Source organism: Rhizobium mesoamericanum STM3625, from assembly GCF_000312665.1.
Lineage (GTDB): Bacteria > Pseudomonadota > Alphaproteobacteria > Rhizobiales > Rhizobiaceae > Rhizobium > Rhizobium mesoamericanum.
The window spans coordinates 2,565,136-2,667,572 of record NZ_HF536772.1 but is presented as its reverse complement, the minus strand read 5'-3'; the positions used below and the strand labels follow the sequence as shown (position 1 = coordinate 2,667,572).

The following is a 102,437-nucleotide window of genomic DNA, read 5'->3' as shown; positions in this document are numbered from 1 at the left end:
CCTTATGCCTTATCGACGCTGCGCCGTCAGTCTTGATCCGCTCCAGCAGACGACGAACCTGGCGTGTGCTCAGATCAAGCACACGCGCCGCCGACACCAGCGTCATGCGGCCGGCAATCACCTTCGACAAAATCTCGATCCGCTGCACATCACGCTCGCTCATCGCTATCAGTCCCATCCGCAATCTCCCAGGTCATCAAAGCCCGGGGAGAGTGACATTCTTACTTTGCAGAATGAGGACACTTTAACTTTGCGGGTACATCAGAAAATCGGATAAGATAGATTATGGAACTAACGCCGACACTCTGCACAGGTGGTGGTTGAATGTGGCTACATCGGCTAGCCGAATACAGCCGTGACTGTTAGCGTCTTGCTGTCGGCGTCCAAGGTTGCTTCGGTACCAGTTGGGTTTTTGCCAGAGCATTATCCCCCGTGTCCAAGACAAACACCCAAGAATGCCAGTCAATCCGGCAAGGCTGTTGCATCAAGCCAAACAATCCACCGCCGACCGATTGATTGGATTCGTCCAACCAAACCGCCAGTAAAGCCCGCGCGATCATGCGCTAAACGGATCGCTTTCCAAGAAGTTGGGAACAAAAATGCTCTCTTATGCAGCCAATGCCACCAGCCGCGCGCTCACTTACCGGGTCAATCGGCGTTTGATGCTCCCGGAACGTTTGGCTCGCCAAGGTCCCAATAAAGCCCCGCCATCAACGCGAGACTCTCACGGGCGATGTTGACGGGCAGATGCTCGTTCGGTGCATGCTGAGAGCACCCCGGATATGAGTGCGGTATCCACACGGTCGGAAGCTGCAGAATTTCGGAGAAGGCATCGTTCGGCAGCGAGCCGCCAAGGTTCGGCAGTATGGCCGGCTTTTTCCCCGTCGTGCGGCCAATCGAGTCCACCGCCCAACTAACCCATGGGTGTTCAGGATCGAGCCTTGTCGCACGAAAAGCGGCATCGTTCGCCTGCGCTATTTGAACCTGTGAAAAACCGCACTGATCCAGATGGCGGCGCAGAGCCGGCAGGATATTTTCCACCTCGACACCGACGACGAAGCGCAACTGACAGCGAGCCCAAGCTCGCGCCGGAATGGCCCCAACAGGCGTCCTCGGGTTTCCGGCCTCGAAGGCAGGTACGGCGAATGAGCACCAACCGTACAGCTTCTCCGCTGGAGTCAGGCCGGGCTCGCCCCAATCGGGATCAATCTGCGGGCCTTCAGCACCGCTCTCGATCTCACAGTCCGCGAGAGCTCGGCGAACATTGTCCGGAATACCCATCGGGAGCCATTCCGGGACCAGAATCCTGCCCGAGGGCGAGGCAATAGTGGAGATCGCATGGGCAAGCTGGATTGCAGGGTCGGATAAAAGACCCCCCCAATTACCGGAATGATGACCGCCCTTGCGGGCATCGATCCAAATGTCAAAGCTGATCGCCCCGCGAGACCCCAGAAAGACAGTCGGCCGCGTGGCCGAAAGACGGGGACCATCCGAGGCGATCAACACGTCGGCGCGGAATAATTCCTTATGAGCCGCAACCAGTGCATGCAGGCCAGGGGAAAGCCTCTCCTCCCCCATCTCGATCAGATACTTGGCATTGAATCCAAGCTTCCCGCGCGTTTCGATCACGGCCCGAAGCGCACCGATGTTGATTGTATGCTGGCCCTTGTTGTCGGCGACACCGCGGCCGTACCACCTGCCGTCCCGCTCGGTCAGCTGCCAGGGAGAAAGACCGTCATCCCAATCATTATCGAGCCCCCGGACGACGTCGCCGTGGCCATAGCCCAATACCGTCGGTCGAAGGGCGTCCTCGTGGCGCTCGACATAAAGAAAGGGCCAATCTTCTTGGGAAAGTATCCGACCTGCGAAACCGAGGGCTTCGAAAGCCGGCTTCATCTCAGTCTCAATGTAAAGGTCGAGCACCGACGCACGGTCAGGGTTCTGACTCTCCGTCGGCATCGCGATCCGTCGCGCCAGATCCTTCCGAAAACGGCCTGATGTGAAGTAGGACACTGCTCTGGCAATAGCGGCGTCTCGTGTCATACGTGCAACCTAACACGAGACGGAATAAACCGGAATGGCCAGACACACCCCACCGTCGTTCGCGTTGGTCCTCAAGTTGCCCCTAGTGGCATTTGCACTTTAATCCCGCAAGACGCAACCCTGGGCTTGTCGCGGGCAGCGAACGAAGCTCACAAGCGTTTCAATGCTCCTCACTGCATCCGCGTCAGCGGGGCGTTTGTACGAGTTCGTACCGGAACCGGTACCTGATGGCGCATTTGGCGACGCGAACAAATCATGTTCACCTTTCCAATCGTCCCATTTAACCCCGCTTTCAATCAGCGGGGTTTCTTTTGGGCAGCCGCCGCGTCAGCCGCCTCCCGGTTTGAACCGTGTTTTTTGATGATCACCATCGCGTCCTCTTTCGAGATCCCATGCTTTTTCGCGAAAAAGGCAACCTCGTAAGGTTCGCTCGCGGAAACCCCGCCGCGATCAGCCGCGACGCAACTTCTGAAATCCAGGAGAAGACGGCTGCCAAGCTTAACGTGAAAGAAGCGCACGAGAGGGTGGGAGTTGCTCCACTGATGAGCGGCGCGGTCACCAATGGTCGTATGTCGTCCACCTCATCAAGCTCAATTCCGTGGATCCATTGCCCTACTAGTGCAGGACGTCGTCCGCCCAGATGGGGATCGTCACTGTGCGGATTTCTGTGAGCCGCCTTACCTTCAGGTGTCCATACTCGCTGCCATTGGGGAAATGCAGCTCCATCCTGAGATAGTGCTTTTTGCCACACCCCTCGCATTTGAAACGGGTTAGCACCCTGTCCAGGGTAATGTCACCGCAGAGTTTAACCAGATCGTCCGGAATATACCTGTGAGTGACCCGGCAGAAGTTGCAGGTGATCACAAGGATCTGTCCTTGGTCGCCCGCCTCCTTCAGGGTCCATAGTCGAAGTCTTCGGAACGGATGAATGTCAGGCATCGGGCCTGCACAGGCAAAAGTTTCCATCCCGTCTTCGGTGGCTTCCTCCCCGCTTCGCAACGCGGAAATCCAATTCGATCATGGCTTCCCTCGTAGCGTATTTGCTGTTTGTCGCTCAGGCCCAGACGACAACCTTCCGGCTCGGAACCGGAACTTCGTCTTAGCCGGTCGGGCTCCCAAGAGGTGCCCTGCCCGGAAGCAACGTTTTGCGAACGCATAGTCTTGCTTCTCTCGAATATCCTTCGGCAGCGCTCGCCACCAGACTTCAAACGAGTTGCGCTTCAGAGGATCCTTCGTAACCTTGTTCAACATCATCGCTATCCAATCGCATTCGTTCTCTATTTGTTCCATTATTCGCCGGAGTCAAGCAACGGGGCCATGACGTTCCGCGTACCTATGTGACACTGCGCGCTTGATGGAGTAATCCAAGAGACCTATCCCCCCGGTGGCCGCCCCAGCGCGACTTCTTATTGATGACATTCGTAAACACCCATCACGAGATCGACGACACCCGCATCGGAACCAATGCATTCTGCACAAATGCCGAATGCATCCTCGTCGAACTCATCCCTACTCTTTCTTTGATGGCAGCAATCGCAGACGACGGTTTCGTGGTTGGAAAACCTGGCTGGGGGCAGGATCTCGACAATAGGACTTTCTCCCGCACGATTGGCAGGTTTTGGCATGATAACCTCCCTGAATTCCTATAGGAATGAGATAGGAGCGTCCGCCGACGCTTTCCAGATCCCGGGTGTGGGCACTCTTATTCTGGTCGGCTACTTTGCCATCCCAACCGAGGGGAAGCGGCTGGCTTGTGCTATCTTTTCACATGGCAGCGTCTGCGCGGCGACTTCTTGGCGAAGGCCCGAATGCTCGTGATCACCCGCCCGGTGACCGTCGCGGATGATACGTTCAGTCTGCCGATTACGCTTCGACCTCCAGACAGGGACGTCATCGCTTTGATCACCCTTCAACCCGGCAGCGGGTTCGGTAAGGTTCCCGCTACCCAGACGATCAAGGAACCCATTCGAACGCCCTTCGAGACGAGCAATACGACGCAGCAGACCCCTACTTCGTTGTGTGAGACACCGACAGCTTGTGGTGCGTTCCATGCCGGACGAAAAGCAACAAACGCCCGTAAGAGAGCTGTGCAACACCGCGTTCAGGCTTTGCATATCGAAGACGGTCTTCATCGCGGCCACGCGAGGAAACCAAGTCGGTCAAGAGCATGGACACCCAATTGGGGCTTGAGGCCTAGCCCCTCCAAAAATCTGATGCAACTTTCTACGTCAGCTTCGCTGGGTGTGCTTGCTGGCGAAACCAGGCGGACAACGTCTCCGGCGGCCAGTCTGGGAATCACGGGCTTGCAGGTTTTACCCATGGAGCAGCAGGAGTTCCACATTTCATTCGTAGGCTTCTAGCGCTTGCGGTTCACGCCAGCGATGCGGCTGCCTGTCCCTATGGAGATCGCGGTATCGTTTGAGGTTGCTGGCGGATACGACTGAGATCGGCTCCTTCTCAACCTCGACCAAGGCTCCATGCAGGAGCGGAGTATCCCACAGGAAAGGAGCGTCGCCCCAGAAAAGCGTAACAGGCCCCTCTCCTCCCTGCACCAGGGTTATCTCGCACAGCGTGCCGTAAAAGCGGAAAGCTCGTTTGTGGCGGAAGCGCTTGAGTGGAACCTCTTCGAACTCAGGAATGTCTCGAAGCTTAGAATCGAGTTCCCGGAAGGTCTCGCTGCGATAAACCATATCGATATCGCTATGCGTAGATGGCTTGCGGAGACCTAAAACTTCCTCTGCCCAACCGCCAAAAAGATCGCAGACAACTCCTGAGCGTCGGAGCGCGGCTGTAACGGCGGCCACTTTCTCTCGGGTATTCTCCATTTGATCTCTTCGAACCTGCGTCCAACGGTTACCTTAGAGCCTGTTTAGCGGACAGAAGGGCAATGACTTCATCTGTCGGTCGCACATCGCCAAAGCTCCGATAAATATTGTGGAGTGCTGCGTTGTGCTCCTGATCGCGCCTGGCAGCCGTCCCGTCAGCTATGAAAATCACCCGGAACCCGCTTGCATAGGCGTCTCTGGCCGAGGACTCACAGCAGATGTTCGTCAGGGTTCCTGTGATGAGAACAGTGTCAATTCCGCGAGCGCGAAGAACAGCGGGTGCGTCTGAGGAGCCCGGGAAAAACGCACTATAAGCGGACTTCTCGAAATACAGATCTTCCGCTCTCGGTGATAGGCCAGCCCACACCCTTCGCGATAACGGGCCCACCCCGCCTGACCTCCTATATACTTCCGCTATCTCGTCGCCAAAGAATTCCCGTGTGAGATCCGGATGAGGCTGATTGGAGCCGGGAACAACCCAGGTCACCTTGCCACCAGCGGTGCGAAGAGCGTCCGCGAGGCGAATGATGTTCGGCAGTGTCCCTCGGCAGTAGCCGCTTTCCTCGACGAAAAATGGGACCATATCGATCACGATCAGGGCCGTTTGGCGGGCGTCGACAGATTCATATGCGTGCCGTCGTCCACGTCGCTGTTCCTGCCGCTCGTACTCACCCTGCTCAATCAGCCAATTGTGGAGCTTTGGGCGTGGGCCCGCAAGTTGGGCTATTGCGCCGCCCTGATCAGAACCCATCTCGGCGAATCCTCGTGCGATGTCACGATGATCGCCAATTGCTATCTGAGCGTCAATGACTTCACTCCAACTCGTCACCACTGCAGCATACGGTTGTGCTTGACCTACCTACAAGCACTTTCCTTGTTGCCAACCTCGCAACTCCAAGAAGCAGCAAACCGGTGAGGACGTAGCAGCACGCTGATGCGGAAGCAATCTACTAGGTCCCTATCATACAATGCGAGCGGGCCAGCCACTGACTCACCCATCAGTGCCGAAACCACACTATTTGGAGCAACAGAGGCAATCGAAAACGCAACGCCACCATTATAGTCGGACCACATAAATACGTTGTATTTCAAAACGATATTGGCGTATATTAATGTTCTTTGAAGGGCGGCTCGCCGCTTTCGGTGATGCTGGCGCGCTACAACCGCGTCAGACGGTTTCCAGCTCCGCCAACTCGATATCGAAGCTCATCTGATCATAGGCTGGTACGACATGATCTGGCGTCTCGGCCATAACAGTGTCGTAGTCGAGCGGGGTATGCATGTGGGTCAGGATTGCCCGCTTAGGCTTCAGACGATCAATCCAGTCTAAGGACTGTTCCAGCGAAAGGTGGCTGGGATGATATCGGTACTGCAGCGCGTCGATGATGAGGACATCGAGATCCCGAAGCTTGGTGACCGTTTCGGGAGGAAAGTCACTGATATCACTGCAATAAGCGACATCTCCGATGCGAAATCCCAACGACGTGATATCACCATGCTGCTGTGTGTGGGGACGGAACGAAATCGTACCCCCCGCGCCGGTAATTCGCATCGGCCCATCAGTGCTTTCAATGATCCTGGGTTCAACGATTGGCGGATAGTTACTCCCGGGGGGCGTCTCCATGCAATAGCCGAACCCCTGGCGAATGCGATCCATCGTCTCCTTCGTGGCATGGATCGGAACGCGTTGCTGCGATCCATAGAAATAGCCGCGAAGATCGTCGAGACCATGGATGTGGTCGGCATGCGGATGTGTATAGAGAACCGCATCGATGTGTGTGACACGGGCGGCGATCATCTGCTCGCGAAAGTCCGGTCCGGTGTCGACAACGACGGTGGTGACGCCACCGTTGTCATCAAACTGCTGCACCATGAAGGCCGCGCGGGTACGACGGTTCTTCGGATTGGCTGGATCGCAGGCGCCCCAGTCGCCTGTAATGCGAGGAACGCCGGGTGACGACGAACAGCCGAGAATGGTGAAACGCCGTCTGTATCCCACGCTCTTAGATCCTCGGCATCTTTGAGAAAATGCGGAATGCGTTCTCCGTCGTGATCCGGGCCATCTCGGCATAGCTAAGTCCGAGCGTCTCGGCCAGAACCTCGGCGGTGTTCACCACGTAGGAAGGTTCGTTGCGCTTGCCGCGCCAGCGCTTGGGCGCAAGATAGGGCGCGTCCGTTTCGACAAGCAAACGATCGTGAGGGATCGTCGCGGCGATAGAGCGAAGCTCCTCCGACTTCGGGAACGTCAGAATGCCGGAAAAGGAGACGTAGCCGCCAAGTTCAACACCCACCCTTGCGAGTTCGGCGCCCGAGGAGAAGCAATGAAGGATGAAGGGGAAGTTTCCCTTCCCCGTTTCCTCGGTCAGGATCGCCGCCATGTCTTCGTCAGCGCTGCGGCTGTGAATTACAAGCGGCAGCTGCGTTTCGCGCGATGCATTGATGTGACGCCGCAACCCGGTCTTCTGGTCTTCCGGTTTCTGCGTGTCGTAGAAATAGTCGAGGCCGGCCTCGCCGATCGCGACGATCTTCTCGTGGGCGGTAGCCAGACGGACGAGATCGTCCGTCTGGATGTCGAGTTCATCGCCGGCATTGTTCGGATGGGTGCCGACGGAACAGAACACAGACGGATATTTCTCCGTGATGGCGAGCAGCCCGTCCAGCTTGCGCACACGCGTCGAGATCGTCACCATCTGCTTGACGCCCGCATCGTGAGCGCGCTTGACGATCTCGTCCCGCTCCGCCTCGAAGTCGGCGAAATCCAGATGACAATGCGTATCGATCAGCATGACGTCCTCACGCTTCCGGCGCGACGTAGCGCGGGAAGACCGGCTTCGGCGCTTCCAGCGGCGTGCCGGCGACGAGGCGACCGGCTTTGCCGAGTGCCGCGAAATCTCGCTTGTCTATAGGAGCCGCAACGAGGTCCAAGAGCTTGCCGGCCGATTCCGGCATGAAGGGCTGCAGCAGGATGGCGATCTGACGGACGACCTCAGCCGTGACATACAACACGGTGTCCATGCGCGCCGGATCGGTCTTCTTGAGAGCCCACGGCTCCTGGCCGGCGAAATAGCGATCGGTTTCGGAAACGACGGCTATGATCGAAGCCAGCGCCCGGTGAATAAGCTGCTTGCCCATATCGTCCCGCGTCGAGGCGAGCAGCGCATCAGCCTGCGCCAACATGGCGCGATCTTCATCCGTCAGCGGACCACATTCCGGGATCTTGCCGTCGCAGTTCTTGACGATCATCGACAGCGAGCGGCTGGCAAGATTTCCGATACCGTTGGCAAGGTCGGAGTTGATGCGGGTGCCGATCGCCTCTTCGCTATAGCTGCCGTCCTGGCCGAAGGAGACTTCGCGCAGAAAGAAGTAGCGCACCTGGTCAAGGCCGAAATGGTTCACGAGATTAACCGGATCGACGACGTTGCCGAGCGACTTCGACATCTTCTCGCCCTTGTTGAGCAGGAAGCCGTGAGCGAAGACGCGCTTTGGCAGCGGCAGCTTCGCGGACATCAGGAAGGCTGGCCAGTAGACAGCGTGGAAGCGGATGATATCCTTGCCGATAATGTGCACATCCGCCGGCCAGTACTTGGCGCGGGGGCCGTTGCGATCTTCGATATAGCCCGTTGCCGTGATGTAGTTGGTCAGGGCGTCAACCCAGACATACATGACGTGGTCAGGGTCGTTCGGCACCTTGATGCCCCAATCAAAGGTCGTGCGCGAAATCGACAGATCCTTCAGTCCCGACTTGACGAAAGAAATGACCTCGTTGCGCCGCTCGGCCGGCCCGATGAAGTCCGGATTGGCTTCGTAGTGCGCGAGAAGCTTGTCCTGGTATTCCGAAAGCTTGAAGAAGTAGCTCGCCTCTTCCACCCATTCGACAGGCGTGCCTTGCGGTCCGTAGTGCACCCCATCGGGCCGCAACTCAATTTCGTTCGCTTGATAGTAGGCCTCGTCACGAACCGAATACCAGCCGGCATAGGAATCCTTGTAAATGTCGCCGCTATCGGCCATCAGGTTCCAGATGTTTTGCGACGTTTGATGGTGACGCTCCTGCGTCGTTCGAATGAAATCATCATTCGAGGCGTTGAGAAGTTGCCCCATCGACTGGAATGCGCCGGAATTGCGGTCAGCGAGCTCCTGCGCCGAAATGCCTTCTGCGCGCGCCGTCTGCTGCATCTTTTGACCGTGTTCATCGGTACCCGTCAGAAAAAAGACATCCTTGCCATCAAGGCGCTGGTAACGCGCCATGGCATCCGTCGCGATCAGCTCGTAGGCATGGCCAATATGAGGCTTGCCGTTCGGATAGGAAATCGCGGTGGTGATGTAGAAGGGTGTCTTGTCTGTCATGGCGGCCATTCTTGTCCGGCTTACTCTATAAAATTTGTCAGCCGCTCTTAGCGCATGTCATGGCGAAGCGAAACACCAAGTTTCGAAAGCATCGGCGATTTACCCATGACGGGCACACTGCACTTGACTCGATTTTAGACGCATTCTACCCAAAGAAAAATCCAAGGTGGGGCATCAGCGACGTGACATCTCCAGCACTCGGCAGCACCAATTCAAGCGCGCGAGCTCGAGGTCGCCTGTTTGACTGACCTTTCCAGTTTCGATCCCCTCTACTCTTTCTCGGGACTTCTCGTCGGCGCGCTTGTCGGTATCACCGGCGTTGGTGGCGGATCGCTCATGACGCCCCTCCTGGTGCTGGTCTTCGGTGTTCATCCGGCCACCGCTGTCGGAACCGATCTGCTCTATGCCGCGGTTACCAAGACGGCAGGAACGGCGGTGCACGGCATGCACGGCCGGGTAAACTGGCGCATTGTCGGCTGTCTTGCCGCCGGCAGCGTTCCGGCAGCCCTGCTCATGCTCTGGCTGATGGCCGGCGTCGACCGCAAGAGCGTCGAAGTCGCCCACACGATCACGACAGCGCTTGGCTGGCTGCTTGTCATAACTGCCTTGATGCTGCTGTTTCGCAAGCAAGTTCTGGCGTTCGCCTTCCATGCAATCGGAGAGCGCTCGCCGCCCAAGCCGGTCACGATTGCCGTCTGGACCACCGTGCTTGGCCTGGCACTTGGTACCTTGGTTACGCTGACATCAGTCGGAGCTGGGGCTCTGGGTGTAACGGTGCTGCTCGTGCTGTACCCGCGCCTTGATGTCCGCGAGATCGTCGGTTCCGACATCGTGCATGCCGTTCCCCTAACGCTGATCGGTGGCATGGGCTACTGGATGATCGGCGAGATTAACTGGGGAATGCTGTTTGCTCTTCTGGTGGGCTCAATCCCTGGCATCGTCGCCGGTAGCCTGATCGCACCGAGGCTTCATGAACGGACAATCCGTATCGTGCTGGCGTTGACGCTCGTCGTCGTCGCCTGGAAGCTGCTCGCGCCCTGATCAGGGACCAGGCTGCTTGATGTCTCCGAGGATGCTGAGGATTGTTTGCTTGCGGTCCAGATTGTAGGCATCAGAGACCGTCAGCCGCTCGCCGATGTCGGAATGCAGACGGGCCAATCGCTCGGCCGCTGCCACCTGCCCTGCAATCGCTGCCGCCCGCGCCCTGCGCATCAGATCTTCGCTCACATGGCTAGTGAAGAACTCAAAGATCGTATCGCTATCTTTGCCAGAAAGGGCATCCGCAAGCCGATGCATCGCCCGGCGGGCAGATGCTCCCTGCGCTTGCAGGACCTCGTTATAGGCGGCGATGATCTCGCCGCCGCCATAGTTCACCAGCTTCAGCGCCTCGCCTACGCTGCCGTTCGCTGCCGCAAGAAGGTCGCGATCATTGGCCTCGATACCGAGATGCGCGAGCGCCGCGCCGAGAGCGCTGTCTTCAAGCGGTGCAAGCTTCAGCGGAAGGCAGCGCGAACGAATTGTCGGCAGTAGTTTCCCGGGCGCGTGCGAGATAAGTAGGAACAGCGCGCGCTTCGGCGGCTCCTCGAGAATTTTCAGGATCGCATTCGCGGCATTGCGGTTCATGTCATCGGCTGGATCGATAATGACGATGCGCCAATTGCCGGTGCCAGAGGTCTGTGAGAAGAAGCGCCCTGCCCGTCTGACTTCATCAACCGTGATGGCGGACTTGACCTTCCCGGTCTTCTCATCAACGGGACGCGCCAGGTGGAGCAGGTTGTGTGACGCACCGGAAGCTATCTGACGGCTAACCGATGAAGAGGGATCGGGATCCGCCAGCAACTCCGGCGCGCTGGTCGGATCAGGATGGGTCAGCACGTGGTTTGCAAAGCGGAACGCGAGTGTCGCCTTGCCGATACCCGGTGGCCCCTCTATCAGGATCGCGTGGTGCCCCTTACCCGACCGGTATGATTGCCCGAGGAACGCCTCGGCCTGCTCGTGACCAAATAGCTTCATATTCTCGGCCGGCCATATGGCGCCGTCGAGCAATCCCGGACGTTCATCACTCATGCGCTGTTTCCGCTACCTTCACCGAGGCCGGGTGTGACAGGCGCTGCCCAACGATCTCCAGAATCTCCGCCGCGATAGCCTCTTCGGTCTGCATCGCATCGATCACGCGGCAACGGTCTGGCTCCCCGGCAGCGATATCGAGGAAGGCTTCACGGCGCTTCTCGTGGGTCTCCAGTTCTTCCTTCTCGAAGCGATCCGGGCTCACGTCGCCAGCCGCTCCCCGCCTCCGGGCACGCTCCAGGCCGGCGCGGGCCGGCAGATCGAGCATCAGTGTGCAATCCGGGACGATACCATTGACGGCAGCACGTTGCAGCGCCTCGATGAATTCCGATTCAAGATTTCCGGTCACGCCTTGATAGACGCGGGACGAATCCATGTAACGATCACAAAGGACCACCTTGCCGCTCATTAGAGCTGGCCGGATAACTTCCTCGACGTGATCATTACGCGCAGCTGCAAAAAGGATTGCCTCCATGCGTGTTCCAAAGGCCTCGGCAGCACCCGACAGAAGCACGTGACGCACCGCCTCCGCGCCCGGTGAACCACCTGGCTCTCGCGTCAACAGCACGTCATGGCCCTGCACACGGAGAGACTCGGCAAGGCGACGGATCTGCGTCGACTTGCCCGCGCCCTCCCCGCCTTCAAACGTTACAAACAACCCTATACCGGATGACAATGACTGCTTCCTGCATTACGGCGCTAACCCGCACCACTGCCCTAACATCTAGCTGAAGGCAGCGAAAAGCGAAACTGCCTGTGACAACCCTGTGCGGCGAACATGGCGATCACGTGGGTTCGGGCTTATCCCACAGCCACGAAAACAGCAACGTCTCGCCGAGCTCCATGAGAGCATCGACGGCTCGGCTGCTCAATGAGCCGACAGCCACGTTTTCTTTCGTGTAGAGCGGCACCTCGCGCAAAAGGCGGCCACCGGCAGAGATCCGCAGCGTCCCTATCTCATGACCCGCCTCCACGGGAGCCATCAACGGCCAACGGTAGACGATACGCGCCGAAAGCCGCTCCGGATTATTAATCGGGATATAGACGCTCACCGGCGTCTTTGCGACAAGATCGACGCTCCGCGAGGTTCCACCGTAGACGCTGGCTTGGCCGATGATCTCAGCATCGGCGAAAATCTGGCGGCTTTCGAATGCGGTCAGCCCCCATTCGAGCACCCGCTTTGCCTCCTCCGTCCGCTCCTTGTCGGAGGCAATCCCGCCCAGTGCCATAAGAAGCCGCCTGCCGTCGCGTTCGACTGAAGCAACGATCGAGTATCCCTCTCCCTCGGCAAAGCCTATCGCCAGGCCATCAACCCCCATGCCGAAACCAAGCAGCGGGTTGCGGTTGCGCTGGAAGATCTTGTTCCATTCGAAATCGGGCTGCGCGAAATAGGGATAGAGGTTCGGATAGGACTTTTGAAGTTCAGCAGCCAACGTCACCATATCAAGCGCGGTCGTCTTGCTCTTGCCATCAGGCAGTCCGGTCGAATTCCCGAAGACAGACCGCTCCATGCCAAGCGTCTTGGCGCGCCGTGTCATAGCTGCGGCAAAGGCCGGTTCGCTGCCGCTCATTCCTTCCGCAAGAATGATGCAGCTGTCATTGGCGCCCTGGATGGCAATACCCTTGACGAGATCCTCTACTCGGACATTCGATTTGAGCGCGGCGAACATTGTTGCCGTGCGCGACGGCGCGCCACCGGTGCGCCAGGCGTATTCGGAAACGGGATATTCGGTATCGAGTGTAATCTGGTTCCTGGACAGCGCGTCGAAGACCAGATCCAGCGTCATCAGCTTCGCGAGCGAAGCCGGCGAGAAGGTCTGGTTTTCGTTCTTGGCAAGAAGCACTGTGCCGGTCGACGCCTCGATCATGTAGGCTTGCTCGGCCTTGGTCGCGAATGCGGCGTTGGTATCGGCGTTCGCGGCAACGGCACCCGTTGCAAAAGGCAGAAGACAAACGCACAGGCGAACCAAACGCTTCAACACCGAAAACCCCACAGCTCGGGCGACCTTGAAGATGCTATCGGCGGACCGAGAGCGATGCAATGGGCAGCGTTACTCGGCGCTCGCGGCGGCCCCCTTCTGCCGCTTGAAGGATGCCAGGATGGAGTCCTGCGTGAGCCCATCGTTGCGAACCATCACCGCATCGAAAGCGAGTTCCACGCTCACGGTTTTGGCGCTCACTTCCTGATACCCCATTGCGAGAGACCGCTGTCCTGCGTAGGGACGCTCATATGGGATTGGACCGAATTCCGGCAGAATGACCATCTGCCCGGCGGTTGGCTCTGCAAGCGGTGCAGCACCACCAAAGGACGGTGACGGCATCGGTGTCGGAACGGGCGCCGCATTATAGCTGGCGCTTGGGGTCGAGCCGGCATAGGACGTCGCCGAGACCGGCACCGGGACACTCTCGGGCTCGGGCGTGAAGCCGCCGAAGCTCTCTAGCTGGTCTGCGGTTATGCGCTTGCTGTTGGAGGCGACCATAACACCGCTCGCGATTTGCCCACCGCCCGGGTTGATACCCGGAATGCGACTGCCCTTTGGCACGTAGGAGGCCATCAGATAGGGCATATCGTGACCGTCCATGCGGGCACGACCAACATACTGGACGCGGACCCTTCCGGTACCGCTATGCTGCAGGTCAAGCATATCGGCCGTCTTGTTCGACAGGTCGATGATGCGCCCCTCGTGGTACGGACCACGATCGTTCACACGTACGATAATGGACGCGCCGTTCTCGGTATTCGTCACACGCGCATAGCTCGGCAAAGGAAACGTCGGATGCGCGGCGGAAAGATGCATCTGATCATAAACTTCGCCGTTTGCAGTCAGGCGACCGTGAAAGGCCGAACCGTACCAGGATGCGATGCCGACCTTGTTGTAGGAAAAATCTTCCTTCGGGTAGTACCACTTCCCCTTCACCACATAGGGGTCTCCGACCATGTAGCGGCCGCCGCCCTTCGGGATATTATTGCCGGTGGCAACGCGCGGGCTCGCCTTGACGCCGTATTCCTTCTCCGAAAAATATTCCTTACCGTGGGTGCGTTTCGTGGACGTCGGAGCGGTACCGCATGCCGTAACCGTTGCGCAGATGAGCGACAGTCCAACCCATCGCATTCCTGCCGCGAATGACGCCGCCCTGTAGTCTCGCTTCATATGTCCCACGCGCCCAAGACCGTTATGGTTAAGAAATCTGCCCAGACTTGGGCCAGACACCCCTAATCCCACCAACCTAACGAGACTTTAATCATGCGGCGTTCATGGCAAATTTGCGAAGCATTTCGCAAAGATAGGGACAATTCTAATTAATATGGTTAATAAGTTGCTAATTTAACACACCGAGCGACACGCTGAGCGCACGGAGCTGGCGGTGTGTTGAAGGCGGGTGTTCTCTATCGCCATCCGCGAAGCTGATAGAACCAGTTGACGCTTTCTCCGAACGGCTTTAAACGCTGCATTGCCTGAGCTTATCGCGAGAGGCGACAGCAGGAGAGGCGCCAGCTCCAAAGGCAGCGTCAAATCAACTGCACGAAAGAGTGCCCGAATGGCTCGAGAAGCCGGTGTTACAAGCCGGAACAGTCTCTGCTGTAAGGGCGTGAAATTAAATGGTTTCCAGCGATTGAAGCTGGTTTTGCGCCGGCAGCTCGAACGCAGACGCAAAGAGAAACGGTGAAGTGCGAGAGTGGTTTAATCGAGCGGTCTTGAAAACCGCCGTACCCGGAAGGGTACCGTGGGTTCGAATCCCACCTTCACCGCCATTTTCCGAATTATCCAATTGATTTCACTTTGCATTTCAAAGAGCAAAAGTAGGCTTCCCACTTTTTCCCCACTCGATTTTGACGCTAGAAGGACTTTCGGAGGGATGCTCGGCCCGCTCGTTCGCGAAGCGGGCGGAATAGCTTTTCTCATTGCTCAGGCTCAATTGCGCAGGAAGCGTGGTCAACGGCATCGTTTTCTCTGGCATCAAGGTCCGCGATGAGCGATTGCAGCCACAGAAACGCAAAAAGCAAGCAATTAGCCGACGCTGCTCCAATTGACTCCACCGACCTAAATGAACAGGCTAACTCCGAGATGCCACTTAGGAGCAAACTATGACCCCGGAACGTTTTAGCGAGTGTCTGCTCCATATCAGATGGACCCCAATCAATATCGCGTCGGCGCTTCAGTGCGAGCTCTCATGGATTGAAGCGTTAGAAGCCGGCAACGAAGAGGTTCCGGCCGAACTTGCGACGTGGTTGGAGGCACTGGCGAGAGCGCACGAAGCTTTGCCAACACCAGCGGCATACCGTGGCAAGAGTTCAAAGCATTGAGATAAGTGGCGCAAGTAGGGCTCCGGCACGCCAGAATACTCGAGTACCAGGGCTGCCGGAGCATAGCCATGCCCGAAGGGGACGCGCAGTGTTCAGAAAAAAATGATGCTGAAATAGCAGCGGAGCTAGAACGAGAGCGCATCAAAAACGGCGGCGCTCTCGACCACGATGACCTAAGGAGCGGTCAGTGACAACGCCTATCTCTACTACATGCACCACCGCCTGGGATGGGCGAATAAGTATCCCGTCGAAATAAGAAACACGGGATATGTGCTGATCGCCATCTTACTGGCTATCGCGCTGAAGCTATACGGCATTTTATGAGCTAACGATGTGGTGACGACGATGAGGATATTGGTTCATCGGGCTTGACGCGCGGGAGCGAAGTCAATCCATCCACATCATACGGCTGCCGGCAACCTCTTCAAGGAGAGAGGCGCTATGCGCATGGCCTATTACCCGTCCGACTTCGGGAGAGAAGCTCAGGCGTTGCCTCCGAAGAACTGAGCTTCTCTCCCTCTGGCATTCGAGATTTCGTCCTGTACAGGATGCTCGGTCCCCGTTGCGTCCTGTTTAAGCCGCACCGTTCGGATTGCCATGCCAGGCACATTAGCGGTCCCGGAAATAATTGAAACAAATTTCTGAGGTGCCCAAGGATACGATGCAGCCCGGATATGGCAGACCGACCCTCCGCGGGATCCGGGAACTGCCCCTGGTGACTCACACTTTTGCGAGATTTCCGCCCCGGCTACTGTCATCCCCGAAAAGGAGACAGAGCTATGAGCCACCGAAGCGAGCGATGATGAGTGTTGCAGTTCCGCACTCGACTCCCCGATGAAGCGGTGTTTCAGTAGCGAAGCCTAAAGTTGGGAGTTGGCGATGTACTACGAGTGGAATGAAGCCAAGGCGAGGCGGCAGTACTTGATCAAGTTCGCGACGGTCTGGCTGGCGGCAATCGCGCTGGCATTTCTTCCCGTGTGGTGGCTGGTACAGGAAACCACGTTCTAGCCATCAAAGCGCGAGCCAATACCACGCGTGGCGGCATGTGATTGATGCCGATTGTGGTTATGTGCGCGCCCCCCCAAATTACGGCCGACTCCTGCCACAGTGCTCCGACGTCTGCGTCACCCCCGCGGGCCTCAACCTTCCTAGCCCCACCGAATGGCTAAGCCATCCTGTTCGAACGGAGGCATCCTGCCTTCGTCACCAGCGCTGTATATTTTGGGATGCTCGCAGGTTCATCCTCTGTGAGCAGGGACCATACCAAGGCCAATGGAACCCCTCCAGGCCTTCAGTGCCTCTGTCTACAGCCAGGCCGCGACACTAGCCGCGGCCTCGGTTTTTCAGAAAGGCTTGGCCTTAAGCAGATGCAAATTCTGCCGCCGGATCTAGCTGAAGGACCTGCATTGAAAGCTCCATATTGTTGGAAAGAGTGTTGCACGTACCACCATTGGTGAACATGCGATTTATGGACGCTTGTGCTGTTATGGCGGCGGCCCCAAATGCGGCCGACTTCCTGTATCAGTGCTCCGAGGTCCGCTAACCCCAGCGGACCTCACCTTTCCAGACCCCACCCAATGGCTGAGCTCGCCTGTTCGAACGAAGGCATCCTGCACTTTGCCTTCATCGGCTATTCTGAAACGGCTCGCAGTTCCTCTGTGAGCAGGGTCAACACATCAGGCCAGTAGAAAACCCCCTGCCCGCCTCGTGTGCCTCTGTCTACGGCCAGGCCGCGGCTAGTGTCGCGGCCTCGGCCCTTCAGAAAGGCTTGGCTTGAACCTGGCACAGTCGCGTGGTGGGTACTCCGAATATTACAATCGGCAACCAATTTTGAGACGACATCGCCACTAAGTCCGGTACGCTCCTCGGCGTATCGGGAGTAGCTGAAATGAACTCAGAAACGCGCGTTGATTTCCATGAGAGCGACTGGCAATGCATGGTCATGGTGCTGACAATGCCCTTGGCCATTGCCGCGGTTTCGTTTGGATGTCAGTTCTTTCTTTAGGTTTGGGCGCCCATCACGAGGCTGACAGAGGATACCACAAAGGTTGCTCCACCAGCGGGCGGCTGAGGGTCTCCGCACGGCTATTGATAATGTTTCTCAGCCCAGCGCGGCAGCAGTCAAACTGGCAAAAATGTGCATCTCAGTTTGAAATTGCTAGCCGCTGAACAACTTCAACAACGTCGCGCGTGCGTGTCGCGCGCCGGCCCCACATGGCATCAAATTCATTGCCGGGCGATTGAATACAGGCGTTTGCCGCCTCCAAACTGGGAAACTCATAGAATGCAGTATGCTTCGAAGGATCGGTTCGGCTCCACGTACGCCAGGCCTGGAGCGCCCCAAAAGCGCGCAATGCGTCTGGCATATGGCTGTCATACCATCGATCGAAGGGCGCCCGGTCCGCTTCATTGGGAACATCGGCCCGCACTATTAGCAGTGCTATAGTAGACATCTTCTCCCCCTCATCTCGGATCCTATATGATACGAGGCTCAAGCATATAGGAGTTCGGCGTGGTTCAAAAATCCCCTTCCGCCGCCGGCGATATTGCATGTTTCAACAATCTTACGATGGAGGAATGGTGGCGTCGTCGGCGACATCACGGCAAGAACTTGTGGTGACACAGTAGGCCTGCGGCCGATGGGCCCCATTGCGCGCGGTGTGTACCGAAGGCTCTGCCCTACCCTTGACTGCGAATTGTTCCTAATGCGCTCAAGCCGGTTCAATAGGTCGGGAAGCACGACGTTGCGGCGATGGTCACCGGTACTGATGGCAAAAGAGGAATTGCGATCGTATACGTGTAGGACGCCGTAACATTCTGTCCGCACGCGTCTTTCGTCACTGAAAAAACACTGGGATCGATTGTAAGGCCATAGGCCTGGTCAACGGCGTACGCTTGGATTGAACTTACATCTGGACAGGTGCTGTGGAGTAGGCTCGCACATCGGGCGCCGAGGTCGACGGCGTGCTGCAATCCCAAGCGGGTCCAGAGAAAGAGCCCGAACTGTCCGATAGAAAATACAAGAATTATGAAGATCGGCGCAGTCAGAGCAAACTCGACTGCGGTTGTCCCCTCGGCCCTCCTCGCGATGTGGCGTATCATTGAATCCTCGCTGTGGCCGTTGACTGCAGTGCAAACGATGCGGGCACGAAAGGAAGCGCAATGTAGGGTATGTAGGTCGCAGCGGCAGAGGCGGATACATAGGTCCCGGCTCGCGATCCGTCGGAACAGAGGCTGGAGCACGTCGTGCTGGAGATGCCTACATTGCTGGGGCAACCGCAAAATTTCGACGGCGCCGGTGTCGCGGAGATGACGGCGGAGTTAGTATTTCTTGTTATGACGTTGGACATGGCGGAACTATTGAAGCCGTGGGTCAAAGCATACTGCAGACCTCGCTGAGCCGCATTCTGCACCTGCGTCTGCTGGAGCAGTGCGGACGAGTAGTCGACGAGACCGAATGCCATCGCGATCAAGACCGGCAGTATGATCGCCAAGTCAATAGCGGCCGTGCCGTGCTCTTGATTGAAGAGATCCTGACAGAGCCTTCTTCGAACCCGCGCCAATATTGCCCGAGTGTATGGGGCAGGCCGCGGCCGTTCGGTGACCGGCGCGCCCGAGAACGACGCTTCAGTTGGTAGTGTTTTTTCTGCAGCCATTATGTTCCTCACTCGACCAACTTGCCGGCGGCACTGCCGATGGCGCGGGTTGGATAACTGCTGCAATCGATCGATAGGTTGGAATTGCCCGTGAAGGTGACCGTGTCCGCGATGATCTTGATGCAGGCATTTGTCGCGGTGTTACCCCCCGAGTAGCTGACGGCCGCCTTTGGCAGGTAGATCGATCCTGTCAAACTCTGGGTCGCACCGCCATTGAAGCTGAAGGCGGTGCCAGCCGGCATGTGCCGGTCGCCGAAAATCACGAGACCGGCCGTGCTTCCCGTAAGCGGTGGCGTGAGATCAAGGATCGCACCACCGTTGATCGAGGCGGTGCCGTAATTGCTTCCCGTGCTCGAAGTAAAGATGATCGTGACACCGTGGCCAATCAAAGTCGCGCCGCCATTGACCTTAAGGCTAGCGCGATCTAGAATGTAGATCCCGGGGTTAAGGGTTAGGACAGCGCCTGCGTTTACGGTAATGTCGCCGCAATAAACACCCGGCTGGAGTGTCGTTTTCCCCTTGATGTTTTGTTTGCCGTTGCTCGTGCAACCCGAATAGGTCGGTATCGCAACGTCGGCATAAGGGTCTGTGACAGGCGAAATTCCGGTCGCCGTTCCCTCGCTCGCCTTTATGCCGCCAAGACCACTGATCCCACCGACAGCCCCGACCGACAGTGCCTGGATCAACGCCGAACCGCCGACATTGACCGACGTGGAGCTCGTCGAGTTCGCAACCAAGCTACAATTGTTCAACGTCACCGAGGCTGTCCCCTGAGCCGACGCAGCAGCATTCGCGGTCTCGTTTAGGGCGAGCACGCAGGCATTGGCCGCATTCGACATCGCGACGGATCTCGTCGTCACGACGAAAGCCTCGTCCAGCCAAAGGGCGGAGAACAACAAGTCCATTGGTTGTTGCGCAACGACTTCGATCGCGGAGTTATTCCCGGCGTAAGATCCCTGCGTCGGCGGGCGGTGGATCGATATCACTACGTTGTTCTGGCCATTAACGAGCCCATAGCTTGCCGTTATCGCATTAACCTGGGATTGAACTGGTGCGTCGCCGCTGTTGGTATAGGCGGCTGCGCCGCTGACAGCAGCCGCGTCGGTTGCTGACTGCATCTCCTGTTGCTTGTAAGTCCACAGCCCATAGTCTGTGCCGAGCCCTATCAAGCCGATCAGAACCGGGAGCGACAAAGCGAAAATGATCAGGTAAGCGCCAGACGAATCGTGAATGAAGTCCACGATTTTCTTCCGGCGGAGCAAGCCAACTGAAACCCGAAGCATTGCATTCCCCCATCAGACGGAAAAATCCGAGAAAGAAACCCTGCTCCTAGATTCTTTATTTTGCGTAAACTCGCAATTGTCAAAACTGTAGTAAAAAAATCTTTAAATATTCCTATAAAATCCAATGTCTTTAATTTTATACATACGATTACAACTAAATTTACTCTATTTTGATCATCTTCCACTTAATAACATCATGCTATACCTAGTAATATTATATAATACGTTGGGCACTGGCAAATGATCCGCAGGGCGACCACAGCATTTCAGATCCTTTCGACGTGCCGCTGGCGTTAGCTGCTCTCAGCGTGAAGCGATGAGTTTTATTCTCCCGGCTGCCATGCCCCGACTTTCCCCTGCCGGTCGTCTGGGGATATGCTCCCCATTGTAGAAATTCGACGTATGCGTGTCTCAGTTAAAAGGGAACGATACCGATGAAACGCGCTTATCTATTGACGGCGGCGCTACCTTTCGTAGCAGCCCTTGCTGGCTGCCAGGGTACCGCTCATGATGCCGATATCGGACGGGTGGGCAGTCCCACCAGGAGCGCCACAGTCAGCGCCGCTTTGATCCACGCCAAGCAACAGCAACAACAACAGCAACAGCCACTCAATAATTTCGAGACCCGTTGCTACCAAAAGAGCCGCACCCTTCGTTGTCAGACGAATTCGAACTGATCGGCGAATGATGCGTGCAGATGCCGCGCCATCGCTCGGTCAGCAGCCGACAGGTCGGCAGAAGGTGCACGCGAAGGTGGGGGCGGCCGGTGTCGAGTGGCGCGTTATCCGTCAGGCATCGAGCCGCAGACCATACGAGAAGACGCGAATACGGTGGCGCGGCGATCGGAGTCGCGAACTTTGAGCCTGCGTATCTGACGGCTAGCTTGTACTGGGGCTCATTGCAGCTCGGAATCTTGCTCAACGTCGATGACGATCCCGTGCCGCAACGCCTCCTGCTTGGTTGCCTGAATAGCCTGTTGGACGTGATACACGACTAGGTCGAAGTCCGGGCCTTCCCACGAGGCGATTTCCCGGGCAACACTTAAGGCAAAGACCAGTTGCGCAATGTTCGTCTCGTCCACGGAAAGCGTCCCTACCAGGCGCTGGAAGATTAAAGCCCGGCCAAATTCGCAGCAACGCGCAAAATTGGATGCCTCGATGCAAGAACAACATCAATCGTCTAGTGGAAACGTACTATGGACCTGCCTAACAGGCGGGCGGCGCCGGCCCTCCGAACGTCTCGCAAGCGCAGTTGTCATGAGTGCCGCACCCATGTCTCTATGACCTTCTGCTCAAGTCGTTTAATCTAATTTCGTCAATCTTCGGAGGACGTTAGATCCCCTCGGCCCGAAGTATACCAGCCTCTACACGAAATCCCTCGTGGTACCGGACGTTCAAGTCGCGTCCGGATCAAGGCCTGGGTTGCGCCGAACGCGGCGCTGGTCTGCGGGCTATCGGGGTGCATGAATGCGCCGAGTGCAATCCCACTCCTGTGCCAATCATGCCACCCCTATGCGTGCGCTGCTGGGGCGATCACGCCTGCGGCTGCTTTGTCTTGCGCAGATAAGGAAGTACCGTGTCGAATGATCCGAAGCGGGTAATCGCGTCCTCGTTCGACACGGCCGCCGTAATGATAACATCCTCGCCCTGCTGCCAGTTTGCGGGCGTCGCAACCTGATGCTTTGCCGTCAACTGGATAGAGTCGATCGCGCGCAGTATCTCATTGAAGTTTCGGCCCGTTGTCATCGGGTAGGTGAGGACAAGCTTGATCTTCTTGTCCGGGCCGATGACGAAGACGGAACGGACGGTGGCATTGTCAGCGGGCGTGCGGCCTTCCGACGTTTCTCCAGCTCCCGCTGGCAGCATGTCGTAGAGCTTGGCGACCTTCAGATCCTTGTCGCCGATCAACGGATAGTCCACATCGAAGCCGGTCGCCGTCCTGATATCGCTTTTCCATTTGCTGTGGCTCTCAACCGGATCGACGGAGATGCCGATAATCTTGACGCCGCGCTTACGAAATTCGGGTTCCAGCCCGGCCATCGCGCCAAGTTCGGTGGTGCAAACTGGCGTGAAGTTCTTCGGGTGCGAGAAGAGGACCGCCCAGCCATCACCGATCCAGTCATGGAACTGAATGGCCCCTTGTGTGGTGTCGGCGGTAAAATCGGGCGCAATATCGTTGATGCGGAGGCTCATGAGCGGATCCTTATTGTAAAAGGGACGTTGGTTTTCAATGATCGGCGATTGTGTAGCCGTTTTCTGCCGCTGTTCAAGCACTTGTGCGAAAACGCTGGACTGGGCATGGCCGCAAAGCCCCTACTTTTGCTCGGCAGCTCAAATTATATACATTTATTCTGTCAATGATTCGATAGAAACGCTCGAACTTCGGCGCTTTGGACTTATCGTGAAGGTCGCGCTTGAGGAGAACGTCTGCAAATACAGAGTGAACGGCCGATGAGCTCCGTGCCATGTCATCGATGACGGACTGCCAGCACCCGATATTGGTCACCACGCCGACGAAGCTGCTCTGCCGAGTGACGGTCTCTTCGGTGGTATCTTATCGAGATGATGCGTTCTTGCTTTCAACCTTTCGAAAATGCGGTAGCCGCCCGGCCAACGGCCGTAACCGCTGGCGACATTGATGTGTCCGGCTAGACCGACATTGCGCAGCTCGCTGCCCCAGAGGCGGGAAAAGAGCGTCAGGCGATCGAGCGACATGTAACGGTCGTCGAGGCTGCCAACGACCATGCTTGGAAACGGCAACTCGGCAGTCGGCATCGTGCCAAAAGCAATCCGCCCTGGGTGTAATTTGTCGGTCGCTGGCAGGTCGCAAGGGGCCACTAGCAGCGCTCCCCTCACCCGTCCCGCTGCAGGACGCCCAGCGAGACTTGCCGCCAACAGACATCCCAGACTATGGGCGACGACGTAGGCCTCGCCGACGTCTTCGAGAGTTGCCTCGAGTTTCGCGCGCCAGACATTCAGGTTCGGATGATCCCAATTTTCCTGCTGGACGAGGCGACTTTCGGGATGATCTCGCAGCCATGCGGTTTGCCAGTGCGCGTCTTCTGATCCAAAAAGCCCGGGCAGAATAAGTACCGGCGTCATCTTCAATCCTTATCTGGGCGCGTGAACGAGCTGTCGGCTCTAGAGAACGCCTAGGGTGATCGCGAAAAGGAAGCCGAACGCGAAGACCGTAGCCGCCGGGGCGGCCAGATCCGCTGCAACGCTAGCCAGTCGAATTCGCGGAGCGATAAGACGATCATCGAGCACGGTCATGTCGTTTCCCCTTAGTACCAAGGCCCCGGCGATGGATTCCAATAGTAGATTTCATAGTCGCGCGCCGTCGGCCCGCCGTCCCCTGGCGGTTCGGCCCGCAGTCGGGCAGGAACAATGCGGACCACCGACCAGAACCACAGAAGAAGCGACTGTAGCGTCATCGTTTTCTCCTTACCCGACCTCAAATCAGCTGGTTGCGCCGCGCGTTTGAAAGCAAAACCGTGGCGCTCGCGACGGGACCAAATAGCATCAGGAGACGATTTTGCTCGCGCATCGTGAGACGATAGCGACGAGCAAAATCGAAAACATTCCAAAGCTCGCTTCCCATCGCCCCATCCTCTGCACTTCCCATGGGACGGCCTCCAGCTCTCACTCGGCGGCCTGAAGAGAGGCCCTTGCCGACGGGACGAAAGAGAAGGCGGCCAGCTCATCGACTACAGAGCCGATGCGGCCAGACAGCGCCTCCGAGGCGACTTTGTAATCGACAAAATCGCGGTCTGAAGCGTAGATGGCCGTAGGTAGCGTGTGTGCCATGAAGAAGCCGAACAAAGGCCGCAGCTGATGCTCGACAATCAGGGCATGGCGATCTCCGCCACCGGTGGCGGAGATGATAATCGGTTTGGAACGCAGTTCGCTCGGCTCTATAAGATCAATAAGATGTTTGAAGAGGCCGGGATATGATCCCTTGTAAGTCGGCGAGCCGACGACGAGGACGTCCGCCTGGACGATATCATCGAGGACCTGCCTCGCCTGGTCATCCAACTCGCTGCGCGATAGGGCGGTACCAAGCGACGGGCCCACGTCCTTGAGATCGTAAATATTTGTGGCGAAGCCGTAGTTTTCAGCGACAAGCCCGGCGATATGCTCGATCAACGTGTACGTCTTGGACGGACGGTTGAAGCTACCGGCAATGCCCACCAATCGCAGCGACATGTATCTCTCCTTTGTTGTTGCATCAAATATTCTCTATAAAATTACTGAACAAAAGGAATGGAGTTCCTTAATGAGGAACAACCATAAAATTCGATGCTTCAAGGAGGCGGTCCCAGCAGTCTGGGTTGCGCAACGCCTGCAAACCCTTTTCACCGCAAAGCCTCCAGGCGGGAGTGAGAGCCTAGAGGCACTGGCTACGGAGCGCAGCTTGGAACTCGCTAGCGCAATATTTGCAGGAACCTTTGCTCCCGCTGTCCGTTAGCTTGACCGCAGCGTTTGAAATCCGCGCTGTCGGGCCAGCATCGCCAACAGGTCCGCAACAGCCCGGTGGATTCTAGCCCGCCGGGCTTTTTGTTGGGATGCACGCGTTTCCTAAAGTCTTGCATTTCCTCGACGCGGTTCGTTTTGAACAACTTGCGGTCTCGCGCATTTCCTATCGACTCCAACCAGGAGATACGAAAATGACGACCACCGCCAAGATTGCTGCTGCTTTTTGCGTGCTTATCGCATTGAGTTCGTGCGCAAACACGATCAAGGGGTTTGGACGCGATACGGCCAATACCGTCAATGCGACCCAGAACGCCGGCAATCGCGTCGCGCGCGCGGCGTCCCATTGATCTCGTTGACGGCCTCGCCGTCACTTAATTGAGCGCCGGTTGAAGCCTGCCGAGGCCCTCCTTGTCGGGGCATTAGGTCTTTTCTAGACTCATGACATCTATGGCGTCACCCCGAAATGTTCGGAGGGCCTTGAAATCGCATCAACCGGCGCAAAGATTCCTCTGAATGCAATGGAGGCCAGCCATGTCGGACTACAGAGAGGAACGGCGGTATCGGTGCCTGAACGACGGAGGGAAGACCTACGTAGTCATTCAGCAAATCAGGATTTCCGGCGCGGCTTTACCCAAGACCGACTACATGACGGAGGACGGCGAGATCGTGAACCGGCTCGATGACGACCATTTCCTGCTCCTGCTCGACGGCCAGGTACTACACATTCCCCATGTCTCGGACGCGGATCACTGATCAGTGCCGATTGTCTGCCAGAGCCAACTGCGGCTCTGCATTGACGGCTCACCTCGAATTGCCAGCGTGGGACGCCCGCCTTTTGCGAGCGGCGTGAATGTAAAGTCGATCAAACCATAACTCTTTACGATCATCCGGCGCATGACCGGAAGATGAACGCCGGCTTCAGAGCGCATTCATGCGCCACATCTAATCTGTCGAACCAACACCGCTCCAAAGGCGTTAAGTCAGTAGATACAGATGGAGACTGATCATGAGAAAGCTTATTGTTGCAGCTGCCGGACTCGCGACGCTGCTCGTGAGCGCACCGGCTTTCGCAGAGGGCGTATACTTGGAATTCGGCCCTAAACCGCACTACTATGACGATCCGCCACCGCCGCGCTATTACAGGCACGAGCCGCGTTATGTCTACGGTGATGATGAAAACGATTATTATCGTCCGCGGTATGCGCGACAGGTGTGTTGGCAGGAGCCCTATCAGAAGAAGAGCCATCATCACTATGAGACCAAATATACGACCGTCTGCCGCGACCGCTGACGTCGTGTGAGGTCCTTTGAAAGGCGATAGTGCTTTCGAGCCACTGTTGCCTTTCTTTGGGAGCATCAGATCACCGACCACCTATTCTCCAAAACGCAAAAAGGTGATTGGCTCGAATGGCTGGGCTGCGATAGGACTTCGCTCATGCGTGCCTGCCGCCGGAGTAGCTAAGTGTCGATTGCCGATATTTCCTTGTTAAGCGCCCTGTTTGCCGGGACGCTGTCGTTCCTCTCGCCCTGCGTCCTGCCTCTCGTTCCGCCCTATCTCTGCTATATGGCCGGTATTTCCGTCGAGCAGTTCCGTGGCGGCGGCGCGGTCGCCATTGCTTCCGATGGGCGGCGGAGCGTCCTGTTTTCGGCACTTTTCTTCACGCTCGGCTTCGCCACAGTTTTCGTGGCGCTCGGGGCTGGTGCATCCAGCATCGGCATGGCGCTTCGCCAGCATCTCGATCTCCTGGCAAAGATCGGCGGCCTGATTATCATCATCATGGGCTTGAATTTTTTGGGAGTCTTCCGGATTGGAATTCTGGCCCGTGAGGCACGCTTTCAGGGCAGCGGGAAGCCAGCGACGCTGACGGGTGCTTATATCATGGGCCTCGCTTTCGCTTTCGGCTGGACCCCTTGCATCGGACCCGTCTTGGGAGCAATTCTTGGCGTTGCAGCTTCACGGGAAACGGTGGGCTCCGGTGCCGGCTTGCTGGCCGTCTATTCGCTCGGCCTTGCTATTCCGTTCTGGATTGCCGCAGGCTTTTCCGGTGCGTTCATGCGCTTTCTGACACGTTTCCGCCGGCATCTCGGAACTGTCGAAAAAGTGATGGGCGCCTTCCTCATCCTGTCAGGTCTCGCCTTCATGTTCGGTTTCGTCACTGACGTCGCAATCTGGTTCCAGCAGACCTTTCCAGTACTGATGAAAATCGGCTAAGCCCACCTGTTCTTCGAAATGAAAGCAGTTTGGGGAACGCGGACAGAGATTTGCCGTGACGGCATCGGGAGCACCCGATCACTAGCACGTCGCTGCTTTTAAATGCGGTCATCGCGGCTGCAGCTCAGTGTTTTCAGCTCCCAAATTTCCCATCACCGGCATACAGGGCCTCGGCGGCCAGAACTCGCAGTCCCCCGACCCGACACCCTTGATCACAGGCACTTCTCGCCAACTGGCGATACGCCTCACTTTCCCCGGTCGCCAGGACTTGTCGAAGAGGGCTCCGGTGGAGGCGAAGGATAGCATTGGCTTGCGGCTCGCGGATAGCGTTGCGGCGTCTATCAAGCATCGACGGAGAAATGTTGTCGTAGACGGTGAACGACCAGAAAATTTCCGCCGGGATACCTTTGAGAAGCGAGACCTTGTCCGCGTTCGTCGTGGCGGGCAGGTAATTGTGAGCCGACCCCCGGCAGACGCATCGCCGGGGCAATGCCCGTTATGACGCAAAGCGGCAAACCTTCCCCGACGGAGAACAGTTCGAAGGTATCGGAATTACACCAGACATCGTGTTCGAAATGACGAGACACAACGGAGACCTATGTCTTCGTCATCGGCCAGCAATACGGCGCCTGGCAGGAGCGCGCCTCAGCTATGATCCGGATCACGACGACGCTTTCCGTCGTGACCGTCTTGGCCGTCCTGATTGCGATCGTATCAGGCTTTCTTCCGGCTTAGCTTTTCCTTGATCGCGCCCGGAATATCGCGGAAGCTGCGTCCGGGTTCGATGCCCTCGCGCATGACGATGCTGCGCAGCGGCGGCAGTGCCGACAGGATATGAAGGCCCGCGGCGCGCATCATCTGTACAGGCAGGAAGTCGGACAGAAGCGAGCGGTTGAGAAGATCGACGCTTGCCGTGCGGGTCATGATGTCGGCGCGGCGCTTGCGATCGAAACGGTCGCCGGCGTCGGCGGCAATCGGCAGTTCGGGCCGTGCGCAGAGAATATCCGAAAGGACCATGACGTCACGCAGGCTGAGGTTCAGCCCCTGCGCGCCAATTGGCGGAAAAACGTGCGAAGCCTCGCCGATCAAAGCAATCCGGCCCTTGCCGGAGCGATGGGCCATCATGCCGGAAAGCGGCCACAACTGCACACCTTCTTCGACGGTCACCTTGCCCAGCAACGACTGCATTCGCTCCTCGACGACATTGCTCAGCTCGGCCAGCGAGAGCTCATTACGCGCCACCGCATCCGAAGGGTTCTGGACCCATACGAGGTTGGAACGATTGCCCGGGAGCGGCACCTGGGTGAACGGTCCGCTTTCGGTATGGAACTCGGTCGAGATGTTTTCATGCGGCAACGAATGTTCGAAGTTCAACACCATTGCCGATTGCGGATATGACCAGGTTCTCACATCGATGCCGGCCGTCTCGCGTAGCTTCGACTTGCGCCCGTCAGCGCCAACGGCGAAGACCGCGGAGAGGACTTCGCCATCGACGAGCGTGATGGTCACTGATTCGGCGCCAATATCGATCAGGTCGGCAAACGATGTGAAGCGGGTGATATTGCCTTCACCAGCGACGGCGGCCTCCAGCACTTCCATCAGCGCCTTATTCGGGAAGTTGTAGCCGAAGGCGTCAAGATCGAGTTCGACGGAGCGGAATGTGGTGATCGGCGCTCGCAGTAGGCGATTCGTACCATCGATAATCCGCATGGTGGAAAGCGGAGCAGCAGCAGGCCGCAGCTTTTCCCACAAAGTCAACCTGTCGAGGAAACGGATCGACTGATCCATGAGCGCGGTCGTGCGCCGATCCTGGCTTGATGACGGCGGCGCAACAAGAGCCACGTTGCGTCCGCCGCGAGCCAAGGCGATGGCGGCGATCATGCCGGCAAGGCCGCCACCGATCACCGCGATTTCAAAAGTCTTCATTGCACCATTCCGTCAGATCTTTGACGGCGATCCGGCGCTTATGCAGCCGGCTTCGCCTGACGGCGCCAACTATAGCCCTTGCCGGCGTCCGCGTCACGCACAGCCGGTTGATAATGATGCGGAATTCCCGGCAGGCGGTTTTCCGTGAGACGCTTTATCGCCGTCTCGTTGGTCACCGCAAAGCTGTCGATGCCGACACGCTGCATCAGCGGAATCTGATCGATCAGCACATCGCCGACCGCACGCAATTCGTTGGCATATCCCAGGCGATCGCGCAGCAGGGATGCATGGCTGAAGGCCCGGCCGTCGTTGAACGCCGGAAAAGCGACAGCGACAATCTCCAGGCGATAGAGGTACGGCTCAAGCTTGCGTACATCGTCCGCCGGCTTGATCAGCACTCCGAAGCCGATCTCGTTGCTTTCGTCCGCCTTGGCGATCAGTTCGTCCAAAGAGAGAATGGGCTTCTGCCCCTCGCCAGCCTTTACCTCTTCCGTCTCGATCACCCAGGGATCGTTGTCGACGAAGCCAGTTTCTCTCCAGATCTTGGTCATCGTCCTCTCCTCACGCCGCTTCTGCCGCTGTACCGTACAGCGCGTCCTTGAACGGCTGCGGACCAACGCGGCGATAGGTTTCGAGGAATATTTCCGACGGTTCCTTGCGAATAGCCAGATAGGTGTTGACGATCGTTTCGATCGCGTCGGTCACCTTGTCGGGCTCGAAGCCGCGACCGATAATCTCGCCGATCGAGGTATGCTCGTCGCCCGAACCGCCGAGCGTGATCTGGTAGAGCTCAGCACCCTTCTTTTCAACGCCAAGCAGGCCGATATGGCCGACATGGTGATGGCCGCAGGCATTGATGCAACCCGAGATCTTGATCTTCAGCTCGCCGATTTCAGCCTGACGATCCGGATCGGCGAACCGCCGGGAGATTTCCTGCGCAAGAGGAATGGAGCGCGCGTTTGCGAGCGCGCAGTAGTCCAGCCCGGGACAGGCAATGATATCGGTGATCAGACCGGCATTGGCTTCGGCTAGGCCGATGGCAACCAGACCGCGATAGACGGCCTCGAGATCGGCAAGTGCCACATGCGGCAGAATCAGGTTCTGTTCGTGGCTGACGCGGATTTCGTCAAAGGCATATTCCTCGGCAATATCGGCAACGGCATCCATCTGGCTATCGGAAGCATCGCCCGGAATGCCACCGATCGGCTTCAGCGAGATGGTCACCATGCCGTAATCGGGATGCTTGTGCGGCTGTACGTTCTGCTGCACCCAGCGAGCGAAAGCGGGGTCGGCCTTCTTCCAGCGCGCGAGGTTTTCCCATCCTTCGGCACGATCAGGCAGAGCCGGCGGCGCGAAATAAGCGGCGATGGCTTCGATGTCCTTCTCCGGCAGCTTCAGTTCGGAGTCCTTAAGTTCAGCGAACTCGGCCTCGACCTGACGCGCCAGCTCTTCCGCGCCGGTTTCGTGCACGAGAATCTTGATGCGAGCCTTGTATTTGTTGTCGCGGCGGCCGCGCAGGTTATAAACTCGGACGATCGCTGTCGTGTAGGACAGCAGGTCCTCTTCCGGCAGGAAGTCGCGGATCAGCTTGGCTATCATCGGCGTGCGGCCCTGGCCACCACCGACATAAACGGCAAAGCCGATCTCACCCTTCTCGTTCTTCTTCAGATGCAGGCCGATGTCGTGAACCTGGATCGCGGCGCGGTCACGCTCGGCGCCGGTGACGGCAATCTTGAACTTGCGCGGCAGGAACGAGAACTCCGGATGCACGGAAGACCATTGGCGCAAAATCTCGGCGTAAGGACGCGGATCCGCGATTTCGTCGGCCGCAGCGCCGGCAAAATGGTCGGCGGTCACGTTACGAATGCAATTGCCGGATGTCTGAAGCGCGTGCATTTCGACGGAGGCGAGCTCTGCCAGGGCATCCGGAATATCGGAAAGCTTTGGCCAATTGAACTGCAGATTCTGGCGGGTCGTGAAATGGCCGTAGCCGCGGTCGTACTTGCGCGCGATATGGGCCAGCATGCGCACTTGGCGCGAGCTCAGCGTACCGTAGGGAATGGCGATGCGCAGCATGTAAGCGTGAAGCTGCAGATAGACACCATTCATCAGGCGCAGCGGCTTGAACGCGTCTTCGGCGAGCTCGCCGGAAAGGCGGCGCTGCACCTGGTCGCGAAACTGCTCGACGCGCTCGGCGACAAAAGCGTGGTCAAATTCGTCGTAACGATACATCTGCTTCCTCAGACTGCGATGAATGCTGGGTCGGCGGGCTTATAGCCCGGCGCATATTCCATGGTCGGGCCTTGGGCGCGAATGCGCTCGCGAAGGCGCAACGGCCAGAGCACACCATTCGTCTCCTGGACCTCGACAACGGCGACGTCCACGACCTGGTTGTCCGCATAGGACTGCTTGCCGATCGCTTCCAATGCCGCGACAGCCTCGGCGTGACGGGCAACAAGGGCTTCCTGCAGCGAGGTGACCCATTCGCCGTTAGCGTTCAACCAGACGGCGATGCCATCTGTCAATCGGTTGGCGGTGAGAACCTTGTCTACCATTTTCAGCTCCTTGCAAATTCCTCGGACCGGGCATGTTCGCGCACAAGCGGTTCCGACAGCTCGAAATTGGCGCCTGCGACAGCATCGCCGATAATGACCATGACCGGGCCGGTCAACTCGTCACGGTGCTGCAGGTCGGGAAGATCCCGCAGAATCCCGTGCAACAGCCGGCGATCGGAGCGGCTGGCATTCTCGATGACGGCAACAGTGGTTTCCGCAGGAAGGCCCGCCTGCATCAAGCGCTCGGCCACGGAAGCGGCGACGGTGCGGCCCATATAGACGGCAATCGTTGCGCCCGAAACGGCCAAACTCGCCCAATCCGGCAAGACAGCGCCCGTCAGATCGTGGCCGGTCGTAAAGACAAGCGATGAGGCTACGCCACGCAGGGTCAGCGGCAGCTCGAAATCGGCGGCGGCGGCGAAAGCCGAGGTGATGCCCGGAACCACTTCATAGGAAATGCCCGCAGCCCTCAACGCCGCCATCTCCTCGCCTGCCCGGCCGTACACGAGCGGGTCGCCGGACTTCAGGCGAACCACGCGCTTGCCTTCGCGACCGAGGTACGCCAGCAGATCGTTGATCTCTTCCTGGGACTTCGAATGGCATCCCTTGCGCTTGCCGACAGATAAACGCTCGGCGTCGCGGCGACCCATGTCGACAATTTCCTGCGGCACAAGGGCGTCATATACGATGACGTCGGCTTCCATCATGACGCGCTGGGCGCGCAGCGTCAGCAGATCCGCTGCACCTGGGCCGGCGCCGACGAGCCAGACGTGACCCTCCACCTTTTCAGCTGACTGCAGCAGGCTGTTGGCTGCACGACGCGCCTGCGGCGCGTTCTCGTTGGCGATAGCATCGGCAACCGGGCCCGAGAAGAAACGGCGCCAGAAAAGCCGGCGCGCAGCGCCCTTGGGAACGAGATGCTCGACAGTCTTGCGATAACTGGTCGCGAGATCCGCCAGGCGACCGAGCGAGGGCGCAAGCAACTGGTCAACCTGCGCACGGATCATTTGGGCCAACACGGGGCCGGCACCTTCTGTGCCAATCGCGACGGCGACAGGCGCGCGATTGACGAGCGCGGGCGTGAAGAAGTCGCAATAGTCAGGTTGATCGACGGCGTTGGCGGGCACCCTCTCGGCGCGCGCAGCATCAACGATGGCGCGATCCTGCGCCGCGTCTCCTGTCGCAGCGAAGACGAGCGTTGCCTCCCGAACCTGCTCGGCTGCAAAGCCGAGACGCATCGTCTCGATCCGATTGGCGATCAGAAAGGCGTTGTAGTCGGCCTCAGGGCGATCGGTATAGGCAACAATCCTTGCCCGCGTGTTCAAGAGCAGGCGAACCTTCGCGAAAGCCTCCTCGCCGTTGCCGAAGACAGCCGCGACCTTGCCTTCAACGCGAAAGAAGGCAGGAAATACCGACAGTTGTTCAGTCTTGGGAGGCATCGTCAATCCATTTCGAAGTTGCCGGAATATGCACTCTCTGCCCAGGCAAATGAAGAAACAGAAATTCCAAAGCCCGCGCGGGCGCGTATTCTTTTACTCGGTCTCCCAATGATTTGAGTAAAAGTCACCGATGCGGCGCAACGAACACACCCGGACCTGCCGCAGCGCAGCGGAAGTCTGTGACAAACACGGCAAGCCGGCCTTATCGGCATTTTCCTTGACTGCCACTGGCGCTAGAGTGCGGCCTTTATGGGAGAAGTTCATGTCTGACAAGACCATCGCTGGCCGCCTTCTGGACGTCATGGAACAGGACATCTTGCCGATGACGGAGCGCGGCGTTGCGGCTGGCAACAAGGTGTTCGGTGCCGCGATCCTGCGCAAATCCGACCTCTCGCTCGTCATTGCCGAAACGAACAACGAGCTTGAGAACCCGCTGTGGCACGGCGAGGTGCACACGCTAAAGCGCTTCTACGAGCTCGGCGAGAAGCCGGCAACGAAGGACCTAATTTTCCTCTCAACCCACGAACCCTGTACCATGTGCATGTCGGCCATCACCTGGGCCGGCTTCGACAATTTCTACTATTTCTTCAGTCACGAAGATTCGCGCGATGCCTTCGCCATTCCGCACGACCTGAAGATCCTGAAGGAAGTCTTCGGCCTGGAACCGGGTGGCTACCGGCGCCGCAACGCGTTCTGGAACAGCTTTGCCATCGCCGATCTGGTGGAAAGCGAAGACGATCATCAAAAAGCCGGGCTGAAGTCGCAGACCGCGCGCATCAAGGCGCGCTACGACGCGCTCTCGGACAGCTATCAGGCATCGAAGAGCAACAACGATATTCCACTGAACTGAGTGATCATGGAAGCCTCTAAAGACATTTCGCGCCTTATCGAGATCATGGCCGCGCTGCGTAATCCCGAAACCGGCTGCCCCTGGGACATCGTTCAGACCTTCGAGACGATCAAGCCATATACGATCGAGGAGGCCTACGAAGTCTCCGATGCCATCGAACGCAACGACATGGACGACCTCTGCGACGAATTGGGCGACCTGCTGCTGCAGGTGGTGTTCCATGCGCGAATGGCCGAGGAAGCCGGAGAATTCTCCTTTGGTGATGTCGTCGAGGCAATCACCGGCAAGATGATACGGCGGCACCCGCATGTCTTCGCCCGCTCTGATGCCGATACGCCGGATGCCGTGAAGAAGCAGTGGGAAGACATCAAGCAGGCCGAAAAGCGCCAACGCGCCGAGCGGCGTGCTAAGCGCGGTATCAGCGAGGATTTCAAGGCCGGCTTCCTGGGTTCGGTACAGCGGAGTTTTCCTGCCCTGACTGAAGCCCTCAAGCTGCAGGAACGCGCTGCAAAGGTGGGCTTCGACTGGTCCGCTCCCGAACCGATCCTCGACAAGATCGAAGAGGAAATCGGCGAACTGCGCGTCGCGCTCGCCGAAGGAGATCGGACGAAAGTCAGCGATGAGCTCGGCGACCTGATCTTTGCAATCGTCAACATCGGCAGACACGTGAAGGCCGATCCAGAGCAGTCTCTTCGCGGAACAAATACGAAGTTTCGACGCCGTTTCAGTCATATCGAGACAGTTCTTGATGCAGAAGGTGAGACGCTGGAGGCAGCAAGCCTGGAACGGATGGAGGAAATCTGGCAAGCCGCAAAGGCGATCGAGCGGCAACTTGGCTGAGCCGACATGACCCCGCCTTACACAATTAAGGGTGTAAGCACAGACCCCTCAGCATCGACCGGCGACGAGGAGATCTCGGCAACGGGACTAGCGCTCCCAGTCCTCTCTTGCGGCTTTCGGCCCGTTGCCCAAGCGGCGTTCTAGTTCGACCGCCTCGGTTTCCGAAAGGCGCACATCCAAGGTGATCGAACCGTCCTCGTTGTCTTCGCGGCCGTTGACAATCGCATGATCGTAGAGCCAGGGCAGCAGCGCCAACTTATCGACCGGCAAGCGTACAGTCGCTTCGGTCAACACGCCGGAAAGCCTGCGGCTGATCTCGCCCATAAGCGTATCGATACCTTCACCGCTGATTGCGGACAGGGCAACGACATTCTCGGCACCGCTTGCCTTCTGAACGATAGCATCGTGAGCTTCCGGCTCAAGGCGATCGATCTTGTTCCAGACTTCAATGATCCGCTTGTCGCCCTCTTCCTCGTCGATGCCGAGGTCCTTCAAGATGCGCAGTACGTCCGCGCTCTGTGCCTGATTGTCGACATCGGACATGTCGCGGACATGGAGGATGAGATCGGCTTCGAGCACCTCTTCCAACGTGGCGCGGAAAGCAGCGACGAGATGGGTCGGTAGGTCTGAAATGAACCCAACTGTGTCGGAGAGAATCACGGTGCGGCCATGCGGTAGCTTCATCCGGCGCAAGGTCGGATCAAGCGTCGCAAAAAGCATGTCTTCGGCCAGCACGCCTGCCCCGGTGATCCGGTTGAATAGCGTCGACTTGCCGGCGTTGGTATAACCGACGAGCGCCACGATCGGATGCGGCACCTTCTTGCGCTTGGCGCGATGCAGCTGGCGGGTGCGCACAACCTGCTCCAGCTCACGCTCGAGCTTGACGATGCGATCCTGCAGCAAGCGACGGTCGGCTTCGATCTGGGTTTCGCCAGGACCGCCCATGAAGCCACCACCGCCGCGCTGGCGCTCGAGGTGGGTCCAGCTGCGAACCAGTCGGCCCTTCTGATAGTTCAGATGCGCGAGATCGACCTGCAGCGTGCCTTCCTTGGTGGAAGCGCGGCGGCCAAAAATCTCGAGGATGAGGCCGGTTCGGTCGATGACCTTGGCGTTCCATTCCTTCTCGAGATTGCGCTGCTGCACCGGCGTCAGGGGATGGTCGACGATGACGAGGCCGGAATCGTTCGCATCCAAGGTCGCCTTGATCTCTTCGATCTTGCCGGTGCCCATAAGCGTCGCGGGTCGCGGATCGTTGACGGTAACGATGGCGCCGTTCACCACATCGAGATCGATCGCCTGAGCAAGACCGGTCGCCTCTTCCAGGCGGCTCTCAGGGGTACGAGTTACAACCGGCACCCCATCGGCCCCGCCGCGCCCAGCGCGCGCCTGCTTGAGCACTGGCACGACAACAGTCGCGCGCATATCATCCCGGTGCTTGGCGGACTCCGGAATAATCGAATCGTTCTTGGTATCGCGTGTCGAGATAATTGCAGGTCCTGTTAGGAAGCAGCTTCTTCGCTTTCGAACATCTGCATCGGCTGGCCGGGCATGATGGTCGAGATTGCGTGTTTATACACGAGTTGCGAATGGCCGTCACGGCGAAGCAGAACGCAAAAATTGTCGAACGAGGTGACAACCCCAGTCAGCTTAACGCCATTAATCAAGAAAATTGTTAGTGAAATCTTTTGCTTGCGAACAGTATTGAGAAATAAGTCCTGCAGATTCTGAGAACGTTCCGCCATCGCGCCGCTTCTTTCTTTATTGCCGGCTTGATTCCGCCGGTGAAATACTAATCAACCTCGCCTGCAGGCAGCTGACAACCCTCATCCCATCTGCCCAGAAAGTCTTGGTATCAAATCGCAATCTTTTCCGCAACGTCGAAAAAGGCCTCCCTAATTTTCTGGGAGACGCTGCCGGGATGGCCGTTTGCGATCGGCTGACCATCAATGGAGACAACCGGAAAGCAGATGCTGGTAGCAGCCGTAACAAAGACTTCCCGCGAAGCGAGCATCTCTTCGACCGAGAATTTTCGCTCCTCGATCTTCAACCCCAGCTTGGCCCCGACGTCGATCAAGGTCGTGCGCGTGATACCGCGCAAGATCCCATGTTCGGCAGGACGTGTAACAAGCGTGCCATCGCGATCAACGATCCAGACATTCGTGGCGGCGCCCTCCTTCACCATGCCATCGGCGTCGACATAGATCGCCTCCTGCGCCCCTGCCTCTTTCGCCTGCTGGCGCGCCATTGCGTTCGGCAACAGACCGACGGACTTGATGTCGACCCGGTCCCAGCGATTGTCGAGAACAGTGATCGCCTTGATGCCTGTCGCATTCTTCCGGGCGATGATCGACGGGTCGGTGCTCTTGGCCGTAATCACCAGCGAAGGCGGGGTTCCTTCCACCGGAAACACATGATCGCGCCGCGCCACACCACGCGTGATCTGCAGGTAAAAGAGACCGTTGCGCACCCGATTGCGTCGCACCGTTTCGCGAATAACGCGGGTCAACGCATTGCGGCTCATCGGCCAGGCGATGCGCAACTCGCCAAGGGACCGATCCAGCCTGTTCAGGTGGCGCGTGAGGTCGACGATAAAGCCATGCCTGATTTCACAGACTTCGTAGACGCCATCTGCGAACTGATAGCCCCGGTCCTCGATATGGACCATTGCGTTCGAATGCGTGACATAGCGGCCGTTCACATAGGCTATTCTGGGCATCGAGAACCTGCGTAAGGATATGGGCAGGGGAATGAGTGACGGCGCAGCAGCGCCGCCCTGATATCAAACACCGAGCGACTTCAGCTTGCGGTGCAGCGCCGAACGCTCCATGCCGACGAACTCTGCCGTGCGCGAGATATTGCCGCCGAACCGATTGATCTGCGCGATCAGGTAGTCCTTCTCGAACATCTCGCGAGCTTCGCGAAGCGGCAACGTCATGATGTGATAGTCGTTCTTGGCCGAAACTTTCGGCAGCATGTCGCCGAGATCGGTCGGCAGCATTTCAGCGGTGATCGGCGCATCCGGACCATCGGAGCGAGCAAGGATCATCAGCCGCTCGATGTTGTTACGCAGTTGGCGGATGTTGCCCGGCCAATCATGTGCCTGAAGTACGGCCATCGCGTCGTCACCGATGCGGCGCGGACGAATGCCGGCCTGCTCGGAAATCTGCCGCATCAACTGATCGACGAGGAACGGGATATCCTCGCGGCGCTCTGCGAGCGCCGGCACGCGCACCGGCACGACGGCAAGGCGATGGTAGAGATCTTCGCGGAACCATCCCTCGGCGATGCGGTTCTCGAGATTGTAAGCCGTCGACGAGATAATGCGGACATCGACCTTGACCCGCTTGGAGCCACCGACCCGCTCAAACTGCTGATCGACGAGAACGCGCAGTATCTTGTTTTGCGTCTCGCGGGGCATCTCGCCGACTTCGTCGAGGTAGAGGATGCCTCGGTGAGCCTCTTCCAGCGCGCCGATCTTGCGGGCCTGGCCGGGAGAGCCTTCCGTACCGAAGAGTGCAATTTCCATGCGGTCCGGTGTGATGTTGGCGGCGTTCAGCGCAACGAACGGTCCGTTCGCACGCGTCGATTTCTTATGGATCATACGGGCGACTAGTTCCTTGCCGGAACCCGATGAACCGAGAATCATGATGCGGCTGTTTGTCGGCGAGACCTTTTCGATCGTCTGACGCAACTGCGAGACGGCAACGGAGGTCCCGATGAGTTCGACCGGGTCGCCAGCCTTGCGCTTGAGCTCGGAGACTTCGCGCTTCAACTTCGAATTTTCAAGCGCGCGTTCGGCGATCAGGATCAGACGGTCAGCCTTGAACGGCTTCTCGATGAAGTCGAACGCGCCCCGCTTGATCGCGGAAACGGCTGTCTCGATGTTACCGTGACCTGAGATCATGACGACGGGAATATCCGGATGGCGTGTCTTGATCTCGTCGAGCAATGACAGACCGTCGAGCTTGCTTCCCTGCATCCAGATGTCGAGAAAAATCAGCCGCGGGGCCCGATCGGAGATCGCAGCCAGAGCGCTGTCGCTGTCATGCGCCGTGCGGGTCTCATGTCCTTCGTCAGACAGGATACCGGAGACGATCTCGCGGATGTCGTGCTCGTCGTCGACGACCAGAATATCAGAGGCCATAAACACTTTCCTTGTCACTTGTAGCCGGAGCAGAAGGCACGGTTTCCAGACGTGGCAGATGCACGCGGATCATGGCCCCTCTTCCCTGGTCAAAATCGGCGGGCGCATCATGTAGTTCGAGCTGCCCGCCGTGTTCCTCAATAATCTTCTTGACGATCGCCAGACCGAGGCCGGTGCCCTTCTCACGCATCGTCATGTAGGGTTCCAGAATGCTGTGGCGGTTCTCCACAGGCAGACCACGACCGTTGTCGACCACGTCCACGGTGAAGCGATCGCGCACCGGGTCGAGCGAAGCGCGAACCAGGATCTTGCGCTCGTCGCGCTCGCCAGTCGGCACCGCTTCGATGGCCTCCACGGCATTCTTGATCAAATTGCCAAATGCCTGACCGAGCATACGGCTATCAAACTGTCCCTCCAGCGGTTGGTCGCCGAGCTCCTGCAGGAAGGTGATGTGGCTGTTGCCCATCTCGCGCAGGAATACCGCATCGTGCAGAATCGTGCGCAGGTCGCTCGGTTCCTTGATCGGCTTCGGCATTCGGGCGAAGGAGGAGAATTCGTCTACCATGCGGCCAATGTCGCCAACCTGACGGATGATCGTTTCCGTGCACTGGTCAAAAACGCTGCGGTCGTTCTGGTCGATCTGCTTGCCGTAACGACGCTGAATCCGCTCCGCCGACAGCTGGATCGGTGTCAGCGGATTCTTGATCTCGTGAGCGATGCGACGGGCGACGTCGCCCCACGCGGTCGAGCGCTGCGCAATGACGAGATCGGTGATGTCATCGAGCGTGATGACATAGGATTCGCTCATGTCGCGCACTTCCTCGCGCGTCACCTGGACACTCAGAGTTCGCACGGTGCCGGCTCGCACAAGGGCAATCTGCTTGCGGAAATCACCCCGATAACGGGAAGCGGCTTCCGTCAAGACCTGATCGACTTCGGGCGCGATCTCGGAGAGCTGCTTGCCGAGCATGTCGGACGCCGGCAACGCCATCAGCACTTCAGCTGAACTGTTGACGATGGTGATCCTGCGGTCGTGCTCGACGCCGATGACCGACGCGGTTACGCCTGACAGAACCGCTTCGATGAAACGACGGCGGTCGTCCACCTCGTCCTTGGCCTCGAGAATCTCGTCGCGCTGTGTGCGAATTTCCGAGATCATCTTGTTGAAGGTGCGCGAGAGGTTGGCAACGTCGCCGTCCACGGCATGGACGGGCACGACGATATCCATATTGCCAGAGGCCACGCTGTCAGCGGCCGTAATTAGCAAGCGGATCGGACGCACGATCCGGTCGGCCACGGCAATGGCGGTCCAGATGGCAGCCAGAAGAACGATCAGGGCAAAGCCGATATAAAGAACCGCGAAGGCGATCTGCAGCGAGAAGCGCCCTGCCTCCATGGATTTGTATTCGGTCGCGTTCTCCTCCATGAGGCGCATCGCGCCCATAACCTTGGGGTCGACCGCGCGGACCGTATAGAGGAACGCTCCATCAATCGCATCGAGCTTGATGATGGCGCCAACCAAATTGGTTACACCTGGCGGGATCAAGGTTGGCTGGCCGGCCGCGGCCTTATCCAACGCATCCTGAGGAATTGCCGGCAACGGCTTCTCGGTCTTGATATCCGCCTGGGTAATCACCGAACCGTCAGGTTTGACGAGGAAGGCACCCAAAAGCCCGCGACCTCGCGCCTGTCGGGTCATCAAATCGGAAAAGCCCGTGCGATCAAGATTGAACAGCGCCCTGTTGCGTTCGAGGTCGTTTGCCATCGACACAGTCTGGCCCTGCAGGTAGCTCGCATTCTCCATCATGTAGGCCTGCCCGATGTTGCGCGAGGAACTGATGATCGACTGCGTACGAAGGGCAAACCACCGGTCGAGGCCGGCGTTCAGCGTTATACTGGCGAAAATTGCGACAAGGATCGCCGGCGTGATCGCGACGATCGAGAAAAGCACGACGATACGGATATGAAGGCGCGCGGCGGCGCGCCCGCGTTTGCGTGCCTTTAACAGCCGGGATACCTCACGTGCGATGAGGGCCATCAAGCCGAGCACGAAGAAGGAGTTCACGACGACCGAGGTGACGACGACATGGTAGGTCGGCGCAATCGGCGTCAGACCCAGCAACACGAAGAGTGTCAGCGTGGCGCAGAGAAGCGCACCCCCGGCAAGGATCAAGCCCGGTAGCGCAAACAGGGCACGGCGATCGGTCACGGCCGTGACAGCTTCGCCTTCCGCCGCAGGCGGCATTGCATCCTGTTCCATTCGCTTAATTCTCCTGGCGGCAGACACTCGCTTCCGCCACTCCCCGCAGACAGGCGCGGGAGCCGCCAACCTGCCTCCACGATGCAACGACAAGTGTCGTTACCCTCTTAGGCAGCTGCGAAAACCCGAGCCCATGCGTGACTTCTAAGCAACGCATTGTGGCGAAAATGCAACGTCGCCTGTCACGTTGTCAAGCAGTACGGGAGCTTCTATACACCGATACGCCAAGCTCTCTGATCTTCTTGCGCAGAGTATTACGGTTCAGCCCCAGGAGGTCGGCCGCCTTGATCTGATTGCCTCGTGTTGCCGTCAGCGCCGCGAGAATCAACGGATACTCCATTTCCGTCAGCACACGATCATAAAGCCCTGGTGGCGGCAGGGCTTCGCCGAAACCGGCGAAGTATGTGCGCATGTTTTCCTCGACAGCCTGGGCGATTGTCATATTGCCAGAACGGATCGGACCCTTGTCGATAGGGCTGTCCGGCACATCGGACCGGAGCTCGGCCTCGATGATTTCCCGGGTGATCACATCCTGTGGATAAAGTGCCATCAGACGGCGAATGAGGTTCTCCAGCTCACGCACGTTCCCGGGCCAAGCGTAGGCTTTCATCAGATCGAGCGCCTCCTGATCGAAGCGCTTGGAACCGAGCCCCTCCTTTTCCGCCTGCTGAACGAAGTGGCGCACCAAATCCGGGATATCCTCCGCGCGGTCACGCAGCGGCGGCAAACGCAACGGCACGACATTCAGGCGGTAGTACAGATCCTCGCGGAAAAGCCCCTGATTGATCGCCTGCTTCAGGTCCTTGTTGGTCGCGGCGACGATGCGAACGTCGGTGCGGATCGGTGTGCGACCGCCGACTGTGGTGTATTCGCCCTGCTGCAGCACACGCAGGAGGCGCGTCTGAGCGTCCATCGGCATATCCCCGATTTCGTCAAGGAAGAGGGTGCCGCCTTCGGCCTGCTCGAAGCGACCGGTGGAACGTGTCTGCGCCCCGGTGAAGGCGCCCTTCTCGTGGCCAAACAGCTCGGATTCAATCAGGTCGCGCGGGATTGCCGCCATGTTGATGGCAACGAACGGTCCGTTGCGGCGCTTGCCGTAGTCGTGCAAAGCGCGCGCTACGAGTTCCTTGCCGGTTCCAGATTCACCGGTAATCATCAGCGTCAGATCTGTCTGCATCAGGCGCGCAAGGACGCGATAGATTTCCTGCATCGCTGCCGAACGGCCGACGAGCGGCATTCCGTCCTGCATGTCCTCGTCCAGCTTGGCCGGCCTGCGCTTCGGCTCGGCAAGCGCGCGGCCGATGATGCCGATCAATTCCGTCAGGTCGAACGGCTTCGGCAGGTAGTCGTAAGCACCCTTCTCGGAGGCCTTGATCGCCGTCATGAAGGTGTTCTGGGCGCTCATCACGAGGACGGGAAGATCCGGGCGCGCCTTCTTGATCCGCGGCAGCAGGTCGAACGCATTTTCATCCGGCATCACGACATCGGTTACAACAAGATCGCCTTCGCCTGCCGACACCCAACGCCAGAGCGTGGCCGCGTTGGAGGTAATTCGCACATCATAGCCGGCGCGGCTCAGAGCCTGATTAAGCACGGTACGAATTGCCGCATCATCATCCGCGACGAGGATCGTTGCTGTCATCGAGTAGGTCCTGTGGGAGTTGTGGTCGTTGCGTCTTCCGTCGATGCGTCCTTGGAGGCTGGCATCAAGACGCGGAATGTCGTGCGGTTGTTCTGGCTGTCGCACTCAATAATGCCGCCATGATCACCGATAATCTTGGCGACGAGTGCGAGACCGAGGCCGCTGCCGTTCGTCTTCGTCGTAATGAATGGGTCAAAAAGATGCGGCAGGAGGTCCGCGGGCACGCCGGGACCGTTGTCCTGAACACAAAACTCCAGCGGCAGCGAAATCTTTTCGCGCGTTCCGGCGACGGAGAGACGAATGCCGGAGCGATAGGCCGTCGTCAAAACGATCTCGCCATCCGGGCGATCGCCGACCGCTTCGGCGGCGTTCTTCACGAGATTGAGGAACACCTGAACTAGCTGATCGCGATTTGCGTAGACGGAGGGCAATGAGGGGTCGTAGTTTTCGGTGATGCGAAGGTGTCGCGCAAAGCCAGCCTTGGCCACGGCCTTCACATGATCAAGAACAGAGTGGATGTTGACCGGCATCCGATCGACGGGCCGCTCGTCCGAGAAGACCTCCATGCGATCCACGAGCGAGACGATGCGATCCGTTTCGTCGCAGATCAGCCGCGTCAAAGCGCGGTCGTCGTCGACGACTGATTGCTCCAGCAGCTGCGCTGCACCGCGAATCCCGGACAGCGGATTCTTGATCTCATGCGCCAGCATCGACGCAAGCCCCGTGACCGAGCGGGCGGCGGCGCGATGGGTCAGCTGCCGATCGATCTTGTCCGCCATCGACCGCTCCTGGAAGACGATGACCACCGAACCCGGATCGCTGACCACCGGGGCAACGTACAAGTCGACGAGTTTGTCCTGTCCGAGGCGTGGTGAACTCAAATCGACACGATACTCGTTGATCGGCGCCCGACGTTCACGAACCTGATCGATCAGCGCCAGCAACGGACTGCCGAACGGGATAAAGGTCGAGATCTTGTAGCGGGCAAGGTGGGCGGCGCTGGCGCCAAAGAAGGCCTCCGCCTCCCAATTGGCGAAGGCGACAAGACCAGCCTCGTTGACCATGACAACCGGATTCTGGATCGCGTTGAGTACAGCGATCGCAACCGCGCTGCCGCCGTTGTCGATCGACGATGACACGTCATTCGTCATGCAGCCTCCCGGGTCTGCGTGTTCGACGCCGCAGCCATCAATGCATCATAAAACCTTGTAGCAACATCCCTGGCTTCCCGCGCAGTCATGATCGCAGCCTTCTCCTGCGCCGCAAGACCAGGCGCAAAGCGGTCGAGATACCAGCCAAGGTGCTTCCTTGCATGGCGAACGGCGACTGCCTCACCATAGAATTCGAGCATCATCCTATAATGCTCGGTAGCAATATCGGGGATTTCCCACAAATCAGGCGCAGTCTTGCCAGCCAGCACGCCGGCGTGCCACGGCCTGCCCTGAGAGCCTCTGCCGATCATGACGGCATCGGCTCCGGAGCGATGCAGAATCTCTTGGGCATCCTCAACGGTCTCGACATCGCCATTTGCAACCAGAGGAACGGTGATGACATCGCGAACTGCGCGGATTTTATCCCAGTCAGCGCGGCCTTCGTAAAACTGCATGCGCGTGCGGCCGTGGATCGTAATCAACTGGATGCCAGCCTCTTGCGCCCGACGCGCGATCTGCGGCGCGTTGATCGAATTCTCGTCCCAACCGAGTCGCATCTTCAGGGTGACAGGAACCGAGACTGCCTTGACTGTCGCCTCAATGAGGCTGAGGGCGTGATCGGGATCGCGCATCAAGGCGGAGCCGGAATAACCGCCAATCACCTTCTTGGCAGGGCATCCCATGTTGATGTCGATGATATCGGCGCCATGGTCGGCGGCAATCTTCGCGGCCTCAGCCATCCAATGCGCCTCACGCCCAGCGAGCTGTACCATGTGCGGCTCAAAGCCCGCGCTCTCAAGGCGCGCCCACGATTCGGCGGTACTGTTGACGAGTTCACGGCTCGCAACCATTTCGGTGACCACAAGCCCTGCGCCATGACGCCATGCCAACTGCCGGAACGGCATGTCCGTCACACCGGACATAGGTGCCAGGACAACACGGTTCCTGACTTCCACAGGTCCGATGCGCAAAGGCGATGCGAGGTCAAAGTCCAACAATTGATTATCTTTCAGGCACGTAAAATACGTGCACTATTTTTAGACATGTTTGGATGGCTTGCCAAGAGGGCTCTGCGCGAATTGACATTTTTCGGGCAAATGCTGGAATTCGGTGCGCCAAGCCGCTAAGCACCAGTGCAAAATCGCGCTTTGAGGATTTATGCCGCAAATGCATCAAAAGCAACCAGCAATAGGTATTGTCGTCGTGGCAGCGGGGCGTGGCGAACGCGCAGGCGCATCCGAAGAAGGCCCGAAGCAATATCGGGCAATTGGCGGCAAGCCGGTCATCGCTCATACACTGGAGACGTTCGCCAGCTGGAAGCTTGCGTACCACATCGTCGCGGTCATCCACCCCGACGACGAAGCCCTTTTTGCCAATGCTGCCGCTCAGGTCCGGTCTGGCAGGCCGATCGATGCCGTTTACGGCGGCTCGACGCGCCAGCAATCCGTCCTGGCCGGACTGCGCCATTTAAAAAGCAAGAACGTCTCGCATGTTCTGATCCACGACGCCGTGCGACCCTTCTTCGATCATGCCCTTCTCGATCGCATCGCTGGCGTCCTCCTGGAGGGCGTGCCGGCAATTCTTCCAGCCATGCCAGTCGCCGATACGCTGAAGCGAGCCGACCTCGACGGAACGGTGCTTGATACCGTTTCCCGCTCTCAGCTTTACGCAGCGCAGACGCCACAGTCGTTCGCATTCGAAGCTATCCTTGCCGCCCACGAAAAGGCGTCCGCAGCAAACCTCACGGATTTTACCGACGATGCCGCCATCGCTGAATGGGCCGGGATGCCAGTGCGGATCATCGAAGGCTTGGCGGACAACGTGAAACTGACGGTCAAACGGGACATTGCAATGGCAGACAGCAGACTCTCAGGACAGGCGCTCCCCGACGTGCGTACGGGCAACGGCTATGATGTGCATCAACTCGAACCCGGCGATGGCGTGACGCTCTGTGGCGTTTTCATTCCCCACGACCAGAAACTCAAGGGGCATTCGGACGCTGACGTGGCCCTGCACGCCCTGACCGACGCGCTTTTGGCCACCTGTGGGGCGGGCGACATCGGCGATCATTTTCCGCCGTCGGATCCACAATGGAAGGGTGCGCCTTCGCGCATCTTCATCGAACATGCGGCAAAGATCGTCCGCGAACGCGGTGGCACGATCATGAACGCCGACGTGTCGCTGATCGCCGAAGCGCCCAAAGTCGGGCCACATCGCGACGAAATGCGGGCCAAGCTGTCGGAGTTCCTCGGCATTTCCATCGATCGTTGCTCGGTCAAAGCGACGACGAACGAGACGATCGGCTTTGTTGGTCGCCGCGAGGGCATAGCCGCAATCGCCACTGCGACCGTCGTCTACAGGGAACGCTGACATGAGCATCTTCCCAGCCGATATCGTCGCGCAAGCCGAAGCTATCATTGGCCACTTTGCGGCTGCCGGGCTGATGGTCTCGACGGCAGAATCCTGCACCGGCGGATTGATCGCAAGCGCGCTTACGGAGATTTCAGGATCGTCCGCGGTCGTGGACAGAGGCTTCGTCACCTACACCAACACCGCAAAGATGGAGATGCTTGGCGTTGAGGAAGAGACGCTGATCCGTTTCGGCGCGGTCTCGGAAGAGACGGCACGGCAGATGGTGCATGGCTCCCTCTTCCGCTCTCAAGCGGCCATTGCTGTTGCCGTGACGGGCATTGCCGGCCCAGCCGGCGGGTCGGCCGAGAAGCCGGTCGGTCTCGTTCACCTCGCCGCCAAGTCACGCAAGGGGGGCCTCATTCATCAAAAGATGCTCTACGGCGATATCGGTCGCGATCAGGTGCGCCTCGCAACGGTCAGGACCGCACTTGGCATGATCCAGCAACTGGCTCAGCCGTAAATCTTCGTCGCCCGCGTTTCGAAGGCTTCGGAGAACATGCGGAAGGCCCGGTCAAACATCGAGCCCATGACAGCCCCCAGGATGCGGCTCTTGAACTCGTAGTCGATGAAGAAGTGGACGTTGCTGCCTGTTGCCGTTTCTTCGAAGCGCCAGCGATTGTCGAGATAGCGAAACGGCCCGTCTATGTACTTGACCTCAATGAGACGTTCGGCGCGGTTCAACAGCACCTGCGTCGTAAAGGTTTCGCGGATCGCCTTGTAACCGACGGTCATGTCGGCAATCAGCAGAACCTTGCCGTCACGCTCCTTGCGGCTGCGAATGCTCAGCGCCTCGCAAAGTGGCAGGAACTGCGGATATTGCTCGACGTCGGCGACGAGGTCGAACATCTGGTCAGCGGAATGCGGGACGGAGTGATGCGTTTCGAACTGGGGCATGATCGGCAGTTAAGTGGGAGCGCCGAGAAGATCAAGAAGGCGGTCCACCTCTCGCCGGCTTTTCAGCTGAAAAACCGGGACATCAGGTCCGTGCTTGTCAAGTCCGGCGATTACCAGAGGCGTAAATCGCTTCTCGAACGTCCAGATGTAGGTCAGAAACTCCCGATCCGGTAATCGCTCCCGGCATCCCAGTGCCATGTCCGGCCGCGTCCTGCCGAAGTGGAATAACGCGCTTGCAGATGCCCCACAGGCAAATCAAGCGCGGCATGCGTACCCAAACGACCAGTTGCGCGCGCGGGACACGAAGATCGAAGGTGGACGGGCCGGTTCCGTCCATAAGCCAACGTTTCCCGGCAACAACCTCGGTGATCAGACGACGTTCTTCGTCTTTCGAGCGCTTGACCCAGCCCGGCAGCCAGAAGAACTCTTTGTCCATGGAGAAATAGGGAAGATCGAGCCGGCTGCTGAGCTTTTGCGACAAGGTGCTCTTGCCGCCGCCCGAACAGCCGATCACCATGATGCGATCCAACTGCCGCAACAGTCCCGCGGCTTTGCGCGTATCATCGATATAAGCCGGCATTCGCGTCGCCTCTGCAAATAAAAAGCCGCGGGAAAATCGCCGCGGCTTTAAGAAAATGCAAGCGCACGTTGATTATTCCGCTTCGACCAGGAATTTTTTCTCGCGTGCGGCTTTCAGGCGGGCGAAGTCGTCGCCAGCATGATGCGACGAGCGGGTGAGCGGGCTCGAAGCCACCATCAGGAACCCCTTGGTGTAGGCAACCGTTTCGTAGGACTTGAACTCATCGGGGGTGACGAAGCTCATGACCTTGTGATGCTTGCGGGTCGGCTGCAGATACTGGCCGATCGTCAGGAAATCGACGTCGGCGGTCCGCAGGTCGTCCATCAGCTGCAGCACTTCGTTTCGTTCTTCTCCAAGACCGACCATGATGCCCGATTTGGTAAACATGGTGGGGTCCAGTTCCTTCACGCGCTGCAGCAAGCGGACGGAGTGGAAATAGCGAGCGCCGGGGCGGACCGTCAGATAGTTGCCTGCGACCGTCTCCATATTGTGATTGAAGACGTCGGGCTTGGCGGCAACAACGCGCTCCAGGGCACCCGGCTTCTTCAGGAAGTCAGGGGTCAGGATCTCGATGGTGGTCGTCGGCGAGGCTGCGCGGATTGCCCAGATCACCTTCTCGAAATGTTCGGCACCACCATCTTCCAGATCGTCACGGTCGACGGAGGTGATGACGACGTGGCTGAGACCCATCTGCTTGACGGCCTTGGCGACGTTTTCGGGCTCTGCCATGTCGAGCGCGTTCGGCTTGCCGGTCGCAACATTGCAGAAGGCGCAGGCGCGTGTACAGATCTCACCCATGATCATAAAGGTCGCGTGCTTCTTATCCCAGCACTCGCCGATATTGGGGCAGCCCGCTTCTTCGCACACGGTGACGAGCTTGTGCTCCTTCACGATCGAGCGCGTCTCGGCGTATCCCTTTGAGGTCGGCGCCTTGACGCGGATCCAATCCGGCTTGCGCATGACTTCCGTGTCCGGGCGATGCGCCTTTTCCGGATGCCGCACGCGCTTGGCTTCAGGATTGATCGTATCGAGAATGGTTACCATGGCAGTTCAAATCTCCGCCGCTCCATGCGGCAAAAAGCCCAATCTATCGGCGGACGAGCCGCGCGACGAATATCAGCAAGCAGGCCCCAAGAAAACCCGTGATGAAGTAGCCGAGCCTGCCGCCGGCCACCTCGATATGAAATTGCGCCAGAATCGCGGTTGCGACGACGGAGCCGACGATGCCGAGCACGATGTTCAGCAATACCCCGTAACGGGCCTCCATCAGCTTGCCTGCGAGCCAACCCGCAAAACCGCCGATGATGATCGCTGCGATCCAGCCTACACCTTCCATCCTGCCGTCGCCCCTTAAAGTCTCTGATGTTTCATCCACGTCTTGGCTGAAAACCGCCTCGCGGTCTTCGAGACGCACTATGCTATCGCCCTTGCGATCAGAACCACGACGATGGCTCCGACCGTCGCGTGAATGATCTGCACCACCAGCGCATTGTCGATGCCAAGCGATATCCCGAGCGCGCTGAAGAGAAAACCTCCGACGAACGCGCCGATAACGCCGCTCAGCAGGCACCGTATCAATCCACCTCCCCCGACAACCAGGCTTGCTAGGAACCCCGCCACCAGACCAATCAGGAGAAAGATAAGCAGTGCCTGCGTATCCATAGACATGATGATTTCCCTTCGTTCTTTCCAGCCCTGAAATAGGGAGCAGGAAAGGAAACTATCAAGCGTTCAGCACCCGGCCGTAGGCATCGAGAACTGCTTCCTTCATCGTCTCGGAAACGGTCGGATGCGGGAAAATCGTGTGCATCAGTTCTTCCTCGGTTGTCTCGAGGTTCATTGCGACAACGAAGCCCTGGATGAGCTCGGTGACCTCAGCGCCGACCATGTGGGCCCCCAGCAGCTCGCCGGTCTTCTTGTCGAAGATGACCTTGCAGAGGCCCTGGTCCTCGCCAAGCGCAATCGCCTTGCCGTTCGCTGCAAAGGAGAAGCGGCCGACGCGGATGTCGCGGCCGAGTTCCTTGGCCTTGGCCTCGGTCAGACCGACGGAGGCAACCTGCGGGTTGCAGTAGGTGCAGCCCGGGACCTTGCCCTTGTCGGTCGCATGAACGTTCGGCAGGCCGGCGATCTTCTCGACGCAGACGACGCCTTCGTGTTCGGCCTTGTGAGCAAGCATCGGCGGGCCGGCGACGTCGCCGATCGCGTAAATGCCAGGAATGTTGGTCTTACCGTAACCGTCGATGACGACGCAGCCGCGATCCGTCTTGACGCCGACAGCCTCAAGGCCGAGGTTTTCGATGTTGCCCTGCACGCCGACAGCCGAAATCATGCGATCCGCCGTGATCTGCTGTATCTTGCCATCCGACGTCTCGACATGGGCAGTGATGCTGTTGGCGGACTTTTCGACCTTGGCTACCTTGGCGCTCGTGAAGATCTTCATGCCGCGCTTTTCCATCTGCTTGCGGGCGATCGCGGTTACTTCCGCATCCTCGACCGGCATGATGGTTGGCAAGACTTCAACCACCGTCACGTCCACGCCCATGGACAGATAGAAGCTTGCGAATTCGATGCCGATCGCACCCGATCCCATGACGATCAGCGACTTCGGCAATACATCCGGCTTCAGCGCTTCGAAATAGGTCCAGATCAGCTTGCCGTCCGGCTCGATGCCCGGCAGGGCTCGCGGACGCGCACCCGTTGCGACGATGATGTGCTTGGCCGTGTAGGTGCCCTCACCCTTGATGCCCTTCGGCACAGGATGCTGCGGTTCGACGACCGGCTTGGTTGACTTGCCGACGACGATCTCGCCCGGCTGAGCTCCAGTCGAAGCCTTGGTGATCTTGGCTTCGCCCCAGATCACGTCGACCTTGTTCTTCTTCATCAGGAAGCCAACGCCGCCGTTGAGACGGGCCGACACACCGCGCGAGCGGGCGACGACTGCCTTCACATCGGCGCTCACCTTGCCATCGAGCACAAGACCGTAGTCCTTCAGATGTTTGGAATGGTCGAGAATTTCGGCCGAGCGGAGGAGCGCCTTGGTCGGGATGCAGCCCCAGTTGAGGCAAATGCCGCCCAGATGCTCGCGCTCGACGATCGCGGTCTTGAGGCCCAGCTGACTGGCGCGCACAGCGGCGACATAGCCCCCGGGGCCGGAGCCAATGATAATGACGTCGTAGTTCTCAGCCATGTTTTCCTGCCTTTGCTATCGGGCGTCGCGGGTGAGAAGCACCCACTCGTGTTTCCTGCCGTTTTCGAAGAACGCGACGGCATCCGCCCGCGCCGCCTCCGAAAATCCACTCTTCCTGTAAAGCGACAGAGCCGCTTCGTTGTAACCTGCGGTGATCAGGCTGACCGGCGCATTTTCCGCCCGCTCAATCTGATCCTCGAGAAGCCGTCGACCAATCCCGATGCCGCGCAGATGGCGGTAGACACCGAGCGTTTCGATAAACCAGCTTCCCACCACCATTTTCTGCAGATCGATGACCGGCTTTAGCGCCGGGCGATCCGCCTCGATATTGCGTATGCCTTCACCGAGACCGTAGCCGATCGCGGCTCCCGCGACCTCGCCGTAGGCTGCGGCAATCACGGCGTCGCTCCAGCTGCCTTGCCACTGGTCAGCACGCAGCTTCTGCCGTCCACGCTCCATCGGCGTATCAGCGCCGCCGTTTCCAAGCTCAGCCAGCCATAGCCAGGAGGCGAAACCATGCGACGCGATGTCCGTGAGTAAAGCCAGCTCCGTCGCATCCTCCCGCGTGGCGGAACGAAGCGAAACGAAGGATCCCATGCTCAAAGCCCCAGCATCATCCGCACAGTCGATTCCATGCCGCGCCCGAGAGCGCGGGTATTTTCCGCATCGAGGTGAATGCCATCGACCGGCGTCGTCTTGGCCACCGAATTGCCGTCAAAGAAGCCACAACCGAGTTCGTCCGCAAGGTCGCGATAGAGCGTCGGAAGCTTCGCCGACTCCTCAATGGCGCCGACGAATGAGGCCGCAAACGGCACGTTAGCCGTCTCGCAAATCTTCGGGGGCGCGACGATCAGGATGTCTGGTCCATCGAATTCGAAGGGCCACGCATGATTGCGGATCAAGCGCACCAGCCTGGCAATGCCTTGGCAGGCGGCAAAGGCCGACCCAGCCACGACAGGCTTCATGTCGTTCGTACCAAGCAGCAGAATGACGAGATCAAGCGGCGCATGGCTTTGCAGGATCGTCGGCAGGATGCGTGCACCATTCCGGTCACAATCGGCGAGATGATCGTCGAAGGCGGTGGTCCGCCCGTTCAATCCTTCAGCGATGATCCGCACTTCGTTGCCTAGTGCCGCCTGAAGCGTGCTTGGCCAACGATCCTTGTAGGCATGACGTCCCTTGTCGGCGTCCTGGCCCCAGGTCAGCGAGTCACCATAGCAAAGAACGGTTTTCGTCATTTCCGCCTCCGCTCCGGTCTCAGACGAGCATTCCCATCGGATTTTCGATGTAGCCCTTGAACGCCTGCAGCAGCTCCGCGCCGAGAGCACCGTCAACGCAACGATGGTCGGTCGAAAGCGTAACAGTCATCACGGTTGCGATCGCCATTTCGCCGTTCTTGACGATGACGCGCTGCTCGCCTGCACCGACCGCGAGGATCGTTGCATGCGGCGGGTTGATGACGGCCGCGAAGTGCTTCACGCCCATCATGCCCATGTTGGAGACGGAGCTGGTGCCGCCCTGGTATTCCTCAGGCTTCAGCTTGCGATCCTTGGCACGCTTGCCGAGATCGCGCATCTCGTTGGAGATGACGGACAGCGTCTTCTCCTCGGCCTTGCGGATGATCGGCGTGATCAGACCACCAGGGATCGAGACAGCGACGCCGACGTCGGCGTGCTTGTGCTTGACCATGTTCGTTTCGGTCCACGACACGTTCGCATCCGGCACATCGCGTAGCGCCAGTGCCATGGCCTTGATGACCATGTCATTGACGGAGAGCTTGTAGGCCGGCGCGCCGTCCTTGCGGGGTGCAGCGTCATTAAGCTGGGCGCGCAGCGAAAGCAGCACATCGAGCTCGCAATCCACGGTGACGTAGAAGTGGGGCACGGTCTGCTTGGACTCGACGAGGCGCTTGGCAATGACCTTGCGCATGCCGTCATGCGGCACGAGCTCGTAGGAGCCCGGCTCGAAGAGCTTGAGAACGGCGTCGTCAGAAACACCCTTGGCGACCGGAGCCGGGGCTGCGGCGGCCTGCGGTGCAGCGGCGGCGGCAGCGGAAGCTGCCTTGGCGCCACCGCCTGCGACGGCGGATTCGACATCACTCTTGACGACACGGCCATGCGGGCCGGATCCAGCAATGGCTGACAGATCGATACCGGCTTCCTTCGCCAGACGACGCGCGAGCGGCGACGAGAAGGTACGATTGCCACCGGTCGAAGCGGCAGCAGGTGCCGCGGCGGGAGCCGGTGCGGCAGCAGCAGGCGCCTGCGTAGCCGGCGCGGACGCGGCTTCCGCCTTCGGGGCTTCAGGAGCCTTCGGCGCGGGAGCGGCGGCGGAGCCAGCACCGCTGGCAGCAGCAGCTACATCTTCACCATCGGCGGCAAGCACGGCGATCAAGGCATTGACCTTGACGCCTTCGGTGCCGGCAGGAACGACGATTTTGGCGACCGTACCCTCGTCGACGGCTTCGACTTCCATCGTCGCCTTGTCGGTTTCGATTTCCGCAATGATGTCGCCCGACTTGACGGTGTCGCCTTCCTTGACGAGCCACTTGGCCAGATTGCCTTCTTCCATCGTCGGAGAGAGGGCAGGCATCGTGATATTGATTGGCATCGAAATACCCTCCCCTTGTTACTTGTAGCAGACGGCCTTCACGGCATCGACGACTTCGGCGACACTCGGAAGCGCGAGCTTCTCGAGGTTGGCGGCGTAGGGCATCGGAACGTCCTTACCGGCGATCGTCAAAACCGGCGCATCGAGATAGTCGAAGGCCTGCTGCATGACGCGGGTGGCAATTTCGGTGCCGACGGAGTTCTGCGGATAACCTTCTTCGACGGTGACCAGGCGGCCCGTCTTCTTGACCGACTCGATGACGGTAGGAAGGTCCATCGGGCGCAGTGTGCGCAGATCGATCAATTCGGCGTCGATTCCGATCTTTTCGAGTTCGGCGACAGCCTTGGTAGCATAGGTCATGCCGATACCGAAGGAGACGATCGTCACGTCGCTGCCCGGGCGATGGATACGAGCCTTGCCGATCGGAAGAACGAAATCGTCGAGCTTCGGTACATCGAAGTGCTGACCGTAAAGAATTTCGTTTTCGAGGAAGACGACCGGGTTCGGATCGCGGATGGCGGCCTTGAGCAGCCCCTTGGCGTCGGATGCCGTGTAGGGCATGACGACCTTGAGGCCGGGGATCTGGCTATACCACGATGCGTAGTCCTGGCTGTGTTGGGCGCCAACGCGGGCAGCAGCACCGTTCGGGCCGCGGAACACGATCGGAGCGCCCATCTGGCCGCCGGACATGTAGAGCGTCTTGGCAGCCGAGTTGATGATCTGGTCGATCGCTTGCATGGCGAAGTTGAAGGTCATGAATTCGACGATCGGCTTCAGGCCGGCCATTGCAGCGCCGACGCCGACGCCGGCAAAACCGTGCTCGGTGATCGGGGTATCGATGACGCGACGCGCGCCGAATTCCTGCAGGAGGCCCTGGGTCACCTTATAGGCACCCTGGTACTCGGCGACTTCTTCGCCCATGACGAAAACACTGTCGTCTGCACGCATTTCTTCAGCCATGGCATCGCGAAGCGCCTCGCGAACGGTCATGGAGACCATTTCCGTGCCGGCCGGAATTTCCGGATCGTTCGGCACGGCTGCCTTCGGTTCAGCAGGAACCGGAGCAGCTGCAGGCTTCTCTTCAGCCTGCGGAGCGGCGGTAGGCGCGGCCTGTGCGGCAGGTGCGGTCGAGATATCGGACGCCGATTCGCCATCCTGCAGCAGGACCGCGATCTTGGCGTTGACCTTGACGTTTTCGGTTCCAGCCGGAACCAGCAGCTTGCCGATGACGCCTTCGTCGACGGCTTCGACTTCCATCGTTGCCTTGTCGGTTTCGATTTCGGCAATCACGTCACCAGACTTTACGGAGTCGCCCTCCTGCTTAAGCCACTTGGAAAGCGTGCCTTCTTCCATCGTCGGAGAGAGGGCGGGCATGAGAATATCGATTGGCATGGGTCGTCCCTCCCCGATTAGAGCAGAATGTCAGTGTAGAGCTCGGATGCATCCGGCTCCGGATCGGACTGAGCGAAATCGGCACTGTCGGCAACGACGTCACGGACGTCCTTGTCGATCGCCTTGAGATCGTCCTCCGAGGCCCAGCCCTTCTCCAGAAGACGGGCACGCACCTGCTCGATCGGATCCTGCTCGGAGCGCATCTTCTGCACTTCTTCCTTCGTGCGGTACTTCGCCGGGTCGGACATCGAGTGACCGCGATAACGGTAGGTCAGCATCTCGAGGATGATTGGACCCTTGCCGGAGCGGCAATGCTCAAGCGCTTCGTCTGCGGCAGCCTTGACGGCTCGGACATCCATACCATCGACCTGAACACCCGGAATGCCGAAACCGGAGCCGCGCAGCGAGTAGTTCGACTGCGCGGTTGCGCGGGCGGTCGAGGTACCCATCGCGTAACGGTTGTTTTCGACGATGTAGATGATCGGCAGCTTCCAGAGAGCGGCCATGTTGAAGCTCTCGTAGACCTGGCCCTGGTTTGCAGCACCATCGCCGAAATACGCGACGGCGACACTGTCGTTACCGCGATATTTGTTCGCGAAAGCAAGGCCCGTTCCAAGCGAAACCTGAGCTCCGACGATGCCGTGACCGCCGTAGAAATGCTTCTCCTTGGAGAACATGTGCATCGAGCCGCCCTTGCCATGCGAATAACCGCTGCGGCGGCCGGTCAACTCGGCCATGACACCACGAGCGCTCATGCCGGTCGCCAGCATATGGCCGTGGTCGCGATAGGCGGTGATAACCTGATCGCCTTCTTTCTGCGCCATCTGCATACCGACAACGACAGCTTCCTGACCGATGTAGAGGTGACAGAAACCGCCAATGAAGCCCATGCCGTAAAGCTGGCCGGCCTTTTCCTCGAAGCGGCGGATCAGCAGCATCTCGCGATAGGCGCTGAGCTCTTCGTCACGCGTGAAATCGGCAACAGGACCACCATTGGATGCCTTGTTTGCCGGCTTTGCGCTAGTTTTACGGCTGGAAACGGTCGCGTTCTTTCGCGGCGCCATTCAACCCTCCCTATGGGTTTGTTAGTTCTCTGGTGGCGCGTACCATAGGGAAGAAAATTCGCCACAGCAATGCCATAAATGCATGGCTCGTATTCAGCAGCAAGCCGCTGATAAATAACGATTTAATTCGATTAACTGAATTTCAGTTAATTTGAATAGTGATTGAAAATGACAATCTCGTCGGCACGAGAAACATTGAGCTGAAGACGCGCTTTTTCGTCCAGCATATCCTTGTCCATAGAACCGTCACTCAATAGCGCGACCTGCTTTTCAAGATGCTCGCGCTTGCCTTTTAGAACCGCCAACTCCCTTTCGCGCGCGATCCGCTGGCGCTCAAACCCTTCGGTTGCCCGCAGACCGTAGTCCCCATGGATGCAATGATAGCCGAAGTAGGAAAGAAAGGCGACCGTCATGGCCGGAACCACGAAACGACCGATCTTTTTCTTCTTGTGATGCTTTGTCCACATAAACACACGCTCGAACGCATTACCTCGATACGCGTGAGACTAGCGGGCAGAGATTAACTGTCCGTTGACTATGAAAAATCAGGCAAGAAAAAACCCGCGCCTTCGAAGACGCGGGTCCAACTTGCTGAAATCAGAGGCGATTAGCCGCGGATGATCGAGCGGCCGGCGTAGCGAGCCTGCGGGCCAAGGCCCTCTTCGATGCGGATGAGCTGGTTGTACTTGGCCAGACGATCGGAGCGCGACAGCGAACCCGTCTTGATCTGACCGCAGTTGGTGGCAACGGCGAGGTCAGCGATGGTGGAATCTTCCGTTTCGCCGGAGCGATGCGACATGACGGCTGTGTAGGCAGCCTTGTGCGCGGTGTTGACGGCATCGAGCGTTTCTGTCAGCGAGCCGATTTGATTGACCTTGATGAGGATCGAATTTGCGACACCCATGCGGATACCGTCACGAAGGCGAGCCGAGTTGGTGACGAAGAGGTCGTCGCCGACGAGCTGGACCTTCTTGCCAGCAAGATCGGTCAGAGCCTTCCAGCCGTCCCAGTCGTCCTCAGCCATGCCATCTTCGATGGAGATGATCGGATACTTGGCTGCGAGCTGAGCAAGGTATTCGGCCATGGCGCCCGGATCGAGCGTCCGGCCCTCACCTTCGAGGACGTACTTGCCATCCTTGAAGAACTCCGTCGAAGCGCAGTCAAGACCAAGGCTGATGTCGTCGCCTGGCTTGTAGCCCGCTTTCTCGATGGACTTCATGATGAAGTCGAGGGCTTCCGGCGCGCTCTTCAGGCCCGGCGCGAAGCCGCCTTCATCGCCGACGTTGGTGTTGTGTCCCTGAGCCGAAAGCTCTTTCTTGAGGACATGAAAGACTTCCGAACCCATGCGAACAGCTTCGCGAATGGAATCGGCGCCAACCGGCATGATCATGAATTCCTGGAAGTCGATCGGGTTGTCTGCATGCGCGCCGCCATTGATGATGTTCATCATCGGAACCGGCAGCAGGTGAGCGCTGGCGCCACCGACGTAACGGTAGAGCGGCAGGCCGGCTGCCTGCGCAGCGGCCTTGGCCACAGCAAGCGACACGCCGAGGATGGCGTTTGCACCGAGACGCGACTTGTTCGGCGTGCCGTCCAATTCAATCATGATATTGTCGATCTGGATCTGATTTTCGGCATCGATGCCGCCGATCGCGTCGAAGATTTCGGTGTTGGCGGCCTCGACGGCCTTTTCAACGCCCTTGCCGAGATAGCGCTTGCCGCCATCACGCACTTCAACGGCTTCGTGAGCACCGGTCGAAGCGCCCGACGGCACCGCCGCACGGCCCATGCTGCCATCTTCGAGATAGACATCGACTTCGACGGTCGGATTGCCACGGCTGTCGAGAATCTCGCGGGCGATAATGTCGGTAATTGCAGTCATCGGTTCTTCCTGCTCGGTGGATGATAACGTTCGAAGCCTGTTTAATCGAAGGTACGCAAATTACAATGCCGCATTGATGACACGTGGCATGTCACGGCCCTATCGCGCGATTATGTCAGGCTTTTGAAGCGGCCCACGTTCCGCAAATCAATGACGAACGAGATGTTCCCAGTATTTCAAAACTTCAGGTTTTGAAAGCAAGGATTGCTACTCTCAAGTTGGTTGAAATGTATAAGTAAGTAACCAATCAAACCTATAGTTAACGCTCAATGAGGAAATACTGCCGTCTCCTAAAGGACAGTATGCATGATGCGCTTCTTCATGCGGTCCAAACCCGCCTACCAATGTATTCGGACCCTCACCGTTGCGGTCCCCTCGGAATTCCAAGAATAGTTTTTAGAAACTTCATTATTCGCCAATAAATGCCACGGGGAATTGGATGAAACTCAACATTGCACGTAGCCTTGCCATCTTCGCGGCAGTCGTCACCGCGGGCCTCATCGCTTCAATCGGCATACAGAATTATGCCTTCAACAAGTTGCGTGTGAACGGCCAGATGTACAAGCAGATCGTCTACGGGAAGGACCTGGTAGCCGACATCTTGCCGCCGCCCCTCTACGTCGTTGAGTCCTACATGCTCGCGCTCGAAGCAGTACAGCGCCCGGAGGTCGCCCGGAAGAACATCGACCGCATCCAAAATGTCCTCGTTCCCGCCTATGAGGACCGCCGTAAATATTGGCAGGCGACGGCGCTCAGCCTCGACCTCAAGGAAAAACTGCTGAACGATGTTCTCGTCCAAGGCGATTTGTTCTGGAAGGTGATGCAGGACGAACTTGCGCCCGCCATTCTTAATAACAACTCGGCCATTACCCGGACCGCTTTCTTGAAACTCTCGACCAATTTCCATATCCACGAAAAAGCAGTCAACGAACTCGTCGATATGGCGAACGCCTTCTCGGCCGAGGCCGAAAAGGACGCCGCCGAGCAGACATACCTCCTCTCGACGATCACGCTTGCATCTGCCGCCGTCTCGCTTTGCCTGCTTCTTGGCGGTCTTCATGTCTTCCGCCGGCGTGCCATCGTGCCGCTGTCGGCGATGCGTGACTACATGACGATCCTTGCGGGCGGCGACTATTCGAAGGATGTACCCTTCAGCAGCCGCGCCGACGAGATCGGCGAGATGGCACGCGCCGTTACCGTCTTTCGCCAATCGGCTGAAGAGCGAAACAACATCCGCCAGCGCCAGGACGCCGAACGCCAAGCCCAAACGCTGCGCGATGCGGCACATGCCGCCGTCAAGGCAGACGAGGAGGCGGCGCGCGAGCGCGTTATCGTGGACCTCGGCCGTGGCTTGGAACGCCTCTCCGGTGGCGATCTCACCGTGCAGCTCAGCGAGCCCTTCGGGTCGGCCTACGAGACGCTTCGCGAACAGTTCAACTCCAGCGTCCGCACGCTTTCCGGCGCGATGAAGGACATTGCAACCGCCACGAATGCGGTAAAGATCGGCTCCAGCGAAATTTCCTCGAGTACTGAAGATTTGGCACGGCGAACGGAACATCAAGCAGCCTCGCTCGAACAGGCCGCTTCCGCACTCGATCAAATCACCGTAACCGTCAAGAATTCGTCGGAACGCGCCAATGAAGCGAATGCGATGATGAAGGCGACCAAGGAAAGCGCCAACTATTCGGCGAGCGTCGTGCACGAGGCGGTGGCTGCAATGCAGAAGATCGAAACGTCGTCTGCGCAAATTGGTGAGATCATCAATGTTATCGATGAAATTGCCTTCCAGACCAACCTGCTCGCGCTCAATGCCGGGGTGGAAGCCGCCCGTGCGGGTGAGGCTGGCAAGGGTTTTGCTGTCGTTGCACAGGAAGTGCGCGATCTGGCGGGCCGCTCCGCCAATCTGGCAAAGGAAATCAAACAGCTGATCGAGACTTCTTCCGGTCAGGTTTCGACCGGCGTCGCCTTGGTCAACCGCACGGGCGAAGCCCTGAACCAGATAGATCAGCAGGTTCTGAAGGTGACGGCGCTGATCGAGGCAATCGTGCGTTCCTCTTCCGAACAGACGACGGCACTCGTCGAAGTCAACGCTGCGGTCAATACCATGGACAGCGTCACGCAACAGAACTCAGCGATGGCCGAAGAATCGAGTGCGGCATGCCGGGAACTTGGCAACGAGGCTGCGCACCTCAATCACCTGCTCTCCCGCTTCGTCCTCGAGAATGCGACAAAGCACCCGGAGTGGGGATACTTCTCAAACCAGAGGATCGCGCTCGCCGGCTGATGGCGAGCGCCCCTGCGCAAACCCTTCAAGCAGCCTTCGCGATCGCGTCGAAGGCAAGGAGCCTTTCCAGGAGGCGCGGCATATCCTTGAGGTAGACCATGTTCGGGCCATCTGAGGGCGCGTTGTCGGGATCTTCGTGTGTTTCGACGAATACACCAGCGACGCCGACTGCAACGGCAGCGCGCGAGAGAGTTTCGACAAACTCGCGCTGACCACCGCTGGAACCGCCTTGCCCGCCCGGCTGCTGGACTGAATGCGTCGCATCGAAAACAACCGGAGCGCCCATCGCCGCCATGATTGGCAGCGAACGCATGTCAGATACGAGCGTGTTGTAGCCGAAGGAGGCCCCGCGCTCGCAAAGGAGAATATTCGGGTTGCCTGTCGAGTTCAGCTTGTTGAGGACATTCTTCATGTCCCAAGGCGCCAGGAACTGCCCCTTCTTGACGTTGATGGCTCGGCCCGTTTTGGCGGCCGCCACGAGCAGGTCGGTCTGACGGCTGAGGAAGGCAGGAATCTGCAGAATGTCGACGACGGTTGCCACCTCGGCGCACTGCTCTTCCGTATGGATGTCGGTCAGAACAGGAAAGCCGTATTCCTTCTTAAGGTCGGAAAAAACCTCCAGCGCCTTTTCAAGGCCGATGCCACGCTGAGCCGACAGCGAAGTCCGGTTGGCTTTGTCAAACGACGACTTGTAGACGAGACCAAGACCAAGTTTGTCGCACAGTTCCTTAAGCACGCCCGCGATCATGAAGGCATGATCACGGCTCTCCATTTGACATGGCCCGGCAATCAGCGACAGCTTGCCGGTATTCGAAAAGGTGACGCGGCCGGCGCCTTGGCCAACCACGACTGCGGAATTTGTCTGGCTCATCGTTTCTCCTCGAAGGCGAAGAGCGCGCCCTGCCCGGGCGCCGCCTTCACCAGAATTCGATTGTTCTTGCGCGTGTAGGTCATCCCGTTAGCAGCCAAATGCGCTTCTGTCACGGCGAGATCACTGACCGCGAAAACAATGGCGACACCACGAAGGCCGCGATCGTTTGAGGGTGCGGGAATGTCGAGGTAGGCATCCAATCCATCTGGTGAGAGAACGCTTACTTTCGCGTTCGGAGTTGCAACACTCACGCCAAAGGCCTCGTTGGTCACCGTGAGGCTGTGGACCGCAGCACGCACCAATGGCGCAAACGCCTTTGGGTCCGGCGCTCCAAGAATGATCTCGGCGATGCCCTTGACGCCGTTCACATGGGTTTGCAGCGCCCCTCGATCGGACGGCAGCGGATTGACGCGCTGGCATGTGAAAAAGAAGAAGTCCGGAGCCCTTAAGTCGACTGCGAATGCGAGCTTGAATGCAGCGGTTGCCTGAGAACCATCGGGCAGTCTCATCGGTCGCTCGAACTGCAGCATCTCGCCACCGTTGATCTTTTCGGCAAGGAACCGGGCATGGTCGCGGTCGGCATCGGCGGTCGCGAAAACCGCAGCGGAGAATCCATCATCGCCGCATCGAAATCGAAAGGCACGGTCACGCGCGGTGAAAACATTGCCTTTCCTCGCCGACGCCTCATACGGTTCTAAACTGGCGACCCCGAGCGGCTCCAGGTAAGTTTCGTCGGCGAAGAATACGCAGGCGTTCTCGGTTCCAAAAGGATGCCGGGCATCGGGCGCGACGGTGAATCCGAGCTTTCCGAGACGCTCGCGGGCAAGGACAATATTGGAGACCGGCAGCACGATGTGGTCCAGCGGATGTGCTTCGCTCATGGCAAACTCCCGGGAATTTGCGAAGATGTGCGCCGGGCCAGGGAACAATGCAACCCCCTTCTGCGCTTTCGCCGAAAACCAACGCAAAAACTGAACATGTTGCAGGCAAGTTTTACGAAAATTTAGGTACTTGCGGAACACATATGGAACATATAGTGTCCGTTCTGGCTTTGTTTCACGACTCTGGGGTTCGACTTCGATGCTGACGCGCAAGCAACAGGAGCTTCTTCTCTTCATTCACGAACGAATGAAGGAGTCCGGTGTTCCCCCCTCTTTCGATGAAATGAAGGACGCCTTGGATCTCGCGTCGAAGTCGGGTATCCACCGGCTGATTACGGCGCTCGAAGAACGCGGCTTCATTCGCAGACTGCCGAATAGGGCGCGCGCCCTGGAGGTCATCAAGCTACCCGAGGCCTATAATCCGAGCCTGCAGCCCCGCCGAGGGTTTTCGCCGAGCGTCATCGAAGGCAGCCTTGGCAAACCGCAGCCGGTTGCGCCGACGAAGCCGGCTGCACATGCGGACAATGGCGGTTCTGCGTCTGTACCGGTTATGGGACGGATCGCCGCCGGTGTGCCGATTTCCGCGATCCAGAACAATACCCACGACATCACTGTTCCAGCCGACATGCTTGGCCAGGGTGAACACTATGCGCTCGAGGTGAAGGGCGACTCCATGATCGAAGCCGGCATCTTCGACGGCGATACCGTGATCATCCGCAACGCCAGCACTGCAAATGCCGGCGACATCGTTGTCGCACTCGTCGATGACGAGGAAGCGACCCTCAAGCGCTTCCGTCGCAAAGGCGCTTCCATTGCACTCGAAGCCGCGAACCCGGCTTATGAAACGCGTATTTTCGGACCTGACCGTGTCAAGGTTCAAGGCAAGCTCGTCGGCCTCATTCGCCGTTATCATTGAAGACAGGTGGCTCACCGTCTAGGGTGCGTTTTGGCCAGTTGTATGTCCTATGCCTCACCCAAAGGCGGCCAAATCTGGCGTAGACCGTCGTTAAAACGTCTAGGCCGTACCCATCCATCCTTATCTGGCAAGCGCCCAATCTACACGGGGCTTCACCTCTAAACAGAAGCTCGGCTGACCGGCATTCCGTCGTAGGCAGGTGAGCAAGCGTTACGGTAATGTCGACGATAACGCAGGCAGCGCCAAAACGAGGATGCGAAGGTCCTTCCGCGCCGAAACGCATCCGCACCGCGGGCGGCCTTCCTTAACTTGGATGGCTTCAACCCCGGCATGCATTGCGCCCAAAAAAACAGCCGCCACTACAACCAGAATGCAAGCTCAACGGCTTCTAGGCAGAGATAATCGATTGAAATCTGAGGGAAAATCGGAAGTCAGAAAAGCCAAGGATAATCATCAGCTTCTGCTATGCGCGACGCTCATCGCAGCAGTGCCCAAAAGTTGATACTGCAATGCACAAAATGGCGTCACGGTAACTTGGCATTAGGCGCGCGATCATATAGCAATCATCGACGACGCTTAACCCTATGGCGCCTTTTATGGCGCCAACCGCCAGTTTGGAGGATCATAATGACGGAACAAAGCGCAACACTGAAAATCGGTGACAAATCGGTCGATCTCGCCGTCAAGAGCGGCACGATCGGTCCTGATGTCATCGATATCGGCGCCCTGTACAAGAACACGGCCTCCTTCACGTACGATCCTGGTTTCACCTCGACCGCATCCTGTGAATCGAAAATCACCTACATCGACGGCGACGCCGGTGTACTGCTGCACCGAGGCTATCCGATCGAGCAGCTTGCCGAACACGGCGACTTCCTCGAAGTCTGCTACCTGCTTCTCTACGGCGAGCTACCGACGGCAGCCCAGAAGAAGGATTTCGACTATCGCGTCACCCATCATACGATGGTGCATGAGCAGATGAGCCGGTTCTTCACGGGCTTCCGCCGCGATGCGCATCCGATGGCTGTCATGTGTGGTTGTGTCGGCGCACTATCGGCCTTCTACCACGACTCCACTGACATCACGGATCCGCATCAGCGCATGGTCGCAAGCCTGCGTATGATCGCCAAGATGCCGACGCTGGCCGCCATGGCTTACAAGTATCACGTTGGCCAGCCGTTCGTTTACCCGAAGAACGACCTCGACTACGCCTCGAACTTCCTGCGCATGTGCTTTGCAGTTCCCTGCGAGGAGTATGTGGTCAATCCGGTGCTGTCGCGCGCCATGGACCGCATCTTCATCCTGCACGCCGACCACGAGCAGAACGCATCAACCTCGACCGTCCGCCTGGCAGGCTCGTCGGGCGCAAACCCGTTTGCCTGCATCGCTGCCGGCATTGCATGCCTCTGGGGCCCGGCTCATGGCGGCGCCAACGAAGCAGCGCTAAACATGTTGACCGAGATCGGCACCGTCGACCGCATTCCGGAATACATCGCCCGCGCCAAGGACAAGAACGATCCGTTCCGTCTGATGGGTTTCGGTCATCGCGTCTACAAGAACTACGACCCGCGCGCCAAGATCATGCAGAAAACAACGCATGAGGTTCTCGGCGAACTCGGTGTCAAGGATGATCCGCTGCTCGAAGTCGCGATGGAACTCGAACGCATAGCACTGACCGATGAATACTTCATCGAGAAGAAGCTCTATCCGAACATCGACTTCTACTCGGGCATCACGCTGAAGGCCCTGGGCTTCCCCACGACTATGTTCACCGTGCTGTTTGCGCTTGCCCGTACGGTCGGCTGGATTGCCCAATGGAACGAAATGATCGAAGATCCGGAACAGCGTATCGGCCGCCCGCGCCAGCTCTATGTCGGCGAGCCACAGCGCGACTACGTACCGGTTTCCAAGCGCTAGTCAGCAATAGCAAGAAGCAAAGGCTCGGTCAGAAATGACCGGGCTTTTTCTTTTGAAGGATGTCGAGAACAATCTCGGCCGCGTATTCTCCCGGCGGCTTTTCTGTCTGCATCCTCTGCCAGAGGACATCATACCCCTCCATCATTGCCTGCCGAGGCAAGGTGTCGACGCAGAGCTTCTCCATCCAGCGCGCAAAGCTGCCGCCTCGGACAACGTCGTTGATGTATTCGGGCACAACAGCGTAATCCGCGATCAGGTTCGGAAGAGCCGCGCTCCACGTCTTGATCTTGCTGGTCATAAGCTTGATGATCCAGTCGGTCTTGTACGCGGAAATACAGGGAACACCGGTCAGCGCCAGCTCGAGCACGACGGTTCCCGACGCTGCCATGGCGGCATCTGCTTCCGCGAAAGCCTGCCACTTCGCCTCCGCTCCCGTGACGATCTCCGGCTTGGTTGTCCAATCCTTCACAAGATTCCGGATCATCGCCTCGCGTCGGGGCATCGTCGGCAAAACAAAGCGCATATCGCCGTTGCGTGTCACCAACTCGTGGACGGCATCGCCGAAGTACGGCAATAGCTTGCTAATCTCCGATGAACGCGAACCAGGCAGCAGCATCACCGTCTTGCGCTCGGCCTGTTCTCGCGGCTTCGTCCGCGCACGCACGCTTCGCGCGTGCAACAGCCTTTGATCGGCGGTCAAACGATGACCAACGTAAGTTGTTGGCGGCCCACCCAGCTTGCGCATCACTTCCGGTTCGAAGGGCAAGACTGCCAGCACCTGATCGACGTAAGCGAGCATACGCTCAGCGCGATATTCCTTCCACGCCCAAACGCTCGGACAAACATAGTTGACGATGGGCAATTCGGGCAGGGCCGCGCGCACGCGCTTGGCGACCCTGTGCGTGAAATCCGGGCTGTCCACGATAACAAGCACATGGGGTTTTGCGGCGATTATCGCTGACGCCGCCTCGCCAATGCGGCGGACCAGGCGTGGCAGGTTTGAAAGTACCTGCGTGATGCCCATGACCTGCAGCTCCGAGAAATCGAAAAGCGAGCGCAGACCCTGCGCCTCTAGCCCCTCGCCCCCAACCCCAATCAGGTCTATGTCACCTGGAAATTGCCGTTTCAAAGCGGCAATCAGGTCCGCGCCCAGAAGGTCGCCCGAAACCTCTCCAACAACGATGGCAACTTTCAGTGAAGTGTCGCTCACGCCAGCCCCCAGGATGGCAAACCCCTGTCCAATCCACACACGAAGATACCGGCTTCATCCGCAGCCTTTATGACAGCATTTCGCTCCAGGACGAGTGAGCGCCCCGCCTCAACAGCCACGCCGGCCAGTCCCGCCTTCTGTAGGTTCTCGATCGTCGAAATTCCGATCGATGGCAGGTCCGCGCGGATATCTTGCTGCGGCTTGCAAAGCTTCACAAGCACGCCGCGGCGGCGCGACGAGATCCGTCCCGACGCTCGCAGGTTTGCGACGCGTTCGAGCATGCTGTCCGTGCCCTCCACTCCTTCGAGCGCAACAATGCGGCCTCCAACGGCAACAGCCCCCTGACCGACGTCCAGCCTGCCGAGCGCATCCGCGGCCTCCGCGGCTCGCGCGACGTCCTTTATGTCATCTGTGCTTGGATGAACGGCGCCCAGCGGACCGACGGAGGCAAGCAGATCGGGTGCGATCTCGTGCGCTCCAACGACCCTGCGTCCATTCTCTTCGATCAAGGTTATGACCATCCGCAACACCGTATCGTCGCCGCCAGCAAGCAGCGTCCGGATTGTCGACGGCAGTTTCACGAGCGTTTTCAGCGTCGGCCGGACTTCCCGCCATTCCGGACGCCGACGTACCCCGCCTGACATTACGACGCGGTCTATGTCGTTGTTTTTAAAGATCCGATGGAGAGCAGCAAAATCGCCGACGCCTATGACCGCGTGGTCAAAGCCTTCCCAGGACCGGTCGGCCTCGTCTTTCAGAGCGATAATGAAGGGGTTTTCGCCTGCGTCACGCGCCGCGGTGGCGACATGAGACGGCAGAAGGCCGCTGCCCGCGATAATTGCCAAGCGGCCCTTTGCCATGTCACCCGCGAGAGCCAAGCATTACCCTTTCTGTCCCCTGGTCGGAGAGGAAAGAGCACGATCGCTTTCAGCGGCGATGAAGTCGAGAATCTGGATGACTTGCTCGCAATCGGCATACTCCTCTCGGATCGCGGCGGCATTGTCACGGATTGAACCGTCGCCTTCGAAGATCGCCTTGTAGGCGCGCCGCACGGTATGGATCGTGGCTCGATCAACTCCAGCCCGGGTCATGCCAACGACGTTAAGGCCGCTCAGAAGACCGGGATTGCCATTCAGCATGCCATAGGGAATGACGTCATAGCTGACGGCAGAAAGGCCGCCGACAAAGGCCTGCCGGCCGACACGCGTAAACTGATGCACAGCACAGCCGCCACCCAGAATGACGCGATCCTCGATCGTGACGTGGCCGGCGAGCATCACATTGTTGGACATGATGACGTTGTTTCCGACCCGGCAATCATGGGCGATATGCGAATTCGCCAGAAAAAGGTTGTTATGGCCGACAATCGTCTGGCCACCGAAGTCGGCGGTACCCGTATTGACCGTCACGCCTTCCCGGAACGTGCAATTATCGCCGACCGTCAAGGTCGTCTCTTCGCCGCCATGATGAACGCTCTGCGGATCGCCGCCGATCACGGCCATCGGGAAAACCCTGCACCCCTTACCAAGCGTCGTCCTGCCGGCAACAACAGAATGCGCAAGCAGTTCCACATTGTCACCCAGCACGACCTTCGGCCCAACGTGGCAGAAAGGACCGATCTTGACGTTCTCGCCGATTACGGCCCCGTCTTCGACGACCGCCATGGCGTGAATGCTGGCGCTGGCTGCAATGTTGCTCATGCCTGATCCTTGCGCACGATCATCGCGCCGATGTCAGCTTCGGCGACGAGCGCTCCGTCAACCTTAGCATCGCAATGGAACTTCCAGATATTACCGCGCTGCTTCTGTTTCTTCACGTGATATTCGACACGATCGCCGGGAACGACCGGCTTGCGGAATCGCGCGTTGTCTATCGTCATGAAGTAAACAAGATTCCCGGTCTCGCCTTGCTTTTTGGCGCAGATCGCGCCGGCCGTCTGTGCCATGCCTTCGATGAGCAGAACACCGGGCATGATTGGCGAGTCCGGAAAGTGACCGGTGAAATGCGGTTCATTTGCGGTCACGTTCTTGATGCCGATCGCGGATTCGTCGCCGTCGATATCGATGATCCGATCCACAAGGAGGAACGGATAGCGATGTGGCAGCAGCTTCATAATCTCGATGATGTCTGCCGAAGAGAGCGAAGTCTTGGCTTCCTCAGTCATTCTTTTCTCCCGTTTTCTTGCTGCCCGTCGATCGCGCCAATATAGCTGCCGTCTCTCGCAGGAAATCATTGATGGGACGCGCGGGTACACCACCGTAACGTTCGCCGGCGGGTATGTCTCCGATCACGCCGCTCTTTGCGGCAATCTGCACTCCGTCACCGATCTTGATATGTCCGTTCAGCCCAGCCTGTCCGCCGATCTGCACACCATCACCAAGGACCGTGCTGCCGGCAATACCGACCTGGGAAACGATGGCGCAATGGCGCCCGACGCGGACATTGTGGCCGATCTGAACCTGATTATCGATCTTCGTACCCTCGCCGATGACGGTATCATCCATGGTACCGCGATCGATCGTCGTATTGGCGCCAATCTCGACATGATCCTGAATGATGACCCGGCCGATCTGAACGATCTTGATCATCCCGCGCGGACCTGGAGCATAACCGAAGCCATCCTGGCCAATGCGCGCACCATTATGAATGACGACGCCGTTGCCCACGAGTGCGCACAGCACGCTGGCGCCGGCCGCGATCGTACAATTGCGGCCGATCTTGACGTTTGGCCCGATGATCGCGCCTGCTCCAATGTGTGTGCCTTCGCCGATTTCGGCATGCGCACCGATGATCGCGAATGGTTCGACCGAGATCTTGCCTTCCAGGCGCGCCGTCTTATCGACAACCGCGTGATCAGAGATGCCTGTTCCTTCGGATAACAACAATTCCGGCCGAAGTGCCTTCGGGTAGAGATAGCCCCCCGCCATGGCAAAGGCCGCATGAGCGTTCTTTGAAATCAAAACAGGCAGGTGATCGGGCACCAGCGATCTCAGGCCAGCGCTGCAAAGCACGGCAGATGCCGCACAGGTCGCGAGCTCGTCCTTGCTCTTCTTCGACATGATGTAACAGAGATCACCCGCTTTCGCCCGATTTACGGGCGAAACGGAGCGGATTATAACATCTGCGTCTTTGGGATCAGCAAGGTCTGCCCCAAGATACTGCGCCAACTCCGAGAGTCTCACGCCATCATGGGGCAGAAAAAAACCATTTTGCTCCATCGGCAAATCTCCAGAACGGAATTCGGTTTACGGTTCCGGACTGCCGATATCAGAATTGGTTGTTTATGCCAAACTTGAAGTTCTGAGTCTTGTCGAAGTCTTCCTTGGCAACCGGAATGGCGTAGTCGACGCGCAGCGTACCGAATGGCGATGCCCACATGAGACCGACACCGACAGAGGCACGCAAGGAAGCGTCTTTACCGTTGACGGTATCACCGAGCGGGTCGACATCATTGCCAAACAGCGTGCCGGCATCGGCAAACACGGCGCCGCGCAAGCCGAAGTCGCGCGGAACGGCCGGTAGCGGGAACGTCGCTTCAGCCGAGACCGTGAAATAGGTCGTGCCACCGAGCGGGTCGTCGTTTGCACCGGCAATGCGTGGGCCGATACCCTTGTTCTCGAAGCCTCTGATATCGCCGTTCGTCAGCGTAAACTGATCAAAGACGTTCAGGTGCTTGTCAAAGCCGACAACATAGCCTGCCGAACCCGTGACCGAGCCAATGATGTCAGCATCGTCTGCCAGCAGGTGGTAATAGCGTGCCTTGCCGTAGATTTTGTAGAAGTGCGAGTCACCGCCCAAGCCTGCAATTTCGTGCGTGAGGCTTGCGTAGATGCCTTCACGAGGCAACGTCATGTCATCTAGCGTGTTGTAGGTCAGCGTCTGCGAAATGGACGACTTTACCCATGGGCTATTCTCGACGAGGTTCTGATACGGCGCAGACAGATCGCTCAGCGAACCCGACGGGTCATACTTCATCTGCTTGTAGTTATAGCGGAACGTCGTTGCCAGATCTTCCGTGATCGGCGCCGTCGCACGCAGTACGCCGCTGTTTTCCTCGTAGTCGTAGTTGTCGTTGCTCGACGTCTCGCTGTGGTTAAGGTCAAAACCAACGGCCAGACGGTAACCCAGGAAGTAAGGTTCCGTGAAGTTCAGGCCGTAGGTCCGCGAGCCCTCTTGACCGCCACCAGCGCTGATCTTGATGTACTGTCCACGACCGAGGAAGTTCTTTTCCTCAACGGACGCTTCGAGAATGAGACCGTCGCCACCGGCGGCATAGCCTGCGCCGATACCGAACGAACCGGTCGACTGATCCTGAACGTCAACGACGACAACAACGCGATCCGGCGAACTGCCAGGCTGTGTCGAGATATTGACAGACGAGAAGTAGCCAAGAGCCTCGAGGCGGCGCTTTGCCCGTGTGATCATCTGCTGGTTGAAGGCGTCGCCTTCGCTCATGTCGAACTCGCGACGAATGACAAAGTCACGCGTACGGCTGTTGCCGCGAATTTCGATGCGCTCGACATAGGCGCGCTCACCCTGATCGACCAGGTATTCGACGCCAATCGTGTTGTTGCCCAGATCGCGGTTGCCGCGCGGCGTGACGCGCGCAAACGGATAGCCAGCTGAAGCGACCTGATCGGAGATCGCCTCCATGGACTTCTGGACTTCCTTGGCGCTGTAGACCTGTCCCTCGCGCGTGCGAACAAGCCCCTGGAGCTGGTTGGCATCGATACCGGGAACGGTCGACTGCACCGTTATGGGACCAAAATTGTAGCGCGGCCCTTCTTCCATGTTGAAGGTCAGCGTGTACTTGTTCGTTGCCTCGTCGAAAACCGCATCCGACGAGATGATACGGAAGTCGGCATATCCGCGATTATAGTAGAACTGACGCAGCGCCTCTTCGTCTGCATGAAGCTTATCTTCGCTGTAGACGTCCTTGCGGGTCAGGAACGACAGGAAGTTGGAGCGCTTCGTGTTGATGACAGAGGCAAGACGCCCGGAGCTATAGGCATTGTTGCCGACGAAATTAATAGCGTCGATCTTGGTGCGATCACCCTCGTCGATGACGAAGGCCAGATTGACCCGTCCCTCACCTAGCGGCACGACCTGTGTGGTCACCTTGACTTCGCTACGGCCGGTAGCGGCATACGCATCCTTGATGGCCTGAATGTCTGCCTGGATCTGAGCGTCGTTAAAAGGTCCAGCCGCATGCGTCTTCACGATGGCAGCAAGCTTGTCGTCCTTGATTTTGCGGTTACCGTTAAAGACGACCTGGTTGATAAGCTTCGCTTCCTGGACGGAAACGACCAAAGTGCTGCCCGAAACGGAAATCTTGACGTCCGAAAAATAGCCGGTGTCGTAGAGCTGTTTAACCGAGTCATCGATATCGGCATTGGAGAAGCTCTTGCCCGGCTGGATCGTGAGATTCGAGCGAACAGCCTCAGCACCGACACGGCTCGCGCCACGTACATCAATACGCTGAATAACTGCAGCTTCTGCCGTCGTAGCCGAGACGATAACCGTTGCACCTGCCCCCGAAGCAACAATACCTGCAGACAGCGCAACCGCCGATACTGCGTTCAAAAATCTTGAACCAGCCTTCATTTCACCCATTACCTTTTTTCTCGTCCCCGGCTCCAGGCGTCCCCCGATTCCGGCCACGTGTGTCGTTTTACCCGCTTTTGACATACAAGCAAGGGAGCAAGTTAATTTCTGTTTACTTCATTTCAAAGCGTGACGCATTGGCCACTACAGCTTTGAAACATCGTAAATAAACGGTAATTTTCCCTCGTCCAGCAATCAGCCAATCAAAGCACTTATATCGTTCCAGGTGGCAAAAACCATCAGACTCAAAACCATCGCCAAGCCAATGCGGAACGCAATGTCCTGCGCAGACGAACCCAACGGTTTTCCCCTCACCGCTTCAATCGCATAGAACATCAAATGACCGCCATCAAGTACCGGAACCGGCATCAGGTTCAGTAATCCGATGGAAACCGACAAGACAGCCGCGAGCTGCAGCAAAGCTGCAACGCCCAACGTTGCCATCTGGCCGGACGCCTGCGCGACACGGATCGGTCCGCCAAGCTGGTCGGGTTTCATATACCCCGAGACCAGATTGCCAATATACTTGAAGGTTCCCGTTACGATGTTCCAGGTCTGGATCGCGCCTTCCTTCACCGCCTGCAGCGGCGAATAGGTCTGCACTCTGAAGTGGCCGACCTCCTGGTTCGTGACGATACCGATAAGTCCGATTTCGATCTTGTTGCCGAACTGATCGGTCATATCCGTCCGGGCTGGCACCATCGGCACATCCAGCTTCTCGCCGTTGCGCTCAATCGTTACGATGATCCGCTGCTCGGGCCGAATACTGACGTAGCGGCGCACATCATCAAACGTCTCGACTTTCGTACCATCGATGGCGATCAAAAGGTCACCCGGCATCACGCCGGCTTCGGCAGCTACACTGCCCGGCTTGACTTCTGCCACAACGGGATCTGCGACCGATCGGCCGTAGATCGAGAAAAGAACGGCAAAAATCGCAATCGCCAGAATGAAGTTTGCAATTGGGCCGGCGGCGACGGTCGCCGCACGCTTCCACAGTTTCGCGCCGGCAAACGAACGAGCCCGATCCTCTGCTGACATGGCAGCGAGTTTATCTTCGTCGGGCTTGCTCGATACGTCCTCGTCGCCGAAAAAGCGGACGTAGCCGCCAAGCGGTATCAGGGAAAGCTTCCAGCGGGTTCCATGCTTGTCGGTGAAACCGAGCAACTCGGGACCGAAGCCAATCGAAAATGCCAATACGCGGATGCCGCTCCAGCGCCCGACAAGATAGTGACCCATCTCGTGCACGAAGACGAGCAACGACAACACCAGAACGAAGGGCACCATATAGCCCGTCAGGAACGCTAGTATACCGGTCAAGCCAAGCATCCGATCTTTCCGCCAGCCTTTGCAGACATTATACGCCGAACAAGGCTGCACCGAGGGATATTATTTCGCCGCCTTTTATCAGCGAAAAAAACCCAGCTAGCAAGAACGCTGCAAAGGAGGCGAAAATGAGCCCGTCGACACGGTCCATGACGCCGCCATGCCCAGGGATCAGATGGCTTGAATCCTTCACGCCGAAGCGGCGTTTGATGAAGGATTCAAACAGATCGCCGGTTTGGCTGCAGACCGACAGAATGAATGCGATCGGCGCCGAAAGCACCACGCTTTCCGGAAACGCGAAATAGACAACCAGGCTGCCGGCGATCACTGCCGAGACGACACCGCCAATAGCGCCCGACCATGTCTTTCCAGGAGATATCTTCGGCGCCAGCTTCGGGCCGCCAATCGCGCGCCCCACGAAATAGGCAAGGATGTCTGTCGACCACACGACTGCGAATACGAAGAGCATCGCGAAGAGCCCGACGCTATCGGCACCGCGGATAGCAGAAAGTGCTATTCCTGTAAGCCCGGCATACACCATCCCCGTCGGAAACCATCGTGATACGCCCGACGCAAGCACAAAGCCGACGGCAATCAGGAAGAAGAGCACCAGGAGAAGCAGAGAATATCCCAGGGTGCCCGCAACAACGGCCACAGCGATTGCTGCCTGCCCTATCCAACCGATGGCATTGGCGACGGGCTGCTGTGCGGCGAGCTTCGTAATGGTTGACCATTCATAGTAGATCAACAGCCCGATCAATGCCGACAACAGGCTAAACGCCACTCCGCCATACCAGGTGGCGAGCAGAACGACGACAGCAAGTATCACTCCGGAGACAAGGCGTAGCTTCAACTCCTGCTGCATCAGATGCCCACTGCCGCACTCGTCTGTGCCACCAGGCCGCCGAAACGCCGGTCACGTGACGCGAAGGTCTCCAACGCCGAATAGAAAATGTCCCTGCTAAAATCTGGCCAATACTCGGGAACGAAAATGAACTCGGAGTAAGCGGCCTGCCAGAGAAGGAAATTGGAGAGGCGCTCTTCACCGCTGGTGCGAATGATCAGATCGGGATCGGGGATGCCTGCCGTGTCAAGCCGCGCATCGATGAGCGCGGGAGAAATGTCCTGCGCCCTCAGCCGTCCTGCCTCCACGTCACGCGCAAGACTTGCCATTGCGCGAGCGATTTCGTCGCGCGCCCCATAATTAAAGGCGATGACGAGGGTCAGCGCGGTGTTCGACTTCGTCGTCTCTTCTGCGTCGACGAGAAGATCGAGGATATCGCTCTTGAGACTATGGCGGTCGCCGATCACCTTCACGCGCACGTTCTGGCGATGGAGCTCCGCCAGGTCGCGACGAATGAAGGCCTTCAGCAATCCGAGGAGATCGGAAACCTCAGTTTCCGGACGGCGCCAGTTCTCCGATGAAAAAGCAAAGAGCGTGAGATACTTGATCCCCGCGTCCCCCGCAGCGCGCACAGTCTCGCGCACGGCGTCAACGCCCTTTCGGTGCCCCATCGTCCGCGGAAGCCCGCGCTGCTTTGCCCATCGGCCATTGCCATCCATGATAATGGCAACGTGTTCTGGCACAGTCAAAAATGTTCGTTCCGACATTTCCCGTCCGGTTCTTGCAGCAAAGGCGCAGCCGCAGCGCGCCTCAAACCTGCATGATTTCCTTTTCCTTGTCGCCAAGCAAGCGGTCGATCTCAGAAATCGTCTCGTCGGTCATCTTCTGCACACGATCTGATTGCGCTCTGCTTTCGTCCTGGCCAATCACACCGTCTTTTTCGGCTTTCTTAAGGCCGTCCATGCCGTCACGGCGCACATGGCGAATCGCGACCTTGCTCTTCTCGGCATAGTCGTGAGCGACCTTCACCAGCGACTTGCGGCGCTCTTCATTCAGTTCCGGCAGCGGGATGCGCAGGTTCTGCCCATCAATGATCGGATTGAGGCCAAGATTCGATTCGCGGATCGCGCGGTCGGTCGCATTGACCATCGACTTGTCCCATACCGAGACCGATAGCATGCGGGGCTCTGGCACGGTGATATTGGCAACCTGATTCAGCGGCACACGCGAGCCGTAGGCCTCGACCATGACGGGGTCGAGAATGTTGGCCGAGGCGCGGCCTGTACGCAGCGATGCGATATCGTGCTTGAACGCGGAAATCGCACCGTCCATACGGCGCTTGAGTTCCTTGATGTCGATGCCTTCAGTCATTTTATTGCTCCCGTCTTGGTAGAAGCTGCGGCACGCCGGCCGCCCACTCAATCAGTTATCAGAGACGACGGTCTTGAGGCCACCGCCCTTGAGGATTTCAGCAAAACCACCCTTCTCGTGGATCGAGAAGACGATGATCGGAATGGCATTCTCCCGTGCGAGGGCCACTGCCGCAACGTCCATGACGGCCAGTCCCTTATCAAGGACTTCCTTGTGCGTCAGATGGTCGAAGCGGGTCGCTTCAGGATCCTTTTTCGGATCAGCCGAATAAATACCATCGACCTGAGTTCCCTTAAAGATCGCCTCCGCCCCCATTTCGGCCGCGCGCAGCGCCGCTGCCGAGTCCGTCGTGAAGAACGGGTTGCCCGTACCGCCCGCGAAGATCACGACGCGGCCAAGCGACAGGTGATAGAGCGTTGCACGCTGCGAAAAGCTCTCGCAAAGCTCGGGCATGGCAATGGCCGACAAAACGACAGTATCGATGTTCAGTTTGCGCAGCGACGTTGCCAGCGCCAGCGCATTGATGACGGTCGCGAGCATTCCCATGTGGTCGCCCGTGACGCGATCGCCGCCCTTGGAGGCAACCGCAACGCCACGGAAGATGTTGCCACCGCCGACGACCACGCCGACTTCCACGCCCATCTGTCGCGCCTCGGCTATGTCGGCTGCAATGCGGTCTGCGACCGCTACATCAATTCCAAATCCCTGGCTGCCCATGAGGGCTTCGCCGGAAGCCTTGAGTAGAACGCGCTTGTAAACAGGCTCTGACGACATCGTGGCTCCTCGTATATTTATCTGTCTGCCGGATACACGAAGGGCACCGCGTTGTCACGCGATGCCCTTCGGTTTTCACATGTATAGGTCGATCAGCCCTTGGCGACCGCAGCCACTTCTGCAGCGAAGTCACTTTCTTCCTTCTCGACACCCTCACCGAGGAGAAGACGTGCCATGCCAACGACTTCGATCTTAGCGCCGGCTTCCTTTTCAGCTTCCTTGACCGCAGCGCCGACCGTCAGGTCGGGGTTGATCACGAAAGCTTGCGAGAGCAGAGCAACCTCTTCGAAGAACTTGCGCATGCGGCCTTCGACCATCTTTTCGATGATGGCTTCCGGCTTGCCGGATTCGCGAGCCTGCTCGATGAAGACGTTGCGTTCGCGCTCGGCAACCGCCGCGTCAACTTCTTCAGCGCGGATGGCGAGCGGGTTGGTCGCAGCGATGTGCATGGCGACCTGGCGACCGATCGAGGTCAGAACGGCCTTGTCGCCTTCCGACTTCAGGGCAACAAGAACGCCGAGCTTGCCGATGCCTTCGCCAGCAGCGTTGTGGATGTAGGTCGCGACAACGCCATGCTCGACTTCGAGCTTGGCAGCGCGGCGCAGCGTCATGTTTTCGCCGATGGTTGCGATCGCGTCCTTGATGGTGTCTGCGACCGGCTTGCCGGATGCCGGGTAGGTCGCAGCCGCGACGGCTTCAACCGTGCCATCGGTCGACAGCGCAACGTTGGCGATGCCGCGGACGAGATCCTGGAAGGCATCGTTACGGGCAACGAAGTCGGTTTCCGAGTTGAGCTCAACGACGACAGCCTTGTGGCCGGCGCCGGCGATGGCGATCAGGCCTTCAGCGGCGGCGCGGCCAGCCTTCTTGTCGGCCTTGGCAATGCCCTTGGCGCGCAGCCAGTCGATCGCCGCTTCGATGTCGCCGTTGTTTTCCATCAGCGCCTTCTTGCAGTCCATCATTCCTGCGCCGGACTTCTCGCGCAGTTCCTTCACCAGTGCAGCCGTAATCTCGGTCATAAGCTTCCTCTTGTCGGTTCAAACGGTGGCCCGCGAAGGCGGTGCGGCACCGGATTGAGGCACGAAATGTACCTGTATGTATGACAGCGTGATGAAAGACGCGTCATAACGAAACTTGTATGGCGAGAGACTGGATTCTCCCGCCTGAAACAGTCAAGGCCGCCGAACTTCTAGAGTCGCGAGCGGCCTTTCCCAACCTCTGGAAAGCATGGCGAACCTCTGGGCCCGCCTGCTTCTTCTATCAGGCTTCGGCTTCGCCTTCGAGTGCCGGCTCAACCGGAGCTTCGATCGAAGCGCCGAGGTCGCGGCCCGAAGAGCTCTGCTGACGTGCGATACCATCGATGGCAGCACGCGCGATCAGGTCGCAGTAGAGAGCGATGGCGCGCGAAGCGTCGTCGTTGCCCGGGATCGGGTAATCGATCAGATCAGGATCGCAGTTCGAGTCGATGATCGCTACAACCGGAATGCCGAGGCGCTTGGCTTCGTCGATCGCGATCTTTTCCTTGTTGGTATCGACGATGAACATCAGGTCGGGCGTGCCGCCCATGTCCTTGATACCACCGAGAGCCTTGTCGAGCTTTTCGCGCTCGCGCTCGAGGTTCAGGCGCTCCTTCTTGGAGTAGCCCGACTGCTCGGAAGCAAGGATCTCGTCGAGCTTGCGCAGGCGCTGGATCGAGTTGGAGATCGTCTTCCAGTTGGTCATCATGCCGCCGAGCCAACGCGAGTTGACGTAGTACTGAGCGGAACGCTTGGCCGAGTCAGCGATCAGCTCGGAAGCCTGGCGCTTGGTGCCGACGAAGAGAACGCGGCCGCCACGAGCAACGGTGTCGGAGACAACCTGCAGGGCGCGCGACAGCATCGGAACGGTCTGAGCGAGGTCGATGATGTGGATGTTGTTACGATCGCCGAAAATGTACGGCTTCATCTTCGGGTTCCAGCGGTGAGTCTGGTGGCCGAAGTGGACGCCTGCTTCGAGGAGCTGGCGCATAGAAAAATCGGGCAATGCCATGCCTTGTTATCCTTTTCCGGTTGAACCTCCGCAAGGCTAACAGCACCCTCTTCGAGGACGCCACCGGGCGGAACGATCCGGATTTCTCCCGGACAATCCCATGCCTTACGTGTGGAATGCGGGTGCCCTTACCTCCCCTTTTGCGGAAAAGCAAGGCTTCCTGTGAAAAAAGCGACAAAGGAAGCGGGAACCACCCCTATTGGCATGTCCCCACGACGTTCCGTCAATCGGAGGCGCAGGGCCAGGTTGCCGGCGCTGAAAGGCCGACCGGCAATTTGGTCTTCGCATCGCCGCATGCGAGATCGACCTGCGCTTGTTCAAGACCGGTTGCAGCGGATAGATCAAGCCCTTCGATTCGCGTCAAAAACATGAAAGCACGATCGAACGCGATCGGCCCGTCAAAGGTGGCGCCGCTGAGGTCGGCACGCGAAAGATTGGCGAGCGAAAACGTCGCGCCTGTCAGCACCGCCTTGCTGAAATTCGCACGACCGAGCTCGGCTTTCTCGAAATTCGCGCCCGTGAGCTTTGCGCCGTTGAAATTGGCACGCTGCAGCTCCGCGCCGGCGAACGAGGCCCCCTCCGCAAAAACACTCTCGAAGCCGGACCGATAGGCTTCGATTTTCGAGAAGTTCGCGTTACCGGCCTGCGCGCCCGTGAACCAGGCGCGCACCAGCGTCGCCTTTTCCAGATTCGCGGAGGTCAGGTTCGTGCCGCTGAGATTGGTCAGACTAAGATCGGCGTCAGCAAGGTTGGCACCACGAAAGTCGCTCCCCTGCAACATGACATTCTTCTTGCTGCATCCACCCCAATCGATGCCTGCCACCGGCGCGCTGCTGCAATTCGCCCCCCATGCGGGAGCGCTTGCGAGCCATGTCAGCGCCACCAGGCCGGTTGAGATGCCACCCAATATACCATGCCGTATTGCCAAGATCCTCACTCCAATCCGACTCTTACGCCCAAATCAGCGCCATTCCGGATTCGTAGCATAGAGAGGGTTTACTTAGACATACCGACAATTGTCGCGACGAGCGTACGCCGACGATTATTTGCAGGCCGCCGGTTTGCTGTCGAGCAGTTCGAGCTTCGCCAGCCGACCGGTTAAGACAAAGTCGCCATAGTCCATCGTCAAATCGCGCGTAATGCCGTTTTCGTAGAGCTTGAACGACATCCGGTAGACAGGCAAAGCGTCCGTCTTTGTGTTCTCATTGAAATACGAGATCGTAACCGGCCAGAAGGCAGCCTTGGCAAAGGCTCCCGCATTGCCCGCATCGGCCTCATCTTTCGCAGGCGCCACCTGCTTGCCGACGACGGTTGTCGTTACCAGCGCCTTGTCGCCATCATCCGAGCCGTCGAAGACGCGCGCCTCGAACAGGCGCTTGCCAGCCTTGGCGTTCTCGATCACGTCCAACATATGCTCCGTCGGGAACCGGCTCGCGGCGAGCTGCAATTCCTTGCTGGTTGGTTGGGTCAGAGCAACCTTCATCCCTTCAGCCTGATCCTGCGCGGCACCATTGACCTCCTTGTCGAGCTGGTCGTCAGTGAAGGATTTCGTGTCGAACGTGAACCGTCGATCCTTGAGGTTCTCGAAAGTTTTCGTCTGCTGGTCGCTGACGCGAACGGCATCGCCCGTGTCGATCTGCGTCACAAACCGGAAGCTCGTCGTGAAGCCCGTGCAATAGTTGCCGTCGAACTCATAAACCATACGGCCCGACATGCCGGAGATCCCGGAGCGTTCGGAAGCATCCTTCAATTCCAGATCGTAGACCGCCCGATGAGCGACGAGGCCCGTCGCAATCGCGGCGCTGGTCGCTGGCGCAGCCGCAAAGGCGGTCGTCGAAACGCTCGCCAAAAGAACTGCGGCAAGACTCGATCGGAACATTGACAATCTCCTGTTGCACTCGCCTGCAATGTTATAAGAACGCTTTCGGCCAAATCGAGGCTCGAAAATGTCACAATCTAGATTCCAAGCCTTGATGCATAATTTTAGAACTATTGACAATAAAAGCGGAGAGGAAAATGTCCGATCAAATCAATGCGCGCCTGAAAGAAATGGGGATATCCCTGCCTGAGGCAGCCGCACCGGCCGCAAACTACGTTCCCTATGTTATCAGCGGGAACCTCCTCTACATCTCCGGGCAACTGCCGCTCGAGAATGGCAAGATCGCCGTCCTTGGCCATCTGGGCAAGAATGTTGACGTTACGACCGGGCAGCGGGCTGCAGAACTCTGCGCCATCAACATTCTCGCCCAGGCGCGCGCCGCTCTTGGCGGCGATCTTGGCCGCATCAAGCGCGTCCTCAAGCTTAACGGCTTCGTAGCCTCGACGCCCGACTTCGTGGAACAGCACCTCGTCCTCAATGGCGCCTCCAACCTGATCGCAGGCGTTCTCGGTGAGGCCGGAAGGCATGCACGAGCCGCCGTCGGCATGGCCGCTCTGCCGATGAATGCTGCTGTCGAAATCGATGCGATCGTGGAAATTGCCTGATGACCTCAGCTGAATGGCTTAAGGAACAGCCGGTCGCCCACCGCGGCTTTCATGACCTCAACAAGGCAGTGTGGGAAAACACGCTCTCGGCCTTTTCGCGCGCGGTCGACGCAGGCTTCGCTATCGAATGCGACCTGCACTATGCGTCCGATGGCGTACCGGTTGTCTTCCATGACGAGGACCTGGAGCGCCTCTGCAATCTAAAGGGAGACGTGCGCGAGCGGACGTCACGAGAACTCGGCCTCATCTCAGTCGGTGGAACGGCCGACAAGGTCCCCACGCTGCGGCAACTTCTCGATCTGGTAAAGGGCCAAGTTCCCTTGGTTATCGAACTGAAGGGGCGCGAGGCCGATGACGAGGGATTTGCAGAAGCCGTTCTCGATGTTCTAGAAGGATACGAAGGCAAAGTCGCCCTCATGAGCTTCGACCATTGGCTGCTTCGCGACTTGAAGGCACTCAATGCTCCTTATCCGCTTGGCCTAACGGCAGGTGGCAACAAAGCGCAAGAATTCGAAGTGCATGAAAAGGCCATGGAACTCGGACTTGACTTCATTTCCTATTTCTTCGCCGACCTGCCTAATCCGTTCATCACGGCGCAACGCGAGAAGGGCATCGTGGTCATCACCTGGACCGTGCGTGACGAAAAGGGTCGCAAGCATACCTTTGAGAATGCCGACCAGATGACATTCGAGGGATTCGATCCGCGCGTATCGGTTTGATGCTCGCTTTTTGGACAAGATCATGCGCAGACTGTTGGTGAGCCCTATTCTCCTCCCAAACGGTCTCGCATTCGCCCCATGACAGACGAACTTTCAATCCGCATCGAGCGGTCTTTCACCGCGATTACCCCGGAGAGCTGGTCGAAGCTTTCCGGGACTTCCCCGAACGGCGGCACACTCGCCTACAATCCCTTCGTGTCGCATGCTTTCCTGTCCTCGCTGGAGGAATCAGGATCGGCGACCGCACAGACCGGCTGGATGGGTCACCATCTTCTACTGGAAACCGACAAAGGCGAGCTCATCGGTGCCCTGCCCGGCTATCTCAAGAACCATAGCCAGGGCGAATACGTTTTCGACCACGGCTGGGCCGATGCTTTCCAGCGGGCGGGCGGACGCTATTATCCGAAACTGCAATGCTCCATTCCCTTTACGCCCGCGACCGGCCCGCGTCTGCTTGTCGCCGAAGGTCTTCAACGCCTGCCGATCCAGCACGCCATAGCCGAGAGCCTCAAGGAAGTCGTGCGCCGGCTTGGCGTCTCTTCTGCTCATATAACGTTCGTTCCCGAGGACGAAATCGGCATCTTCGAGGGCGAGGACTACCTGCACAGGACCGATCAGCAGTTCCATTTCATCAATGAAGGCTACGCCAATCACGAGGAATTTCTCGAAACGCTTGCATCACGCAAGCGCAAGGCACTTCGCAAGGAACGCCGCACCGCGCTCGAAAACGGTATCAGTATCGATTGGCTGACCGGCAGCGACCTGACCGAACGGATCTGGGACCAGTTCTTCGCCTTCTACATGGACACTGGCGGGAGAAAGTGGGGCCGGCCCTATCTGACACGGAAGTTCTACTCGCTGATCGGCGAGCGCATGCCCGATGATATCCTGCTGGTGATGGCGAAGCGGAATGGTCGCTATATTGCAGGCGCGATCAATTTCATCGGCGGTGACACTCTCTATGGTCGTCATTGGGGCTGCGTTGAAGACCACCCGTTTCTGCATTTCGAAGTCTGCTACCATCAGGCAATCGATTTTGCCCTTGAAAAAGGCCTCAAGCGAGTGGAAGCCGGCGCGCAGGGTGAACATAAGCTGGCCCGAGGTTACCTGCCGGTGACAACTCACTCGGCGCACTTCGTCGCGCATGCCGGGCTGCGGCGCGCGATCGCCGACTATCTCGAGCGGGAGCGCGACGACATCGAGCACATGAACGAGATCCTGACAGAGCACAGCCCGTTTCGAAAGGGTGAGCGCCAGCAGGAGGATTGACGCTTTCGCCCCTTGCGCGCTACGCGGTCAAAAGAGCAACGAGGAGATTTCGCATGACCAGCGCTTCGTACGACAACAACAACATCTTCGCCAAGATCCTGCGCGGCGAAATTCCCTCGCACCGCATTTACGAGGACAACGACACGATCGCCTTCATGGACGTGATGCCGCAGGCTCCTGGTCACGTGCTCGTCCTGCCCAAGGCGCCGTCACGCAACCTTCTCGATGCGGACCCGGTCGTTCTCGCCAAAACGATCCCGGTTGTCCAGAAGATCGCCAACGCCGTCAAGGAAGCCTTCGATGCAGACGGCGTCTTCGTCTGCCAGTTCAACGAGCCCGCCGCCGGCCAGACCGTCTTTCACCTGCACTTCCACGTCATCCCACGATATGAAGGTACGGCCCTGCGTCCGCATTCGGGGCAGATGGAAGACAATGCCGTGCTCGCGGCTCATGCGGAAAAGATCATGGCCGAGCTTTAACTAGGTAGCGGTCCCAGCTGCGCTTTCGGTTCGATATTTGCCCTGCGTCTTTCAAGCTGTCGCAGGGCCGCTAAAGCGATCGCATAGGCCACGCCGAAGACAAGTAACCCACCAAGAACATCGGCAAGATTATGCCCGCCCTGTATGATGATTGCGGGCATCATCAGAACATTCAAAAGCAGAAACGGCAAACCAAGTGCTCCGCACCGCAGCATGAAAGACGCCGACATGGCCGCCATGACCGTGTGGAATGACGGAAATCCGATCAATCCAAGCGCGTTGCGAGGCGTCAGATAAGCCGCGCCATTTCGTCCAAGCTGAACAAGTTGAGCGCCATAATCTGGGCCGGCCGCGAGCGGGACACGCTGCGTCACATCCGCAGGCAGTGCGTAAATCGACGCCGGACCGAATGACGGAAAAAAGAACCAGCAAATGATTGCCGTCAAGGCTCCGATCACGCCCGTCATCAAGAAGTGGTGAAGCAATCTTATCCGTCCGCCAAGCCCTAGCACCAGCAGTATAACAGCCAGCTGTGGCAACGACGTAGCGTAAACCATCTGCAGCAGCATCCCTGCCCGCGGAAAGTGCGACGCCCACGTCACGAAAGCCGGCCAATCGAAACCCAAAGCAGCATCAAAGCGAGCAAGCAGCGGATCGATTGGAGAAAGCCGCAGCGGCAGGAGCAGATAGTTGAAGATCGACCCGGCGATCGTAAATAGCACGAAGAGGCCGGCGGCAGTGGCCGTCACCGCAATCCGTTCGTTGCGGCGGACCGCGCGATAGAACTGGCCAAGCGCAAGCAGGAACGCGCCGCAAGCAACGAGGCTCGCATATCCGGCAACGTCGATACCAACGCCTTTCAATAGCAACAGGCAGGCATCGAGTAGCGCCAGGGTCGCGATGATTAAACTGATGAAACGTTCGGCCGGCAGAAACGCCATCGTGAGCTCCTTGCTGGAGCCGATATAAAGCCTGTTCATTTAAGAATTGTCTAAGCGATCCCGAGAAAGAAAAAGGCGGCTGTTCGAGCCGCCTTTGTCAAATTACTTCTTCGGAACTCTCGGAACCGCACTGCCCTTCTTGGGTGGGCTCTTTGTCTGGTGTTCGACGTCTGCCTTTACCTTCTTGGCCGTCGTCTTCTTGGTGCGGACCTTCGTCTTCAGCTCGCCATCGTCCTCATCATCGGCCTCGGGATGAACGACTTCTGCTTCCGGCTTCGGCTTGATCGGGGCGCTATCGGGCACCGCTTCCAAAATGATGCCTGGCTTTCCGTCTTCCTTCGGGCCGACGGTGACGTGGACCACGCCGCCTTTCCGTAGCTTCCCGAATAGGATCTCGTTGGCGAGCGGCTTCTTGATAACGTCCTGGATCACGCGGGCAAGCGGGCGGGCGCCCATCTTGTCGTCGTAACCTTTTTCAGCCAGCCAAGCGATCGCATCCTCGTGCAGATCGAAGGTAACATTCCTTTCGGAAAGCTGGGCTTCGAGCTGCATGATGAACTTCTGTACGACCTTGTGGATGACCTCCGTCGGCAGCGCCGCGAATGGGATGATCGCGTCGAGGCGGTTGCGGAACTCGGGCGTGAACAGGCGGGTCAACGCCTCCTCGTCTTCGCCCGTGCGCTTGGACGAACCGAAGCCGATTGCGGCCTTGGCCATCTCCGACGCGCCCGCATTGGTGGTCATGATCAGGATGACGTTACGGAAGTCGATCTTCTTGCCGTTGTGGTCGGTCAGCGTGCCGTGGTCCATCACCTGCAACAGAATGTTGTAGATGTCAGGATGCGCCTTCTCGATTTCATCGAGGAGCACGACGCAATGCGGATGCTGGTCGACGCCATCGGTCAAAAGACCGCCCTGGTCGAAGCCGACATAGCCGGGAGGTGCACCGAGCAGGCGCGATACAGTGTGCCGCTCCATGTATTCGGACATGTCGAAGCGCAGGAGTTCGACCCCAAGCGACGACGCCAACTGCTTGGCAACCTCGGTCTTGCCGACGCCGGTCGGACCGGAGAAGACGTAGGAGCCGATCGGCTTGTTCGGTTCGCGCAGGCCCGCTCGAGCGAGCTTGATCGAGGTCGACAAAGCTTCGATCGCCGTATCCTGGCCATAGACGACCGAGCGCAGTTCTTTCTCTAGGTTGGCAAGAACAGTTTCGTCGTCCTTCGACACGGTCTTCGGCGGAATGCGCGCCATCGTTGCGACTGTAGCCTCGATCTCCTTCTCGGTGATCAGCTTGCGGCGCTTGGACGGAGGTAGCAGCATCTGGGCAGCACCGGTCTCATCGATGACGTCAATCGCCTTGTCGGGCAACTTGCGGTCCGAAATGTAGCGGGCCGACAATTCGACGGCCGTCTTGATCGCCTCGTTCGAATAGCGCAGGTGGTGATACTCTTCGAAGTAGGGCTTCAGCCCCTTCATGATCTCGATCGCATCATCGATCGACGGTTCATTGACGTCGATCTTCTGGAAGCGACGAACCAAAGCACGGTCCTTCTCGAAGAACTGGCGATATTCTTTATAGGTGGTCGAACCGATGCAGCGGATCGCGCCGGAAGACAGAGCCGGCTTCAACAGGTTGGAAGCATCCATCGCGCCACCCGACGTCGCACCCGCACCGATGACGGTGTGGATCTCGTCGATGAACAGCACGGCGCCCGGATAGTCTTCCAGTTCCTTGACAACCTGCTTCAATCGCTCCTCGAAGTCGCCGCGATAGCGTGTGCCAGCCAGCAGCGTGCCCATATCAAGCGAAAAGATGGTGGCATCGGCCAAGGCTTCCGGCACCTTTCCTTCAACGATCCGCTTGGCAAGGCCTTCGGCGATCGCCGTCTTGCCGACGCCGGGATCACCGACATAGAGCGGGTTGTTCTTCGAACGGCGGCACAGAACCTGGATCGTGCGATTGACCTCAGCCTGCCGGCCGATCAGCGGATCGATCTTGCCACTTTTGGCCTTTTCATTGAGGTTCACGCAGTAAGCCTTCAGTGCATCCTGCTGCTTCTTGGAATTCCCCTCTTCCTGATCGCTACTGCCACGCGAGGCCGGCTTGTTCTCGGATTCGCCATCGTCGGTGCCGCGGGGCGGACGCGATTCTGAGGAGCCCGGCCGCTTGCCGATCCCGTGCGAGATGTAGTTGACGGCATCATAACGGGTCATTTCCTGCTCCTGCAGGAAGTAGGCTGCATGGCTCTCGCGCTCGGCGAAGATCGCAACCAGGACGTTAGCCCCTGTTACCTCTTCGCGGCCCGACGACTGCACATGGATCACCGCCCGCTGGATGACGCGCTGGAAGCCGGAGGTCGGCTTGGAGTCCTCGTCATAGCCAGTGACCAAATTGGAGAGTTCGTTATCGACATATTCAACAAGCGTTTTGCGCAGCGCGTCGAGGTCGACATTGCAGGCGCCCATAACCGCGGCCGCATCGGCATCGTCGATCAGGGCGAGCAGCAGATGCTCGAGCGTGGCATACTCATGATGCCGCTCGTTGGCAAAGGTCAGTGCCTGATGGAGCGCCTTCTCAAGACTAGGCGAAAATGTTGGCACGTTCAGATCCTCACTTCTTTTCCATGACGCATTGCAGCGGATGCTGGTGCTGCCGGGCGAAGTCCATCACCTGGCTCACCTTCGTTTCCGCCACCTCGTATGTAAATATCCCGCACTCGCCGACGCCATGATTGTGGACGTGAAGCATGATGCGGGTAGCACTTTCGCGATCCTTCTGAAAAAAACGCTCCAGAATATGAATGACAAATTCCATGGGAGTGTAGTCGTCATTCAAGAGTAGCACGCGGTAGAGATTGGGCTTCTTGGTCTTCGGTTTCGTGCGTGTGATGACCGAGGTTCCGCGATTTCCGTTGTCCCCGTTCCTTTCGCTATCGTTCTGCATCCGGATCGGCTCTGCGATCATTTCCTTCATTCCTCGATCACTCCAGCGGGCTTGGGAGGCGTGTTCTCCCGCCGAATATTCGAAATACTAACTTAGTCCATCCTGGAGCGATTTTAAGCCCCTCGTTTCACACTGCAATCACAATTCGGTCGGTCTTGATGCAAAGACACAGAAACCGGCGATCGCAGCTGACGGGCATCGTGAAAAAAGAAAAGACCGGCCACAGATGCGTAGCCGGTCCTTAATTTTCAAGGGCTGAGCGGCTTGCGCCGCGCATCTCTACGCCGCCGCGGGGGCGACAACTGCGGCCGCTTTCGTCGCCTTGACGGTGCCTGTGGCAACGGGTGCTTCGTATGGCTTGTAGGCGCTTCTGGCGAGGTCAGAATACATTTCGCCGAGCTTGGTGGCTTCGCTGACGAAGCTTTCGTAAGCGCTTTTCAGATAGTTGGTCTGCAACTCGAACGCCGCTTCAAGGCTACGGGCGCCGGACAGGTTCTCGAAATGCGTGACGGTGTCCTGGAAGGATTTCTTGGAATATTCCGCGGCCTCGGCGGCGATCGCCTGGAAACCCTTGGCCGTATCCGAATAGCTCTTAAGCATCGTATCCATGGCTTCCTTGCTCTTCCGGTTGGCTTCATCGAAATTCAACATGACCATCATCCTCCTTGGCCTCTGGAACGCGATGAAGCCTAGCTGCAACGCACAAATAGTCAAGCGCTATTGTGCATTGCAAAACAATCCATGATTGTACCGGTTACGTTTCGCTGGGGACGGAACCGGATGGCCAATCTTCTATAATTGATTTTGCTAAAATATATCAGGGGCGCCGCAACCAGAAGCTTTGCCAGAAATGTCGCCGCGGCGCTAATAGGGGTAAGACGTCAATCGAGAAGCTCCGCAGGAACCTTTCCGCCGTTTTCGGCGAGTCGCTTCATCAACGCCTTGTGCAGGAACATGTTCATGGTGGCGGTATCGTGTGGATCGCCTTTGAAACCGAGTTCTGTCGCAAGCTCTCTGCGCTCCACAAGGCTCGCGTCCATACCGACAGCCTTCATGAGATCGACAATCGAATGGCGCCAATCCAGCTTCTGTCCGCTCTTCTTCACCGCCGCGTCCAACAGTGGAACGATGTCGATCGCCGCCGCTTGCGACGACGAGGCTGCCGATGTCGGCTGTGGTGTGGCTGCCGCCGCTACGTTTGGCGCTGCTGCAGTGGCCGATGGCGCCGGAGTGACCGACGCTGCGACCGGAGCGGCCACGGCCTCTCCAAAAATCGCATGCTTGATTTTGTCGAAAATACCCATCCTCGGCATCCTCCATTGGCGCTAAAGCATATGCTCAAGGGGGGAGATGGAGCATCCGGCGGAGTGGTCCAGAGAAAGCGGCTGGTTTTTCTGCCAGGGATTGCTCTTCGAAAAGAAACAATCGAACGTTTGCATCGCAGATCGGCCGAGCGATCCGCCCCAAGAAGCCAGCCGCTTGCGGTCGCGGGCTGGGCAGGCGGGCGGGTGGCGAAAAGGCAGGCCGCCCGTCAATCTGAGATCAAAGATCGACGTCGAGGATCGCCATCGAGAAATTGTAGGAGCGATCGCCGTCCTCGTCATCGATATAGACGACACCCAGAAATTCTTCGCCGAGATAGACTTCAGCAGAATCGTTCTTTCGCGGGCGCGCCTTGACGATCACCTGCGGGTTGAACGTGCGCTTGAAATAGGCGTCGAGTTTCTTGATTTCTTCGGGCTTCACACTGCATCTCCTGAGCGGTCTCGATTGGCCGCTTCTTGCATAGGAAAGACGGCGCTGTAAAGGCAGGGGACAGACGCACCGACGCTATCCCCGCCGATATACGAAACAGTTAGGCCAACCAGTGGCTCAGATGTCTGCGCCGATCACCTGATCCATTATTCGCGACGGTTCCGAACACCCTGCTTCCCCGACCACTTTGGCAGGCACACCCGCCACGGTCGTCTTGGGCGGCACCGCCTTCAGCACAACAGAGCCAGCGGCAATGCGCGAGCAATAGCCGATCTCGATGTTGCCGAGGATCTTGGCGCCGGCGCCGATCAGGACACCGCTGCCGATCTTCGGATGCCGATCCGAGCCTTCCTTACCGGTGCCGCCGAGCGTGACGCCGTGCAGGATGGAGACGTTATCGCCGATGACAGCGGTCTCGCCGACCACGAGCCCGGTCGCATGATCGAGGAAGATGCCCCTGCCGATACGCGCTGCGGGATTGATGTCGGTCTGGAAAACACTCGACGATCTGCTCTGCAGATAGAGTGCCAGATCGCGCCGGCCGCGGCTCAGCAGCCAATGTGCGAGGCGGTGCGTCTGCAGCGCGTGAAACCCCTTGAAATAGAGCACGGCTTCCATGAAGCGCAGGCATGCGGGGTCGCGGTCATAGATCGCCTGGATATCGACGCGCAGAATGGCACTCCATTCCGGCCAATCGTCCAACATTTGATCGAAGGTCTGACGCAGCAGAATCGCTTGCATGTCCGGATGGTCAAGACGCTCGCAGATGCGGTAGATCACACACTCCTCAAGCGACCGATAGTTCAGCACGGTCGAGTAGAGAAATGCGGCAAGCACAGGATCATTTTCCGCGGCAGCACGCGCTTCCTCGCGCAGGCTATCCCAGATCGGATCCATCACCTTGAGCGGATTGCCTGTCTCAAGGGAGCGAATGTCTGTCTTTGCGACCATGAATGGTCTCCTCGTATGCGTAGGATTGCCTCTATATAGGCCAAAAACCTTTTGACATAAATGGGTGGTTCGGGAATCGTTCCCGCACCGTCCTGAAGTGCTGAACAAGTCGTGTCACTGGCCGGCGACTTTGGCGTAAAACTCCAGCACGGCCTTCTTGAAAACGCGGTCTCCCACGGCCAACATGTGATCACGACCGGGAATATCAAGCGCCTGAGCATGGGGCATCAATGCCGCAAGCTCCTGAGCTGAACCCGCAATATCGTCCTTCGTTCCAACGCCGATCAAGGTTGGCGCGTCAATTTTCGCCATGTCGGATCGTGCGACCAGATCGCGAGAGCCCTTGATACATGCGGCAAGCGCTTCACGGTCGCTCCTTGTCTGATCAGCAAAGGCGCGGAACATTCGCCCGCGGTCGTGGACGACATCGTCGAGCGACGGCTTCACCAAGGCGTCGGCAATCGGATCCCAATCGCCGACGCCGTCCGTCATACCGATCCCAAGACCCCCGAGAACCAGCGAGCGGACCCGGTCTGGGTGGGCAAGTGCCGCGAAGACGGAAATCCGGGCTCCCATCGAATAACCCATGAGGTTGGCTTCCGGAATGCCGAGGTGATCGAGGAGCGCAATTGCATCGCCCGCCATATGCCAGGGACGATAGGCCTCCGCGTCGCGTGGCTTGTCGCTTGCACCATGTCCCCGGTTATCGATGGCGATAACACGATAACCCGCGTCGCCGAGCGTTTTCAGCCAACCCGGATGAACCCAGTTCACGTTGGCGCTTGAGGCAAATCCGTGGATCAGCAGCACCGGCGCGCCCGAAGGATCACCTTCGTCGAAGAAGGCGAGCTTCAGACCATTATGCGCGAAGCTGGAAAAAACGGGCGTATTCAAGTTCATCGGACGGTCCTTTTTTGCCGGACCATATTTAAAAGGTCATCGAACTGAAACCCTCGCAGGTGCAAAAACTGTGCTCGGCTGTGTTCTTTGGCTCTACACATTTGCGGTGAAGGACTATAAGGTCCGCGCACGTTACAAGCATTCGGAGACGAACATGGCCGGCCACAATATTCCCCACTTCCAGAACGACGGCGGACACCGCGTTATCGAAGTCGGTGTGAAAGAGTTCATGTGCACCGGCGCCTCCGTTCCGTTCGATCATCCGCACATCTTCATCGACATGGGCGATGAGAACGAAAAGGTCTGCTCCTATTGCTCGACCCTCTATCGTTTCAATGGTGCGCTGAAGGCAAACCAGACCAATCCGGCGGGCTGCGTCTTCCACGTCAAGGCTGCCTGAGACCCAATCTAAGATCGGACAGCCTATGCCGGCTGAACATGCCGCCATCGTCGGCGCGGGCGTAGCGGGCCTTACGGCTGCGCTGGCGCTTGCGCGACACGGCATCAGTTCCGAGATATTCGAGCAGGCGCCCGAACTGACCGAAGTGGGGGCCGGTCTGCAGATTTCGCCGAATGCTTCTCGCATCCTGGCGGAACTGGGCGTCCTCGAGCACCTGACCGACGCCTGGCTCGAGCCGGACTCCATTCGGCTTGTATCCGGAACCACGCTGCGTCAGCTCGCAGCCGTTCCTGCCGGTGGATTTGCACGCGCCAGGTGGGGCGCCCCCTATGGCGTACTCCATCGCTCCACCTTGCAGCGCAGGCTGCTCGACGCGGTCGTTAAGGAGCCACTTTGCAAGCTCCATCTTGGAGCGCGGGTCAAGGGCCGGGTGTTGTCCGAGCTATCGCGCCCGGCGGATCTTCTGATTGGTGCGGACGGCGTCTGGTCGCAGGTTCGGGAAAACATCGAAGGCAGCCCCTCGCCTCGCTTCTCCGGAAACATCGCCTACCGCTTCACGATAGAAGCGGCAAAGGCGCCCGCCTTTCTTGAACGCACGAGCGTTTCGGCGTTCCTTGGCCCCTCAGCGCATCTCGTCTGCTATCCGCTGCGGGAAGCCAGCAGTTTCAATATAGTGGCGATCACCGCTGGCAATGCCGCGTCACATGACTGGACCAGCGAGCCGACGCAAGCGCAGCGTCAACAACTGCTTTCACGGTTTTCCGGATGGCATCCTGCCATACCACGGCTTTTCGCCGAAGCCGACAACATCACCTTCTGGCCTCTCTATGAAACGACGACTGGGCGTTGGCAAAACGGCCGCGATTGCGTCCTTATCGGCGACGCCGCGCATGCAATGATGCCCTTTGCGGCGCAGGGCGCGTCAATGGCGATCGAGGACGCCTATGAGCTTGTGAAGTTCGTGGCGAAACGGCCAGTTGCCGAAGCGCTACAGTTGTTCGAAGCGCATCGCACGCCGCGCATTGCGCGGCTGCGCCAGCGCGGTGCATTCAACCAGTTTGCCTACCACGCCCGCGGACCGATACGTATCGGCCGCGACATAGTCCTGGCGCTGCGACCGCCGCAAAGCCTCGCGGCGGATCTCGATTGGATCTACGGCTACCGAGCCAGCACCTGATCAAACAGCCTTTGCCGCGGCAAAGCCACGCTCGATATCGGCCTTGATATCAGCGACGTCCTCAAGCCCGATCTGCAAGCGGATGACCGGTCCTTCGCTCGGCGCCTTTCGAATGCGCCGATCGCTGAGGTTTACATGAACGGCAAGGCTTTCGAAACCGCCCCACGACCAACCGAGGCCGAAGATCTGTAGCGCATCGAGGAAAGCATGGGCCTTTGCCCTAAACCTTTCCGGTGCATCGACGGCAAGCACGAAAGAGAAGATGCCGCTCGCGCCCTTGAAGTCGCGCTTCCACAATTCGTGCGACGGGAAGCTCGGCAGCGCCGGATGCAGCACCTTGGCAACGTCTTCCCTGCCCTCCAGCCATTTGGCGATCGCAAGAGCACTTTCGTAATGGCGCTCCAGGCGGACACCCATGGTGCGCAACCCGCGCAGGATCTGATAGGCGTCGTCAGGTGCCCCGCAAATGCCGAGCGTTATGTTCGCTTCGTGAAGCTGCGGCCAGTATTTGGCGTTTGCCGAAACCGTCCCCATCAGGATATCGGAGTGCCCGGACGGGTATTTGGTGGCTGCGTGAATGGAGACATCAACACCGAAGTCCAGCGGCTTGAAGTAAACAGGCGTCGCCCAGGTGTTGTCCATCGTCACGATCGCGCCGTGCTTGTGCGCGATTGCTGCGATCGTCGGAATATCCTGCATCTCGAAAGTATTCGAGCCGGGCGCTTCCGTATGGACGAGCTTGGTGTTCGGCTTGATCAGCGCCTCGATGCCCGCGCCAACCATTGGATCGTAATAGTCTACCTCGACACCGAGACGCTTCAGCATCGTGTCGCAGAAATGCCTGGTCGGTCCGTAAACCGAATCGACGATCAATGCGTGGTCGCCAGCCGACAGGAACGCCAGGAACGGGACAGTAACGGCCGCAAGGCCCGACGGCACGAGAATCGTTCCAGCGGACCCTTCCAGCGCATCGATCGCCTCGCAAAGAGCATCGGTTGTCGGCGTCCCGCGCGTCCCGTAGGTGTACTTCTGCGCACGCGTTTCCATGGCTCGCGCGTTTGGAAAGAGCACTGTCGAGGCGTGAACAACAGGCGGATTGACGAAACCGTGGTATTCGGCCGGATCGTTGCCGAGGTGGGAAAGGCGCGTGTTGATGCCAGCGTTCTGAAGCGGGCCGTCTTTATCTTTCATATTGGAATTGCCTCTGGCGGTGGGATGCAGTCGGCAAACTCTTGAACCGCACGAAACAATCGGTCAACCCCGTATCGGGCCTGGGTAGAGCATCCCTGCCATGCAGATTCCTCAGATATATCAGCGCTTTTCCGCGTTTTTTTTCGGCAAAGGCCGCTATTTCGATAGTCATCTGCTTATTTTACGGGACTCGATTGCGGAAACGCCGAAATATCACGCAATCTTTCATTGCGACACTTGACCATAGTGACATTTGCGACTGTGATATACCCACTCGCGCCGGGAGGGTGTCGGGTCATATGGGAGGTTTCGCATGCTTCGGCGAACGCTCTCACAAAAAGATAAGACAAAGGAAAAGGTTGGGAAAAAATGAAGATCAAGCTTCTGTCGGTCGCCATCGGCGCAGCTATTTTCGGACTTGGCGCTTCGGCAGCTTCTGCCACGACGCTCGAAGACGTAAAGGCAAAGGGTTTTATTCAGTGCGGCGTCAACACCGGCCTTCTTGGTTTCGCGCAGCCTGACGCTTCCGGCAATTGGGCCGGCTTTGACGTCGACTTCTGCAAGGCAGTTGCTTCGGCCGTTTTCGGTGACCCGACCAAGGTGAAGTACACGCCGCTGTCGGCCAAGGATCGCTTCCCGGCGCTGAAGTCGGGTGAAGTTGACGTGTTGTCGCGTAACACGACCTGGACGATCAACCGCGACACGGCGCAGGGCTTCAACTTCCGCCCGGTCACCTATTACGACGGCCAGGGCTTCATGGTTCGCAAGAGCCTGAACGTGAAGTCGGCGCTTGAGCTGTCCGGCGCGGCCATCTGCGTACAGTCCGGCACGACGACGGAACTGAACCTCGCCGATTTTTTCAAGTCGAACAACCTCCAGTACAATCCGGTCGTTTTCGAGAAGCTTGAAGAAGTCAACGCCGCCTATGACGCCGGTCGTTGCGATGTCTACACGACCGACCAGTCGGGCCTCTACTCGCTGCGCCTGACGCTGAAGAACCCCGACGAGCACATGGTTCTTCCGGAAATCATCTCGAAGGAGCCTCTTGGCCCGGCTGTTCGCCAGGGCGATGATCAGTGGTTCGACATCGTATCATGGACGGCCTACGCCCTCGTCAATGCCGAAGAATTCGGGATTACCCAGGCAAACGTCGATGAAATGAAGAACTCTCCAAACCCCGACATCAAGCGCTTCCTCGGCACGGAAGCCGATACGAAGATCGGCACTGATATGGGGCTCACCAACGAATGGGCCTATAACATCATCAAGGGCGTCGGGAACTATGGTGAGATCTTCGAGCGCAATGTCGGCAAAGGCAGCCCTCTCAAGATCGAGCGCGGCCTTAATGCACTGTGGAACAAGGGCGGCATCCAATACGCTCCGCCGGTTCGTTGATCGGCTTGCTACGACTTGGGGAGGCGGTTAGCCGCCTTCCCATTAACAAAGAGAAAAGCCCGAAAACGGGCTCATAGGGGATTAGGCTCGGCATGACGCAAGAGGCTGTGCACACGTCGCATGTGCTTAGCACTGGCTGGAGGTTCCAGTCGGTGATCTACGACCCGAGATTTCGGGGAATTTTCTTCCAAGTTCTGACCGTCGCGATCATCGTCGGATTCGTGTGGTGGATTGCCCATAACACGGCCCAAAATCTTGCGCGCGCCGGCACGGCCTCCGGCTTCGGCTTTCTCAACGGACGCGCCGGCTTCGACATTGGCCAGTCGCTGATCGAATATTCGAGCGACGCAACGTATCGGCGAGCGCTGGTCGTCGGCTTTCTGAACACCATTCTCGTTGCGGTAACCGGCATTATCACGGCCACGATTATCGGCTTCATCGTCGGCATTGGACGCCTGTCACACAACTGGCTGATCGCCAAGCTTTGCACGGTGTATGTCGAGGTCTTCCGCAACATCCCGCCACTGCTCGTTATTTTCTTCTGGTATCAGGGTGTTCTCGCCGTTCTGCCAGGGGCGAGAGAATCCCTTCACCTCCCGCTGAACATGTTCCTCAACAATCGCGGGCTCGCTTTCCCGAAGCCGATCTTCGGTGAAGGCATGTGGGCGGTTGGCGTGGCATTCCTGGTCGGGATCGTGGCGACTGCAATCGTCGCACGCTGGGCGCACAAGCGCCAGGCTGCAACCGGCAAGCAATTCCATACGATCTGGGTTTCCATCGGGCTGATCATCGGGCTGCCAATATTGGCCTTCCTCTTGGCCGGCATGCCGCTGTCGTTTGACCTTCCCGTAGCGGGCAAATTCAATCTTACAGGCGGCTCCGTCGTCGGCCCCGAATTCATGTCGTTGTTCCTGGCGCTATCCTTTTATACCGCGGCCTTCATTGCTGAGATCGTCCGCGCTGGTATTCGCGGCGTCCCCAAGGGCCAGTCGGAAGCAGCCGGCGCGCTTGGCCTCCATCCGTCAAGCATCACACGCCTTGTTGTCATCCCGCAGGCGCTGCGCATCATCATTCCGCCGCTGACCAGCCAATACCTGAACCTGACGAAGAACTCGTCTCTGGCGATCGCCATCGGATTTGCGGACCTCGTTGCCGTCGGCGGCACGATCCTCAATCAGACCGGGCAGGCAATCGAAATCGTGTTCATCTGGGCGGTTGTCTATCTTACGCTCAGCATCCTCACATCGCTGTTCATGAACTGGTTCAACGCCAAGATGGCATTGGTGGAGAGATAAGATGTCGGTATCCAACCAATCGTTCGTCAGAACCGCATTTCTCGACCCCGCGCCAGCACCGCGCAGCGAAGCCGGCGCGTGGGCGTGGGTTCGAAAGAACCTTTTGGCAACACCCAAGGACACGGTCCTGACCGTTATTGCTGTCACGTTCCTGGCGTGGGCGCTGCCACACATGATCAACTGGCTGTTCATTCAGGCCGTCTGGACCGGAACGGACCGCACCTTCTGCGCGACCGCCGTTCAGGGCGGCACCCAGCCTGATGGCTGGAGTGGCGCTTGCTGGGCATTCGTCGGCGCCAAGATCGACCAGTTCGTGTTCGGTCGCTATCCGCTTGACGAGCGCTGGCGTCCGACGATTGTTGGCATCCTGTTCGTGCTCCTGCTCGCGCCCATGCTGATTCCCAAGGCGCCGTTCAAACGCCTCAACGCCATTCTGCTGTTTGCCGTCCTGCCGGTTCTTTCCTTCTGGCTCCTTTACGGCGGCTTCGGACTCGAGATCGTCGATACACCGCTCTGGGGCGGCCTGATGGTGACGCTGGTGCTGTCGTTCGTCGGCATCGCCGTATCGCTGCCATTCGGCATCATCCTGGCGCTCGGCCGCCGCTCGAAGATGCCTGTCATCAAGATGGTCTGCGTCGGTTTTATCGAAATCATCCGTGGCATACCGCTGATCACCGTGCTCTTCATGGCAAGCGTCATGCTGCCGCTTTTCCTGCCGGCCGGTTACACGATCGACAAATTGCTGCGAGCGCTGATCGGTGTCGCGATCTTTGCTTCGGCCTATATGGCCGAAGTCATTCGCGGTGGCTTGCAGGCGATTCCGAAGGGCCAGTCCGAGGGCGCCGACTCGCTCGGCCTTGGTTACTGGCAGAAGATGCGGCTCATCATCCTGCCGCAGGCGATCAAGCTGGTCATCCCCGGTATTGTCAACACCTTCATCGGCATGTTCAAGGACACGTCGCTGGTGTCGATCATCGGCATGTTCGACCTGCTCGGTATCGTCCGACTGAACTTTTCCGACGCCAACTGGGCAAGCGCAGTCACACCCTTGACAGGTCTGATTTTCGCTGGCTTCGTTTTCTGGCTGTTCTGCTTCGGCATGTCGCGCTATTCAGGCTTCATGGAACGCTATCTCGATACCGGCCACAAACGATAAAAGATTAAGGGAACGAACATATGGCTGAGGCTCAAGCAAAGAAGATGACCATTTCGGCGACCGACGTTGCCGTCGACATCATCGGCATGAACAAGTGGTACGGTGATTTTCACGTACTGCGCGACATCAACCTCAAGGTGATGCGCGGCGAGCGTATCGTTATTGCCGGCCCGTCAGGTTCGGGCAAATCGACGATGATCCGCTGCATCAACCGCCTCGAGGAACACCAGAAGGGTCAGATCATCGTCGATGGGGTCGAACTCACCAACGACCTCAAGAAGATCGACGAAGTGCGCCGCGAAGTCGGCATGGTCTTCCAGCACTTCAACCTCTTCCCGCATCTGACCATTCTGGAAAACTGCACGCTGGCGCCGATCTGGGTGCGCAAGATGCCAAAGAAGCAGGCGGAAGAGATCGCCATGCACTTCCTGAAGCGTGTCAAGATCCCGGAGCAGGCCAACAAGTATCCGGGTCAGCTCTCCGGCGGCCAGCAGCAGCGCGTAGCGATCGCCCGTTCGCTCTGCATGAACCCGAAGATCATGCTGTTTGACGAGCCGACCTCTGCGCTCGACCCTGAAATGATCAAGGAAGTTCTGGAGACCATGGTCGGACTTGCAGAGGAAGGCATGACCATGCTCTGCGTGACGCACGAAATGGGCTTTGCGCGCCAGGTCGCCAACCGCGTCATCTTCATGGATCAGGGGCAGATCGTCGAACAGAATTCGCCGGCCGAGTTCTTCGACAATCCGCAGCACGAGCGCACCAAGCTCTTCCTCAGCCAGATCCTGCACTAAGTCGATTGGCGAACAACGAAAGGGCCGTCGGACTTTTCGGACGGCCCTTTCTTTTTATCGTATTTTTCGACGGTCAGTTTAAGACCGAGCGCATCAGGACAAACAAAGGCCCTGTCACCCCTTCAGCTTGGCATTGCAGAGGCTGTAGAAGCCGCCGCCCTTCTGGATCCACTTCAGACCGTTGAGCGTATTGGCGTCCTTGTTCTGGTGGTAGGCATCGACGCAGGTGTGCATCCGGCCTTTGCCGGGCGTTTCTTTCGCATACTTCGGTGCAATGGCTGTCGGGAACGAAACGCCCTTGGGCGCCGTCATTGTCGGCTTTGCTGGTTCTTCGCCGCTATTGAGCGTGACATCCGGCTCCGCGGTCGCGTCCGGACCGCACTGCGCCTTGCGGAAATCGTTCCACTTCATGTCCTTTGCGGAACCGTCAGCCTGAGCCGCCTTATATTTCGCGCTGCATTCCTTCATCGTCAGCGCCGAGGACGGCGTGGCAAACGCCAGGGCCCCGAGCAGGGAAACGGATGCAAGAATAGTCACATGTTTCATCATGATCTTTCCTCCACGCCTCTAGGGGCAAGCAAACTATCGATCTGCCCATTTTTCTTGTCAACGCGACAATTGGCGCAACCAGCACGTTAATTTTCTTCACCGATCACGCAAGTCTTCTGCAGGCAGAATAGCTTGCCCGCAATGCCACGATGTTGTTTTGGCGGCAAATACCGGCAGTGGTATGGTGCCGGGCCGGCTGGCCTTTAGCTGCATTTCCGAGGGAGGAAGACATGCGCGAACCCGACATGCAGAAAGTGGATGCACTCGTCGGTCGGTTGATCGGCGACGTGGGCGCGGCTGTATCCGGGGCGCTGGTGGTCCTGGGCGATGACCTCGGCCTGTTCAAGGCCATGGCCGACGGCAAGCCACGCAGCTCGTCTGATTTATCGAAGGAAACCGGCATAAAGGAGCGGTACATCAGGGAGTGGCTGTCGGCACTCGCGGCCGCCGACTACCTCAGCTATGATGAGAACACTGACCATTTTTTCCTCACACCGGAGCAGGCAATGGTCTTTGCCGAGGAAGACAGCCCTGCCTTCTTCGGCGGCGCTTTCCAGGTCGTGCAGTCCTTGTGGATGGACGAACCGAAGGTGGCCGACGCCTTCCGTACCGGCAGGGGTGTTGGATGGCATGAGCACAGTGCTTGCCTGTTCCGCGGCACGGAGCGCTTCTTCCGGACAGGCTATAACAACAATCTCGTTGCCGACTGGATTCCGGCACTACAGGGCGTTGAGGCGCGCCTGAAAGCCGGCGCGAAAGTCGCCGATGTCGGCTGTGGCCACGGCGCTTCGACGATCCTGATGGCTCAAGCCTATCCCGCTTCAAAGTTCTTCGGCTTCGACTATCATGCGCCGTCGATCGAGCGGGCAAAAGCTGCGGCCAAGGAGGCCGGCGTTTCCGATCGTGTCACGTTCGAGCAGGCTCCCGCGGCTGGCTTTCCGGACGGAAACTACGATCTCATCGCCATGTTCGACTGCCTGCATGACATGGGGGACCCAGTGGGTGCCGGCAAACACGTCAAGGAATCGCTTTCTGCAGACGGAACTTGGCTGGTTGTCGAGCCTTTCGCGTATGACTGCCTGAAGGATAACCTCAATCCGGTTGGTCGCGTCTACTACGGTGCTTCGACGATGATCTGCACTCCGGCATCACTCTCGCAGGAGGTCGGACTCGGGCTCGGCGCTCAGGCCGGCGAAGCCAGGCTACGAAAAGTCGCCCTCGACGCCGGATTCAAGCATTTCCGCCGCGCCACCGAAACACCCTTCAACATGGTCTTCGAGGTGCGTGCCTGAGGAAATTGCGTCATCGGCGACGCGGCCTGTTCCGACTGACCAGCGTTCATGAAACTTTTCCACATAGCTACAAACAGGTTGCGGAGTGGTAAATAATATCATGATATCAAACAGATAATCAAAGCGCGCGGCGCGCCACGCGTGCGACACAAACAAAAATTCGCGCCATTGTGATTTTTTCTCGTTTTGCCGCTTGCGGGATTCAAAGTGCCTGACTATAAGGGCGCCACCACGAAGGAAGCGCCCTTCGTCTATCGGTTAGGACACCAGATTTTCATTCTGGGAAGAGGGGTTCGACTCCCCTAGGGCGTGCCATCGTTTTCCGTCAAAATCAGTCGCTTAGCGCCTCAATGCAGAAATTCGGTAATTAGTCGGGTTTCTGGCAAGCCGCTTATTTTGCAGCTGTCTCCAAATCTCGTATGTTTGCAATAGCGTGCCCTAGCCGGAACACTAGGATGCCATCTGCGCGCGCAGTCGGGGACCGATCCAGTCAAGGAAGCACCGTACCTTCAGCGGCAGTGGATCGGCTGGTCCGTGAATAACATTTACTGGCAGCGGCTCCGGTGCGAAGTCCGCCAACAATTCCTGCAGAGTGCCGGAGCGCAAATGTTCGTGGATCTGGTAAGAAAGCACGCGAATAATGCCGATACCCGCTAGTGCAGCCTGAATAGCTGCCTCTGTCGTGTTGACCGCGAGCTTGGGGCGCGGCTCGACAGCGAAGGACGCGCCGTCCCGGCGGTATCGCCATTCCGGGGCGGTCGCGAAGCCTTGGAAGCTTATGCCATCATGCGGGGCGAGGTCTTCCGGCTGGCGCGGCACTCCTCGGCGGGCGAGATAGTCGGGGCTCGCGCAGATCACCCGGCGGACGGCGCCAACCCGCGTGGAGATAATCGCGCTGTCCGGCAGGTGCCCGATCCGTAGGGCAACATCGACTTGCTCATCAGCCAGACTTAGCTGCCGATCAGTCAGGGTCAGCCGCAGGTTGATATCGGGTTGCTCCTTGAGGAATTCGAGCGCAATTGGCAGCAAATGGCGCTCGCCGAAGGCAATCGGCGCGGTCACGTGCAGCCCACCACGAAGCGCTCCATAATCGCCGCTGGCCTGCCGCTCCGCTGCGTCCAGCTCCTCAAGAATTCGACGTGACGCGGCGACGAAGGCGCCCCCCTCCTCCGTCAAGGCGAGGCCGCGGCGGGTGCGCACGACCAAGCGAACGCCAAGATGCTTTTCAAGATCGGCCACTTTGCGGCTGACCGTGGCAAGCGGCGCACTCAGCCGCCGTGCCCCGGCAGAAATACTGCCAGCGTCGACTACGGCCAATAGAACCGACATCGCGTCAAAACGATCCATCGAAACCTTCCGTAAAATGAGAAACATGTTTCCAAATTGGCAAGATATCGCGTTATTTGTGGATGTCATAGCATCCGGGTCGTCAAGGGGCTCGACGTAGCTCCCATCGTGCTACTGATCCGGAGGAAGATGTCGTGCCTCAACTTTCACGTCGCGCCTTTGCCAGCGCCCTGCCCCTCGGCCTCATCGGGGGAAGCCTCCTTGGTGTGCTCGGCGAGTCCGCCGCCCGTGCGGCGACGCAGGAAGCTGCCAAGGCGCCTGTTGCGGTGACCCCGTTCGCACAGATAAGAATCGGTCGGTTCACCGTGACGGCACTGACGGATGGGTATGCCGATATGCCCTACGACTACTTTCCGGGGCGCTCAGCGCCCGAAGTCGAGGGGGCGGCAAGCGCACAGTTTACCGCCCGGCCGAGTGGGGTTCGGTTCCTCTTCAACCAATATCTCGTCGAAGATGGCGAGCGCCGCATCCTGATCGATGCCGGTGCGGCAGGTTCGATCGGGCAGACCGGACGGTTACCACAGGCACTCGCCGAGCTCGGTCTGCAGCCCGACAAGATCGACGCGGTCATTGTGACGCATATGCACCAGGACCACATGGGTGGGCTGGTTCTGGGAGGCAAGAACAACTACCCCGGAGCCGAGCTTTATATCGATCGCCGCGACATTGCTCACTGGACCGATCCGGTTAAGCGCAATGGGGCGCCTGATTATCTGCAGACGAGCTTCAGGATGGCGGAGGAAGTCGTGCGGCTATATCCGAGGCTCCAAGCGATCGACGGAGAGCGCGAGATCATGCGGGGCGTTTCGATCGTCGACCTGACCGGCCATACACCCGGCCATATCGGCGTACGGGTCGAAGATGGCGGGAAGAGCATGATCATGGTTTCGGATATGATTTTTCCGGTCGTGCATCCGGCCGCGACCGATGTGTTCTTCTTGTTCGAGCAGGACCGTGCTGCAGCGAAAGCGATGCGCGATCGCTTCTTTCCGCGTGCTGCGTCGGAGGGAGCACTCATCGCTGCGACGCACATGCCGTTCCCTGGGCTCGGTCGTGTTGTTGCTGATCATGGGGAGATGCGTTGGCAGGTCGCAGACTGGGCCTTGCAGGACTGATGTCTGCTCTGGGTGATCTCTGATTTCGGCTGTCCAAAAATAGATCCGGGCTCGCACCGTGAGACAACGATGCGATCCTGCCTGGGTAAGGAGAATAGGCATGCCATATCATTTTCTTGAGATTGCTGTGACGCCGAGCGTCAGAGCAGCTCAGGCGAATATGGGGGTGGAGCAGATACGGCTGGGCGCTGACAACCGCCCTTCAGACACCCTCAC

The 102,437-nt window shown here is 58.4% G+C and carries 101 protein-coding genes, 2 tRNA genes and 3 pseudogenes; 30 read left to right on the top strand and 76 right to left on the bottom strand.

Annotated elements, in window-relative coordinates:
• The 9 genes from BN77_RS33485 to metG all read right to left on the bottom strand — a co-directional run.
• Positions 1-178: helix-turn-helix domain-containing protein (locus BN77_RS33485; RefSeq protein WP_157224481.1), on the bottom strand; the 178-nt coding region annotated here is incomplete at its 3' end.
• A 470-nt stretch (positions 179-648) separates the two neighbouring features.
• Complete coding sequence (locus tag BN77_RS13135) at positions 649-2,043, bottom strand: M20 family metallopeptidase (protein WP_007532566.1); 1,395 nt, start codon at positions 2,041-2,043, stop codon at positions 649-651.
• A 615-nt stretch (positions 2,044-2,658) separates the two neighbouring features.
• The gene (locus BN77_RS13125; protein WP_040677149.1) at positions 2,659-2,982 is read right to left on the bottom strand and encodes a hypothetical protein; all 324 of its coding nucleotides are present in this window, start codon (positions 2,980-2,982) and stop codon (positions 2,659-2,661) included.
• A gap of 467 nt (positions 2,983-3,449) precedes the next feature.
• A complete protein-coding gene (locus tag BN77_RS33480; protein WP_157224453.1) occupies positions 3,450-3,668 on the bottom strand; it encodes a hypothetical protein in 219 nt (72 codons plus the stop codon).
• A gap of 717 nt (positions 3,669-4,385) precedes the next feature.
• A complete protein-coding gene (locus tag BN77_RS13110; RefSeq protein ID WP_040677146.1) occupies positions 4,386-4,868 on the bottom strand; it encodes a hypothetical protein in 483 nt (160 codons plus the stop codon).
• Between the two features lie 28 nt (positions 4,869-4,896).
• Entirely contained in the window at positions 4,897-5,451 is a 555-nt protein-coding gene (locus BN77_RS13105) for a cysteine hydrolase family protein (RefSeq protein WP_244426213.1), read from the bottom strand.
• Positions 5,452-6,036: 585 nt separating this feature from the next.
• The gene (locus tag BN77_RS13100; protein ID WP_007532550.1) at positions 6,037-6,867 is read right to left on the bottom strand and encodes an MBL fold metallo-hydrolase; all 831 of its coding nucleotides are present in this window, start codon (positions 6,865-6,867) and stop codon (positions 6,037-6,039) included.
• Between the two features lie 4 nt (positions 6,868-6,871).
• Positions 6,872-7,654, bottom strand: coding sequence for a TatD family hydrolase (locus tag BN77_RS13095; RefSeq protein ID WP_007532549.1), 783 nt, complete (start codon positions 7,652-7,654; stop codon positions 6,872-6,874).
• 7 nt (positions 7,655-7,661) lie between these two features.
• A complete protein-coding gene (metG, locus tag BN77_RS13090; protein ID WP_040677755.1) occupies positions 7,662-9,212 on the bottom strand; it encodes a methionine--tRNA ligase in 1,551 nt (516 codons plus the stop codon).
• A 240-nt stretch (positions 9,213-9,452) separates the two neighbouring features.
• Here metG and BN77_RS13085 point away from each other — a divergent pair, with 240 nt between their 5' ends.
• The gene (locus tag BN77_RS13085; protein ID WP_007532545.1) at positions 9,453-10,253 is read left to right on the top strand and encodes a sulfite exporter TauE/SafE family protein; all 801 of its coding nucleotides are present in this window, start codon (positions 9,453-9,455) and stop codon (positions 10,251-10,253) included.
• Here the strand turns inward: BN77_RS13085 and BN77_RS13080 are convergent, their stop codons facing one another.
• From BN77_RS13080 to BN77_RS13065, 4 genes are all read right to left on the bottom strand, one after another.
• Complete coding sequence (locus BN77_RS13080) at positions 10,254-11,279, bottom strand: DNA polymerase III subunit delta' (RefSeq protein WP_007532543.1); 1,026 nt, start codon at positions 11,277-11,279, stop codon at positions 10,254-10,256.
• Entirely contained in the window at positions 11,272-11,955 is a 684-nt protein-coding gene (gene tmk, locus BN77_RS13075) for a dTMP kinase (protein WP_007532540.1), read from the bottom strand. The genes BN77_RS13080 and tmk overlap by 8 nt, the downstream gene beginning before the upstream one ends.
• Positions 11,956-12,064: 109 nt before the next feature.
• Positions 12,065-13,261, bottom strand: coding sequence for a D-alanyl-D-alanine carboxypeptidase family protein (locus tag BN77_RS13070; protein ID WP_040677753.1), 1,197 nt, complete (start codon positions 13,259-13,261; stop codon positions 12,065-12,067).
• A gap of 69 nt (positions 13,262-13,330) precedes the next feature.
• Positions 13,331-14,431 carry a septal ring lytic transglycosylase RlpA family protein gene (locus tag BN77_RS13065; protein ID WP_007532535.1) on the bottom strand — a complete coding sequence of 367 codons (1,101 nt, stop codon included), beginning with the start codon at positions 14,429-14,431 and terminating at the stop codon, positions 13,331-13,333.
• A gap of 512 nt (positions 14,432-14,943) precedes the next feature.
• On the opposite strand from BN77_RS13065, the gene BN77_RS13060 reads away from it, so the two are divergent.
• From BN77_RS13060 to BN77_RS35535, 3 genes are all read left to right on the top strand, one after another.
• Positions 14,944-15,033, top strand: a tRNA-Ser gene (locus tag BN77_RS13060).
• A 333-nt stretch (positions 15,034-15,366) separates the two neighbouring features.
• The gene (locus BN77_RS34780; RefSeq protein ID WP_081593546.1) at positions 15,367-15,585 is read left to right on the top strand and encodes a hypothetical protein; all 219 of its coding nucleotides are present in this window, start codon (positions 15,367-15,369) and stop codon (positions 15,583-15,585) included.
• A gap of 879 nt (positions 15,586-16,464) precedes the next feature.
• Entirely contained in the window at positions 16,465-16,593 is a 129-nt protein-coding gene (locus tag BN77_RS35535) for a hypothetical protein (protein ID WP_268871437.1), read from the top strand.
• Between the two features lie 1,713 nt (positions 16,594-18,306).
• Here the strand turns inward: BN77_RS35535 and BN77_RS35830 are convergent.
• The 9 genes from BN77_RS35830 to msuE form a co-directional block, all read right to left on the bottom strand.
• The gene (locus BN77_RS35830) at positions 18,307-18,687 is read right to left on the bottom strand and encodes a TadE/TadG family type IV pilus assembly protein (RefSeq protein ID WP_007532527.1); all 381 of its coding nucleotides are present in this window, start codon (positions 18,685-18,687) and stop codon (positions 18,307-18,309) included.
• Positions 18,684-19,241, bottom strand: a complete 558-nt coding sequence (locus BN77_RS35825) for a TadE/TadG family type IV pilus assembly protein (protein ID WP_051177131.1) — start codon at positions 19,239-19,241, stop codon at positions 18,684-18,686. Before BN77_RS35825 ends, BN77_RS35830 begins: the two co-directional genes overlap by 4 nt.
• Before the next feature lie 8 nt (positions 19,242-19,249).
• Complete coding sequence (locus BN77_RS13035; protein ID WP_244426179.1) at positions 19,250-20,482, bottom strand: TadE/TadG family type IV pilus assembly protein; 1,233 nt, start codon at positions 20,480-20,482, stop codon at positions 19,250-19,252.
• A gap of 937 nt (positions 20,483-21,419) precedes the next feature.
• The gene (locus tag BN77_RS13030) at positions 21,420-21,605 is read right to left on the bottom strand and encodes a hypothetical protein (protein ID WP_040677141.1); all 186 of its coding nucleotides are present in this window, start codon (positions 21,603-21,605) and stop codon (positions 21,420-21,422) included.
• A 451-nt stretch (positions 21,606-22,056) separates the two neighbouring features.
• Complete coding sequence (locus tag BN77_RS13025; protein ID WP_007532518.1) at positions 22,057-22,716, bottom strand: peroxiredoxin; 660 nt, start codon at positions 22,714-22,716, stop codon at positions 22,057-22,059.
• 309 nt (positions 22,717-23,025) lie between these two features.
• Positions 23,026-23,625, bottom strand: a complete 600-nt coding sequence (locus BN77_RS13020) for an RBBP9/YdeN family alpha/beta hydrolase (RefSeq protein WP_007532516.1) — start codon at positions 23,623-23,625, stop codon at positions 23,026-23,028.
• A gap of 39 nt (positions 23,626-23,664) precedes the next feature.
• On the bottom strand, positions 23,665-23,796 hold the full coding sequence (locus tag BN77_RS35530) for a hypothetical protein (RefSeq protein WP_280109944.1): 132 nt from the start codon (positions 23,794-23,796) through the stop codon (positions 23,665-23,667).
• 11 nt (positions 23,797-23,807) lie between these two features.
• Positions 23,808-23,957 carry a hypothetical protein gene (locus BN77_RS33475; protein WP_157224452.1) on the bottom strand — a complete coding sequence of 50 codons (150 nt, stop codon included), beginning with the start codon at positions 23,955-23,957 and terminating at the stop codon, positions 23,808-23,810.
• 208 nt (positions 23,958-24,165) lie between these two features.
• Positions 24,166-24,729 (bottom strand): FMN reductase, encoded by a 564-nt coding sequence (msuE, locus tag BN77_RS13015; protein WP_007532512.1) that lies wholly within the window; start codon positions 24,727-24,729, stop codon positions 24,166-24,168.
• Between the two features lie 461 nt (positions 24,730-25,190).
• Between msuE and BN77_RS13005 the strand changes: the two genes are divergently transcribed.
• From BN77_RS13005 to BN77_RS34125, 5 genes and pseudogenes are all read left to right on the top strand, one after another.
• Positions 25,191-25,346: an entericidin domain-containing protein gene (locus BN77_RS13005; protein WP_040677137.1), complete on the top strand. Its 156-nt coding sequence runs from the start codon at positions 25,191-25,193 to the stop codon at positions 25,344-25,346.
• A gap of 184 nt (positions 25,347-25,530) precedes the next feature.
• Positions 25,531-25,752 carry a hypothetical protein gene (locus BN77_RS13000; protein WP_040677742.1) on the top strand — a complete coding sequence of 74 codons (222 nt, stop codon included), beginning with the start codon at positions 25,531-25,533 and terminating at the stop codon, positions 25,750-25,752.
• Between the two features lie 253 nt (positions 25,753-26,005).
• The gene (locus tag BN77_RS12990; RefSeq protein ID WP_007532510.1) at positions 26,006-26,290 is read left to right on the top strand and encodes a hypothetical protein; all 285 of its coding nucleotides are present in this window, start codon (positions 26,006-26,008) and stop codon (positions 26,288-26,290) included.
• Between the two features lie 171 nt (positions 26,291-26,461).
• Positions 26,462-27,211 (top strand): cytochrome c biogenesis CcdA family protein, encoded by a 750-nt coding sequence (locus BN77_RS12985; RefSeq protein ID WP_007532509.1) that lies wholly within the window; start codon positions 26,462-26,464, stop codon positions 27,209-27,211.
• Positions 27,212-27,799: 588 nt separating this feature from the next.
• A pseudogene (locus BN77_RS34125) lies at positions 27,800-27,946 on the top strand (AEC family transporter); the annotation flags it as partial.
• Here BN77_RS34125 and BN77_RS12980 read toward each other — a convergent pair.
• The 5 genes from BN77_RS12980 to cysG are packed head-to-tail and all read right to left on the bottom strand — an operon-like array spanning position 27,926 to position 33,131.
• Entirely contained in the window at positions 27,926-29,137 is a 1,212-nt protein-coding gene (locus BN77_RS12980; protein ID WP_007532505.1) for a UbiH/UbiF family hydroxylase, read from the bottom strand. The pseudogene BN77_RS34125 and the gene BN77_RS12980 overlap by 21 nt on opposite strands.
• A 38-nt stretch (positions 29,138-29,175) precedes the next feature.
• Entirely contained in the window at positions 29,176-29,688 is a 513-nt protein-coding gene (locus tag BN77_RS12975) for a DUF934 domain-containing protein (protein ID WP_007532503.1), read from the bottom strand.
• Positions 29,689-29,698: 10 nt separating this feature from the next.
• A complete protein-coding gene (locus BN77_RS12970) occupies positions 29,699-31,369 on the bottom strand; it encodes a nitrite/sulfite reductase (RefSeq protein ID WP_007532500.1) in 1,671 nt (556 codons plus the stop codon).
• A gap of 8 nt (positions 31,370-31,377) precedes the next feature.
• Positions 31,378-31,692, bottom strand: coding sequence for a DUF2849 domain-containing protein (locus BN77_RS12965; RefSeq protein ID WP_007532497.1), 315 nt, complete (start codon positions 31,690-31,692; stop codon positions 31,378-31,380).
• Between the two features lie 2 nt (positions 31,693-31,694).
• Positions 31,695-33,131 carry a siroheme synthase CysG gene (gene cysG / locus BN77_RS12960; RefSeq protein ID WP_007532494.1) on the bottom strand — a complete coding sequence of 479 codons (1,437 nt, stop codon included), beginning with the start codon at positions 33,129-33,131 and terminating at the stop codon, positions 31,695-31,697.
• Positions 33,132-33,393: 262 nt separating this feature from the next.
• Here cysG and BN77_RS12955 point away from each other — a divergent pair, with 262 nt between their 5' ends.
• Together BN77_RS12955 and mazG are read left to right on the top strand one after the other, a co-directional pair.
• Positions 33,394-33,981, top strand: coding sequence for a deaminase (locus BN77_RS12955; RefSeq protein WP_007532492.1), 588 nt, complete (start codon positions 33,394-33,396; stop codon positions 33,979-33,981).
• A 6-nt stretch (positions 33,982-33,987) separates the two neighbouring features.
• Entirely contained in the window at positions 33,988-34,821 is an 834-nt protein-coding gene (mazG, locus tag BN77_RS12950; protein WP_007532490.1) for a nucleoside triphosphate pyrophosphohydrolase, read from the top strand.
• Between the two features lie 87 nt (positions 34,822-34,908).
• Here the strand turns inward: mazG and hflX are convergent, their stop codons facing one another.
• The 8 genes from hflX to dusB all read right to left on the bottom strand — a co-directional run bounded on the left by hflX (position 34,909) and on the right by dusB (position 44,941).
• Positions 34,909-36,243: a GTPase HflX gene (gene hflX / locus BN77_RS12945; RefSeq protein WP_007532488.1), complete on the bottom strand. Its 1,335-nt coding sequence runs from the start codon at positions 36,241-36,243 to the stop codon at positions 34,909-34,911.
• Between the two features lie 77 nt (positions 36,244-36,320).
• Positions 36,321-36,563 carry an RNA chaperone Hfq gene (hfq, locus tag BN77_RS12940; RefSeq protein ID WP_003539403.1) on the bottom strand — a complete coding sequence of 81 codons (243 nt, stop codon included), beginning with the start codon at positions 36,561-36,563 and terminating at the stop codon, positions 36,321-36,323.
• Between the two features lie 110 nt (positions 36,564-36,673).
• Entirely contained in the window at positions 36,674-37,537 is an 864-nt protein-coding gene (locus BN77_RS12935; protein ID WP_007532456.1) for a D-amino-acid transaminase, read from the bottom strand.
• 63 nt (positions 37,538-37,600) lie between these two features.
• Positions 37,601-38,965 carry a nitrogen assimilation response regulator NtrX gene (gene ntrX / locus BN77_RS12930; RefSeq protein WP_040677131.1) on the bottom strand — a complete coding sequence of 455 codons (1,365 nt, stop codon included), beginning with the start codon at positions 38,963-38,965 and terminating at the stop codon, positions 37,601-37,603.
• Positions 38,955-41,225, bottom strand: a complete 2,271-nt coding sequence (locus tag BN77_RS12925) for a sensor histidine kinase NtrY-like (protein WP_007532452.1) — start codon at positions 41,223-41,225, stop codon at positions 38,955-38,957. Before BN77_RS12925 ends, ntrX begins: the two co-directional genes overlap by 11 nt.
• Positions 41,226-41,415: 190 nt before the next feature.
• A complete protein-coding gene (ntrC, locus tag BN77_RS12920) occupies positions 41,416-42,867 on the bottom strand; it encodes a nitrogen regulation protein NR(I) (protein ID WP_007532450.1) in 1,452 nt (483 codons plus the stop codon).
• Positions 42,864-44,018: a two-component system sensor histidine kinase NtrB gene (locus tag BN77_RS12915; protein WP_007532448.1), complete on the bottom strand. Its 1,155-nt coding sequence runs from the start codon at positions 44,016-44,018 to the stop codon at positions 42,864-42,866. Before BN77_RS12915 ends, ntrC begins: the two co-directional genes overlap by 4 nt.
• Positions 44,015-44,941, bottom strand: coding sequence for a tRNA dihydrouridine synthase DusB (dusB, locus tag BN77_RS12910; RefSeq protein WP_244426212.1), 927 nt, complete (start codon positions 44,939-44,941; stop codon positions 44,015-44,017). Before dusB ends, BN77_RS12915 begins: the two co-directional genes overlap by 4 nt.
• 235 nt (positions 44,942-45,176) lie before the next feature.
• Between dusB and BN77_RS12905 the strand changes: the two genes are divergently transcribed.
• Together BN77_RS12905 and BN77_RS12900 are read left to right on the top strand one after the other, a co-directional pair.
• The gene (locus BN77_RS12905; protein WP_040677129.1) at positions 45,177-46,388 is read left to right on the top strand and encodes a bifunctional 2-C-methyl-D-erythritol 4-phosphate cytidylyltransferase/2-C-methyl-D-erythritol 2,4-cyclodiphosphate synthase; all 1,212 of its coding nucleotides are present in this window, start codon (positions 45,177-45,179) and stop codon (positions 46,386-46,388) included.
• A 1-nt stretch (position 46,389) separates the two neighbouring features.
• Complete coding sequence (locus BN77_RS12900; RefSeq protein WP_007532443.1) at positions 46,390-46,890, top strand: CinA family protein; 501 nt, start codon at positions 46,390-46,392, stop codon at positions 46,888-46,890.
• Here BN77_RS12900 and BN77_RS12895 read toward each other — a convergent pair.
• The 13 genes and pseudogenes from BN77_RS12895 to eno form a co-directional block, all read right to left on the bottom strand.
• Positions 46,881-47,324 (bottom strand): type II toxin-antitoxin system RatA family toxin, encoded by a 444-nt coding sequence (locus BN77_RS12895; protein ID WP_007532441.1) that lies wholly within the window; start codon positions 47,322-47,324, stop codon positions 46,881-46,883. The genes BN77_RS12900 and BN77_RS12895 overlap by 10 nt on opposite strands.
• A gap of 9 nt (positions 47,325-47,333) precedes the next feature.
• Positions 47,334-47,904 (bottom strand): annotated as a pseudogene (locus BN77_RS12890) (P-loop NTPase family protein).
• Between the two features lie 72 nt (positions 47,905-47,976).
• Positions 47,977-48,948, bottom strand: coding sequence for a lipoyl synthase (lipA, locus tag BN77_RS12885; protein ID WP_007532438.1), 972 nt, complete (start codon positions 48,946-48,948; stop codon positions 47,977-47,979).
• 43 nt (positions 48,949-48,991) lie between these two features.
• Positions 48,992-49,240: a GlsB/YeaQ/YmgE family stress response membrane protein gene (locus BN77_RS12880; protein WP_040677126.1), complete on the bottom strand. Its 249-nt coding sequence runs from the start codon at positions 49,238-49,240 to the stop codon at positions 48,992-48,994.
• A gap of 77 nt (positions 49,241-49,317) precedes the next feature.
• Positions 49,318-49,572, bottom strand: a complete 255-nt coding sequence (locus tag BN77_RS12875; protein WP_007532432.1) for a GlsB/YeaQ/YmgE family stress response membrane protein — start codon at positions 49,570-49,572, stop codon at positions 49,318-49,320.
• A 55-nt stretch (positions 49,573-49,627) separates the two neighbouring features.
• On the bottom strand, positions 49,628-51,091 hold the full coding sequence (gene lpdA / locus BN77_RS12870; RefSeq protein WP_007532430.1) for a dihydrolipoyl dehydrogenase: 1,464 nt from the start codon (positions 51,089-51,091) through the stop codon (positions 49,628-49,630).
• Positions 51,092-51,106: 15 nt separating this feature from the next.
• Positions 51,107-51,688: a GNAT family N-acetyltransferase gene (locus BN77_RS12865; RefSeq protein ID WP_007532428.1), complete on the bottom strand. Its 582-nt coding sequence runs from the start codon at positions 51,686-51,688 to the stop codon at positions 51,107-51,109.
• A gap of 2 nt (positions 51,689-51,690) precedes the next feature.
• The gene (locus BN77_RS12860) at positions 51,691-52,329 is read right to left on the bottom strand and encodes an SGNH/GDSL hydrolase family protein (RefSeq protein WP_007532426.1); all 639 of its coding nucleotides are present in this window, start codon (positions 52,327-52,329) and stop codon (positions 51,691-51,693) included.
• Positions 52,330-52,348: 19 nt separating this feature from the next.
• Entirely contained in the window at positions 52,349-53,701 is a 1,353-nt protein-coding gene (locus tag BN77_RS12855) for a pyruvate dehydrogenase complex dihydrolipoamide acetyltransferase (RefSeq protein WP_007532424.1), read from the bottom strand.
• A gap of 18 nt (positions 53,702-53,719) precedes the next feature.
• The gene (locus tag BN77_RS12850; RefSeq protein ID WP_007532422.1) at positions 53,720-55,093 is read right to left on the bottom strand and encodes a pyruvate dehydrogenase complex E1 component subunit beta; all 1,374 of its coding nucleotides are present in this window, start codon (positions 55,091-55,093) and stop codon (positions 53,720-53,722) included.
• 17 nt (positions 55,094-55,110) lie between these two features.
• The gene (gene pdhA, locus BN77_RS12845) at positions 55,111-56,157 is read right to left on the bottom strand and encodes a pyruvate dehydrogenase (acetyl-transferring) E1 component subunit alpha (protein ID WP_007532421.1); all 1,047 of its coding nucleotides are present in this window, start codon (positions 56,155-56,157) and stop codon (positions 55,111-55,113) included.
• A 146-nt stretch (positions 56,158-56,303) separates the two neighbouring features.
• On the bottom strand, positions 56,304-56,624 hold the full coding sequence (locus BN77_RS12840; protein WP_007532419.1) for an FtsB family cell division protein: 321 nt from the start codon (positions 56,622-56,624) through the stop codon (positions 56,304-56,306).
• A 140-nt stretch (positions 56,625-56,764) separates the two neighbouring features.
• Positions 56,765-58,039 carry a phosphopyruvate hydratase gene (gene eno / locus BN77_RS12835; RefSeq protein WP_007532416.1) on the bottom strand — a complete coding sequence of 425 codons (1,275 nt, stop codon included), beginning with the start codon at positions 58,037-58,039 and terminating at the stop codon, positions 56,765-56,767.
• A 439-nt stretch (positions 58,040-58,478) separates the two neighbouring features.
• Between eno and BN77_RS12830 the strand changes: the two genes are divergently transcribed.
• Positions 58,479-60,323, top strand: a complete 1,845-nt coding sequence (locus BN77_RS12830; protein WP_007532413.1) for a methyl-accepting chemotaxis protein — start codon at positions 58,479-58,481, stop codon at positions 60,321-60,323.
• A 25-nt stretch (positions 60,324-60,348) separates the two neighbouring features.
• On the opposite strand, the gene kdsA is transcribed toward BN77_RS12830, so the two are convergent.
• Both kdsA and BN77_RS12820 read right to left on the bottom strand, forming a co-directional pair.
• Positions 60,349-61,194, bottom strand: a complete 846-nt coding sequence (gene kdsA, locus BN77_RS12825; protein WP_007532410.1) for a 3-deoxy-8-phosphooctulonate synthase — start codon at positions 61,192-61,194, stop codon at positions 60,349-60,351.
• Positions 61,191-62,075 carry a VOC family protein gene (locus BN77_RS12820; RefSeq protein ID WP_007532408.1) on the bottom strand — a complete coding sequence of 295 codons (885 nt, stop codon included), beginning with the start codon at positions 62,073-62,075 and terminating at the stop codon, positions 61,191-61,193. Before BN77_RS12820 ends, kdsA begins: the two co-directional genes overlap by 4 nt.
• 199 nt (positions 62,076-62,274) lie before the next feature.
• Between BN77_RS12820 and lexA the strand changes: the two genes are divergently transcribed.
• A complete protein-coding gene (gene lexA, locus BN77_RS12815; RefSeq protein WP_007532406.1) occupies positions 62,275-62,991 on the top strand; it encodes a transcriptional repressor LexA in 717 nt (238 codons plus the stop codon).
• A 627-nt stretch (positions 62,992-63,618) separates the two neighbouring features.
• Positions 63,619-64,908 carry a citrate synthase gene (gene gltA / locus BN77_RS12810; protein ID WP_007532404.1) on the top strand — a complete coding sequence of 430 codons (1,290 nt, stop codon included), beginning with the start codon at positions 63,619-63,621 and terminating at the stop codon, positions 64,906-64,908.
• Between the two features lie 28 nt (positions 64,909-64,936).
• Here the strand turns inward: gltA and lpxB are convergent, their stop codons facing one another.
• The 15 genes from lpxB to BN77_RS12735 all read right to left on the bottom strand — a co-directional run bounded on the left by lpxB (position 64,937) and on the right by BN77_RS12735 (position 79,944).
• The gene (gene lpxB, locus BN77_RS12805; RefSeq protein ID WP_040677122.1) at positions 64,937-66,118 is read right to left on the bottom strand and encodes a lipid-A-disaccharide synthase; all 1,182 of its coding nucleotides are present in this window, start codon (positions 66,116-66,118) and stop codon (positions 64,937-64,939) included.
• Positions 66,115-66,996 (bottom strand): LpxI family protein, encoded by an 882-nt coding sequence (locus BN77_RS12800; protein WP_040677119.1) that lies wholly within the window; start codon positions 66,994-66,996, stop codon positions 66,115-66,117. Before BN77_RS12800 ends, lpxB begins: the two co-directional genes overlap by 4 nt.
• Positions 66,997-66,999: 3 nt before the next feature.
• The gene (lpxA, locus tag BN77_RS12795) at positions 67,000-67,818 is read right to left on the bottom strand and encodes an acyl-ACP--UDP-N-acetylglucosamine O-acyltransferase (RefSeq protein WP_007532398.1); all 819 of its coding nucleotides are present in this window, start codon (positions 67,816-67,818) and stop codon (positions 67,000-67,002) included.
• Entirely contained in the window at positions 67,815-68,282 is a 468-nt protein-coding gene (fabZ, locus tag BN77_RS12790; protein ID WP_007532396.1) for a 3-hydroxyacyl-ACP dehydratase FabZ, read from the bottom strand. Before fabZ ends, lpxA begins: the two co-directional genes overlap by 4 nt.
• Positions 68,275-69,336: a UDP-3-O-(3-hydroxymyristoyl)glucosamine N-acyltransferase gene (lpxD, locus tag BN77_RS12785; protein ID WP_007532394.1), complete on the bottom strand. Its 1,062-nt coding sequence runs from the start codon at positions 69,334-69,336 to the stop codon at positions 68,275-68,277. The genes fabZ and lpxD overlap by 8 nt, the downstream gene beginning before the upstream one ends.
• 49 nt (positions 69,337-69,385) lie before the next feature.
• Positions 69,386-71,722 carry an outer membrane protein assembly factor BamA gene (gene bamA, locus BN77_RS12780; protein WP_007532392.1) on the bottom strand — a complete coding sequence of 779 codons (2,337 nt, stop codon included), beginning with the start codon at positions 71,720-71,722 and terminating at the stop codon, positions 69,386-69,388.
• A gap of 195 nt (positions 71,723-71,917) precedes the next feature.
• Positions 71,918-73,051, bottom strand: coding sequence for an RIP metalloprotease RseP (gene rseP, locus BN77_RS12775; protein WP_007532390.1), 1,134 nt, complete (start codon positions 73,049-73,051; stop codon positions 71,918-71,920).
• A 28-nt stretch (positions 73,052-73,079) separates the two neighbouring features.
• Positions 73,080-73,913 (bottom strand): phosphatidate cytidylyltransferase, encoded by an 834-nt coding sequence (locus BN77_RS12770; protein WP_007532388.1) that lies wholly within the window; start codon positions 73,911-73,913, stop codon positions 73,080-73,082.
• Positions 73,913-74,659, bottom strand: coding sequence for an isoprenyl transferase (locus BN77_RS12765; protein ID WP_007532385.1), 747 nt, complete (start codon positions 74,657-74,659; stop codon positions 73,913-73,915). Before BN77_RS12765 ends, BN77_RS12770 begins: the two co-directional genes overlap by 1 nt.
• Before the next feature lie 43 nt (positions 74,660-74,702).
• On the bottom strand, positions 74,703-75,263 hold the full coding sequence (gene frr / locus BN77_RS12760; protein ID WP_007532383.1) for a ribosome recycling factor: 561 nt from the start codon (positions 75,261-75,263) through the stop codon (positions 74,703-74,705).
• Positions 75,264-75,314: 51 nt separating this feature from the next.
• Positions 75,315-76,037 carry a UMP kinase gene (pyrH, locus tag BN77_RS12755; RefSeq protein WP_007532381.1) on the bottom strand — a complete coding sequence of 241 codons (723 nt, stop codon included), beginning with the start codon at positions 76,035-76,037 and terminating at the stop codon, positions 75,315-75,317.
• Between the two features lie 92 nt (positions 76,038-76,129).
• The gene (tsf, locus tag BN77_RS12750) at positions 76,130-77,056 is read right to left on the bottom strand and encodes a translation elongation factor Ts (protein WP_007532380.1); all 927 of its coding nucleotides are present in this window, start codon (positions 77,054-77,056) and stop codon (positions 76,130-76,132) included.
• Between the two features lie 241 nt (positions 77,057-77,297).
• On the bottom strand, positions 77,298-78,065 hold the full coding sequence (gene rpsB / locus BN77_RS12745; RefSeq protein ID WP_007532378.1) for a 30S ribosomal protein S2: 768 nt from the start codon (positions 78,063-78,065) through the stop codon (positions 77,298-77,300).
• A gap of 223 nt (positions 78,066-78,288) precedes the next feature.
• Complete coding sequence (locus BN77_RS12740; protein ID WP_007532376.1) at positions 78,289-78,993, bottom strand: pentapeptide repeat-containing protein; 705 nt, start codon at positions 78,991-78,993, stop codon at positions 78,289-78,291.
• 114 nt (positions 78,994-79,107) lie between these two features.
• Positions 79,108-79,944, bottom strand: coding sequence for a cell envelope integrity EipB family protein (locus BN77_RS12735; protein ID WP_007532374.1), 837 nt, complete (start codon positions 79,942-79,944; stop codon positions 79,108-79,110).
• A 137-nt stretch (positions 79,945-80,081) separates the two neighbouring features.
• Here BN77_RS12735 and BN77_RS12730 point away from each other — a divergent pair, with 137 nt between their 5' ends.
• From BN77_RS12730 to BN77_RS12715, 4 genes are all read left to right on the top strand, one after another.
• The gene (locus BN77_RS12730; protein WP_007532372.1) at positions 80,082-80,549 is read left to right on the top strand and encodes a RidA family protein; all 468 of its coding nucleotides are present in this window, start codon (positions 80,082-80,084) and stop codon (positions 80,547-80,549) included.
• Positions 80,549-81,268, top strand: coding sequence for a glycerophosphodiester phosphodiesterase (locus tag BN77_RS12725; protein WP_007532371.1), 720 nt, complete (start codon positions 80,549-80,551; stop codon positions 81,266-81,268). The genes BN77_RS12730 and BN77_RS12725 overlap by 1 nt, the downstream gene beginning before the upstream one ends.
• A 78-nt stretch (positions 81,269-81,346) precedes the next feature.
• Positions 81,347-82,537, top strand: coding sequence for a GNAT family N-acetyltransferase (locus BN77_RS12720; RefSeq protein WP_007532369.1), 1,191 nt, complete (start codon positions 81,347-81,349; stop codon positions 82,535-82,537).
• Between the two features lie 53 nt (positions 82,538-82,590).
• The gene (locus BN77_RS12715; protein ID WP_007532367.1) at positions 82,591-83,016 is read left to right on the top strand and encodes an HIT family protein; all 426 of its coding nucleotides are present in this window, start codon (positions 82,591-82,593) and stop codon (positions 83,014-83,016) included.
• On the opposite strand, the gene BN77_RS12710 is transcribed toward BN77_RS12715, so the two are convergent.
• The 8 genes from BN77_RS12710 to BN77_RS12675 all read right to left on the bottom strand — a co-directional run bounded on the left by BN77_RS12710 (position 83,013) and on the right by BN77_RS12675 (position 90,510).
• Complete coding sequence (locus BN77_RS12710) at positions 83,013-83,996, bottom strand: phosphatase PAP2 family protein (protein WP_244426178.1); 984 nt, start codon at positions 83,994-83,996, stop codon at positions 83,013-83,015. The two genes, BN77_RS12715 and BN77_RS12710, sit on opposite strands and share 4 nt — an antisense overlap.
• A gap of 63 nt (positions 83,997-84,059) precedes the next feature.
• Complete coding sequence (gene clpA / locus BN77_RS12705) at positions 84,060-86,561, bottom strand: ATP-dependent Clp protease ATP-binding subunit ClpA (RefSeq protein ID WP_007532363.1); 2,502 nt, start codon at positions 86,559-86,561, stop codon at positions 84,060-84,062.
• A gap of 10 nt (positions 86,562-86,571) precedes the next feature.
• Positions 86,572-86,925, bottom strand: a complete 354-nt coding sequence (clpS, locus tag BN77_RS12700) for an ATP-dependent Clp protease adapter ClpS (protein ID WP_016553814.1) — start codon at positions 86,923-86,925, stop codon at positions 86,572-86,574.
• 258 nt (positions 86,926-87,183) lie between these two features.
• On the bottom strand, positions 87,184-87,555 hold the full coding sequence (locus BN77_RS12695) for a phasin family protein (RefSeq protein WP_007532358.1): 372 nt from the start codon (positions 87,553-87,555) through the stop codon (positions 87,184-87,186).
• Between the two features lie 230 nt (positions 87,556-87,785).
• A complete protein-coding gene (locus BN77_RS12690) occupies positions 87,786-88,208 on the bottom strand; it encodes a DUF3597 domain-containing protein (RefSeq protein WP_007532356.1) in 423 nt (140 codons plus the stop codon).
• Positions 88,209-88,446: 238 nt separating this feature from the next.
• A complete protein-coding gene (locus BN77_RS12685; RefSeq protein ID WP_007532353.1) occupies positions 88,447-88,650 on the bottom strand; it encodes a DUF3126 family protein in 204 nt (67 codons plus the stop codon).
• A 126-nt stretch (positions 88,651-88,776) separates the two neighbouring features.
• A complete protein-coding gene (gene cysE, locus BN77_RS12680; RefSeq protein ID WP_007532350.1) occupies positions 88,777-89,610 on the bottom strand; it encodes a serine O-acetyltransferase in 834 nt (277 codons plus the stop codon).
• A gap of 114 nt (positions 89,611-89,724) precedes the next feature.
• The gene (locus BN77_RS12675; RefSeq protein ID WP_007532347.1) at positions 89,725-90,510 is read right to left on the bottom strand and encodes an alpha/beta fold hydrolase; all 786 of its coding nucleotides are present in this window, start codon (positions 90,508-90,510) and stop codon (positions 89,725-89,727) included.
• 154 nt (positions 90,511-90,664) lie between these two features.
• On the opposite strand from BN77_RS12675, the gene BN77_RS12670 reads away from it, so the two are divergent.
• Positions 90,665-90,910, top strand: a complete 246-nt coding sequence (locus BN77_RS12670) for a zinc-finger domain-containing protein (protein WP_007790335.1) — start codon at positions 90,665-90,667, stop codon at positions 90,908-90,910.
• Positions 90,911-90,935: 25 nt separating this feature from the next.
• Positions 90,936-92,087 carry an FAD-dependent monooxygenase gene (locus BN77_RS12665; protein WP_007532344.1) on the top strand — a complete coding sequence of 384 codons (1,152 nt, stop codon included), beginning with the start codon at positions 90,936-90,938 and terminating at the stop codon, positions 92,085-92,087.
• Here the strand turns inward: BN77_RS12665 and BN77_RS12660 are convergent, their stop codons facing one another.
• Complete coding sequence (locus BN77_RS12660) at positions 92,088-93,278, bottom strand: cystathionine beta-lyase (protein ID WP_007532342.1); 1,191 nt, start codon at positions 93,276-93,278, stop codon at positions 92,088-92,090.
• Positions 93,279-93,647: 369 nt separating this feature from the next.
• Between BN77_RS12660 and BN77_RS12655 the strand changes: the two genes are divergently transcribed.
• The 4 genes from BN77_RS12655 (at position 93,648) to BN77_RS12640 (ending at position 97,918) form a co-directional block, all read left to right on the top strand.
• Positions 93,648-94,673 carry an amino acid ABC transporter substrate-binding protein gene (locus BN77_RS12655; RefSeq protein ID WP_007532340.1) on the top strand — a complete coding sequence of 342 codons (1,026 nt, stop codon included), beginning with the start codon at positions 93,648-93,650 and terminating at the stop codon, positions 94,671-94,673.
• 92 nt (positions 94,674-94,765) lie between these two features.
• The gene (locus BN77_RS12650) at positions 94,766-95,968 is read left to right on the top strand and encodes an amino acid ABC transporter permease (RefSeq protein ID WP_007532339.1); all 1,203 of its coding nucleotides are present in this window, start codon (positions 94,766-94,768) and stop codon (positions 95,966-95,968) included.
• Between the two features lies 1 nt (position 95,969).
• Positions 95,970-97,124: an amino acid ABC transporter permease gene (locus BN77_RS12645; RefSeq protein ID WP_007532338.1), complete on the top strand. Its 1,155-nt coding sequence runs from the start codon at positions 95,970-95,972 to the stop codon at positions 97,122-97,124.
• A 20-nt stretch (positions 97,125-97,144) separates the two neighbouring features.
• On the top strand, positions 97,145-97,918 hold the full coding sequence (locus BN77_RS12640) for an amino acid ABC transporter ATP-binding protein (RefSeq protein ID WP_007532337.1): 774 nt from the start codon (positions 97,145-97,147) through the stop codon (positions 97,916-97,918).
• Positions 97,919-98,032: 114 nt separating this feature from the next.
• Here BN77_RS12640 and BN77_RS12635 read toward each other — a convergent pair whose 3' ends face one another.
• Positions 98,033-98,467, bottom strand: a complete 435-nt coding sequence (locus BN77_RS12635) for a hypothetical protein (RefSeq protein WP_007532336.1) — start codon at positions 98,465-98,467, stop codon at positions 98,033-98,035.
• A 230-nt stretch (positions 98,468-98,697) separates the two neighbouring features.
• Here BN77_RS12635 and BN77_RS12630 point away from each other — a divergent pair, with 230 nt between their 5' ends.
• Both BN77_RS12630 and BN77_RS12625 read left to right on the top strand, forming a co-directional pair.
• On the top strand, positions 98,698-99,759 hold the full coding sequence (locus BN77_RS12630) for a class I SAM-dependent methyltransferase (protein ID WP_007532335.1): 1,062 nt from the start codon (positions 98,698-98,700) through the stop codon (positions 99,757-99,759).
• A 240-nt stretch (positions 99,760-99,999) separates the two neighbouring features.
• A tRNA-Glu gene (locus tag BN77_RS12625) sits at positions 100,000-100,074 on the top strand.
• Between the two features lie 135 nt (positions 100,075-100,209).
• Here BN77_RS12625 and BN77_RS12620 read toward each other — a convergent pair.
• A complete protein-coding gene (locus BN77_RS12620; RefSeq protein WP_007532333.1) occupies positions 100,210-101,106 on the bottom strand; it encodes a LysR family transcriptional regulator in 897 nt (298 codons plus the stop codon).
• 134 nt (positions 101,107-101,240) lie between these two features.
• Between BN77_RS12620 and BN77_RS12615 the strand changes: the two genes are divergently transcribed.
• Positions 101,241-102,221: an MBL fold metallo-hydrolase gene (locus tag BN77_RS12615; RefSeq protein ID WP_007532332.1), complete on the top strand. Its 981-nt coding sequence runs from the start codon at positions 101,241-101,243 to the stop codon at positions 102,219-102,221.
• 100 nt (positions 102,222-102,321) lie between these two features.
• A pseudogene (locus BN77_RS34775) lies at positions 102,322-102,437 on the top strand (pyridoxamine 5'-phosphate oxidase family protein); the annotation flags it as partial.

Bases quoted from the DNA above. Each gene is read 5' to 3' on its own strand.
- BN77_RS13135 (WP_007532566.1), bottom strand. From the start codon at position 2,043: ATGACACGAGACGCCGCTATTGCCAGAGCAGTGTCCTACTTCACATCA.
- BN77_RS13125 (WP_040677149.1), bottom strand. From the start codon at position 2,982: ATGCCTGACATTCATCCGTTCCGAAGACTTCGACTATGGACCCTGAAG.
- BN77_RS33480 (WP_157224453.1), bottom strand. From the start codon at position 3,668: ATGCCAAAACCTGCCAATCGTGCGGGAGAAAGTCCTATTGTCGAGATC.
- BN77_RS13110 (WP_040677146.1), bottom strand. From the start codon at position 4,868: ATGGAGAATACCCGAGAGAAAGTGGCCGCCGTTACAGCCGCGCTCCGA.
- BN77_RS13105 (WP_244426213.1), bottom strand. From the start codon at position 5,451: ATGGTCCCATTTTTCGTCGAGGAAAGCGGCTACTGCCGAGGGACACTG.
- BN77_RS13095 (WP_007532549.1), bottom strand. From the start codon at position 7,654: ATGCTGATCGATACGCATTGTCATCTGGATTTCGCCGACTTCGAGGCG.
- metG (WP_040677755.1), bottom strand. From the start codon at position 9,212: ATGACAGACAAGACACCCTTCTACATCACCACCGCGATTTCCTATCCG.
- BN77_RS13080 (WP_007532543.1), bottom strand. From the start codon at position 11,279: ATGAGTGATGAACGTCCGGGATTGCTCGACGGCGCCATATGGCCGGCC.
- BN77_RS13065 (WP_007532535.1), bottom strand. From the start codon at position 14,431: ATGAAGCGAGACTACAGGGCGGCGTCATTCGCGGCAGGAATGCGATGG.
- BN77_RS34780 (WP_081593546.1), top strand. From the start codon at position 15,367: ATGACCCCGGAACGTTTTAGCGAGTGTCTGCTCCATATCAGATGGACC.
- BN77_RS35535 (WP_268871437.1), top strand. From the start codon at position 16,465: ATGTACTACGAGTGGAATGAAGCCAAGGCGAGGCGGCAGTACTTGATC.
- BN77_RS35830 (WP_007532527.1), bottom strand. From the start codon at position 18,687: ATGATACGCCACATCGCGAGGAGGGCCGAGGGGACAACCGCAGTCGAG.
- BN77_RS35825 (WP_051177131.1), bottom strand. From the start codon at position 19,241: ATGGCTGCAGAAAAAACACTACCAACTGAAGCGTCGTTCTCGGGCGCG.
- BN77_RS13025 (WP_007532518.1), bottom strand. From the start codon at position 22,716: ATGAGCCTCCGCATCAACGATATTGCGCCCGATTTTACCGCCGACACC.
- BN77_RS13020 (WP_007532516.1), bottom strand. From the start codon at position 23,625: ATGACGCCGGTACTTATTCTGCCCGGGCTTTTTGGATCAGAAGACGCG.
- BN77_RS35530 (WP_280109944.1), bottom strand. From the start codon at position 23,796: ATGACCGTGCTCGATGATCGTCTTATCGCTCCGCGAATTCGACTGGCT.
- BN77_RS33475 (WP_157224452.1), bottom strand. From the start codon at position 23,957: ATGACGCTACAGTCGCTTCTTCTGTGGTTCTGGTCGGTGGTCCGCATT.
- msuE (WP_007532512.1), bottom strand. From the start codon at position 24,729: ATGTCGCTGCGATTGGTGGGCATTGCCGGTAGCTTCAACCGTCCGTCC.
- BN77_RS13005 (WP_040677137.1), top strand. From the start codon at position 25,191: ATGACGACCACCGCCAAGATTGCTGCTGCTTTTTGCGTGCTTATCGCA.
- BN77_RS13000 (WP_040677742.1), top strand. From the start codon at position 25,531: ATGTCGGACTACAGAGAGGAACGGCGGTATCGGTGCCTGAACGACGGA.
- BN77_RS12990 (WP_007532510.1), top strand. From the start codon at position 26,006: ATGAGAAAGCTTATTGTTGCAGCTGCCGGACTCGCGACGCTGCTCGTG.
- BN77_RS12980 (WP_007532505.1), bottom strand. From the start codon at position 29,137: ATGAAGACTTTTGAAATCGCGGTGATCGGTGGCGGCCTTGCCGGCATG.
- BN77_RS12975 (WP_007532503.1), bottom strand. From the start codon at position 29,688: ATGACCAAGATCTGGAGAGAAACTGGCTTCGTCGACAACGATCCCTGG.
- BN77_RS12970 (WP_007532500.1), bottom strand. From the start codon at position 31,369: ATGTATCGTTACGACGAATTTGACCACGCTTTTGTCGCCGAGCGCGTC.
- BN77_RS12965 (WP_007532497.1), bottom strand. From the start codon at position 31,692: ATGGTAGACAAGGTTCTCACCGCCAACCGATTGACAGATGGCATCGCC.
- cysG (WP_007532494.1), bottom strand. From the start codon at position 33,131: ATGCCTCCCAAGACTGAACAACTGTCGGTATTTCCTGCCTTCTTTCGC.
- BN77_RS12955 (WP_007532492.1), top strand. From the start codon at position 33,394: ATGTCTGACAAGACCATCGCTGGCCGCCTTCTGGACGTCATGGAACAG.
- mazG (WP_007532490.1), top strand. From the start codon at position 33,988: ATGGAAGCCTCTAAAGACATTTCGCGCCTTATCGAGATCATGGCCGCG.
- hflX (WP_007532488.1), bottom strand. From the start codon at position 36,243: ATGCGCGCGACTGTTGTCGTGCCAGTGCTCAAGCAGGCGCGCGCTGGG.
- hfq (WP_003539403.1), bottom strand. From the start codon at position 36,563: ATGGCGGAACGTTCTCAGAATCTGCAGGACTTATTTCTCAATACTGTT.
- BN77_RS12935 (WP_007532456.1), bottom strand. From the start codon at position 37,537: ATGCCCAGAATAGCCTATGTGAACGGCCGCTATGTCACGCATTCGAAC.
- ntrX (WP_040677131.1), bottom strand. From the start codon at position 38,965: ATGGCCTCTGATATTCTGGTCGTCGACGACGAGCACGACATCCGCGAG.
- BN77_RS12925 (WP_007532452.1), bottom strand. From the start codon at position 41,225: ATGGAACAGGATGCAATGCCGCCTGCGGCGGAAGGCGAAGCTGTCACG.
- ntrC (WP_007532450.1), bottom strand. From the start codon at position 42,867: ATGACAGCAACGATCCTCGTCGCGGATGATGATGCGGCAATTCGTACC.
- BN77_RS12915 (WP_007532448.1), bottom strand. From the start codon at position 44,018: ATGACGAATGACGTGTCATCGTCGATCGACAACGGCGGCAGCGCGGTT.
- dusB (WP_244426212.1), bottom strand. From the start codon at position 44,941: ATGTCCGGTGTGACGGACATGCCGTTCCGGCAGTTGGCATGGCGTCAT.
- BN77_RS12905 (WP_040677129.1), top strand. From the start codon at position 45,177: ATGCCGCAAATGCATCAAAAGCAACCAGCAATAGGTATTGTCGTCGTG.
- BN77_RS12900 (WP_007532443.1), top strand. From the start codon at position 46,390: ATGAGCATCTTCCCAGCCGATATCGTCGCGCAAGCCGAAGCTATCATT.
- BN77_RS12895 (WP_007532441.1), bottom strand. From the start codon at position 47,324: ATGCCCCAGTTCGAAACGCATCACTCCGTCCCGCATTCCGCTGACCAG.
- lipA (WP_007532438.1), bottom strand. From the start codon at position 48,948: ATGGTAACCATTCTCGATACGATCAATCCTGAAGCCAAGCGCGTGCGG.
- BN77_RS12880 (WP_040677126.1), bottom strand. From the start codon at position 49,240: ATGGAAGGTGTAGGCTGGATCGCAGCGATCATCATCGGCGGTTTTGCG.
- BN77_RS12875 (WP_007532432.1), bottom strand. From the start codon at position 49,572: ATGTCTATGGATACGCAGGCACTGCTTATCTTTCTCCTGATTGGTCTG.
- lpdA (WP_007532430.1), bottom strand. From the start codon at position 51,091: ATGGCTGAGAACTACGACGTCATTATCATTGGCTCCGGCCCCGGGGGC.
- BN77_RS12865 (WP_007532428.1), bottom strand. From the start codon at position 51,688: ATGGGATCCTTCGTTTCGCTTCGTTCCGCCACGCGGGAGGATGCGACG.
- BN77_RS12860 (WP_007532426.1), bottom strand. From the start codon at position 52,329: ATGACGAAAACCGTTCTTTGCTATGGTGACTCGCTGACCTGGGGCCAG.
- BN77_RS12855 (WP_007532424.1), bottom strand. From the start codon at position 53,701: ATGCCAATCAATATCACGATGCCTGCCCTCTCTCCGACGATGGAAGAA.
- BN77_RS12850 (WP_007532422.1), bottom strand. From the start codon at position 55,093: ATGCCAATCGATATTCTCATGCCCGCCCTCTCTCCGACGATGGAAGAA.
- pdhA (WP_007532421.1), bottom strand. From the start codon at position 56,157: ATGGCGCCGCGAAAGAACGCGACCGTTTCCAGCCGTAAAACTAGCGCA.
- BN77_RS12840 (WP_007532419.1), bottom strand. From the start codon at position 56,624: ATGTGGACAAAGCATCACAAGAAGAAAAAGATCGGTCGTTTCGTGGTT.
- eno (WP_007532416.1), bottom strand. From the start codon at position 58,039: ATGACTGCAATTACCGACATTATCGCCCGCGAGATTCTCGACAGCCGT.
- BN77_RS12830 (WP_007532413.1), top strand. From the start codon at position 58,479: ATGAAACTCAACATTGCACGTAGCCTTGCCATCTTCGCGGCAGTCGTC.
- kdsA (WP_007532410.1), bottom strand. From the start codon at position 61,194: ATGAGCCAGACAAATTCCGCAGTCGTGGTTGGCCAAGGCGCCGGCCGC.
- BN77_RS12820 (WP_007532408.1), bottom strand. From the start codon at position 62,075: ATGAGCGAAGCACATCCGCTGGACCACATCGTGCTGCCGGTCTCCAAT.
- lexA (WP_007532406.1), top strand. From the start codon at position 62,275: ATGCTGACGCGCAAGCAACAGGAGCTTCTTCTCTTCATTCACGAACGA.
- gltA (WP_007532404.1), top strand. From the start codon at position 63,619: ATGACGGAACAAAGCGCAACACTGAAAATCGGTGACAAATCGGTCGAT.
- lpxA (WP_007532398.1), bottom strand. From the start codon at position 67,818: ATGAGCAACATTGCAGCCAGCGCCAGCATTCACGCCATGGCGGTCGTC.
- fabZ (WP_007532396.1), bottom strand. From the start codon at position 68,282: ATGACTGAGGAAGCCAAGACTTCGCTCTCTTCGGCAGACATCATCGAG.
- lpxD (WP_007532394.1), bottom strand. From the start codon at position 69,336: ATGGAGCAAAATGGTTTTTTTCTGCCCCATGATGGCGTGAGACTCTCG.
- bamA (WP_007532392.1), bottom strand. From the start codon at position 71,722: ATGAAGGCTGGTTCAAGATTTTTGAACGCAGTATCGGCGGTTGCGCTG.
- rseP (WP_007532390.1), bottom strand. From the start codon at position 73,051: ATGCTTGGCTTGACCGGTATACTAGCGTTCCTGACGGGCTATATGGTG.
- BN77_RS12770 (WP_007532388.1), bottom strand. From the start codon at position 73,913: ATGCAGCAGGAGTTGAAGCTACGCCTTGTCTCCGGAGTGATACTTGCT.
- BN77_RS12765 (WP_007532385.1), bottom strand. From the start codon at position 74,659: ATGTCGGAACGAACATTTTTGACTGTGCCAGAACACGTTGCCATTATC.
- frr (WP_007532383.1), bottom strand. From the start codon at position 75,263: ATGACTGAAGGCATCGACATCAAGGAACTCAAGCGCCGTATGGACGGT.
- pyrH (WP_007532381.1), bottom strand. From the start codon at position 76,037: ATGTCGTCAGAGCCTGTTTACAAGCGCGTTCTACTCAAGGCTTCCGGC.
- tsf (WP_007532380.1), bottom strand. From the start codon at position 77,056: ATGACCGAGATTACGGCTGCACTGGTGAAGGAACTGCGCGAGAAGTCC.
- rpsB (WP_007532378.1), bottom strand. From the start codon at position 78,065: ATGGCATTGCCCGATTTTTCTATGCGCCAGCTCCTCGAAGCAGGCGTC.
- BN77_RS12735 (WP_007532374.1), bottom strand. From the start codon at position 79,944: ATGTTCCGATCGAGTCTTGCCGCAGTTCTTTTGGCGAGCGTTTCGACG.
- BN77_RS12730 (WP_007532372.1), top strand. From the start codon at position 80,082: ATGTCCGATCAAATCAATGCGCGCCTGAAAGAAATGGGGATATCCCTG.
- BN77_RS12725 (WP_007532371.1), top strand. From the start codon at position 80,549: ATGACCTCAGCTGAATGGCTTAAGGAACAGCCGGTCGCCCACCGCGGC.
- BN77_RS12720 (WP_007532369.1), top strand. From the start codon at position 81,347: ATGACAGACGAACTTTCAATCCGCATCGAGCGGTCTTTCACCGCGATT.
- BN77_RS12715 (WP_007532367.1), top strand. From the start codon at position 82,591: ATGACCAGCGCTTCGTACGACAACAACAACATCTTCGCCAAGATCCTG.
- BN77_RS12710 (WP_244426178.1), bottom strand. From the start codon at position 83,996: ATGAACAGGCTTTATATCGGCTCCAGCAAGGAGCTCACGATGGCGTTT.
- clpS (WP_016553814.1), bottom strand. From the start codon at position 86,925: ATGATCGCAGAGCCGATCCGGATGCAGAACGATAGCGAAAGGAACGGG.
- BN77_RS12695 (WP_007532358.1), bottom strand. From the start codon at position 87,555: ATGTTGAATTTCGATGAAGCCAACCGGAAGAGCAAGGAAGCCATGGAT.
- BN77_RS12690 (WP_007532356.1), bottom strand. From the start codon at position 88,208: ATGGGTATTTTCGACAAAATCAAGCATGCGATTTTTGGAGAGGCCGTG.
- cysE (WP_007532350.1), bottom strand. From the start codon at position 89,610: ATGGTCGCAAAGACAGACATTCGCTCCCTTGAGACAGGCAATCCGCTC.
- BN77_RS12675 (WP_007532347.1), bottom strand. From the start codon at position 90,510: ATGAACTTGAATACGCCCGTTTTTTCCAGCTTCGCGCATAATGGTCTG.
- BN77_RS12670 (WP_007790335.1), top strand. From the start codon at position 90,665: ATGGCCGGCCACAATATTCCCCACTTCCAGAACGACGGCGGACACCGC.
- BN77_RS12665 (WP_007532344.1), top strand. From the start codon at position 90,936: ATGCCGGCTGAACATGCCGCCATCGTCGGCGCGGGCGTAGCGGGCCTT.
- BN77_RS12660 (WP_007532342.1), bottom strand. From the start codon at position 93,278: ATGAAAGATAAAGACGGCCCGCTTCAGAACGCTGGCATCAACACGCGC.
- BN77_RS12655 (WP_007532340.1), top strand. From the start codon at position 93,648: ATGAAGATCAAGCTTCTGTCGGTCGCCATCGGCGCAGCTATTTTCGGA.
- BN77_RS12650 (WP_007532339.1), top strand. From the start codon at position 94,766: ATGACGCAAGAGGCTGTGCACACGTCGCATGTGCTTAGCACTGGCTGG.
- BN77_RS12645 (WP_007532338.1), top strand. From the start codon at position 95,970: ATGTCGGTATCCAACCAATCGTTCGTCAGAACCGCATTTCTCGACCCC.
- BN77_RS12640 (WP_007532337.1), top strand. From the start codon at position 97,145: ATGGCTGAGGCTCAAGCAAAGAAGATGACCATTTCGGCGACCGACGTT.
- BN77_RS12635 (WP_007532336.1), bottom strand. From the start codon at position 98,467: ATGATGAAACATGTGACTATTCTTGCATCCGTTTCCCTGCTCGGGGCC.
- BN77_RS12630 (WP_007532335.1), top strand. From the start codon at position 98,698: ATGCGCGAACCCGACATGCAGAAAGTGGATGCACTCGTCGGTCGGTTG.
- BN77_RS12620 (WP_007532333.1), bottom strand. From the start codon at position 101,106: ATGGATCGTTTTGACGCGATGTCGGTTCTATTGGCCGTAGTCGACGCT.